This window comes from Alcanivorax sp. DP30 (assembly GCF_009882945.1).
In the GTDB taxonomy this organism is placed as follows: domain Bacteria; phylum Pseudomonadota; class Gammaproteobacteria; order Pseudomonadales; family Alcanivoracaceae; genus Alcanivorax.
The window spans coordinates 230,394-345,736 of record NZ_WTUY01000003.1; the positions used below are offsets into that span (position 1 = coordinate 230,394).

87 protein-coding genes and 1 tRNA gene (2 of these 88 cut by a window edge) are annotated in these 115,343 nt (G+C 57.6%); 42 read left to right on the forward strand and 46 right to left on the reverse strand.

Translation table 11 applies throughout. The features are described from left to right. Together GQF00_RS05475 and GQF00_RS05480 are read left to right on the forward strand one after the other, a co-directional pair. A protein-coding gene (locus tag GQF00_RS05475; protein ID WP_161318154.1) for an acetolactate synthase large subunit crosses the window boundary here: on the forward strand, window positions 1–1,079 show its 3' portion. Its footprint begins 562 nt before the window's first position; only the last 1,079 of its 1,641 coding nucleotides appear in the window; its start codon lies beyond the left edge, outside the window; its stop codon occupies window positions 1,077–1,079. A gap of 130 nt (window positions 1,080–1,209) precedes the next feature. Next, window positions 1,210–2,640 (forward strand): aldehyde dehydrogenase family protein, encoded by a 1,431-nt coding sequence (locus GQF00_RS05480; RefSeq protein ID WP_161318155.1) that lies wholly within the window; start codon window positions 1,210–1,212, stop codon window positions 2,638–2,640. 429 nt (window positions 2,641–3,069) lie between these two features. On the opposite strand, the gene GQF00_RS05485 is transcribed toward GQF00_RS05480, so the two are convergent. Further along, window positions 3,070–4,491, reverse strand: a complete 1,422-nt coding sequence (locus GQF00_RS05485) for an MBL fold metallo-hydrolase RNA specificity domain-containing protein (RefSeq protein WP_161318156.1) — start codon at window positions 4,489–4,491, stop codon at window positions 3,070–3,072. A gap of 328 nt (window positions 4,492–4,819) precedes the next feature. Here GQF00_RS05485 and GQF00_RS05490 point away from each other — a divergent pair, with 328 nt between their 5' ends. From GQF00_RS05490 to GQF00_RS05520, 7 genes are all read left to right on the forward strand, one after another. Further along, window positions 4,820–4,960: a hypothetical protein gene (locus GQF00_RS05490; RefSeq protein WP_161318157.1), complete on the forward strand. Its 141-nt coding sequence runs from the start codon at window positions 4,820–4,822 to the stop codon at window positions 4,958–4,960. A gap of 497 nt (window positions 4,961–5,457) precedes the next feature. Beyond that, window positions 5,458–5,973, forward strand: a complete 516-nt coding sequence (locus GQF00_RS05495; protein WP_161318158.1) for a spore coat U domain-containing protein — start codon at window positions 5,458–5,460, stop codon at window positions 5,971–5,973. A gap of 54 nt (window positions 5,974–6,027) precedes the next feature. Then, window positions 6,028–8,499: a fimbria/pilus outer membrane usher protein gene (locus GQF00_RS05500; protein WP_161318159.1), complete on the forward strand. Its 2,472-nt coding sequence runs from the start codon at window positions 6,028–6,030 to the stop codon at window positions 8,497–8,499. A 14-nt stretch (window positions 8,500–8,513) separates the two neighbouring features. Continuing rightward, a complete protein-coding gene (locus GQF00_RS05505) occupies window positions 8,514–9,221 on the forward strand; it encodes a molecular chaperone (RefSeq protein WP_161318160.1) in 708 nt (235 codons plus the stop codon). Beyond that, entirely contained in the window at window positions 9,218–10,159 is a 942-nt protein-coding gene (locus tag GQF00_RS05510) for a spore coat U domain-containing protein (RefSeq protein ID WP_161318161.1), read from the forward strand. The genes GQF00_RS05505 and GQF00_RS05510 overlap by 4 nt, the downstream gene beginning before the upstream one ends. A 208-nt stretch (window positions 10,160–10,367) precedes the next feature. Further along, window positions 10,368–11,171 (forward strand): endo alpha-1,4 polygalactosaminidase, encoded by an 804-nt coding sequence (locus GQF00_RS05515; RefSeq protein WP_161318162.1) that lies wholly within the window; start codon window positions 10,368–10,370, stop codon window positions 11,169–11,171. 110 nt (window positions 11,172–11,281) lie between these two features. Continuing rightward, window positions 11,282–13,234, forward strand: coding sequence for a monovalent cation:proton antiporter family protein (locus GQF00_RS05520; protein WP_161318163.1), 1,953 nt, complete (start codon window positions 11,282–11,284; stop codon window positions 13,232–13,234). A 280-nt stretch (window positions 13,235–13,514) separates the two neighbouring features. Here GQF00_RS05520 and GQF00_RS05525 read toward each other — a convergent pair whose 3' ends face one another. The 3 genes from GQF00_RS05525 to GQF00_RS05535 are packed head-to-tail and all read right to left on the reverse strand — an operon-like array spanning window position 13,515 to window position 15,512. Further along, complete coding sequence (locus GQF00_RS05525) at window positions 13,515–13,934, reverse strand: hypothetical protein (protein ID WP_161318164.1); 420 nt, start codon at window positions 13,932–13,934, stop codon at window positions 13,515–13,517. Between the two features lie 12 nt (window positions 13,935–13,946). Continuing rightward, a complete protein-coding gene (locus tag GQF00_RS05530) occupies window positions 13,947–15,221 on the reverse strand; it encodes a hypothetical protein (RefSeq protein ID WP_161318165.1) in 1,275 nt (424 codons plus the stop codon). A gap of 33 nt (window positions 15,222–15,254) precedes the next feature. Further along, window positions 15,255–15,512 (reverse strand): hypothetical protein, encoded by a 258-nt coding sequence (locus GQF00_RS05535; RefSeq protein WP_161318166.1) that lies wholly within the window; start codon window positions 15,510–15,512, stop codon window positions 15,255–15,257. A 384-nt stretch (window positions 15,513–15,896) separates the two neighbouring features. On the opposite strand from GQF00_RS05535, the gene GQF00_RS05540 reads away from it, so the two are divergent. From GQF00_RS05540 to GQF00_RS05550, 3 genes are all read left to right on the forward strand, one after another. Continuing rightward, a complete protein-coding gene (locus GQF00_RS05540; RefSeq protein ID WP_161318167.1) occupies window positions 15,897–17,492 on the forward strand; it encodes an AarF/ABC1/UbiB kinase family protein in 1,596 nt (531 codons plus the stop codon). A gap of 407 nt (window positions 17,493–17,899) precedes the next feature. Beyond that, window positions 17,900–20,362 carry a membrane dipeptidase gene (locus GQF00_RS05545; protein ID WP_202560396.1) on the forward strand — a complete coding sequence of 821 codons (2,463 nt, stop codon included), beginning with the start codon at window positions 17,900–17,902 and terminating at the stop codon, window positions 20,360–20,362. Window positions 20,363–20,395: 33 nt separating this feature from the next. Beyond that, window positions 20,396–23,428 (forward strand): parallel beta-helix domain-containing protein, encoded by a 3,033-nt coding sequence (locus tag GQF00_RS05550; protein ID WP_161318168.1) that lies wholly within the window; start codon window positions 20,396–20,398, stop codon window positions 23,426–23,428. A 254-nt stretch (window positions 23,429–23,682) separates the two neighbouring features. Here GQF00_RS05550 and GQF00_RS05555 read toward each other — a convergent pair whose 3' ends face one another. From GQF00_RS05555 to GQF00_RS05565, 3 genes are all read right to left on the reverse strand, one after another. Beyond that, window positions 23,683–28,653 (reverse strand): caspase family protein, encoded by a 4,971-nt coding sequence (locus GQF00_RS05555; protein WP_161318169.1) that lies wholly within the window; start codon window positions 28,651–28,653, stop codon window positions 23,683–23,685. 80 nt (window positions 28,654–28,733) lie between these two features. Further along, window positions 28,734–29,339, reverse strand: a complete 606-nt coding sequence (locus tag GQF00_RS05560) for a helix-turn-helix transcriptional regulator (protein ID WP_161318170.1) — start codon at window positions 29,337–29,339, stop codon at window positions 28,734–28,736. 129 nt (window positions 29,340–29,468) lie between these two features. Continuing rightward, on the reverse strand, window positions 29,469–30,083 hold the full coding sequence (locus tag GQF00_RS05565; RefSeq protein WP_161318171.1) for a lysophospholipid acyltransferase family protein: 615 nt from the start codon (window positions 30,081–30,083) through the stop codon (window positions 29,469–29,471). Window positions 30,084–30,359: 276 nt separating this feature from the next. Between GQF00_RS05565 and acnA the strand changes: the two genes are divergently transcribed. The 3 genes from acnA (at window position 30,360) to GQF00_RS05580 (ending at window position 34,387) form a co-directional block, all read left to right on the forward strand. Further along, on the forward strand, window positions 30,360–33,107 hold the full coding sequence (acnA, locus tag GQF00_RS05570; RefSeq protein ID WP_161318172.1) for an aconitate hydratase AcnA: 2,748 nt from the start codon (window positions 30,360–30,362) through the stop codon (window positions 33,105–33,107). A 378-nt stretch (window positions 33,108–33,485) separates the two neighbouring features. Next, on the forward strand, window positions 33,486–33,779 hold the full coding sequence (locus tag GQF00_RS05575; RefSeq protein ID WP_161318173.1) for a hypothetical protein: 294 nt from the start codon (window positions 33,486–33,488) through the stop codon (window positions 33,777–33,779). Continuing rightward, entirely contained in the window at window positions 33,779–34,387 is a 609-nt protein-coding gene (locus tag GQF00_RS05580; RefSeq protein WP_161318338.1) for a GNAT family N-acetyltransferase, read from the forward strand. The genes GQF00_RS05575 and GQF00_RS05580 overlap by 1 nt, the downstream gene beginning before the upstream one ends. A gap of 761 nt (window positions 34,388–35,148) precedes the next feature. On the opposite strand, the gene GQF00_RS05585 is transcribed toward GQF00_RS05580, so the two are convergent. Continuing rightward, window positions 35,149–36,399, reverse strand: a complete 1,251-nt coding sequence (locus tag GQF00_RS05585; RefSeq protein ID WP_161318174.1) for an oxygenase MpaB family protein — start codon at window positions 36,397–36,399, stop codon at window positions 35,149–35,151. 112 nt (window positions 36,400–36,511) lie between these two features. Here GQF00_RS05585 and GQF00_RS05590 point away from each other — a divergent pair, with 112 nt between their 5' ends. The 6 genes from GQF00_RS05590 (at window position 36,512) to GQF00_RS05615 (ending at window position 42,219) form a co-directional block, all read left to right on the forward strand. Continuing rightward, entirely contained in the window at window positions 36,512–37,129 is a 618-nt protein-coding gene (locus GQF00_RS05590) for a TetR/AcrR family transcriptional regulator (protein ID WP_202560397.1), read from the forward strand. Continuing rightward, entirely contained in the window at window positions 37,126–38,121 is a 996-nt protein-coding gene (locus tag GQF00_RS05595; RefSeq protein WP_161318175.1) for an AraC family transcriptional regulator, read from the forward strand. Before GQF00_RS05590 ends, GQF00_RS05595 begins: the two co-directional genes overlap by 4 nt. Window positions 38,122–38,355: 234 nt before the next feature. Beyond that, entirely contained in the window at window positions 38,356–39,237 is an 882-nt protein-coding gene (locus GQF00_RS05600) for a fatty acid desaturase (RefSeq protein WP_161318176.1), read from the forward strand. A gap of 156 nt (window positions 39,238–39,393) precedes the next feature. Beyond that, window positions 39,394–40,275, forward strand: a complete 882-nt coding sequence (locus GQF00_RS05605) for a fatty acid desaturase (protein ID WP_161318177.1) — start codon at window positions 39,394–39,396, stop codon at window positions 40,273–40,275. Between the two features lie 13 nt (window positions 40,276–40,288). Continuing rightward, the gene (locus GQF00_RS05610) at window positions 40,289–41,089 is read left to right on the forward strand and encodes an SDR family oxidoreductase (protein ID WP_161318178.1); all 801 of its coding nucleotides are present in this window, start codon (window positions 40,289–40,291) and stop codon (window positions 41,087–41,089) included. A gap of 362 nt (window positions 41,090–41,451) precedes the next feature. Then, window positions 41,452–42,219, forward strand: coding sequence for an NYN domain-containing protein (locus GQF00_RS05615; protein ID WP_161318179.1), 768 nt, complete (start codon window positions 41,452–41,454; stop codon window positions 42,217–42,219). Between the two features lie 280 nt (window positions 42,220–42,499). Here the strand turns inward: GQF00_RS05615 and GQF00_RS05620 are convergent, their stop codons facing one another. The 9 genes from GQF00_RS05620 to GQF00_RS05660 all read right to left on the reverse strand — a co-directional run bounded on the left by GQF00_RS05620 (window position 42,500) and on the right by GQF00_RS05660 (window position 50,729). Continuing rightward, on the reverse strand, window positions 42,500–43,804 hold the full coding sequence (locus GQF00_RS05620) for a TRAP transporter large permease (RefSeq protein WP_161318180.1): 1,305 nt from the start codon (window positions 43,802–43,804) through the stop codon (window positions 42,500–42,502). After that, window positions 43,801–44,307 carry a TRAP transporter small permease gene (locus tag GQF00_RS05625; protein ID WP_161318181.1) on the reverse strand — a complete coding sequence of 169 codons (507 nt, stop codon included), beginning with the start codon at window positions 44,305–44,307 and terminating at the stop codon, window positions 43,801–43,803. The genes GQF00_RS05620 and GQF00_RS05625 overlap by 4 nt, the downstream gene beginning before the upstream one ends. Further along, window positions 44,308–45,297, reverse strand: coding sequence for a TRAP transporter substrate-binding protein DctP (gene dctP, locus GQF00_RS05630; protein ID WP_161318182.1), 990 nt, complete (start codon window positions 45,295–45,297; stop codon window positions 44,308–44,310). Between the two features lie 8 nt (window positions 45,298–45,305). Continuing rightward, on the reverse strand, window positions 45,306–46,178 hold the full coding sequence (locus GQF00_RS05635) for a TRAP transporter TatT component family protein (protein WP_237440409.1): 873 nt from the start codon (window positions 46,176–46,178) through the stop codon (window positions 45,306–45,308). 50 nt (window positions 46,179–46,228) lie between these two features. Beyond that, window positions 46,229–47,050, reverse strand: coding sequence for a rhomboid family intramembrane serine protease (locus GQF00_RS05640; protein WP_161318183.1), 822 nt, complete (start codon window positions 47,048–47,050; stop codon window positions 46,229–46,231). Window positions 47,051–47,325: 275 nt separating this feature from the next. Beyond that, window positions 47,326–48,414, reverse strand: a complete 1,089-nt coding sequence (locus GQF00_RS05645; protein WP_161318184.1) for an aminopeptidase — start codon at window positions 48,412–48,414, stop codon at window positions 47,326–47,328. Between the two features lies 1 nt (window position 48,415). Then, complete coding sequence (yeiP, locus tag GQF00_RS05650; protein WP_161318185.1) at window positions 48,416–48,982, reverse strand: elongation factor P-like protein YeiP; 567 nt, start codon at window positions 48,980–48,982, stop codon at window positions 48,416–48,418. 104 nt (window positions 48,983–49,086) lie between these two features. Then, complete coding sequence (locus tag GQF00_RS05655; protein ID WP_161318186.1) at window positions 49,087–49,872, reverse strand: 1-acyl-sn-glycerol-3-phosphate acyltransferase; 786 nt, start codon at window positions 49,870–49,872, stop codon at window positions 49,087–49,089. Then, complete coding sequence (locus GQF00_RS05660) at window positions 49,872–50,729, reverse strand: GNAT family N-acetyltransferase (RefSeq protein ID WP_161318187.1); 858 nt, start codon at window positions 50,727–50,729, stop codon at window positions 49,872–49,874. The genes GQF00_RS05655 and GQF00_RS05660 overlap by 1 nt, the downstream gene beginning before the upstream one ends. Window positions 50,730–51,090: 361 nt before the next feature. On the opposite strand from GQF00_RS05660, the gene GQF00_RS05665 reads away from it, so the two are divergent. Further along, window positions 51,091–51,327: a CDGSH iron-sulfur domain-containing protein gene (locus tag GQF00_RS05665; RefSeq protein ID WP_161318188.1), complete on the forward strand. Its 237-nt coding sequence runs from the start codon at window positions 51,091–51,093 to the stop codon at window positions 51,325–51,327. A 154-nt stretch (window positions 51,328–51,481) separates the two neighbouring features. Here the strand turns inward: GQF00_RS05665 and ppc are convergent, their stop codons facing one another. Next, window positions 51,482–54,148: a phosphoenolpyruvate carboxylase gene (gene ppc / locus GQF00_RS05670; RefSeq protein ID WP_161318189.1), complete on the reverse strand. Its 2,667-nt coding sequence runs from the start codon at window positions 54,146–54,148 to the stop codon at window positions 51,482–51,484. 151 nt (window positions 54,149–54,299) lie between these two features. Between ppc and GQF00_RS05675 the strand changes: the two genes are divergently transcribed. The 4 genes from GQF00_RS05675 to GQF00_RS05690 all read left to right on the forward strand — a co-directional run bounded on the left by GQF00_RS05675 (window position 54,300) and on the right by GQF00_RS05690 (window position 60,750). Then, window positions 54,300–55,241, forward strand: a complete 942-nt coding sequence (locus GQF00_RS05675; RefSeq protein WP_202560398.1) for a GGDEF domain-containing protein — start codon at window positions 54,300–54,302, stop codon at window positions 55,239–55,241. 76 nt (window positions 55,242–55,317) lie between these two features. Further along, window positions 55,318–56,994: a serine protease gene (locus GQF00_RS05680; RefSeq protein ID WP_161318190.1), complete on the forward strand. Its 1,677-nt coding sequence runs from the start codon at window positions 55,318–55,320 to the stop codon at window positions 56,992–56,994. A 42-nt stretch (window positions 56,995–57,036) separates the two neighbouring features. Continuing rightward, window positions 57,037–58,965 carry an acyltransferase family protein gene (locus GQF00_RS05685; RefSeq protein WP_161318191.1) on the forward strand — a complete coding sequence of 643 codons (1,929 nt, stop codon included), beginning with the start codon at window positions 57,037–57,039 and terminating at the stop codon, window positions 58,963–58,965. A gap of 390 nt (window positions 58,966–59,355) precedes the next feature. Further along, window positions 59,356–60,750, forward strand: a complete 1,395-nt coding sequence (locus GQF00_RS05690; RefSeq protein ID WP_161318192.1) for a hypothetical protein — start codon at window positions 59,356–59,358, stop codon at window positions 60,748–60,750. 91 nt (window positions 60,751–60,841) lie between these two features. On the opposite strand, the gene GQF00_RS05695 is transcribed toward GQF00_RS05690, so the two are convergent. The 4 genes from GQF00_RS05695 to GQF00_RS05710 form a co-directional block, all read right to left on the reverse strand. Then, window positions 60,842–61,477, reverse strand: coding sequence for an outer membrane beta-barrel protein (locus tag GQF00_RS05695; protein WP_161318193.1), 636 nt, complete (start codon window positions 61,475–61,477; stop codon window positions 60,842–60,844). A gap of 623 nt (window positions 61,478–62,100) precedes the next feature. Continuing rightward, complete coding sequence (locus tag GQF00_RS05700; RefSeq protein WP_161318194.1) at window positions 62,101–62,604, reverse strand: hypothetical protein; 504 nt, start codon at window positions 62,602–62,604, stop codon at window positions 62,101–62,103. Further along, window positions 62,597–71,062, reverse strand: a complete 8,466-nt coding sequence (locus tag GQF00_RS05705) for a hemagglutinin repeat-containing protein (RefSeq protein WP_161318195.1) — start codon at window positions 71,060–71,062, stop codon at window positions 62,597–62,599. Before GQF00_RS05705 ends, GQF00_RS05700 begins: the two co-directional genes overlap by 8 nt. Window positions 71,063–71,078: 16 nt before the next feature. Further along, window positions 71,079–72,758: a ShlB/FhaC/HecB family hemolysin secretion/activation protein gene (locus GQF00_RS05710; protein WP_161318196.1), complete on the reverse strand. Its 1,680-nt coding sequence runs from the start codon at window positions 72,756–72,758 to the stop codon at window positions 71,079–71,081. 219 nt (window positions 72,759–72,977) lie between these two features. Here GQF00_RS05710 and GQF00_RS05715 point away from each other — a divergent pair, with 219 nt between their 5' ends. Continuing rightward, window positions 72,978–74,021 carry a hypothetical protein gene (locus GQF00_RS05715; RefSeq protein ID WP_161318197.1) on the forward strand — a complete coding sequence of 348 codons (1,044 nt, stop codon included), beginning with the start codon at window positions 72,978–72,980 and terminating at the stop codon, window positions 74,019–74,021. A gap of 11 nt (window positions 74,022–74,032) precedes the next feature. Next, on the forward strand, window positions 74,033–74,851 hold the full coding sequence (locus tag GQF00_RS05720; RefSeq protein WP_161318198.1) for a putative RNA methyltransferase: 819 nt from the start codon (window positions 74,033–74,035) through the stop codon (window positions 74,849–74,851). A gap of 135 nt (window positions 74,852–74,986) precedes the next feature. Here GQF00_RS05720 and GQF00_RS05725 read toward each other — a convergent pair whose 3' ends face one another. After that, window positions 74,987–76,615 carry an FAD-dependent monooxygenase gene (locus GQF00_RS05725; RefSeq protein WP_161318199.1) on the reverse strand — a complete coding sequence of 543 codons (1,629 nt, stop codon included), beginning with the start codon at window positions 76,613–76,615 and terminating at the stop codon, window positions 74,987–74,989. A gap of 66 nt (window positions 76,616–76,681) precedes the next feature. Between GQF00_RS05725 and dinB the strand changes: the two genes are divergently transcribed. Then, the gene (gene dinB / locus GQF00_RS05730) at window positions 76,682–77,785 is read left to right on the forward strand and encodes a DNA polymerase IV (protein ID WP_161318200.1); all 1,104 of its coding nucleotides are present in this window, start codon (window positions 76,682–76,684) and stop codon (window positions 77,783–77,785) included. 137 nt (window positions 77,786–77,922) lie between these two features. On the opposite strand, the gene GQF00_RS05735 is transcribed toward dinB, so the two are convergent. Further along, the gene (locus tag GQF00_RS05735) at window positions 77,923–78,138 is read right to left on the reverse strand and encodes a hypothetical protein (protein ID WP_161318201.1); all 216 of its coding nucleotides are present in this window, start codon (window positions 78,136–78,138) and stop codon (window positions 77,923–77,925) included. A gap of 251 nt (window positions 78,139–78,389) precedes the next feature. Between GQF00_RS05735 and ppnN the strand changes: the two genes are divergently transcribed. After that, a complete protein-coding gene (gene ppnN, locus GQF00_RS05740; RefSeq protein ID WP_161318202.1) occupies window positions 78,390–79,757 on the forward strand; it encodes a nucleotide 5'-monophosphate nucleosidase PpnN in 1,368 nt (455 codons plus the stop codon). A gap of 299 nt (window positions 79,758–80,056) precedes the next feature. On the opposite strand, the gene GQF00_RS05745 is transcribed toward ppnN, so the two are convergent. Then, on the reverse strand, window positions 80,057–80,827 hold the full coding sequence (locus GQF00_RS05745) for a 3-hydroxyacyl-CoA dehydrogenase (protein WP_161318203.1): 771 nt from the start codon (window positions 80,825–80,827) through the stop codon (window positions 80,057–80,059). Window positions 80,828–80,940: 113 nt separating this feature from the next. Between GQF00_RS05745 and egtB the strand changes: the two genes are divergently transcribed. From egtB to GQF00_RS05760, 3 genes are all read left to right on the forward strand, one after another. Beyond that, window positions 80,941–82,221 carry an ergothioneine biosynthesis protein EgtB gene (egtB, locus tag GQF00_RS05750; protein WP_161318204.1) on the forward strand — a complete coding sequence of 427 codons (1,281 nt, stop codon included), beginning with the start codon at window positions 80,941–80,943 and terminating at the stop codon, window positions 82,219–82,221. A 37-nt stretch (window positions 82,222–82,258) separates the two neighbouring features. Further along, window positions 82,259–83,248 carry an L-histidine N(alpha)-methyltransferase gene (egtD, locus tag GQF00_RS05755; protein ID WP_237440410.1) on the forward strand — a complete coding sequence of 330 codons (990 nt, stop codon included), beginning with the start codon at window positions 82,259–82,261 and terminating at the stop codon, window positions 83,246–83,248. Between the two features lie 163 nt (window positions 83,249–83,411). After that, complete coding sequence (locus tag GQF00_RS05760; RefSeq protein ID WP_161318206.1) at window positions 83,412–83,936, forward strand: acyl-CoA thioesterase; 525 nt, start codon at window positions 83,412–83,414, stop codon at window positions 83,934–83,936. Between the two features lie 123 nt (window positions 83,937–84,059). Here GQF00_RS05760 and GQF00_RS05765 read toward each other — a convergent pair whose 3' ends face one another. Next, entirely contained in the window at window positions 84,060–84,653 is a 594-nt protein-coding gene (locus GQF00_RS05765; RefSeq protein ID WP_202560399.1) for a DUF2846 domain-containing protein, read from the reverse strand. A 242-nt stretch (window positions 84,654–84,895) separates the two neighbouring features. Here GQF00_RS05765 and GQF00_RS05770 point away from each other — a divergent pair, with 242 nt between their 5' ends. The 5 genes from GQF00_RS05770 to GQF00_RS05790 all read left to right on the forward strand — a co-directional run bounded on the left by GQF00_RS05770 (window position 84,896) and on the right by GQF00_RS05790 (window position 89,490). After that, complete coding sequence (locus tag GQF00_RS05770) at window positions 84,896–85,396, forward strand: DUF1289 domain-containing protein (RefSeq protein ID WP_161318207.1); 501 nt, start codon at window positions 84,896–84,898, stop codon at window positions 85,394–85,396. A 210-nt stretch (window positions 85,397–85,606) separates the two neighbouring features. Beyond that, the gene (locus tag GQF00_RS05775) at window positions 85,607–86,227 is read left to right on the forward strand and encodes a TetR/AcrR family transcriptional regulator (protein ID WP_161318208.1); all 621 of its coding nucleotides are present in this window, start codon (window positions 85,607–85,609) and stop codon (window positions 86,225–86,227) included. Window positions 86,228–86,237: 10 nt separating this feature from the next. Further along, a complete protein-coding gene (locus tag GQF00_RS05780; protein WP_161318209.1) occupies window positions 86,238–87,011 on the forward strand; it encodes an SDR family oxidoreductase in 774 nt (257 codons plus the stop codon). A 14-nt stretch (window positions 87,012–87,025) separates the two neighbouring features. Then, window positions 87,026–88,510, forward strand: a complete 1,485-nt coding sequence (locus tag GQF00_RS05785) for an NAD(P)/FAD-dependent oxidoreductase (protein ID WP_161318210.1) — start codon at window positions 87,026–87,028, stop codon at window positions 88,508–88,510. A gap of 17 nt (window positions 88,511–88,527) precedes the next feature. Then, window positions 88,528–89,490 carry a patatin-like phospholipase family protein gene (locus tag GQF00_RS05790; RefSeq protein WP_161318211.1) on the forward strand — a complete coding sequence of 321 codons (963 nt, stop codon included), beginning with the start codon at window positions 88,528–88,530 and terminating at the stop codon, window positions 89,488–89,490. Window positions 89,491–89,507: 17 nt separating this feature from the next. On the opposite strand, the gene GQF00_RS05795 is transcribed toward GQF00_RS05790, so the two are convergent. The 6 genes from GQF00_RS05795 to GQF00_RS05820 all read right to left on the reverse strand — a co-directional run bounded on the left by GQF00_RS05795 (window position 89,508) and on the right by GQF00_RS05820 (window position 93,162). Then, window positions 89,508–89,762: a hypothetical protein gene (locus tag GQF00_RS05795; RefSeq protein WP_161318212.1), complete on the reverse strand. Its 255-nt coding sequence runs from the start codon at window positions 89,760–89,762 to the stop codon at window positions 89,508–89,510. A 256-nt stretch (window positions 89,763–90,018) separates the two neighbouring features. Then, window positions 90,019–90,103 (reverse strand) — tRNA-Leu (locus tag GQF00_RS05800). A 57-nt stretch (window positions 90,104–90,160) separates the two neighbouring features. After that, the gene (locus tag GQF00_RS05805; RefSeq protein ID WP_161318213.1) at window positions 90,161–90,841 is read right to left on the reverse strand and encodes a hypothetical protein; all 681 of its coding nucleotides are present in this window, start codon (window positions 90,839–90,841) and stop codon (window positions 90,161–90,163) included. A gap of 67 nt (window positions 90,842–90,908) precedes the next feature. After that, a complete protein-coding gene (locus GQF00_RS05810) occupies window positions 90,909–91,787 on the reverse strand; it encodes a hypothetical protein (RefSeq protein ID WP_161318214.1) in 879 nt (292 codons plus the stop codon). Window positions 91,788–91,855: 68 nt separating this feature from the next. Then, complete coding sequence (locus GQF00_RS05815; RefSeq protein ID WP_370519465.1) at window positions 91,856–92,368, reverse strand: hypothetical protein; 513 nt, start codon at window positions 92,366–92,368, stop codon at window positions 91,856–91,858. A gap of 206 nt (window positions 92,369–92,574) precedes the next feature. Then, entirely contained in the window at window positions 92,575–93,162 is a 588-nt protein-coding gene (locus GQF00_RS05820) for a superoxide dismutase (RefSeq protein ID WP_161318216.1), read from the reverse strand. 331 nt (window positions 93,163–93,493) lie between these two features. Between GQF00_RS05820 and GQF00_RS05825 the strand changes: the two genes are divergently transcribed. Both GQF00_RS05825 and GQF00_RS05830 read left to right on the forward strand, forming a co-directional pair. After that, complete coding sequence (locus tag GQF00_RS05825; RefSeq protein ID WP_161318217.1) at window positions 93,494–94,675, forward strand: acetyl-CoA C-acyltransferase; 1,182 nt, start codon at window positions 93,494–93,496, stop codon at window positions 94,673–94,675. 316 nt (window positions 94,676–94,991) lie between these two features. Beyond that, a complete protein-coding gene (locus GQF00_RS05830; RefSeq protein ID WP_161318218.1) occupies window positions 94,992–96,803 on the forward strand; it encodes a beta-ketoacyl synthase in 1,812 nt (603 codons plus the stop codon). 95 nt (window positions 96,804–96,898) lie between these two features. On the opposite strand, the gene GQF00_RS05835 is transcribed toward GQF00_RS05830, so the two are convergent. Then, the gene (locus tag GQF00_RS05835; protein WP_161318219.1) at window positions 96,899–99,523 is read right to left on the reverse strand and encodes a DUF6351 family protein; all 2,625 of its coding nucleotides are present in this window, start codon (window positions 99,521–99,523) and stop codon (window positions 96,899–96,901) included. A gap of 198 nt (window positions 99,524–99,721) precedes the next feature. Between GQF00_RS05835 and GQF00_RS05840 the strand changes: the two genes are divergently transcribed. Further along, on the forward strand, window positions 99,722–101,146 hold the full coding sequence (locus tag GQF00_RS05840) for a phospholipase D family protein (RefSeq protein ID WP_161318220.1): 1,425 nt from the start codon (window positions 99,722–99,724) through the stop codon (window positions 101,144–101,146). Window positions 101,147–101,223: 77 nt separating this feature from the next. Here GQF00_RS05840 and GQF00_RS05845 read toward each other — a convergent pair whose 3' ends face one another. The 5 genes from GQF00_RS05845 to GQF00_RS05865 form a co-directional block, all read right to left on the reverse strand. Beyond that, window positions 101,224–101,529, reverse strand: a complete 306-nt coding sequence (locus tag GQF00_RS05845) for a hypothetical protein (RefSeq protein ID WP_161318221.1) — start codon at window positions 101,527–101,529, stop codon at window positions 101,224–101,226. A gap of 60 nt (window positions 101,530–101,589) precedes the next feature. Then, window positions 101,590–103,809 (reverse strand): EAL domain-containing protein, encoded by a 2,220-nt coding sequence (locus tag GQF00_RS05850; RefSeq protein ID WP_161318222.1) that lies wholly within the window; start codon window positions 103,807–103,809, stop codon window positions 101,590–101,592. Between the two features lie 207 nt (window positions 103,810–104,016). Continuing rightward, entirely contained in the window at window positions 104,017–104,397 is a 381-nt protein-coding gene (locus GQF00_RS05855) for an MmcQ/YjbR family DNA-binding protein (RefSeq protein WP_161318223.1), read from the reverse strand. Window positions 104,398–104,621: 224 nt separating this feature from the next. Beyond that, complete coding sequence (gene prfC / locus GQF00_RS05860) at window positions 104,622–106,202, reverse strand: peptide chain release factor 3 (protein ID WP_161318224.1); 1,581 nt, start codon at window positions 106,200–106,202, stop codon at window positions 104,622–104,624. A gap of 75 nt (window positions 106,203–106,277) precedes the next feature. Next, entirely contained in the window at window positions 106,278–106,613 is a 336-nt protein-coding gene (locus GQF00_RS05865; protein WP_161318225.1) for a DUF2834 domain-containing protein, read from the reverse strand. Between the two features lie 172 nt (window positions 106,614–106,785). Between GQF00_RS05865 and GQF00_RS05870 the strand changes: the two genes are divergently transcribed. Beyond that, window positions 106,786–107,202: a hypothetical protein gene (locus GQF00_RS05870; protein WP_237440411.1), complete on the forward strand. Its 417-nt coding sequence runs from the start codon at window positions 106,786–106,788 to the stop codon at window positions 107,200–107,202. Between the two features lie 222 nt (window positions 107,203–107,424). On the opposite strand, the gene rimI is transcribed toward GQF00_RS05870, so the two are convergent. The 8 genes from rimI to GQF00_RS05910 form a co-directional block, all read right to left on the reverse strand. After that, a complete protein-coding gene (rimI, locus tag GQF00_RS05875) occupies window positions 107,425–107,910 on the reverse strand; it encodes a ribosomal protein S18-alanine N-acetyltransferase (RefSeq protein WP_237440412.1) in 486 nt (161 codons plus the stop codon). Further along, window positions 107,897–108,670 carry a hypothetical protein gene (locus GQF00_RS05880; RefSeq protein WP_161318228.1) on the reverse strand — a complete coding sequence of 258 codons (774 nt, stop codon included), beginning with the start codon at window positions 108,668–108,670 and terminating at the stop codon, window positions 107,897–107,899. The genes rimI and GQF00_RS05880 overlap by 14 nt, the downstream gene beginning before the upstream one ends. A 28-nt stretch (window positions 108,671–108,698) precedes the next feature. After that, the gene (locus GQF00_RS05885; protein ID WP_161318229.1) at window positions 108,699–110,249 is read right to left on the reverse strand and encodes a 2-isopropylmalate synthase; all 1,551 of its coding nucleotides are present in this window, start codon (window positions 110,247–110,249) and stop codon (window positions 108,699–108,701) included. Window positions 110,250–110,336: 87 nt separating this feature from the next. Beyond that, on the reverse strand, window positions 110,337–112,043 hold the full coding sequence (locus GQF00_RS05890; protein ID WP_161318230.1) for a DUF3592 domain-containing protein: 1,707 nt from the start codon (window positions 112,041–112,043) through the stop codon (window positions 110,337–110,339). After that, window positions 112,015–112,617 (reverse strand): rhombosortase, encoded by a 603-nt coding sequence (gene rrtA / locus GQF00_RS05895; RefSeq protein WP_161318231.1) that lies wholly within the window; start codon window positions 112,615–112,617, stop codon window positions 112,015–112,017. Before rrtA ends, GQF00_RS05890 begins: the two co-directional genes overlap by 29 nt. A 260-nt stretch (window positions 112,618–112,877) precedes the next feature. Next, window positions 112,878–114,524, reverse strand: coding sequence for a chaperonin GroEL (gene groL, locus GQF00_RS05900; protein WP_161318232.1), 1,647 nt, complete (start codon window positions 114,522–114,524; stop codon window positions 112,878–112,880). A gap of 96 nt (window positions 114,525–114,620) precedes the next feature. Further along, window positions 114,621–114,911, reverse strand: a complete 291-nt coding sequence (groES, locus tag GQF00_RS05905; protein WP_035231498.1) for a co-chaperone GroES — start codon at window positions 114,909–114,911, stop codon at window positions 114,621–114,623. A 321-nt stretch (window positions 114,912–115,232) separates the two neighbouring features. Further along, window positions 115,233–115,343: the end of a HugZ family protein gene (locus tag GQF00_RS05910; RefSeq protein ID WP_161318233.1), read on the reverse strand. It continues 567 nt past the right edge of the window; the window shows 111 of its 678 coding nt (coding positions 568–678); its start codon lies beyond the right edge, outside the window — the gene reads right to left on this strand; it ends in the stop codon at window positions 115,233–115,235.

Sequence of the window (115,343 nt, forward strand, 5' to 3'; positions counted from 1 at the left end):
AGGCCATCGAAGCCATCCAGGGCGCGCGCAAGCCGTTGCTGCTGGCCGGAGCCGGTGCCAACCGCAAGCTGACCAGCAAGATGCTGCGCCAGTTTGTGGAAAAGCTGGGCATTCCTGTGATCACCACACAGATGGGCAAAGGGGTCGTCGACGAAACCGGTGCACATTTCCTGGGTAACACTGCATTGTCCTCCGGGGATTTTGTTCACCGGGCCATCGACCAGGCAGACCTGATCATCAATGTGGGCCACGACGTGGTGGAAAAACCCCCGTTCTTCATGCGCCCCGGTGGCGCCGAAGTGGTTCATATCAACTTCAACTCAGCCCAGGTCGATCCAGTTTATTTCCCGCAGATTGAAGTAATCGGCGATATTGCCAACAGCCTGTGGCAACTCAAGGAGCGTCTCGAGCCCCAGGAACACTGGAGCTTCTCCGATTTTCACCGTATTCGTGATGCTCTGCAGACCCATATCCGCGAAGGCATCGTGGATGACAGCTTCCCGATTCGCCCGCAGCGTCTGGTGGACGAGATCCGCAAGGTCATGCCGGAAGACGGCATCCTTGCCCTGGACAACGGGATGTACAAAATCTGGTTTGCCCGCAATTACCCGGCCACCAAACCCAACACCGTGTTGCTGGACAACGCCCTGGCCACCATGGGTGCCGGCCTGCCTTCCGGTATGGCCGCGAAGATGGTTTACCCGGACCGTCGTGTCATGGCCATTGCCGGTGACGGCGGCTTCATGATGAACAGCCAGGAGCTGGAAACCGCTGTGCGCCTGAACCTGGATATTGTGGTCCTGATTCTGCGTGATGACGGCTACGGCATGATCAAGTGGAAACAGAGCGACATGGATTTCCAGGACTTCGGACTGGATTTCAACAACCCGAACTTCGTGGACTACGCTCGCTCCTACGGCGCCAATGGCCATCTGGTGGAGTCCACCGCCGGCCTCGCCCCACTGATCGAAGAGTGCTATCAGGCTGGCGGCGTCCATGTCATTGACTGCCCGGTGGACTACCGCGACAACAACCGCATTCTCAATCAGGAAATTCGGGATCTTAGCTCGAAGCTGTGAGCCCAAGCCGAACGGTGACAAGCAGCCTCGCCGTTCGGGTTTTGATTGTAGCGTCGGACGTCTGACGTCCGACGCTTTAAAAAGATAGCCAAAAACCTCATTGGCCCAACCACGCCATCAAGGAACCAACATGCTAAAAGACGCTTACCCCTTCTACCTGGCCAATGAGGCGGTGTTCGCCAACCAGGATCTGGATGTAACCGACAAGTACAGTGGTGAAGTGGCTACCCGTGTCGCGATGGCTGATGCCGCCACCATCGACAAGGCCATTGATGCCGCCGACAAGGCCAGCGCCGCCATGGCCGCATTGGCACCTTACGAGCGTCAGGAGATTCTCTATCACTGCGTAAAGCGCTTTCAGGAACGTTTCGACGAGCTGGCGGAAGCCCTGTGCGTGGAAGCCGGCAAGCCTATCAAAGATGCCCGCGGAGAAGTCACCCGTCTGATCGACACCTTCCGTGTGGCCGCCGAAGAAGCGGTGCGTATTGAAGGCGAAGTGCTGAACCTGGAAATCTCCGCCCGCGCCAAAGGCTACCGTGGCATGGTCAAGCGGGTACCGATTGGTCCCTGCTCCTTTATTTCTCCGTTCAACTTCCCGCTGAATCTGGCCGCCCACAAAGTGGCACCGGCCATCGCCGCCGGTTGCCCCTTCGTGCTCAAGCCGGCCAGCCGTACTCCCATCGGTGCCATCATCATTGGTGAAGTGCTGGCAGAAACCAACCTGCCTAAAGGGGCGTTTTCCATTCTGCCCTGCCACCGCGACGGGGCCGATCTGTTTACTACTGACGAGCGCTTCAAGCTGCTGAGTTTCACCGGCAGCCCGGATGTGGGTTGGGACCTGAAAGCCCGCGCCGGCAAGAAGCCCGTTATTCTGGAACTGGGCGGCAACGCTGCCGTGGTGGTGGATGAAGACGCAGACCTGAACGATGCGGTCGAGCGCATCGTGTTCGGTGCGTTCTATCAGTCCGGCCAGAGTTGCATCGGCGTGCAGCGCATCATGATCCACGATGCGATCTACGATGAGCTGAAAGCGAAGCTGGTAGAAAAAACCGCGTCTCTGAAGATGGGCGATCCCAAAGACGAAGATACCTTTATCGGCCCGGTGATTTCTGAAGGCGAAGCCACCCGCCTGGAAAACTGGATCAACGAAGCGATAGACGCAGGCGCAGGCCTGCTGGTGGGTGGTAAACGTGAAGGCGCCATGCTGGAGGCTACCCTGCTGGAAGATGCGCCCGCAGGCACCAACATTGTGGAAGAAGAAGCCTTTGGCCCGGTGGCGGTGATCAGCCGCTTCAGCGATTTTGATGCGGCCCTTGAGTCAATAAACCAATCCAAGTTCGGTCTTCAGGCCGGAATCTTTACCCGCGATCTGTACAAGGCCCAGAAAGCCTGGGACGTGCTGGAAGTAGGCGGCGTGGTGATCGGCGATGTGCCGAGCTGGCGCGTGGACAACATGCCCTATGGTGGCGTCAAGGATTCCGGTCTCGGCCGCGAAGGCATCCGCTGGGCCATTAATGACATGACAGAAGAGCGCCTGCTGGTGATCCGCACCCCCCAGTAAGATTTATTCAGTCAAGCAGTTAGCTCCCTCCGGACCAGGGAGTGCGGGCCCCTTTTCGCAAGGAAACGGGCCCGCTTTTATTTGTACGGGATACTACATGCAGACAAGCCAGCCTCTGGTATTGCCTTGTGGGGGCTTGCCTGCAAGCGATTCCCCTTCGAACCAGAGTCTATCGTTCACAACCAAAGGTGCAGATCGCCCTACGCAAGAGCGACGCTTGAGTTGCACACCGAGTTCTGCGCAGCAGCCAAAGCAGCCAGCAAGGTACTCGACAGCACCCCCCGCAACCGGCGGCGTGCCCACCGGGAAGCAAGTGCTCCAGGGATGCTCCCGCTGCGACGTTCAGTCCCTCGGTAATCAACCACATGCCAAGCAGGAAAAGCCCCACCCCGCCCAGCACGGCAACTCCATATGCATCGCAATACCGAGTCAGGAAAACACAGGGTGAAAGCCTTCCCCGAGTGACGCCACCGTCACCCGCTTGCCCATGTCACCCAGCCCTTCCGCCAGACTGTCCAGCGCCGCCGCCTCACCATGCACCAACCTGAATTGCGGTTCTCCACCCAGGCTTTTTGCCCAACTCAGCAGTTCATGCCTGCCCGCATGGGCCGAAAAACCACCCAGCGTGTGTAGCTGGGCCTTTACCACATAGCGCTGGCCAAACATGCGGATATGGGTAGCACCATCAATCAGGCGCCTGCCCAACGTGCCCCGAGCCTGATAACCCGTAAAGACAAGATGATTACGTTGTTGCCATAGACGGTGCTTGAGGTGATGGCGGATGCGGCCACCATTACACATGCCACTACCGGCAATGATGATCGCGCCCCTCTCAATGCGGTTGATCTGCATGGACTCTTCCACCGAGGGGGTTGGTGTCAACGCCGGCAAAAAATCTTTCAGGGTGCGGGCGCCAAAGTGGGCCATCACTCTCTGGTCCTGTTCGTCCAGTGCATCCAGCCATTGGTCATACAGCCCCGTCACTTCCAGCGCCATGGGGCTATCCAGAAATACATGCCAGCCTTCCAGCAAGCCGCGGTGATACAGACAGCCCAGATGAAACAACAATTCCTGGGTACGCCCCACAGCAAAGGCCGGCATCATGATTACGCCATCATTGCTGGCCTCTGCAATGATGTCCTCAAGCTCGGTCATGGTGTCTTCCTGGCTACGGTGATCCCGGTCACCGTAGGTGCTTTCCATTAATGCAAGATCCGCTTTTTCCGGAACCTCCGGAGAACGCATCAACACCCGTTCACTGGCACCCAGGTCACCGGAGAACACCAGAATGCGATCGGGCTCACCGGCGATGGTCAGCTCGACGATGGCAGATCCCAGAATGTGCCCGGCATCAAGAAAGCGGAGAAGCACACCAGAAAAAACCGCTTCACTCTGGTGATACTCCAGGGGTTGGCATTGCTCAAGCACCTGGCGCACATGCTCAAAGGTGTAGCGTGGTTTGAGGGCGGCCCTGCCCGCACGCTTGCGCCGCAGGTTGCTGTGTTCCAGATCGCGCTGATACAGGTTGGCGGCATCTTCCAGCATGATGGCCAACAAGTTAAGGGTCGGCCCGGTGCAATAGATCGGCCCGACAAAGCCCTCCGCCGCCAGTAGCGGCAACAAGCCACAGTGATCCAAATGCGCGTGGGAAAGCACCACCGCATCTATTTGACGGGGCGTAAAATCAAACTTTTCGTCCTGCAGACGCTTTACCGCATCACCGCCCTGATGCATGCCGCAATCCAGCAGCAATTGCTTGCCGTGTACTTCTACACGGTGACAGGAACCTGTCACCTCTCTCGCCGCCCCATGCGAGGTGATGGTCAATCCTCCGCCATTGTTCTGTTCCATAGTCATCCCTGCAGTTGCAGATTTCAGAGCATCGAAAACGAAAACCCAACTTTCTTATAACGCAAATCTGCGAGCATGACTGCGTTCAGATCAATGCTTTTGCCACTTCTCTGCCACTCCCGACAATTCCGCTGCGCGTCGCCGTGCCCTCACTCTAATCCCGGGAGCAAAACGGTCCTCTCCATCATTGCCGGCTATCCTTTATGGACCACCACTCGCTCTCCGGCACAGCCCCTCATCCGTTTCAGCATCACGTCTATCCCCAAGGCATGGCGCCTCCAAAAGCCAGCAGCTTAATCTCAATAGACCATAGGATGGAGGACAGGCAATGATCATCACCATGAACGAGATGCTGAACGCGCTGGCCACCTTGCTGGGCGGCAACCGCTACAACCACTATCTGGAAACACGCCACCCCGCTCCGGTACCGATACACGCTGAGCGCCCTGGCCATCCAGAGCATCATTAGGCAGGCACATCGCGTATTTCTGGCATCTTTGCTGTGCCACCACAGCTCCTGAAGTGGAAATTCAATGACATGGAACCGCGTACCTGCGTTTCCATGCCCCTCAGCGGGAGAGGTAATTCGCTCACTACGTGCTCTCCAAGCGAAGCGTCCATCCGTTTTCGCTGCGACAGCACTGTCCCTACAGAGAATCGCAACCGCTCAATAATGGAAAAAAGCGCATACTGAATGCCAGTTTGAACGCAGTCTGGCTTCCCGCCTCCCCCCGGAACCGGCAAATTACAGATGAAGCAATGATTTCACCTGACCCTTCAAACACCGTCTATCCCGAAAAATAGCCGCTCACACCAAAATGAACGCCATTCATCTCCTTTTTACACAGTCTTAACCTAACAAGATTTACGCAGAAACAACCTGCACGTATCTTCCCAATCGAGATTGAAACTGTGACCAAATTCACATTATTGCATTACCCTATGGCTTGTCCCGGAGAAACAACGATGAAAAAACTGATCCCGCTGGCAGTGCTTGTGTCCGCCCCGATGCTGGGCTCTGCGGCAACCCTGACCGACAGCTTTCAAGTGCTGCTCAACCTGCAATCTTCCTGCACCCTGGATAGCACCACTGATCTGAACTTTAATGACCAGACCGACGCTGACGTGATTGCTGGCGGCATCGACGCCGACAACACCGTGACCGTTACCTGTTCCGATGGCGCTGATTTCACCATCAATCTGAGCGACGGCGCCAACTTCGGCAACGGCCCGGTCGGCACCGAGCGCGCCATGAAATCCGGCAACAGCTCCTACGTCAGCTATGAGCTGTACTCTGATTCTGGCAGAACCACTGCCTGGACCAGCGCCGACAACGTTGCCTTCGACGGCACCGGTGCAAACCAGGACATCCCGATCTACGGCCGCATTCCGGCACAAACGCCAACCATCGATGCAGCGGACGACTTCAACGCCACAGGCCTGTCCCTCAGCGACACCGTGACAGTAACCCTGACTTACTGATCACCACCTTCCTCGTTGCCCCCCAGGCAACGGGGCTTCCAGGAAAGGACATCCGTGAAGCACTGTGATGACGACAAGTACTGTCGCTATTTTACAGCCAGCCGTTTCCTCGTGGCCCTGGTGGCCACGGGGACGGTGTCGTTTCACGCGACAGCCCATGCAGAGTCGGCAACGCGACAGATCGCATCCAGCGATGTACAGATTGTCAGTCTGGACAATCAGTTATCGCAGTCCGATGTTGCCCGGTTACGTGCCCAGGCCAGAGGTCAGGGCGGCAATGCCTACATTGCCTACCCGCAGCTTATTCTTAATGGTCGCCCCACCGCCCATATGCTGCCTGTCCAGGTTTACGGTGAAGAGCTGGCGATCGACACCCATGAGTTGGTTAGTCAGGGGGTCAGTTTCCCCGACAGCGTCAGCAAGGAACAGTGGCAGACTCTCAGCCAATTGGACATTGCCGGCCGCTACGACAACAACGCCCAGCAGATCAACCTGATTGTTCCCGCGGAATGGCTGCCCCACCAAGCCATTAAGGCAGGTTTTGACCGGGATACGACCCCGGTACAACGCGGCCAGGGCATACTGATCAATTATGATGCCTACAGCACCTGGCTGGATAATGGTGACCAGGCCACTTCCGCCAGTCATGAACTACGTGCTTTTGACGACTGGGGCATTGCCAGTACCAGCGGTGTGGTTCGCTGGAATGACAATGCGCAAGAGGATGGCCGCTATATCCGCCTGGACAGCTACTGGCGCTATACCGACCCGGAGCGCATGCAGACCTGGATGGCCGGGGACACCATCAGTGGCGCCCTTAACTGGTCACCCTCCATCAGGATGGCGGGGCTGCAACTTTCAAGAAATTTTGCTTCTCGCCCTGACCTGATCACCTTCCCGCTGCCGCAAATCAGTGGTTCAGCCACCCTGCCATCGGCACTGGAAGTGTTCGTTAACGACTTGCGGCTCGCCGACCAATCGGTACAGCCCGGCCCATTTGTACTGGAAACTGCACCCAGAGTCACAGGGCTGGGTGAAGTTCAGGTGGTGACCACAGATACCCTTGGCAGACAAGTCACCCAGACGGTTCCCTTCTATGTCAGCCCCAAGTTGCTGCGTGAGGGCTACTGGGATTATTCGGCCACTCTTGGTGCGCCAAGGCGATTCTACGGACAGCGCTCAAACAACTACGACAACTTCTCAGTGGCCACAGGTGTTGCCCGCTACGGATTCAGCGATACCCTGACTCTCGAAGGCACTCTGAACGCCAGTGAAACCCTGCTCAATACCGGTGCCGGCATCGTTATCAGCCCTGGCCTTGTGGGGGTCTCCAACCTTGCCATCGCCCATGGCAGCAATGAAGGCGACAAGGGAACACAATGGGTCGTCGGCCATGAATTCCGTACCCGGCGTTATGGTGTCAGCGCCCAATACACCGAGCGCACCCGCGGCTATCGCGATCTGTCCAATTCCATCGATATCAGGCTACCCGTAAAAAGCAGCACTCAGGTCAATGGCAGTATCAGTTTTGGCAGGCAGGGCAACTTCAACATCAGCTATCTGGATACCCGCCTGTTTCAGGGAGAAAACAGTCAGTTCCTGGTGATTGGTCACAACCGCACCCTCTGGCAACAGCTATCTCTCACGTTCAGCGTCAACCAGAATTTGCAAGATTCCGATGACAGAACCTGGCTCGCCGGCTTTAACTACCGATTTGAAAAACCCAGTGACCGCCCCATCCAGGCGGGCGCACGCATCAACCACAACGAAAAAACTGATGACACCGAAACCCTGCTCACCATGCGGCAGCATGTCCGTGACTTCTGGGACCTTGGCTGGGATCTGGCCTATAGCCCGGATGCCGATGGCACTCGCCAGGCCCGCGGCCGCTGGTGGACGCCCTATGGTGACATCCAGGCTGGCATTTACGGCCAGGCTGGCGAAACCAACAGTTTCGCAAGTCTGAGTGGTTCAGTGGTATCGAACTATGAGGCCGTATATGCCGCCAACACCATGAATAACAGCTTTGCCATTATTGATGCCGGGGGCTATGCCAACGTACCTGTGCGTCAGTCCAACCGTCTGATAGGCAAGACTAACCACAGGGGAACACTGCTGCTGCCTGATCTGATTCCCTTCACGGAAAACCAACTTTCCATCGACATTGATGACTTGCCAATCGATGCACAAAGTGGAGCCAGAACGCTGATACTCAAACCGTCTGAATTGACCGGCGTCACGGCCAGGTTTGAAATTTCCCAGCAGAACAGTGCTGTCATAGTGATTCATGACCCGCAAGGCAATGCCATTCCTGCCGGTGCGCGCGTCCTGATGCCCGACGCGGACGCCACCGTTGTCGGCTATGATGGTGAGGCATTCCTGCAGGGAATTGTTGAAGGGCAAAACGAGATTGGCATTATCAGTAACGGTAAACTTTGTACCGTGGTATTCGACTTCTCCGCAAACCCGGGTAGCCTGCCCCGACTGGGCCCTTACCAGTGTTTGCCACCGTCGGCGCAACGATAACAGGATTAGGCATCATGAAGCATTTCGTCAGGGCACTATTGATTACTTCGCTCACGTTGCTGTCCCTCGTCGCCTGGTGCGGCCAGCTGACCGTGTCGCCACTGAGCATGACAATGGCCCCCACCCAGAACAATGCAACCTACAAGCTCAAGAACGGTTCCTCCATTGAAGGGTTTTATCAAATCCAGCTTTTCGCCTGGGAACAGGGAGACGATGGAGAAAGCCGCTTACTGCAACAGGACGACCTGATCATCACTCCTCCGGTGACACTCATTCCGGCCAATGGAGAGCAACTGGTCAGAGTGATCCAGAAAGACCCACAGCCCTCCGATATTGAGAAGAGCTATCGCCTGGTCATCAGCGAAGTCCCGGACACTGAATCCGATCAAGGTGCCAACCTCAAGGTTCTGCTGCGCATGTCCTTGCCGTTGTTTGTTGGCACACCGGAACTGAGCCACACACTTTCGGCTTTTTTCCAGGATGGAGCCCTGCGCATACGCAACACAGGAACCGCTCACGCGCGACTATCGGATGCCTACTGGCAAGCCCGTAACCAGAACAGGAAGTTTGTTATCAAAGAGGGGCTTGTGGGCTATGTGTTGCCAGGCAGGGAATTACTCATCCCTATGAAGACGCCCCCTGCAGAGGGCTCCGTTGCGTTTTTTACGGCATCAATCAACGGCACCCCACTAACCCTGCTGGTAGAGGGTAGTCCGAGATGAAACGCTTACTCTTCCTCTTTATCCTTGTTGTATCACCGCTAACGCAGGTGAAAGCGCTGCAATGCAGCATTGATAATTCGCCAATTCTGGACTTTGGAAGTAAAGACCCTTTTGTGGGGGGCAATGTTACCGCCAATACGTCCATCCAGTGGTCTTGCTCAAGGGGTGTGTTCGAGGGAGGGTTCTTTGGATTCAATTTCACTATGTGCATCAATGTGGCAGCGGACGGCAACGGGGGGGTGTTCCCTCGCAACATGACGCCAACCAACCCCGGTCCTTCCATTCCCTTTAATGTTCACCCTTCTCCAGCGGGTAGCACCGTGATACAGCCAACCTTGAACGCGATCGCTGTACCCGTTAGCTTCGGTTTCCTTGAGACTCAAGATAGTGGCACGGCGACAGCCTTTGGCATTGCCCCCGGCCCCATGCCCAGCACGGTGCTGGCCGAAGTCCATAATGCCAGCATGGTTAACTCACAGATCAGAGGCGTCAACGTCGGCCAATCCTGCAACACCGCCAGCACACTGCTTGGCAGCTACACACTGGATGCCACCATAGAAATCCCTGATCAATGCCGTATTACCGCCAATGACCTGGATTTCGGCACCCAAAGCGCCCCCCTGGCGCAAACTGACAGTGAAACCTTTATTGATGTGCGCTGCACCAATGCCAGCCCGTTCACGGTTGGATTGAGCAACGGGCAGAACCCCTCTGGCGGCTCAAGGAGAATGAGTGACGGCAGTAATTTCGTCAGCTACGGTCTGTTTCAGGACGCAGCAAGAAGCCAGGAATGGGATAGCACATCCAACCGGCAAGCCGGCAGCGGTCTAGGCACAGGCAGCAGTATCATGATGACTGTGTTCGGTCGCATCCCCGCTGACCCTACCGCAGTTCAGGGCTCTTACTCAGATACGGTGACCGTGGATATTGTTTTTTAACCCTTAGCACCAAGGTCCCCTCGCCTCCTGCGCCTGCGGCAAGCATGGCGCATGAAACCCTGGATGCTTATGTCGGCTCCGGCGATTTTTTGACATTCCCATTACGTACAAGCCATTTACACAAACTCGCGATTTGCCCACATTTTTCCTCCTTCCATCCTCCTAGTATCAAGCCGGAAACTTCACTTATTCACCGCAAGATACGGCTATGAACAATCTGGGACTTTTAGGCACCCTGTTATCCTCCCTGATTCATCCTTCTGATGGAGAGGTGCCGCAACCCACAACGGACTGGTATCAACCCTCCATCGATACCCGCTGGCAGATCCAGCTGCAGGGCAGCCTCAACACCGGTTACCCGACGGAACTCTATGTGCTGGATCTGTTTGACACACCGGAGAGTGTGATCCATGACATTCAGGCCAGTGGCCGCCGGGTTATCTGCTACTTCTCCGCAGGCACCTATGAAAACTGGCGGGAAGACAGGACCCGTTTTCGGGCCGCAGAAAAGGGTCGCGCCCTGGGAGACTGGCCCGGGGAGCGCTGGCTGGATATTCGCTCACAGAACGTGCGCCATATCATGACAGACCGGATAGAACTGGCGGCCCGGAAAGGCTGCGATGGCGTAGACCCGGACAACGTGGACGGCTACACCAACAACACCGGCTTTACTCTGACCTACAAGAATCAACTGGATTACAACCGGTTCCTGGCAGATCAGGCCCATGGCAAGGGCTTGGCAATTTCCCTGAAAAACGATCTGGAACAGGTAGAAGACCTGGTCTCTCACATGGATTTCGCCATCAATGAATCCTGCCACCAATGGCAGGAGTGCCACCTGCTTCAGCCATTCATTGATGCAGGCAAACCGGTTTTCCACATCGACTATCTCCACGCCAACGATCCCGTCGCTCGTACCCGGTTATGCCAAACCATGAACCAACAGTCGTTTCGCTCTCTGACGCTTCCGCGCGCACTGGATGACAGCTACCGGTTCAGTTGCGATCCTTAGTAAACAACATGCCTGGCCCGCTCTCCCGGGCCATAGCCCTCCCGCAATTGCGGCCCCAATAACTTTGAACTGATACACTGGGCAGTACCAACACAGGGACTGCCCGCTCCATGCATGAAGCATTAACACTGATCGTTGTCTTGCTCGGCTCCGCCGTAGCGGCCGTGGTACTTTTCCGCCGCCTCGGCATGCCCCCGATATTGGCCTATCTGCTCTGCGGGCTGGCGGCCGGTCCATTCGGTTTCGGGTGGATCACGGACCTGGAAGGCATCCAGCATCTGGCTGAGTTCGGGATTGTGTTCCTGCTTTTTACCCTCGGTCTGGAATTTTCCATTCCCCGCCTGCTGACCCTGCGCCGGGTTGTGTTTGGCGCCGGCCCGCTGCAAGTAATTCTTACTGGCCTGGCGGTGTTTGCCGTCATGCGTCTGCTCGGGTTCTCCTCACTCACCGCTGGCATTACTGGCTGCGCCCTGTCGCTGTCGTCCACCGCCATTGTCATTCGCGAACTGATCGGCCGCGGCGCAGTGAACACAGGCTACGGTCGTTCTGCCACCGGCATCCTCCTGTTTCAGGATCTGGCCGCGGTGCTGATGCTCGTACTGCTTCCCCTGTTCAGTCAGGAAGGCAACGACAACCTGCTGGGCATGACTGCATTGACCCTGGGAAAATCCCTGTTGCTGTTTGTCGGTATCTTTATAGCCGGCAAATGGATACTGCCAAGACTGCTGGAAGAGACAGGACGCACCCGCTCTGACGAAGTCTTTGTGATGACGGCCCTGCTGCTGGCGCTGGTGGCTGCGTGGGTCACTCACTGGCTGGGACTGTCCATGGCTCTGGGGGCGTTCCTGGCGGGTATGATGCTTGGCGAAAGTCACTTCCGCCATCAGATCGAGGCGGATCTGAGACCCTTCCGCGATTTGCTGCTGGGCCTGTTTTTCATCAGTGTCGGCATGTTGGTAGACCCAAACCTGTTTGCCAGTCAATGGCACTGGATCTTCCTCGCAGCGGTTTCCATCATGCTGTTCAAAGGCCTGCTGATCATGATGCTGCTGAAACTGCTCGGCGATCGTACCGAAGTCGGCCTGCGCAGCGGCATCATTCTGTCGCAATGTGGCGAGTTCGGCTTCGTGCTGGTGGCTCTGGCCGTCTCCCACAATGTAATGACCCCGGGCAAAGCCGGTTTGCTGGTCTCCATTACCGTTCTCACCATGTCCGTGACACCTGCCCTGATCCAGAACAGTGGTCGGCTAACCCGACGCCTGTTGCGCCCCTGGCTCTCCGTCCCGGACGATGCCCCGCTCTCAAAAGACATTCAGGGCCATGTCATTCTGTGCGGGTATGGGCGTGTAGGGCAAAACCTGATGCGGTATCTGGGCAACTTCCATCATCAGGCTATCGCTGTGGATCTGGACCTGGTCAGACTTCAGGAAGCCAGCGCGGCAGGGGAAAAAATTCTCTACGGGGATGCCAGCCGAAAGGACATTCTCGAGCGGGCCGGTATTGAGCGGGCCCGACTGCTTGTCGTGACCTTTGATAATGCCCGGCTGGCCGAGCGGATTATCCATACCGTGCGCGACATCAATCCGGATATCCGTGTGCTGGTGCGCACTCGCGACGAAACCCATCTGGAAGGCCTCATCGAAGCGGGTGCAGCCGAGGTGGTTCCGGAAGTCCTGGAAGCCTCCCTGATGCTGGTGGCCCATGCACTAATGATGCTCGATGTGCCCTTCGAACGCGTGCTCGCCACCCTGCGCAAGACCCGTCGCGAGCGCTATCGCATGCTGCGGGGTTACTACCACGGCGACAGCTTCCCCACTTCTGACAGCGCAGGCAACCCTTACCGGCTTCTCCATGCCGTCACCCTGAGCGGGCAAGCAAGAGCCATCGGCTTGAGCATTGAGGAGTGCAGCCTTAAAGATGTGGAAATTCGTGAGATAAAACGCGGTGGCCAGGGAGAGGAAAATCCAGCATCGGACACCCGCCTTCAGGCCGACGACACCCTGATTCTCTACGGCCCGCTGGAAGCCGTGGAGGCTGCAGAGACAAAATTGCTGGGCGGATAACCCCCCTCTGCAAGAGCGCCTCTTGAGGCGCGAAGCTTGTGTAGCGAGCAAACATGGGCACCCCAAACGCCAGGGGGATATTTCGTTACTCGAAAGCCAAAATTGCACCCGAACCCTTCAATAACCACACTAATCGCTTCCAGGCATAACCGAAAGCGGGGTCCTGGGGATGCGATGCAACGGTGGGACTATTCGCCTTTCTCCATCCAACAGCCCTGGCTTGTAGCAATAAAAAACCGCCGGACGCAAAACGACCGACGGTTTTTACCTCAGAAAAGCATCAAGGTATTCGGTAAAGCACCTTCAGACCACTGGTCACCTGATCTTCTGGCAGATAACCGATCAATTCAGGGTTGCTTTCCAGCATGACCTGCATGGCCCGGTTTCCGGATACCATTCGCGGCGGCGCACCGCGACCGGTGAAGATCATCCGCGCCCAGTAACTCTTCATCTGCGCAGGGGTCTTGCCCACCGCTCCCTGATAAAACGCCTTGCGAGTCCGATCCTCTTCAGGAAGGTCCAGCGCTTTTACGCCAATACCTGCAATTCGCCCTGAACCTTCGAGATACAGCTGGCGCAACTGACTTTCGCTCAGACTACTGATCGGAGAGTCTTTGCCCACAACCACAACTACCTCAGCCATCACCTGCAAAGGCAGGAGAAAAATCAGGACGGCCACCCACTGTTTGAATAATTTCATCATGGCCTCCTGTTAAAAAACGGCATCGACAGCAATGCGATACACGGTTGGGTTATCCTGCTCAATCTCACCCGCCATGGTGCTGGACGAGAACATGCCGTTCACGTTGCTGTCGGTCCGATTGAATTTCTCGCTACTCATGTCATAGAACTGCTGGGCTTCGAACTTGATATCCAGCCCGCGAGCCAGCTCGTGACGAACCCCCAAGGTCCAGCTTTTGGCGCGCACCATATTGGCCTGCGCCAGAGCATCATTGAACAGGTTTGTATCGTTAAGCACACCGGAAATGTCACTGGAATTAGTGGCAGCCCAGGTCACGTGTGGCGTCCACTTGCCAATGCGGTAACCGGTACTCACATAACCGCCCCAACGATAGGGGAACCAGGCATGGGGATCCAGCTCGGTCCGTTCAGCCATCAGAAAGAACGTTCCGTTGTCGTACTGCAGTCCAACGCTGTTACCCATGATATTCGCATCATCAATGGATGCCGCAGCAAGCCCCAGGGCGGAAAGATCCGCCGACAATTTGGCGTGGCTGTAACTCAACCAGGTGGACAGATCACCCCAGCGGGAACGCAGATTGATACCGGAATAATCTCTCCCCTGATAGACCACGGTTGCACCCAGCGTTTCAGCAGGCACATCCAGGCTGCCATAAAAGGCGCTCAGTTCGTGAGTCAATGTACCGGTATTGAAGCGCCAGGTAAGGTCCATGCCATCCATGGTGTCGAACGGAACAATCCCATACACCTCGCTGGGCAGTGCAGCCCAGTGGTAGGCATAGCCCACATTCACATATTGGGAATGCATGGAGTTGGGCAGCATCAGCCGCCCCCCTCTCCAGTTGATGCCGTCAACCAGCTCGTAGTCGATATAGGCCCACTGAACCTCAGCATCGTAGTTATCACGACCACGAGCCAGGAGTTGAACCACCGCACTGGCTTTGTCGTTGATCTCGGCGTTGAACTGAATGCCGGCGCGGGACAGTTCACGGTGCGACACCTCATCGGTGACACGGTCCTGGTAATTAAACGGCTGTCCTGCTGCCATATTGAAGCCATTGGCATTGGCCTGATTCTGATGCACATCGTGACGCGTCAGGCCATAGGTGATGAAGCCCTTGATCGACACCTTGTCTGTCCAGTCAGTGGCGGAGGCACTGCTTCCCCCCTGTTCCAGCCTGGAAAGCCTCTGTTCCAGTTCTTCCATCGACACCGCATCTTCAGCATGCAAAATGCCCGATGCTGACAGGGCGATTCCCCAAAGCAACGTGTGACTTAATCGCATTGTTCCCTCAATTTTAACGGTTATTTTTTCTAGTTATTTGATTGTATCTGTCGTCAGGACCAGCTTGATGTTCACCCGCAGCCATTTGGAGGACATGATACAAGCCATAAAGACAATCAGATCTGTTCCCCGAACAAACGTCTGCACCTCCTCACTGACACCCTCCAGAGCCAGCTCCGACTTACCCGGCTTCCGTCCCATTTCACCGGTAATCGTCCGGGTATCGCAGAACACATCGCCAACATGGGTCCTGGAGGCATTTTCATCGGTAATCAGCTGGCACCACGACAAGCCGGTGTAGCCAGCATGGCACGGATTTTCGCGGAAAATGGCGATAACGCAAAGTGATGAAGGATGCGTTCGGGCACAGGCACTCTATACATCATGTATTCAGCAAGACTGCGGTTGGCCATCCCGGTCGTCAATGTCCGGATGTCTGCAAATCTGACCTTTTAATACCGGAACGGCCCGCAGAAAATGGCGCCCCAGAAACAGTCAGTTGTTCACAGTTCAACACAAGGTAGTGCACCTACAGCCCGGCAGGGCATATGAAATCGCACACACCGACACTCCTTAACACTTACCCAAAAGTGTACATGTGTACATTTTTATATTGCGCGCAATCCTTAGTCGGGCTATTTTGTGTACACCCATTCACTCACAGGATTGGTGTATATGGCAGACAAAATAGCAGAACACACTCCTGATACCCGGGAAAACTGGACTTCGCTGACCGACTTTGCGGATAAGCGCCAGCAGGACAGTGGCCTGAAGGCCTGGCTGGCCGTGATCAACGGCTGCATCAAGGCCATCGAATCCGCCGCTTGGCAGGGCCGGGATCTGGCGGATCAGGCGTTTCGTGCCTGTCAGGCCATCGGCCGTGGCGCCAATGCGGTCAACGAGGAAATGCAGCAGCTGGCCGACGAAGCACGCCGCTGGCCAGCCCGCCTAAAACGCCTGAGCGTGACCGGGTGGATGCTGACCAAGATCCTCACCAGCTACCGCCTGTGGAATACTCGCTCTGCGTTCCTGCCTGCCAGCATGCGTGAAAAGTCGCTGCTGGCCCTGCATGACCGTAATGCCCAGCGTTTCCTGGAAACGTCCCAGAAACAGGGTGGAGCCTTCCTGAAAATCGGCCAGCTGCTGTCCAGTCGTCCAGATCTGTTACCGCAGCCGTGGGTGGATGCACTGGCCATACTCCAGGATCAGGTTAGCCCGATTCCCTTTGACGATGTGCGCAGCGTTATCGAATCCGATTTCGGCCAGCCGCTGGAACAACTGTTTGCCGAGTTCAACCCCGAGCCTCTGGCCGCGGCCAGCATTGGCCAGGTACACCGTGCCAGTCTTGCTGACGGCACCGAGGTGGCGGTAAAAGTTCAGCGTCCAGGTCTTGATGAACTGGTAGAACTGGATATGGCCATTCTCAAGGTGTTTGTGGATTCAGTGAAAAGCGCCCTGCCCCCCATGGACACTGATACCATCGTGCGCGAGATCCAGCGTACCGTGCGGGAGGAACTGGATTACGAGCGGGAGGCCCGCATTCTTCACAGCATCGGCAACCAGTTAACCGCAGTTGAAGGTGTGACCACCCCGGCACTGGTGCCCGCATTGAGCACCCGGCATGTGCTGACCACCGCCTTCGTGCATGGCCGCAAGCTGACAGTGGTACTGGACGAACTGGTCCAGAATAACCCTGTCGCACTGAATCTTGTGCTGCATCGACTGTTGGATGCCTGGTTCAGCCAGGTTCTGCATGGTGGCCATTTCCACGCGGATCCGCATCCTGGCAACATCATGGTGTCTGACCAGGGCGAACTGGTACTCCTGGATTTCGGTTGCAGCCAGGCGATAAGCCGGGAAGCGCGTCATGGTTACTTCCGGGTCTTGCAGGCCTGCGTGGTGAACGAACCGGCGGTGATTGCACAAACCCTGAACCAGTTAGGCTTCCGCACCCGCAGTGGCCAGCCAGATACCCTGCTAGCCTTCGTCTCCGCGATCCTGGACCAGATACGCGAAGCCATAATCAACCCACAACAACAGGAAGGCTGGCCCTCCTCTGAAACGGTCATGCAGCAGCTGGCCGATCTGCTCGGTCAGCTGGAACACGATCCGGTGGAAAGCATGCCGGACGACTTCATCATGCTGGCAAGGGTGTTCGGTACCCTGGGCGGTCTGTTTCTGCACTACCAGCCAGATATCGATATCGCCGGCCTGATGCTGGGTTACCTGACAAAACCCATCGACGGTCATCAACAGCAGATAGCCGCGTAAGACCCTGCGCAGGTACCCGTTTCGGGAAACGAGAGTCAAGGTTCGAAAAGCAAAGCCGGCAGAGTGAAACCCGTAAGGTGTTGATTTGCGCGACTTGAAACTCGTATCCCGCGACGGAGTACTTCCCTCTCAGTCGCCCGAATCGTAAGCCCACAGGCACCCACAGGCGCAGGAACTTCGCCCATTATCAGGGTGCTCTCCCCCTTTTCAACGCTGGACTTTTAACTCTCTGCAGCCCTCTCACGGCTACAAACCAGCAAAGAAAGCCTCATCAACCCTGACAATTCTTCAACAGCACCCTCCCTCACAAAAAAGGTACAAACGTACCAATAACAATCAGCCATAGCCCACAACAATTACATCCGGCTACCGGCACACCATCACAATGCATCACCAAGGGGTCAGTCATGTCGATGAAACGGACACTGCCACTGGTGGCGGTCACCGCCGCTGCCACTTTCTTGTCTGCCTGCGGGGGAGAGAGCAGCAGCGCATCGCCCCCCCCCGAGAACAGAGCCACGGCCAACACCCAACAACCCCCGGCTGAGCCACCTCCTGCCCCCAACCAGCCTCCCGAGGAAGCCCAACCCAGGGACCGCTACAGCTTTGCCAACGGCTGCTACACCCTTTCCAGTGAAGGCCAGTTCCTGCAAGCCGGGCCGGACAACTACCAGCTAACCGACAGTGCCACCGACGCTACCCCCTTCTATATGAAGCCCACCGCTCTGGGCCGCTATCTTCTGGTCTCCGACTACCAGCGTGATCCCGGTGCAACAGGCAGCATCGAACTACTGGGCATCAGTGACCCCGCCGGAGAATTCCTCGATCAGGGCGGCAACTTTGTCGGGGAAATCAGCTATCTCGTCTCCGGGCTCGGCGACACGCTCAACCTGGTGCTTGACCCAATCGCACCACTGGGAGGACTACTGCGTGAGTTGGGCGAAAGCCTGGACGGCCTGGGCGGGAATCTTGGCGACATTAATGTGCAACCAGCGCTGGGCAAGGTGGACAGGGCCAGTGATCTGGCCGTCTGGAACCTGAATCCCAGCGAGGGGGAACGCTTCACACTCGCGTCTCAGGTTACCGGGCTGCTACTCACCGCCAGCGACGAAGGGCTTACCCTCTCCTCCCCCAGTCTGGAAGACGACAACACCCGCTTTCATCTCGCCCCGGCAGAACAGTGTGCCGGCTACCCGGAAGCCCTGGTAAGCGCCGATGTGGATCAGCAAGGCCCCGCTGTCTATCTGAAAGACGTGGAGCGCTTTCGTAACGTGCCCGGTCTCGATAATGATGACCTGTTCGGCTATGTGGATGCCCACAGTCATATATCAGCCTACGAGTTTATCGGTGGACGCGTTAACTACGGCGACCCCTTCCACAAGTTTGGCGTTGATCACGCTCTCCATGATTGTGCAGAAAACCATGGTCCGGAAGGGCTTACCGGAGTGGTCGAACAGGTCACCAGCACACCCGGCCCCCATGCCACACGCGGCTGGCCGGACTTCCCCTTCTGGCCCCGCAACAACTCCCTTCAGCATCACCAGAGTTACTTCAAATGGATCGAACGAGCACATCTGTCCGGCCTGAAAATTCTCGTCAACCATCTGGTGCATAACGAGATTCTCTGCCAGATCAATCCGCAAAAGCAGAACGACTGCGACACCATGGCGGCCATCGAAATGCAGGCGGAGCAAATGCACCGCATGCAGGATTACATTGATGCCCAAAGCGGTGGCCCCGGTGAGGGGTGGTTCCGCATCGTCACCGATCCCACCCAGGCCCGCGCCGTGATCGAAGACGGCAAGATGGCGGTAATTCTGGGGGTAGAAGCGTCCAAGGCGCTCAATTGTGGAGAGTTCCTTGACGTGGCCGAATGCTCCCGCGAGGAAATCGTGGAACGCCTTGACCGCCTCTACGCCATGGATGTGCGCAGCCTGTTCCCGGTACATAAATTTGATAACGCCTTTGGCGGCCACCTGCCGGACCTTTCCGATGGCATTGGCATCGGTGCCGTGCTCTACGGCGGCAATCTGCTGGAAACCGGGCACACCATCGAGTTTGAAGAATGCCCCGAGCACGAACATGGCGACACCAGCAATCCCCTTGCTGACAGCCTGCAACCCTTCGGTATCTTCGACCAGCTGCTGTTCCAGATCGACTACGTGGGCGAGCGTTTTCCGGCTACCCCGGAAGAGCTGGCCGAGTACGATCCACGCCGTGGCACTGACCACCTGTGCAACACCCGCGGCCTCACCGACCTGGGTTTCTTCCTCATCGAGGAACTCACCAAACGCGGCATGATGATCGAAACCGATCACATCAGTCGCAAGGCCGCCAGCCAGATTCTGGAGATTACCGGCAACCGCAATTACCCGATTATCAACAGTCACGGCGGCTGGGGCGGCACCGAAGCACTTCGTGATCAGGTGGCGGCACAAGGTGGCATCACCGCGTCCTTCGGCAGTGTCCGTGGCAACTGGGTCGATCAGTTGACCCGTGACGGTAACCGCCCACGCGCGGATGAATTCAAGGTCGGCCCATTTGGCGGCGCGCCCTTTGCCTCCGATGTGAACGGCATCGCCGCGCTCGCCGGCAACCCGGGCACCCCCGATCAGGAAGCCGCGCTGTACCCGTTTACCTCTGTGGATGGCCGTGTGGTGTTCGACAAGCAAGTCACGGGCGATCACGCCTTCAGCCTCTACGAAGGCCGCGGAGTTGCCCACTACGGTCTCTACCCGGACCAGATAGCCGACATGATCGCCAACAGCGACCGCCCGGAGGAACAGGTGAACGATGCCATCAACCAGCTATTCACCTCGGCGGAAGCCTACATACGGATGTGGGAACGACTGGAAGGGGCCACTCAGTAAGGCTCAAAGAATAATATTTTCAAGGGGAATGACATGAGTATTGAACTTGCCAGACCACTGGCGCTGGCCCTGCTGGCCGGGACTCTCAGCCTTACCGGCTGTGGCGGAGACGAAGGCAGCAGTAATAGCACCGCCCCCAACAACACGCCTACCTCCAATGCCGGCGACGTTAGTGACAACAGTGGCGATAGCGGCACCGAGACTGACACTGACACGCCGCCGTTGACCGGTGATGGCCGTACCTTTCTGATCAGTCCGGGGGCAAATGCCACCCAGGACATGGTCGATGCCATGATTCAACTCCGCCCGGGGGATATGCTGGAGTTTGAATGTGGCTATTTCGATCTGGATCAGGGCCTGTTGATTCAGGCCACCGAAGATGTGCTGATCAAGGGCTGTGGCAAGGACGAGACCGTGCTGTCTTTCAAGGACAGCGTCAACGTGACCGGCCTGGAAGCCCTGAATATCAGCGGTATCACTGTGGAGGATCTGACCATCCTTGATTCCCCCGGCGACGCCTTCAAGCTCAAGGGGGTCAAGTGGGGCACGCTGCGAAATGTTCGCGCCATCTGGTCCGGCGGTGGCGGCCAGATCACCGAAGACAACTATGGCGAGCGCCTCAATGTGGCCTGCACCAAACCACCGTTCAACGAAGGCGATCCAGCCCCGGATTATGTGCCCAGCTCCGCCAGCGGCCGGTACGGGATCTATCCGGTGGAATCGGAAAACATTCTGGTGGAAGGCAGTGAATCCGTTGGCGCGTCCGATGCGGGTATCTATGTAGGCCAGACCAACACCGCTATCATTCGCGACAGCCGCGCGATCTATAACGTGATGGGTTTCGAGATCGAAAATGTGCAAGGCGGCGAATACGACAATAACGTAGCCGAGTGTAATACCGGCGGCTTCCTGATCTACGATCTGGAAAACATCACCCAGTACGGCGACACCTCGGTGATGATCAACAATCTGGCCCGCAACAATAACACCTACAACTTTGCCCACAGCGGTCTGGTGTCAGCGGTACCGCGAGGCACCGGTTTCATTACCTTGGGTTATGACAACATCGAAGTGGTCAACAACACCTTCGAGGATCACAGCACCGCCGCTGTCATTTACACCAGCTACGAGCTGATTGATGGCAAGGGCAAGACCGCAGACAGAAAACTCGATCCCTATACCGAAGGTCTGCACATCCATAACAACGTGATGAAAAACTCCGGCTACGACCTGCCCCCACCAGACCTGGAAAAAGTGGCCAACGGCGAAGTGGAAAGTATCCTCCCGACCCTCATCGGCCTGAAGAACCTGCCCATCCTTAACGATCCCACTCAGCTACTGGGCAGCCTGGACAACATTCTTAACCTGGGCAAAGGTGCCCACATTGTCTGGGATGGCCTGTTGGATGATCTTGACAGCGAATGCCCCTACCCGAAGGACAGCGCGGGCAATCCGGTGCCCATGGACAGCAACGGGAAACCACTGCATACCAACGAACACCCCAACCCCAGCTGCCATTACAACGCCTACAAATTCAATGATGAAGGCGCGCGTATTCAGCCCACCTGGGGCTCCTGTTTCCATGACAATGAGCTGTCTGATGACAGCGAACCCTACCTGAATTTCCATGGCACCGATGGCCTGGAACTGGTGCTGGCCCTGGCAGAGCAGGACACCTCCATTCTCTCCCCGCAAGGGTTGCTGGATGCCCTGGAAGGCCTGCTGAACATGCCCTCGGACACCAACATTTCCGATCATGATTGCCAGACCCGTTTCGGCTCCGTACTGGCATCCCTGCCCCGGGTGGAGATTCCGCCCTTCGAGCGCAGCGGCGATTTCGACCCGGCCCCGGATCCGGAAGTGGTGGATCAGCTGTGTAACGCCACCGTGGCCAGCGGCGAAATCAATCGTGAAGCCCTGGTTGTAAACTGCCCCCGCCTGGACCAGTACAACCTGTTCGCCACTGACAACGACCCGCGCAGCCTGCCCAACGAAGGCGGTGTACCTTACGTGCTGAACAGCAAACTGTTCTCCGACTATGCCACCAAGTACCGGGTTGTCTTCGTGCCGCCGGGTACCAAGGCGGTGTATCGGGACGGCCAGGACGGTAACAACGTGAACGGCGGCATCCATTTCCCCACCGGTACCGTAATCGCCAAGACCTTCGCCTTCACCAACGAAAGCGAGGGCACCGAAAAACTGGTGGAAACCCGTCTGTTGATCAAGCGTATCAGCGGCAGTGGCAAACCGTTCTGGGAAGGTTTGCCCTATATCTGGGAAGAAGAAAACGGTGAACCGGTGGCGCGTCTGGCCATGGGCGGCGGCACGGCATCGGTTGAATGGCATTATCGCGATGCGGATTCCGGCGCCCTGCTCACCGGCAGCACCGACAGCTACTCAGTGCCCAACGCCAACCAGTGCATCACCTGCCACGGCAACGATGATCAGCCCGCCGGCAGTGCCCCCATCGGGCCCAAGCCGCGCAACCTGAACCGTCCTTACAAGGCAGAGTCCGCTTTCATGGGCAACACCGGTCAGGCCGGTTTCCCGGCCATCAACCAGCTACAGTACTGGAGCGATGTGGGCATTCTCTCTGGCACACCAGAGTTGACACTCAACAACGGCATCGCCACCAACATTGAACGCCTGCCGCACTGGAACGTGCCGGGAGACAGCGGGGAAACCGCCAACTCAGACGCCGATGTGGAAAGCCGGGTTCGCGCCTATCTGGAAGTGAACTGCCAGCACTGTCACAACGACAAGGGCGCCGCCTCCAACACCGGCTATTATCTGGATCACTTCCGTGATGTGGATGCCAGCTATGGGGTGTGCAAGAAACCCACCGCCACCGGTGGCGGCTCCTGCGGTCGCCAGCATGTACTGGTGCCGGGCAGTGCAGACAGCTCCATCGTTTCCTGCCGTGTGGCAGCCGAAAACGATCCGCAGCGGATGATGCCCCCCATCGCCCGCAGCGTGGCCCACGCCGAAGCCAGTGCCCTGCTGGATCAATGGATCAACACCGTGGTGAGCAGCAGTTACACCAACGCTGACGCCTGCGGCAACTGATCACTGTTACCCCCCCCCCCGCCTCCCGCTTGCGGGAGGCACCCTCCTCGCTTGCGGGGAGGTTTTTTTTCCGAGCCAGGTCTTATCAAGTCGGACTGCCTGAGCGATCCGATAGCGGCGGAAAAAGGAAGTGACGATTTCGCGCGTCCAAGCCCCAAACCGGATCCCTGACTCAAACCTGGCACCGCCAGTCAACAACACCATCCCGATCACTTGCAAACAAGTACCTGCAGGGAATGTGGATAATCAGCCTGTCACTCTTTCATCACCGCATCATCCAGCAGCAGGTCCCGTTCACGGGAAAAATCAAACAGTGATGGCTGCTGCAACCAGCGTTGGCGCTGGGACGAGGATTTCACCGAACTCAGGCCGCGATCACCGCTGCCATTCTGTGGCCCGCCCTGTTCGATCACTTCCTTGTACAGGCTCGGCACCCGGTTCTGGCCGTATTCAAACAATTCCCGCATCCACAAGGTCTGATCCGCCGGCAACTGATCCGCCCGGCCACGCTCAAGCCCCTCGTTCACCAGTGCATAGGTGAGCATGCCGTGTTCCAGCGCCTGGCTTTCCATGGCCACGTCTTCGGTCTGGGTGGCTGTGATCACCATCATGGCCTTGTCGTAGGCCAGCTGGCCGAGCCCCTTGCTGCCCATGGGACCGGGTTTGAAATTGCCGTCGGCGATGCTGGCCGCCGAGTTGCAGGCATCGATCACCAGGAACATACCCTGGGCATCCACATCACGGAGATAATGCTCAAGATCAGATGAGGTAAACGTGCGCGACAGCAACGCATCGGTCACCTGACGACCATTGCCTTCGCCAATGTCTTCCAGCAGAAAGTGGAATTGGCCACCGCTGTCCGCATAACCGTGACCGGAGAAGGTCACGATAATACTGTCGTTGGTATCCGCCGGTTCCGGTACCGCCGGATGCTCGCCTTTGCCGGACAGGGCCGCCAGCACAGCCGCCAGGTTATCCCGTGTGGCCGCCATGCCCTCACTGCCCTGCTCGGAAATCAGAGGAATATGAACGATGTCATCAAAGTTCCCGGTGGAATCCAGGGACGCCGTGAGGCTGCGGCTGTAGGCACGGGCATCGTTGGCTGCATAGCGCAGATTGAACGCTGGATTCTGATAACGGTTTACCCCCAGGGTAATCACGAATGCCCTGCGCGGACTGGCCGGTTGCGGATCAAAATCGTCCAGCACGGAGACAGCCCGCTCACTGCGCACACCATCCTTGTTAAAGGCATAGGCACTGAACGCAACCGGCGCATCCTCCGCTGGCAGGGCCACATCAAAGCGGTATGTTTTCTTTCGCCGGGAATCATGGAAAACACCATTTCCTTTCTCCGGCAAATACCCCACCAGCTGCCCGTTACGGAACAAACGCAGGTCGGCCACCTCCCCGGCGCCCTGCGGATCCACCGTCACCGCGACGGTAGCCCGGCCATCGCGGCGCTGCTCCACAGATGCCAGAACAATATCCGGCAAGGTACGTTGCAGACTGGCCACCGAGGCCATGGCCGGGAACCGCTCGCCAGCCAGATGACGCTGCATCAAACCCGGCTGGTAAAAGTCCTTCATGAACGCCTGTAGCGGCAGGGCTTCGCGGGGCCTGTCAGACAGCACCCAGGACAGGGCATCCAGATCCCCCGGCGCACTGCTGTCGTAACGGCCTTCGTCATCCACTACCAGCCACTCCTTGCCCAGCAGTGACCAGAAACGAAACAGTGGAGCACGGGCGGACGTGGGCCACACACTCAGGGCGCCGTCGCTTTCTTCACCCATCCACCATTTCCCCGCGGCCACCGGTCGCATGCTCTGCAGACTGCGCTGATAGAGTTGGTCCGCCAGCAAGGTACCGTCAGCAAGCGCAAAACGGAGAAGTCGCGAGCGCCGCCCCAGATCCTCGGTCACCCAGACCTGCTCGCCGGCAGGGTCCAGGGTGGCGGAACGGTACTCCCCCAGCAGCGGAGTACTGGACCACTGCTCCCCGGTGGCCAGGTTGTGAATCTGAAGACGATCATAGTCAATCAGCGCCAGTACCTGCTCGCCCAGAGGCAACAGGTCACCACCGTGCTCTTTGAGGGCCACGGAATACTCCACCGTTCCATCGGAAAGGGAGGCCACCTGGAGCGTACTCTCATCACTGAAGTAGGCCACCTGTTCGGCGCCCGGCAGGATAACCGGGGGCGAATAGCTATGGGCACGTTCCCGGTCTACAAAGTGCCAGGACAGTGTCTGCACAGCGGAACCGTCCCGTTGAAGCTCTCGGACCTGGAAGCGATGCCGCTCTTCCTCACGAAGATAGACTCGCTCCAGTATCCTCAGGGTAGATTCGCCGGGTACGGCAATCAGCTGCTCAATCTCCGGGAAGCGACCTTCTTCGTTGCTTTCCAGATCCAGGGTCGTCCACTCCGCCCCTGCGCTCATCGGCAGCCACATCACCGCATCGCCCTGCCAGGCCCACAGGCGATCATCAATCCAAAGCAGCCCCCGGGCATAGTTGTCATTGAGCCGACGAATTTCACGGCCCCGTGGCACCGACCAGATGGACACCTGATCACTTTCCGGCAGCAGACTGATGATGAACTCACCATCATCACTGACCACGGTCTGTTCCGGACGATGAGCGCCCTGGCGGTGTTCACTGAGCAACTCTCCGGTGACAGTATCCAGCACCAGCGAAGTGCCCTGTGAGTCCTCCGCCAGCAGACGTCCCCCTGCCGCAGCAGAAACCTGGCGGAACCCGGCGAGACGTTCTGCATTCTGTTTGGCCAGGGCAGGAAAATCCTGCTGTAACTGGCAGGCAAGATCGCAGGCCCTGGGTTCATTGCCGTTATTCACAAGCAAGGGAGCGGATTCGTCAAAGAGTCTCTGGCGCTGACGCAAACGCAGACTCCCTGACGGTGAAAGCTCCGCAGCCCAGTGACCTGCCCGGTCCGGTGCAGCCTGTGACAATGTATTGTCTGCCACGGACCACCAGACAAAATGCGACACCACATCCTGCCAGTCCATCAAATTGTAGTGTCCGGCCGGGTCACCGGACGTCAGTGACACCAGCACCTCACCATCGTGTCGGCCAGGGGCAATGTGTACCAGCTGGTTGTCCGGGCCTGCCACGTAGCGATGGAAAACCTCTTTGGAGAGCGTCTTTTCAATCTTCCCGGCGCGGTAATCCAGCACATCAATCTTTTCGTTCACCATCACCAGATAACGGTCGCCGGGCACTTCGTAGACACTGTTGCCGACACTGCTGGGCACCCCGTAGGAGGCAAGCATGTCACCACTGTCCACGGACCATAATTTCACCGTGCCGTTACCGACGGCATAATTGGTGACCAGTACGTTGTCATCAGCGAGAAATGCCTGGCCCATTTCTCCCACCCGCCAGCTTCGCAACAACCGCCCGGTATCACTCTCACGCACCGAACAGATTTTCGAGCCGGAACAAATCACCGCCGTTTTGCCATCGCTGGTCAGGGACAGGGCCTTGGTGCTTCTCTCCGCCGACCCGGAGTCCACTACCAGTTCGGGAACCGCCTCGGGACTTTCTCCCCCTGGCACAGCCACCAGATGGGTAGCCGACGCGGTGGCGGCCTGGGCAAACGACACAAACCAGCCTCCCCGCGGGAACAACGGAAACATGTCCCCTTTCACAGACAGGGTCAGCGCATCGTCTTCACGGACTTCCAGCAACGCAATGGCGGATTCCCGCAGGGCATATCCCATGGAATAGAAGTCGCCATCTTGCAGCGCCGCAAAGAAATTGTTGCTGTCTCCCTGCAGGGCTTTCAACATCATGATGCGCGCCTGGTAATAGCCCGACAGGCTCAGGTAGCGGTCTGCGGATATCATCTCCAGCTTTTCGATGGCCGTTTCCAGATCGCCAGCTTCCCAGGCATAGGCCGCCGCCAGATGGTAAAAATCATCCCGGTTGCCCTCGGTCACCCTCTCCTGGTGCAGATAGTTCTGCACCACATCAAGCGCCATCGGATCGTCACCGGCACGCAAGGTAAACAGGGCCAGGTTGTAGATTTCGTTACCCAGTGCAGACACCGGTTGCCCTATGCCCAGCAACGTCTCTACCAACTGGCGCATCAGGGACGCCGCATCAGCGTCATCACCGCTCTCATAAGCAATGCGGGACAGTGTGGTCGCCAGCTCATTCACGTTCAGATACTGGAGCCACGCCGGGTCCGCCAACACCTGGGCCTGCTCATCCAGCGCCATGACCAACTGGCTGGCGGTTTGCAGGTTTCCCAGTCGCACCGCCATCTGGCCGCGAAAAAATGCACACAGGAAGTGTTCCAGATCGCTGCGAGCCAGCTCGCAGGCGCGCGTCAATCGCTGCTGCGCACGTTGAATCTCCGGAGAATCAAAATTCTGCACCCCCATTTCAGTAATTCGGGAGGCCTGCAGCAACACCGCTACCGCCTGGGTCCGCAGCCCTTTTTCCAGAGCAAAATCGGCAATGGCATCCTGGCGATCCTCACTGCTGTCCATGGCGTTCAGTATCAGCCGGTAATCGACCACACGCTCCCAGGCTTCTGCGGCCACCGCATAGGCTTCAGCTTGCTGATAATAGTCTCGGCTTTGGGGCGGTTTGCCCTGTCCGGTGGGATCGATCTGGGGGTGTGCCCGGGCAAGAATGACGGCAAAGTACTCGAGCAATGCAGGGGCCTGATCCTGCACGCTATCCTGTAGCTGCAGGTAGGCCTGTACGGATTGCTCACGGGTCTGATCTCCCTCAGGGCCGTACAGAAAGGCAAGTTGCCCCTCGATATACAAGACCATGCCCCATAACGCCGCCAAGGATTCCCCTTCCTCCTGAAAGGCATAGGTGGCGTTTTCGGCATGCCTCTTCCAGCCCAGCAATGCCCCAACCGTATCGCCCATGGGGTCTTGTTGTTGCACTGCACGCTGCAACAATGCCAACAGGTACTGGTATTCCCCCCAATTCAGCGAGGCAGCAGAAGGATTTTCGGGATCATCATTGTCAGGCAAAAACTCGCTAACGCGGGCATACAGGTCATCAATGCAGTCCTGCGCAGCTGTGTGATCAATGAAGCATTGCTGCCAGGCTTTCCGGACCGGTTCACTGGCCTTGTCCAGCGGCAGATTGGCCGCCCTACTCTGTACAGCACACAGAGCCAGCAGCAATCCGCAGACCACTGTGCCTGCCTGCGAAAGAAACCCCACTCTGCCTGGTGGTCTTGCCATGTTTTCCCGATCCCGTTTTGACTGGTTAAGCCTTGCCCCATCGCTATAGTGCGGCAGGCATCAGCCAACCGGCAACTGGCTCAGGGCAACCGCCACTCGTGACGATTGATCAACGCCACCAGTTCGCACTGACTGTGGGTCGCCGTTTTCTGGAACAGGGACTTGAGATGACAGCGCACGGTTTGCACGGATCGGCCTTGTTGTTCGGCAATCTCTGCCACACTCCGGCCACAGGCCAGCTGTTCCGCCACTCGGGTTTCCTTGGGGGTCAATGCGTAATGGCAGGCGAACCCCTGCAGGTCCCGCGCTTCCACAGTCCGGGGGTGATGAAACACCATTCTGACCCAGTCTTCCCCCGGCAACGCCAGAGACGAGAGGGTAGCAAGCACCCGCTTCTGGTCCAGCCGCAGCGTCACCACCGGGCGACGGGTTGGCGACTGAGACAGTTCCTGAACGGCATGTTGAAAGGCCTGACGGTTGCGCCCCCGCTGCAACGCCAGAGCCGCTTGCGGAGACAGACTCTTGAGCAAGCGTTTGGCTGCCCGGTTGCAGTACTGAATCTCGCCCTCTGCATCGCAAACCGCAAAGGCACTACAACAACTATCCAGCAGGTTTTCCAGCAGCTGCGTTCTGGCGGCCAGACCATCCAGCTGATTCGGCAAGGTGTTCAGGGCGATGGATGACATTTCTCTGCTCCCTCTCAGTGTCTTGTCTGAATGAGAGGGACAAAGCAGGGAAATTGAACAACAAGATCGAAATGCAGAGAACCAGGCACTTTTTGGCTTTTACCAATCCAATCGCTCGTAGCGCGTAGCCTAATTCTTCCCGGCTTTTTCCCGGAGCGCCTTGATGGGCGCGGAAAGTTTTTCCGGGTGACGGGGATGCACTGTCGCGTAACATTGCTGAATGGTGGCCAGGTCGGCATCCAGATCGCCGGACGGCGGCACCACCAGCGGGAAGTCGATTTCCTTTTTCTGGTAATCCGCCGTCGCCACGATGATCGGCACGCCAGCCTGCTCGGCAATCCGGTAAAACCCGGTTTTCCACTGGCTGGCACCACTACGGGTACCTTCCGGAGCCACTACCATGACCATCTTCTCGTGGTCATTGAACTGAGCCACGGTCTGCTCCACCACACTCCCTGCCTTGCTCCGATCAATGGGCAATGCGCCCATCCAGCGCAGCAACGATCCCAACGGTCCCTTGAAGGCGCTGTCCTTGATCATGATATGGGCATCCAGACCCAGCTCCATCATGGCCGCCAGGGTAACGATACCGTCCCAGTTGGACGTATGCGGACCGCCGATGATGACGGCCTTGGGCACTTCCGGGAGAGGCTGAACCACTTTCCAGCCGATGGTTTTCAGGAAGCCGCTGGCCAGGGCCCGGGAAAAGCCGTTACCGCGCCGGGGGTAGGAATCGTTGCTCATGAGAAGGGTCCAGATGATCCGGGTCAGAGGGAGAGCCATGGTAAGGCCTGCGCGCAGACACCGCATTGACCGTGCTGACCTTTCTGCCCGGTGGCGCCTGGCACGGTAATCAACGGCGGCGTATTTCATGTCCCAGCCATATGAGCGTAGTATGAAATCAGTCTAGGGAACCAAGCAATCAGGGGCCCGGCATCGCCGTAAGGCCCTGACATCCCACTCAAACGTTGCCACCATCGGCAGCGGATACCCCCTCATGTATTCACCAGGAGGTGTACAGTGACACGGATTGGCCAGGACACCCTCAACAGCAAGAAAACGCTGCAAGCCAACGGCAAGACCTACCACTACTTCGATATCAATACCGTCTCCGACAAGGGCTGGGGCGAGCTGAGCAAACTCCCCTTCTCCCTCAAAGTCCTGCTGGAAAACCTGTTGCGCTTCGAGGATGGCGAGACCGTTACCGGCAAGGATATCGAAGCCGTGATGCGCTGGCTGGAGAACAAGCGTTCCGACCACGAGATCAACTATCGACCGGCTCGCGTGTTAATGCAGGATTTCACCGGCGTGCCGGGAGTGGTCGATCTGGCCGCCATGCGCGATGCCATCAGCAAGGCCGGCGGTGATCCATCCCGGATCAATCCACTCACACCGGTAGATCTTGTTATCGACCACTCCGTGATGGTGGACAAGTTCGGCAATCCCCAGGCGTTTTCCGAAAACGTGGAAATCGAATACCAGCGTAACCGTGAACGCTACCAGTTCCTGCGTTGGGGCCAGAAAGCCTTCAACAACTTCCGCGTGGTACCGCCGGGCACCGGCATCTGTCACCAAGTGAACCTGGAGTATCTGGCCAAAGGTGTGTGGTCTTCCGAGAGTGAGGACGGTAACACTTACGCTTACCCGGATACGCTGGTGGGCACCGACTCCCACACCACCATGATCAATGGCCTGGGCGTGCTGGGCTGGGGTGTTGGAGGTATCGAGGCAGAAGCCGCCATGCTCGGCCAGCCCATCGCCATGCTGATTCCGGAAGTGATCGGCTTCAAGATCAGCGGCAAGCTACGGGAGGGCATTACCGCCACGGATCTGGTGCTCACCGTTACCGAGATGCTGCGGCGCCGCGGCGTGGTAGGCAAATTCGTGGAATTCTTTGGCGACGGCCTCGCCGACCTGACCCTGGCGGATCGCGCCACCATCGCCAACATGGCCCCCGAATATGGCGCCACCTGTGGCTTCTTCCCCATCGATGAGCGCACCACCGAATACATGGAACTTTCCGGCCGCGATGCCGATACCATTGCGCTGGTAGAAGCCTACTGCAAGGCCCAGGGGCTGTGGCGCTCCAGCGCCGACCCGGACCCGGAATTTACCGATGTACTGGAACTGGATCTGGGTGATGTGGTTCCCAGTCTGGCCGGCCCCAAGCGCCCCCAGGACCGGGTACCGCTCACCGCCGTCAAGCGCACCTTTATTGATGTGGTTACCGACACCCTCAAGCTTAACGATGAGGAAATCAGCAAGCTGGAAGGCGAAGGCGGCCAGACTGCAGTGGGCAACCACGAGCCCAGCGGCGGACAGGTACCTGTGGAGATTGATGGCAACAAGCATTACCTGACCCATGGTGATGTGGTCATCGCGGCCATCACCTCCTGCACTAACACTTCCAACCCCAGCGTCATGATTGCTGCCGGGCTGGTGGCAAAAAAGGCCGCCGAGAGAGGCATGAACCGCAAGCCCTGGGTGAAGACCTCCCTGGCTCCCGGTTCCAAGGTAGTAACGGACTATCTGAATGTCACTGGCCTGCAGAAACCTCTCAACCAGATCGGCTTTGACCTGGTGGGCTACGGCTGCACCACCTGCATCGGCAACTCTGGCCCGTTGCCGCCGGAAATTGATAAGGCCATTACCGATGGCGATCTGGTGGTGGCGTCAGTACTGTCCGGTAACCGTAACTTTGAAGGCCGGGTCCACCAGAGCGTGCGCACCAACTGGCTGGCATCACCGCCACTGGTGGTGGCCTATGCCCTGGCCGGCACCGTGAAGATCGATCTGGACAAGGATGCCCTCGGCAAGGACAAGGACGGTAACCCGGTTTACCTGAAGGACGTCTGGCCCAGCTCCGATGAAATCCAGGCGGAGCTGGTGAAAATCAACAACGACATGTTCCGCAACCAGTACGCCAGCGTGTTCGAGGGCGATGAAACCTGGCAGAGCCTGCCAATCCCGGATTCCCAGACCTATGACTGGGACAATAGCTCTACCTACATCCAGAACCCGCCCTTCTTCGACGGTCTCACTGCCGATGTGGACGACGTGGTGCCGGTGAAGGATGCCCGCATCCTGGCCCTGCTGGGCGATTCCATCACCACCGACCACATCTCCCCCGCCGGGGCCATCAAGGCGGATTCCCCCGCCGGCCATTACCTGCAGGGCCATGATGTGGAGCCCCTGGATTTCAACTCCTACGGTTCGCGCCGTGGCAACCACGAAGTGATGATGCGCGGCACCTTCGCCAACATCCGCATTCGTAACGAGATGACCCCGGATATCGAAGGCGGCTTTACCAAACATCTGCCCCAGGGCGAGGAAATCTCCATCTACGGTGCCGCCATGCGCTACCAGAAAGATGGCGTTCCCACCGTAGTGGTAGCCGGCAAGGAATACGGTACCGGATCCAGCCGCGACTGGGCGGCCAAGGGCACCAACCTGCTGGGCGTCAAGGCGGTGATCGCGGAAAGCTTCGAACGCATTCACCGCTCCAACCTGATTGGCATGGGCGTGCTGCCGCTGCAGTTCCCGGAAGGCACCGATCGCAAGACCCTGAATCTGGACGGCAGTGAAGAGGTGGATATTCCGGACCTGTCCAACGGACTCAAAGCCGGTGATACCGTCAAGGTGGTGTTCCGCCGGGATGGCAAGGAACAGACCGTGGACGCCATCTCCCGTCTGGATACCGCCGCCGAAGTGGAGTACTACAAAAATGGCGGCATCCTGCATTATGTGCTGCGACAGATGATGGAATAAGAGACGCGGCATCTGTGTGCAGTTGATCCGAGCCTTGACGAGGAAGAAGCGAGTGACGAGCCCCGAGTTGCGAAACACAAAACCGGTTTCGCGTCTGCGGGGCGACTTTCGAAACTCGCTCCTCGCAACTCGAAACTTTTCCCCTCGCTGTCGCACGGTTCATTCGGCAAGCTGAATTTCCCACAGCAGTACCCTTGCTCACAAACCAGATGTGAAGCCCCATGATGAGTGCGATCTGTACTGTCGGCATCAGGCAGCGCCTGCTTGATCGCGCGAACCTGCCGACCATCATTGGCACAGCTGTTCCATCTTCGTTTACGCGATGCGCTTTTTTTTTGCTATGCTGACTCTCCTTCACACTGGGTTTGGGGAAACTCCGTGCGTCTACTGACAGCCATCACATTGTCGCTTCTGGCGCTATCCGGCGCCCTGCAAGCCAGTGACCGCGAGCTACTCAATGCCGAGCAGCAAGACGCCCGCCTGCGCGAGCAGCAGGAACTGGAAGATCGCACCCGTGAACTGGAGGCCCAGCGCCAGACCACCCAGCAGTTGCTGGATCAGCAGGACGCCTATCTCAAGGCATTGCGGGAACAAATTAACGCCCTGAAAGACACCGGCGCTGAAGAAAACAACAACATTGAACCGGCAGATTCTGCCAGGGAAACACCGTGATGCTGGACTGGATTCGCCGCCTGCTTGGTAAACCGCAAGAACCGCTGACGCCGGAGCCACCGGCGCCACTGGCAGAACCCGGGCCTCCCGTGGGCGCCTCCCAGCCATGCGATCAGCCCGATCCTCTAGCCGCCTTTCTCCCCTTCCAGATTCGTCCGCTGGAAGCTGCAGACCTGAGCCAGCTGATCGGCGTGTTTCGGGATTCCATTCAGGTCAGCACCGCAGGTCACTATGACCAGCAGCAGCGTGATGCCTGGAGCCGGGCACAGAATCATGAAAGCCTGATCTCGCTGCTGAGTGAAGGGGACACCGTGGTGGCGGAATGGGATCAGGAGCTGGTGGGTTTTGCACAACGCATCAACGACTACATCAACATGATCTACGTACACCCGGATTCCGCCCGGGTGGGTATTGCCACCCTGATGTACCAGCATCTGGAAGACGGTGCCCGGGTAGAAGGGGTTGACGCGCTCAGCGCCCACGTGAGCCTGACAGCCCACGATTTTTTCCAGTTCATGGGCTTCGACAGCGAAGGAGAGGAGCAGGCCGACCGCAACGGCGTAACCCTGACACGCCACCGGATGCGCAAATCATTAGTAACAAACTAGGTATACAACCCATTTATTGATCAGATTTTCTGATCATACTCCCCAACCCGGTGCGCTGGGTTGCCTCGCCATGCTGCACTATAGTCTCCCCATGGTCGCGAGAAATCGCGACCCACCGAATGAAATTGCGCTCATTCTGTACAACGTGGAATCACGGATGATTCCAGAGCACCGCCCCTCCCCTGGCGGGCTCCGAAGAACCCCCTTCTGGCCGTCACCCCGACGGCCATTTTTTTGCGGCCCTTAATACACCCGGCATGCCTCACGAGACGTTCTCCCGCCGTAACAGCCTGCCTGCAGGCGATAGAGTGTTCAGCGAACAACGCCCATTCTGCAGGCGTTCCCTGCCAGGAAACGAACCGAGCGTAGCGAGGCGGCCGAAGGGAGATTATTCCTTTCTTCTGAAAAGCCGGGAACTTTGCCGGTTTTTTCTATCCAATCGAGCGTAGCTCGTAGCTCGTAGCTCGTAGCTCGTAGCTCGTAGCTCGTAGCTCGTAGCTCGTAGCTCGTAGCTCGTAGCTCNCACCGCTTGCAAAGCGAATCTGACACGGACAAAGCGCGGCAAGCTTGCCAACCCCCGCTGTTTCAGCCACAACAAATCCGCTTTGCAAACGGTCACACCGGCCATGTGCCAAGCTACGCGCCCACGTTCCAGCCCTCTTCTTTTTAAAGGCACCGCGCGATGGCCTACCCGATGCAGGATGAAGCACCAGTCATCCGTGCGGTCTTTTGCTTGTTACTCACAATCATCACCGGCGTATTTACACGTACCCCGGATGCTTCGCATCCGGACGAATAATTCCCTGCTCGGCTTTACCGAACATCTGGTTAAGCACGTCCAGCTGGTCACGGCGACCGCGGCGCTCCTGACGACGACGCAACACCGGGTTATAGCGCTGGGTTACATGGCCCACGAAGCGCGGCACCAAAGTGGCTACCGGATACCAGGGCAACGTGGACTCCGGCAGCCCCAGCTGCGCCATCTTTTCCTTGTTGAGGAAATAGCGGCTCACGCTCAGGTGCTTTTCATAGGCCAACCGGCGCTGAAGCCCCTCCAGATGATTGAAATGGCGCTCCAGCGGTTCAACGGCCAGGGCCTTGCCGAGCTCCTTGCTGGTCTCATCCGGACGGCTTTGCGTCATCAGGGTATGGTGGAGCAGAACGATCCCCTGACTTTCGGTATCCACCAGCCAGCGGTCTTCTACCCCCATCAGCCAGCTGGCGTATTTCCACAGGTGCATCACCGCTTTGGATTCCCTTGGCGTCACTGGCACACCCAGCTTGCGCAGACCTCCCAGCATCACCACACAGAAGCCCAGATAGGTGGCAACCATGTCCACCTGGCTCAACGGCATACCCCACTCGCCTGAATCCCAGTCTTCGCGACGGTTCAGATTCCGGCGGACCAGTGAGTGGACCATGCGCACATGCAGGGTGGCGCGGAAGCCGGGGCCAAACCGTTGCAGCCCACCGATTTCGGTGCAGTCCACCCACCATTTCCCGGTCTCGGCCACGCGCTGTGAAGCCCCCTTGTTGAGTGCCCCGGTCAACACCAACGACTGGTTGAAACCGGACAACAGGTAGCCCCCCATCAACGCCAGATCGCGCAGCACATAGGGTGCGGTCATGCCGGTAGCATGGATAAAGCGTGCCCCCTCTTCGATCAGGTCGAAATCCACCCAGCTCGGACGTTTTTCCACCTTGCGAATGAAATTACGCAGCGGCTCGGGGCAATCCTTCACCGCCGCCAGACCTTCGGTAATGGCAGTCTCGAACAGGGCTCGGCCCTCACGGGCACCAAACTCCATCATCCAGTCCACCAGGGCATCCATCTCCGGATCCCCCGACCACAGGGCACCCACAACCGCATCAAATTCTTCCTGACTGGGGGCCAGATTCCTGCCCAGCAGGGCGCGGAGCAGCAACGGCGTGGGCTGCTGCGTCTTCTCGTAGGGCCTTACCCGACGGGGTATGGCCTGCATGTCAATCGGGGTCTGGGTCAGAGCGTTCATGCTCGCCTCCGCATAGTGCTTGCAATGGCATTGACCCTAATGCGAATATGTATTCGCATTCAATTCGCATTTGAAAAATGGACCAACCCGATCATCAGCAGGCAGCGTCGTTATGCGTAAACGCCCAAAGCAGCAGCGTTCCCGGGAAATGGTCCGGACGCTCATCGATGCCACCGCCAGGGTGATACAGCGGCAAGGCCTGGATAACACCACCACCGCACGGATCGCCGAGGCGGCCGGTGTCAGTGTGGGGTCGCTGTACCAGTACTTCGGCGACAAGGACGCGCTGATTCAGGCTCTCATGGAAAGCCTGGCGGAGGATATCGGCAGCGGACTTCGCCGCCTGCCCCTGCTGGACAACGACGACATGCGCGCCCTGATTGGCAATGCCATCCGCTTCGGTTTTGCGGTGCTGCATTCCCGTGACGGTCTCTATCTGGAGCTGGTTCGCAACTGGCACCGGTTGCCCACCAACCGGGTGGTGGACGTGCTGCAACAACACTTCATGGAACTGGCGAGGCTCTACTTCCTGCGCCACTATCGCGATTACCCCATCGAAAATCTGGAAGTGCGGGTGTTCATTGTGACCAACAGCGTGCTCTTCACCATGGTGCGTCATATCAGCCAGAATCAGGGGCTGATCCGCGAAGAAGCACTGGCGTCAGAACTGACCAGCATGGTGGCCAACTACATGACCCTGCCCCCGCCCGCTGCAGAGGCCCATCGATGACCCCTGACCTGGCTCTCGCCTACTGCCGCATGATCGCCCAGGCCCTGGGACTGGACCAGGATGGCCTGGAACAGCTTGTCTGCAATACCGGCATCAACGTGGAAACCCTCCAGCATGGCGATGGCTTTATCGACTGGGCAGGCACCTGCCAACTGATCGCCAATGCCCACGTCATCAATCCCCAACCTGACATCGCCCTGCAAGCCGGCCTGCGCGCCCTGCCCGCCATGCACGGCCCCATGGGCATGGCCGCCATGGCCAGCCCTACCCTGCGCGATGCCATGCGGGTTTTTGCTGCTTTTACTAACACCCGCACCCGGGTATTCCACACAAAGATGCAGGAAGACGCCGACACCATTACGCTCCATCTGCAGTTCAATTACCCCATGGATGAGTACATCCGCTTCCTGACGGAATCCGCCATGGCTTCCGCCTATGCTTGTCATGTCGTGCTGCGCGGCAAGCCCATCAACGATGGCGCGGCCTACTTCAATTACCCGGCACCGCCCTGGGCCGATGCCTACAGGAAGATTTTCCGTGGTACCGAAGTGATATTCGACGCCCCCAATGCGGGCCTCAGTCTGCCGGCGCATTATGGTGACGAACCCCTCGCCAGCCATGACCGGGAATTGCTCTGGATGGCCATTGGCCAATGCGAAGCCCGCCAGGAATCCTTACGCAAAATGGGCACCGTCAGCGATCAGGTGCTGGCGTTATTACATCAGGCTCAGGGACAGGCGGACCTCGACACCATCGCCGATCGACTCCACATGAGCCCACGCACCCTGATCCGCAAGCTAAAACGGGAAGACACCCGTTTCCAGCAACTGCGCGACCAGACCTTAAGCCGTCGTGCTACCCAGCTGCTGAGCCTGCCCCACTACACCGTGGCCGCCGTGGCCGAAGATCTGGGCTATACGGACGTAGCCAGTTTCCGGCGCGCCTTCCAGCGCTGGTTTGGCACCAGCCCCGGAAAGTTTCGGCAGGAATAAAGATCAGCGGCGAGCTACAAGCTACAACGCGACTCAGGCCCACATTTCATCGCCGCCGCGCCCGCGATTAACGGTATGTCGCGGGCACGGCCGCTCAAAACCCGATTCTCCAACCCGCGTTGCAGCTTGTAGCTTGTCCCTGTCATTTTCTATCCCACCCTTGTCAGCATCCGCGCTTATCCAGCACCCGCTTTCAGGCAACACTGGAGAGAAGCACCACTGGAGACTGGCGCAATGAGTAACCTGGATAACAACAACGACCTGGCCCAATTGAAAGTGTCACCGCCGTTGGCGTGGCCCACCATCGCCATACTGGTCGGCTCTCTGGCCACCATCGCCCTCACCTGGGCGCTGGTCCCCATGGGGATCTGGCCAGTCTGGTTGGGTATGGTGGTCAACAGTGTTGCCGGCTACGCGCTGTTCACACCTGCGCACGAAGCGATTCACCGTGCCGCCGCACAAAAGTCTGAACACAATGACTTCATCCTGTCGGCTGCCACCTTTGTGGCAGTGCCGTTCGGCAAGGGCAAGCTGTTCCGCCTGCTGCACATGCGACATCACCGCTTTGCCAATGACCCGGAGAACGACCCGGATCACTGGATGGCCAGCAGCCTGTGGACCATGCCGCTATGGGGGCTTTGGCCGTACCTTTACCTCTACAAGTTCCTGAGCAACCCCGCGCTGCTGCCAAATGTGAAGGTGTCGGAAATTGTGCGTGAAATCGTCATCGCTGCCGCGATCTTCGGCACGCTGATCGTGCTGACGCCCTATTACATGCTGACGCTCTGGCTGATCCCCACCTACTTCGCGTTCTTCCTGATGTGCCTGGTATTCATGGTACTGCCGCATTACCCGCATACCGGCCGCCAGGATGAAGACCCGAATACCACCGCCCTGATGCGCATGGGCCAGGAATGGTGGCTCACTCCGGTGCTGATGTTCCAGAACTACCACCTGGTCCACCATCTCTACCCCACCGCACCGTTCTACCGTTACGGCAAGATCTGGAAAGCCCGGGAAGCCCACCATCTGGCTCACTCCGGTGACATGATCATCGGGCCGTTTGGACTGGGGCCGAAAACGTCAGAAACCGGCACCTCCCGCCCATCACTCTGATTCCCGTTTCCGGGCGGCAACTCGCCGCCCGTTTTCCCCCGCGCTGATCCGGCGCATCAGGTGACAGTATTTATCCCCCGTTTGGCAATTTCCGTGCTTAACAAGCCAGGCGCCACAGTAAACACTGTGTATCTGAACCATGCAGGAAGACTGCCCATGACGACAACAAACGAAACAGAAGCACTCAAGACCCTGGCCAAACTGAAGGTTTCCCCGAAGTTCGCCTGGCCCACCATTACGCTGATGGTGCTGTCCCACGCTGCCAATATCGCCAGCTGGGTAATGGTCATTGGTGGCTACTGGCCTGCCTGGGTGGGGCTGATCATCAACAGCATTTCCGGCTATGTGATGTTCACCCCGGCCCACGAAGCCATTCACCGTGCCGCTGCCCAGAAGTCCGAACACAACGACCTGATCCTTTCCATTGCCACCTTTGTGGCGGTGCCATTTGGCAAGGGCAAACTGTTCCGCATCATGCACATGCATCATCACCGTTTTGCCAATGATCCCGACAAAGACCCGGATCACTGGATGGCCAGTAGCCTGTGGACCATGCCGCTGTGGGGTTTCTGGCCTTTCATCTATCTGATCAACTTCATGCGCAACCCGGAAAAACTGCCCAATGTGGCTGTGTCCGAGATTCGCCGGGAACTGATTGTGGCGGTAGTGGCACTGACCGCCCTGTTCATCTGGCAACCCTATGTCACCCTGATGCTGTGGCTGATTCCGTCCTACTTCTCGTTCTTCCTGATGTGTCTGGTATTCATGGTGCTGCCGCACTATCCGCACACCGGCCGCCAGGACGAGAACCCGAACACTACCTCTCTGATGCGCATGGGCTGGGAATGGCTGCTCACCCCGGTCCTGATGTACCAGAACTACCACCTGGTGCATCACCTCTACCCCACCGTACCGTTCTACCGCTATGGCAAGGTGTGGAAGGCCCGCGAGGCGTATCACCGCAAGCACTCCGGCAGCATGATTATTGGCCCCTTTGATTTGGGCCCCAAAGAACAAGGTGACCAGGCCCGCGCCTGACAGGAGAACAACAATGACAAGAACCGTACTGATCACCGGCGGCGCCGGCGGTATCGGCCGTGAATTCTGCAAGCTGTTCAACAACGATGGTTATCGCATCGTGGTCTTCAGCTTGCTGCAGGACGAACTGGACGATCTGGGCAAAGCCCTGAAAACCCAGCGCGCAAACGTGGAATACCACGGCGTGCAGATGGACCTGTCTGAGCCCGATGCGGCAGAACGTATGGTGGAGTGGCTGGACAAGGAAGGCATCGAGCTGGATGTACTGCTCAACAATGTGGGCTTCGGCATGATGGGCGAGCATGTGGAACAGGACAGCAAAAAGCTGGAGCGCATGCTTACCCTGAACAACATCCTGCTGACCAAACTGTGCATGCTGGTCGGCAACCGCATGAAAACCCGCGGCGCCGGCCAGATCATGAACATTGGCTCGCTGGCCGGATTCTGCCCCATGCCGTTCTTTGCCGCTTACAGCGCCAGCAAGGCTTTCGTGATCAACTTCAGTGCGTCCCTGCATGAAGAGTTGAAGCCCTATGGCGTGCAGGTGACCTGCTTCTGCCCCAGCACCACCAGGACCGCTTTCCTGGACACGGCACAGGGCCAACATGCGTCGTCCAGCGGCATCACCAAGTTCGTTTCTGCCCAGATCGATACCCCGGAAGACGTAGCTATCGCCGGCTACAAGGCGCTCAATCAAAAGAAGGTTTTCGCTCTCCCCAACCTGTCCGTCACCCTGCAAAGCATCTGGATCCGCACCATGCCACTGCGCACCATGGCGGCGCTTGTGCACAAGAAGGCATTAAAAGAGCAGTGAATAGTTAATAGCTGCGCGAGCGAAGCGTGGCGAACACGGAAAAGAAAGAGGCCGCGCCAGGCATCGGGAGCGGCCTCTTTTGGTCAGGGAAAGCCTGTCTGGAGCTGTAGGAGCTCCTCTTGAGGTGCGAACAAATCAGTTTCGAGAACCCAACATTCCAAGACTCGAGGGTTTGCTTTTTGATGTTCGTCTTTCGTAAATCGAAACTCGCTTCTCGCAACCGCTCGATTCGCACCTCAAGAGATTCTCCTACAGCCAGGCCAAATATCCCCCAAGTTATCATCGCTAGCGGAGACATCTGATCGTTATGGAAACTTGTTCAGGTAAGCTAAGCTAAACACCGCGAACAACAGGGAAGAACCATGACAATCAGGTATGAAACCCAGAGAGCGTCTGATCCAGATCACGCGTCACTTGCCGTATTGATTGATGCTGATAATGCTTCAGCAAAGATCATCGACGGCCTGTTTGAGGAAATTGCCAAATACGGCACGGCAAGTGTGAAGCGCATTTACGGTGACTGGACCGCACCCAACCTTGGAGGCTGGAAAGAAGTACTGCTCAAACATTCCGTACAGCCCGTTCAACAATTCGCCTACACCAAGGGGAAAAATGCCACCGATAGCAGCATGATCATTGATGCCATGGATCTTCTCTATACCAAGCAGCTTGATGGCTTCTGCATCGTCTCCAGCGACAGTGATTTCACCCGGCTGGCAGCACGACTCAGAGAAGAAGGGTTAATGGTTTATGGGTTCGGAGAAGAAAAGACACCTGAACCCTTTGTGGCAGCCTGCGACAAGTTCATCCGCACAGAGGTACTTCGCTCTGATCACAGCCCGGAACAGGATGAAAGCAAAGAAGCACCGGCAGAGGCCACTCCCAAGCCAGTCAGGAAAGACCCGCCACCATTGCAGTTGATCGCCAATGTCATCGACTCCATTGGCGACGAAGACGACTGGGCCAATCTTGGTACCGTGGGACAGCTAATGAGCAAACGCCAACCGGACTTCGACACACGCCTCTATGGCCACAAAAAACTCAGCGACCTGCTACGCGCCTATCCAAAATGGTTCGAAGTCAAAAACGGACCCGGCAAAGGAATTCTCGTCAAAGCCCTTCGCAAGTAAACCCACGAAATCGTTCTGCAGGAGCACCACTTGAGGTGCGAATCGAGCGGTAGCGAGTTGCGAAAGGCAAGATCAAAAATCACACCTGCGAGAACCGGGGTTTTGGTTTTCGAAACTCGCTTCTCGTAACTCGAAACTTTTTATTCTCGGCTCTAGCGCCGCTCCTACAGTTCGTCCAAACGAAAGAGGCCGCACCCAGTTCCTGGTCGCGGCCTCTTTCTTCTCCGTGTTCGCCACGCTTCGCTCGCGCAGCTATTCATTATTAACTATTAATTGCCTTTTAGCGTACCAACCACAAACTCAACTGCGGGATATAGGTGATCATCAGCAGCGCCACGATCAGCACCAACATGAACGGAATCGTGGAGGCAAACAGTTCGGTGACGCGTTTCTTGAAGCGATAGCTGGCGATGAACAGGTTCATCCCCACCGGTGGCGTGATGTAACCGATCTGCATGTTGGCCACAAAGATCACCCCCAGGTGAACCGGGTCGATGCCATAGCGCAGGGCCACCGGCAGGATCAGCGGCACCATGATCACCAGAGCGGCGAAGATATCCAGCAAGGCGCCCAGCAACAACAGCAGGATGTTGAGCAGGATCAGGAAGGCAATCTTGCTTTCCACATGGGTCTGAATCAGATCAAACAGCTTCTCCGGCACACCGGCGTAAACCAGATAATCGGTAAAGGCCAGCGCCACCGCCAGAATCAGCAGAATGCCACCCACCATGATCATGGAATCCCGCATGATCGACGGCAGCTTGCGCAGGGAGATCTCCCGATACAGGAACACCTCGGCCACCAACACATACAGCGCTGTCACCGCCGCTGCTTCGCTCACCACCAGGAAGCCGGAGAAAATCCCCCCCAGCACCACCACCGGCAGGGGCAGTTCCCAGCGGGCCTCCCAGAGTGCATCCACCAGCTCACGGAAATCGAAGGCCTGACGGGGAATCGGGTGTCCGGCCTTGGCCGCCCCACGAGTCGCCCAGACACAATAGCCGTACAGCAACACGATCATCAGCAGCGCCGGCACCAGCCCGGCCAGGTACAAATCGACGATCTCCACCGGCGGCATATCCAGCTGCTGAGACATCTGCTGGGCAATGATGCCGTAAATCAACAAGGGTACCGACGGCACCAACAACAGACCCAGGCTGCCCGAGGAGGTCACCAGACCGAGGCTGAAGCGCTCCGGGTAATTGCCCTTCACCAGCGCCGGCAACAGCAAGGCACCCAGCGCCACAATGGTGACACCGGAACCCCCGGTGAGCGCAGTGAAGAAGGCACAGGCAATCAGCGACACAAACGCCATGCCACCAGGCATCCAGCCGAAGGCGGCCTGGCTGAGGCGTAGCATGCGATCGGCGGTTTTCGACTCACTAAGCAAAAAGCCGGCAAAGGTAAACAATGGCAGCGCCATCAATACCACCGAGTTGCTCAGCTGGTAAATATCGATATGCAACACTGCCAGCTCAATCTCCAGGGTATAAAACCCCAGAGCGGCAGCACCCAGAATAATGGCGTAGAGCGGCGCCCCCATCAGGGCGAGCAGGATTAGCAGGAGGACAGCAAGAGTAATCATGCAACCGGCTCCTGCATCTTCGGCCGCTTGCCCAGCAGGCCCAGCGCAAACAGGGACACATAGCGCAGCGCCATCACCGAGAAGCCCACCGGGATAATGGCCTGCAGGATCCAGCTGGGCACGCTGCCGAAGGCCGGGCTGGCGTATTCATATTCCTCGATGACGAAACCCACGCTGTACCAGGCCACCAGTACACAGATAAAGGCGGTGAACAGATCCACCGCCGTGGTCAGGAAGTGGTGGTACTTTTCCGGCAGCAGGGTGGAAGCCACATCAATGCGGATGTGTTCATCCTTGCGCGAGGCTATCATGGCGCCAAGCAGGCCTATCCAGAGCACCGCGTTCTGCAGTAACGGCTCGATCCACACCAGGCTGGTACCAAAGAAATTACGCAGCACAATCTGCGCCACCGCCAGCAGGATCATAAACAAAAGGACGGCCACGATAAGGCCGTCCTCGATGCGGTGGAGGGTGCGGTGCAAGCCGCCCAGAAAACCGGTCATTTACTGCCCTTCACGCTGCTTGGCCAGAATGGCATTGAGCCGATCCAGCATGGCCTGGCTGATTTCACCTTCCTCTACCAGTTCCGCAGTGGCGCGATCTGCGTATTTCTTCCACTCCTTGAACTGCTCATCAGAGGGTTTCACCACTGTGAGCCCTTGCTGCTGAACGGCGGCAAAAGCGCTCAGGTTTTCCTCGCGACTATCGGCATCCAGCTTGGCAAAGGTGGCTTCCAGGACTTCGTGAACGGTTTTCTGATCTGCCGGGCTGAGCCGGTTGAAGTATTTCTTGTGAATACCGAGCAGGCCAAAGGTGTACAGCAGTGGCATGTCGGTCACGTTGTTCACGCGGGAGTACCACTGCAGGGTCAGGGCAGCCACCGGCGGTGCAGCGAAAGCGTTCACGGCCCCGGTCTGCAGGGAGGTCAGCACTGCGCCAATGTTAAGCATGATGGGCGACAGCTCAAATGCCTTGGCGGCCTTGGCAGACGCTTCATCGTTGGCCGGCAGCCACAGCTTCTGGCTACGCAGGTCGTCCAGGCTACGCACCGGCTTTTCAGACATCACGTAGGCAAAGCCACCATCAATCAGGCCAAAGCTGACCCAGCCGCCCTCTTCCAGGCCTTTCTGGATTTCCGGATCCAGCTCGGCGCGGACCGCATCGACTTCGTCATAGTTGTTGAACGCCAGCGGTACGTTGAGGATCTGGCTGTCCTTGTAGGCAGAGGCGAAGGCGCCGCCCTGGGCGATCTGGCCGTGCAGCTGGCCGATACGGATCTTGCGCTCCACCGCCCGGTCATCACCCATGACGCCACCGGGGTAGATCTTCAGTTTCACCCGCCCTTCGGTCTTCTCGGCAATCTCCTTGCCGGCATCCTTCAGCCCGGTAACGATGGTGGTGCCATCCGGGTACAGAGTGGAAATCTTCAGGGTGGTGGCGGCGGTGGCCACCAGCGGCAGCAGGGCTACCAGTACCGTCGCAAGACGCAACATATCAGCTCCTAGAAATATTCATCCGCGTCGGCAAGCAGGGCTTCAGCCTCTTGCTGCGCATAGGTATTTTGCAAGGTCAGGCCATGAACATCGGGGTCTGCCGCGAGCACCTCATTGAGCAGGCGATCATGCAGTTCCCGGTCAAAGACCAGCCGCGCGTATTTTTCTGCGTAAAGCACCGGGGCCAGCAGGTTCTTGCCTTCCGAGAGGCTAACCGCCTGCTCGAAATGTTCACGGGCCTTGTCCGGCTTGCCGCCCAGTGAAGCCGGCAAAATGCTGTTGAGTACCCCCAGATACATGTGCGCCTGGCCGTACTGATAACCTTCGTCCAGTTCCACCACACGATCCATGATGGCTTCCACGCGGCCCAGCTCGGCCACCGCGTTCCAGTCGCTGGTGTTCTGCTGGATGTATCCTGCCCAGGCACTGCCCAGGGTGAACAACATGGGCACATCATTCTTGCTGGCATCGTCCAGCAATGCTTCAAAATCCGGGACGCTCAGACCACGCAGATCGCAGTAGTCACCATCACGGGCACAGGCGGAACGGAAAGCGTAATCCAGGGCCTTGTTGCTGAGCTTGCGAGCTCGCTCTGGCTCCTTCACAAACAAACCGGCATAGGCACCGTAAAGATCGGCACCACTGGCCAGCAGGGATTCGCTCTCCGGCCAGTTTTCAATCAGCCCGTCCACCATTAACAGGTAAGTGGGCAACCCCTCTTCCACCAGCTGCAGGTCGTTATTGTTCAGAACACCGTATGGCAGGTTGTCATCGACCCGCGCCAGGGAACAGCCCTGAAGTGTAAATACCGATGCGAAGAGAAAAGCGGGAACCAGCCCCTTGAGGAAGCGCCACTGCATAGGCCGCCCTATTCCTTTCATTATTATGACCTCTAATTTGGCTGTCTTTATAGCAGCCCCACAGGGGTAACTCAAACCGCGTCATTCCCTGAGGCACGCCGAATCATGCCGAAAATGGCACCTAACACGCAGCCACTGACCAGCCCGGCCAGATGGGCCGCATTGGCCACCACACCGGACAGACCGACAAAACAGATAACCATCCAGGCCAGCATGAAAATCACGATTTCACGGCGCAGGGCATAGCCGGCCCCCGGATTGATTCGCCCGTAGATCCACAGATACCCCAATAGGCCATAAACCACACCGGAAAGCCCGCCAAACAAGGGGCCACTGGTCAGGAACTGGGCCACATTGGCCACCGCCGACGTCACCATCGTCACCATCAACAGCTGTCCGGGGGACTGAAAGCGCTCAATCAACCGCCCCAGATCTGCCCACCACAGCAGGTTGAACAGAATATGCAGAAGGGAAAAATGCAGCAGCATGGGGCTCACAAGCCGCCATGGTTGGGATGACAGCGCCGACAGGGACTCCGGAAACATCAGCGCCCGGTAAATGCCGTCGCCCATTAGCCAGGGGGTCAGGAAGATCACCGCACAAATCACCAGAATGGACTTGGTGACCCAGCCCATGCTGGCCAGCCAGCCACCGGACAACAACGGTTGGGGGCGACCGGTCAGGGGCTCAACGATCTCCTTCCCCTGCTGGCGCTTGAGATCACCGATCAGTTCCTGAACCAGTTGACGGGCATGGGGGTACTGATGCGCATCGGGGATCGACAACACCTGCTGGTCATCTTCCTCTCTGCGCTCCACCGTGAAGCCGTTTCGGGTCAGGGTGTGCTGTATCAGATCAGCCAGCTCGGGTTGTGGGGTGCGAATCAGTTCCATGAAAGTCCTATAGGGCCTGTTAAAACTACCGAAAAAGCACCAGCTGAATGCACTTTTTTGTCCAGTAGTGTCAGCCGATGTGTCGTGTAGTCATTCTACATAAACATCGGATGGCGCTGATGAGCGGGAAAAGGGATCAGCCCTTCGGGTTGAACCCCAACAAGCCTGCGCAGTGAACAGCCGAAGGCTGGCCCGAAGGGCGGAGCGCTTGCGCGGAGTCAAATCCACCACTCGTCGTTATTCGTCATTCATTTGGAAAAACCAAACATCACTCCTCATGTCTGGATTGGCGAATTCTGGGACTCAGCAGGTACCATTTCGGTAGCCTTAACAGGCCCTAATGCCTGTTTACGTTGTTGGTCGGTCAGATCAGACAGATTATCCACCTGCTGCCAGAAACAGTCCCAGTCTCGCTGGCACTGATCCAGTAACCGGGCAAATGCCGGGACATAGCCATTATAGTCACTGACACCGTTCAACTGGGCGTTGTTCAACGGACCGTCGAAAAAGCCCTGGTACCCCGCCAGGGCAGGTAGCGAGGCCTGTTCCTGCTGAAAACGCTCTCGGGCCTGCTGCTGAATGCGACTCTTGCCTGCTGCCAGTGCTTCCGGGGCTTGTCCGCTGGCGTACAGTTCCGACAGCGCCTGGCGGGTATCATCGATGATAGCGAGAAACGCCCGCTCCGCCCTGTCCTGCTGGGCCAGAGCAGTTTGGTCCAGAACGATCCCCTGCTCCTTAAAAAACGCCAGCGCGCCTTCCCGGCCCACCAGGGTGGCCAGGGATTCATTGAAACGGGTATCGTCAGCGATATAAATGCGCCGATGGGTAAGTTCGTGGATCAACAACTCGGCCAACGCCGGGCGGGAGCGATTCAGCATGGGCGTAGTGAGCGGATCGGCAAACCAGCCCAGCGTGGAATAGGCGATGGCTCCCCCTACCCAGGTATCCATGCCGTCTTCAGCCAAAGTCGCGGCTTCGGACTCAGCCCGTTCACGGTCGAAATACCCACGGTAGCTGACACAACCCAGCATCGGGTAACACCAGGTCTTGGGGGTTAGCGACCAGTGCGGTGCGGCCAGTACATTCCAGACTACCGCATCCTGCTCCAGGGCCACGTACTGGTGATAGACATCTTCGGCGGGGAGATCCAGATTGGTGCCCGCCCAGGCTATCACCTGCTGACTGAAGGTCAGCTTGTCCGCCAACTCATGAGGCGTGTCCGGGTTCGCCAGCACGTCTTCAACGGCCTCGCGCTTGCCCATCAGGGAGAGATGCCCACTCACCGCCTGGCTGTAGTAGCCCAGCTGACAGCCTGCCAGCAACACAGGCAGGGTAAGCAGCAATAGCCCGGCATAACGCCGCATATCAGGCCCGGGACATGAATTTGCGTTCGGCGGTATTTACCCGCACTTTTTCGCCTTCCACGATGTATTCCGGTACCTGTACTACCAGCCCCGTGTTCAGGGTGGCGGGCTTGGTGCGGGCAGACGCCGACGCCGCCTTCATGGCCGGGGCGGTTTCCGTCACCTCCAGCACCACCGACGCCGGCAATTCCAGGCCTATCACGGCATCTTCCACCTTCAGGGCCAGCACCCCTTCAGTGTCTTCGGTGATGAAAGCCAGCTCGTCGCTGATGTCGTCCTGCTTGAGCAGATACTGGGAGAAATCCTCATTATCCATGAAGATGTAATCATCGCCGTCCACATAGGAAAACTGCACCGGCCGGCGCAGCAGCTCCACCGTGGTGACATCCTCATCCCCCTTGAAGCGCTCTTCAAACTTGGGCCCACCCCCCACTGCACTGGCTTTTACCCGATACAACGTCGCCGCCCCACGGGCAGACGGTGACTGCACTTCGATCTGGCGGATGGCATAGAGCGTGCCGTTGACTTCGATAACGTCGGATTTCTTCAATTCACTGGCGCGGGTCATGGAAATGCGTTCCTGAAATTACGATGCGCCAATGCTACAACAAACCCACCCCGCAAGCTGCAGCTCAGGCCGTTTCCGTGAAACCGCCGACAGGCCGGAGCGGATCATTTTGAAATCTTGAGTTGCTGCCCAATGCTTTCCCGGGTTGTGTTGCAAAGTACCTTGCGATCCCCTTCCGCAGCCAGCACCTCACAAAAATGCAGCCGGATACGAATATCCCGGCGCAGCAACATACTCCAAAGGTGAAGATGAAATGCATCATCGCCGACAAACGCCATTGACAGGTCCGGCGCACCCATACTGTCCAGATAGCGAATTGCCAGAGGCTGTACCGGCACCCCTGCCAGTAATGGCGCGTCGAACAGCTGCGGGAAAAAACGTCGCAAGTTAGCGCCATCGGTAGTCGTTCCTTCCGGGAATACCAATACGGTATGGCCCTGCTGCAGTCGGCAGGCAATTTCCTTTGCCTTGTTACTGGACTCACCGCTGCCCCGCTTGATGAACAGGGTCCCCACGGCGCGCGCCAGGTGCCCGATCAGGGGCCAATCGCCCACTTCTGCCTTGGAAAGAAAGTAGAGATGCCGCTGGCTGGCAATCACCGGGATATCCAGCCAGGACACATGGTTGCTTACCAGGAAAACACTGCCACCCTGGGCCGTGCCGGTCACCGTCAGCTCAACCCCCAGAATGCGCAGGAAGCGCTGACACCAGCGCTGTTTTGCCGCCAGCACCCGGGGCTGCTGCGGCGCCCAGAAGGCACCCAGCATCAGGGCCAGCAAAAACCCCCAGGCCAGATGCAAGATGATCAGAACAACGCGAATAGAGCGACGTATCTGAGGCAAGATACCGCCTTGAATCTGTGCCTGTGCTGCCAGACTCTCGCCTGACATCACACCGCCTGGGCCGGCTGCATAAAATGCTGCACATAGCGGGCAGGCAGGTCATTCACGTCCATCAGCACGAAGAAATCCAGGCAATTGAAATCCGGATCCCAGCACGGCTCACCACAGACCTGCGCCCCCATTCGCACGTAGGCTTTCAGCAGCGGCGGCATTTTTACGCTGTCGTCGCGCTCTCCAGGCAGTTTTTCCAGCTTGAGATGAGGGACAACACGATGGGCTCCCGCGCTCAGATGCTTGTCATTGATGCGCTGCCAGATACCCGCCACATTGTAGCCCTCACCCAGGGCGATGCTGGCACAACCCAGCAGATAACGGATGTCATTCTCGATCATGTACTGGGCAAGCCGTGCCCACAGCACGGTAATCACTGCCCCATTACGGTGGGCCGGGTGAATACAGGTGCGACCAATTTCCGCCAGCCGCCCTTCCAACCCCTGCAGCATGCTCAGATCAAACTCGCCACTGGAGTAAAAGCCCCCGGTACGATGCAGGCGGTCGCCGGGCAATACGCGGGTGTAACCCACGATTTCACCGCTGCGGGTATCCTTGACCACCAGGTGCAGACAGTGGCGATCATAGCGATCCCGATCCAGACCGAACGGGGCACTGAAACTGGCGCCATATTCCTCAGAGAAGATCCGGTAGCGCATGCGCTGTACCTTGATGATCTCCCGGCGAGAACGGGTGAAATAGGCAGTGAAACGGGTTTGGCCCTCTGCCTCGTTCAGGTCGCGCAACTCACGGGGAAAACGCAGAATGTCCGCGGTGGCTACGAAAGGCCGGGCCAGGGCATCCTTGAGTTGCGGGCTCAGTGCTTTTATCTTTCCTGCCGCTTGCGCAAGCATGGCGTACTCCACTGGTAGTTTGTCGCAGTGTCGTATTGCGCCATGGCAAGCCAATGACGTTTGGGTGACATTTCCAAGACAGGATCGACAGCAGTTAATAGCTGCACGTCAGGCGCTGGTGGTGGCGGAAGAGTCCGCGCCCCACGGGGCGGCATGCTTTGCGAATGTTTTGCAGGAGTTCCTCTCGAGGGACGAACCGAGCGCAGCGAGTTACGAGTTACGCTCACCCTTCGGCTGTTACCTTCGTAGCACTCCAATCCCTGCAGAGTAAGCCTTACCGTAGAGCGGAAATGCCTCAGGGCATCTCCGCCGAGATGTGTTAGCGTTCAAGCCAAAGTCGAATCTAAAACTGGATTCTTGTATGGATAAACCCGTTCGGTGGCCCTACCCCTTGCCAGTAAAAAAAGGCGAAACCGTGCACTGGTGTTCTTGCGGCAAAAGCACCAACCAACCTTGGTGCGATGGCAGTCATAAAGGCACCAACTTCAAGCCCGAAGCTTTCACCGCGAAGAAAGACTGCATCGTGTTTTTCTGTGGCTGCAAACGCAGCAGGAAAGGGATGGTGTGCGATGGAAGCCACAGCAAGATCAATGAATAATCCACAGTGAATAATGAATAGTGACGCGTGTGGAAAAGGTAGAAACAGAGTCAAGGAGGCCGCGTCCAAATTCGGACGCGGCCTCAACCCTTTCAAAAACCGGCATGACGCTAACGCGCAGCCATTAATTATGACTCATTAACGATTCATTGCTTTAACCGGTGTTTCGCAGCCCCGCCGCGATGCCCGCAATCGTCACCATCAAGGCACTTTCCAGGGTTTCGTCGCCGTCCTGGCCACGCAGCCGCGCCATCAGTTCCGCCTGAAGAAGGTGCAGGGGATCGGTGTAGGGGTCGCGCACGCGAATGGACCAGCGCATGACCGGGTTATTCTCCAGCAGATCCTCCCGGCCCGTCAGACCACTCAAAGCCGCCACACAGGACGTTAGCCGGTCCCGCAGTACCTCGCCAAGTTGTTGCAGACCTTCATCGTTCCCGGCCAGTCGTTGTTCATACCAGGACGCCACATTGAGATCCGCCTTGGCCAGTACCATTTCCAGCATGTCCACCACCCCCTGGAAGAACGGCCAGCGATCGGCCATGTCCCGCACCCTGGCCGCCTGTTCGCTATCTGCGAGGGCTTCTTCCAGGGCTCCGCCGGTGCCCAGCCAGGCAGGCAGCATGAGACGGATTTGTGTCCAGGCGAACACCCAGGGAATGGCTCGCAAGGAACCGATGCCCGCATCCTGCTTGCGCCGCGCCGGACGGCTGCCTAACGCCAACCGCGACAGCTCGGTTTCCGGAGTGACGGTTCGCAGGTAACGCACCAACTCCGGCTCGTCACGCACCACACTGCGATAGCCCGCCACCGACACATCGGTAAGTGTCTGCATCTGCTCCCGCCAGGCCGGTTCCGGTGTGCAGGGTGGCAGCAGGGTGGCTTCCAGGGTGGCTGCCACGTACTGGGACAGGTTGAACACAGCCACCGCCGGGCGTCCGTATTTGAAACGAATCACCTCGCCCTGTTCCGTCACACGAATACGTCCCGCCACCGAGCCCGGAGGCTGTGACAACAAGGCCATGCGCGAAGGCGCGCCGCCGCGGGAAATGGATCCGCCACGACCGTGGAACAGGGTCAATGGAATCTTGTGACTGGCAAACAGGGCGGTAAGGGTTTCCTGGGCACGGTATTGCGCCCAGGCGGCCCCCAGGAAGCCGGCATCCTTGGCTGAGTCGGAATAGCCAATCATCACTTCCTGGCCCTGCGACACCCGTTCCCTGTAGAAAGGAATGTCCATCAGGGCACGCATGGTATGTTCGGCACCGTCCAGGTCCGCCAGGGTTTCGAACAACGGCACCACTCGCATGGGCTCACTGACCCCGGCGATTTTCTGCAGCAACATCACCGCCAGCACATCCGACGGCGTGGTCGCCATGGAAATCACGTAGGCGCCCAGCCCTTCTCCCCCCTGCTCGGCAATCACCGCGCAGGTATCCAGCACCTCTCCCACTTCGCCCGTGCACTCCTCACTGCGCCGAAACGCCGCATCAATGAGTGGGCGGCGCGCCTGAAGTTCATCAATGAGGAATGCCTGACGCTGATCCTCATCCCACTGATGATAGCTACCCAGCTGCAGATAACGGGTGATGGCATCCAGGGCATCACTGTGCCGGGTGGATTCCTGGCGGATATCCAGCCGCAGGAGGGTGATGCCAAAGCAGTTGAGGCGGCGCAGGGTATTTTTCAGATCACCATTGGCGATATCCGCCAGCCCGATTTCACGCAGGGACTGGTCAATGAGCATCAATGGCTCGAGCAATTGCTCGCGAAACAGATAACCGTCCCCGTCCGGCACCGGCAAGCCGTCCACCTGCGCCTCCAACTGGCGCCGGGTAACTTTGAGTCGAGTGCGAACTTCCCTTAACAGCACCCGATAGGGTTCGTGGCTGGGACCGGTCACCGCCAGCAAGGCGTCACTGGCTGCCTCCATGGACAGGTCCGCCAGCAGGTTTTCGATATCACGCAGATACAGGTCCGCTGCCATCCAGCGGGCCAGCAGCAACACCTCGCGGGTCACTGCTGCCGTCACATTCGGGTTCCCGTCCCGGTCGCCCCCCATCCAGGATGCCAGCTTCACCGGCGCCCAATCCGCCGGCGGCAACGGCAGCCCACGGTCAGCCAGATGCGTTTCCAGCTGGCGCACCATGTCCGGCACCGCCTGCCAGAGGGATTGTTCAATGGTAGCGAAGCCCCACTTGGCTTCATCCACCGGCGTGGGTTTTTCACGACGGATTTCGTCGGTGCTCCAGGCGGCCAGAATGACACGACGCAGACGGGCCCGCAGGCTGCGACGCTCCTCATCATTCAGATCAGACCGGTCCAGTTCCCCGAGCAGATCGGCCATCTGGTCGTATTTGCGAATCAGGGTACGGCGTGTCACTTCCGTGGGGTGGGCCGTCAACACCAGTTCCACGGAGAGGTTGTGCAGGGTTTCAGCCAGCAACGTATCCGGCACGCCCTCCTGTTTCAGCCGTGCAAGTACATCCAGCAGCCCCTGGTCCCCACCGGGGTCCCCGGGATAACGCTGATGCTGACGATGCAGACGCTCGCGATGATGTTGCTCGGCAATATTGCTCAGGTTGAGAAACTGGCTGAAGGCACGGGCCACTTCCAGCAGCGTGTCGTCATCAAGCGGAGACAACAAATCCTTCAATGTGGACAACGGCGCGCCTTTTTCACTGCGTGTGGCCACCGAGGCCTGACGGATGCTCTCAATGGTCTCATAAAGGCCGTCTCCCGCCTGCTGGCGCAGACATTCGCCGAGAAGATCGCCCAGTAAACGAACATTGTCCCGAAGTGGTGCATTGACGTTGTGATCCACACTGCCTCCTTGAAACACACAAAGATCTTGACCTGTTATGACTGTTTTACCGACTCACCTAACAGTTTTAACAAGATTACCCCTGCAGACATCTTTATTCCTCTGCCCGGCTATCGCAACATAGGCGCCTCAGTCACAGGGACGCAGTATTATGAGCACAACAAGCCGCATCACGTCTGACCAAGGTGTCGTGCTTATGCAATATCTGGCCAGGGCGCTGTTTGCATTACTGGCGGTATTCTATTTCCATAACGCGGATACATTTTACTTCTCCCTGCCCCAGGCCACGCCCTGGCTGCTTTTTTCCGCCTACGTGGTCATGCAGTTCGGCCTGCTGTTCTGGCGACCGGCCAATGGCGACGCTTTTGCCTCTGCGCTGGATTTGCTGACGCTGGGTATCGTCATGCTTCTGGATGCCGGCAGTCCGCCACCCACCATGGCCCTGCTTTTTGTGGCCGTTCTCAGTAACGGCCTGCTGCATGGGCTCAAGCGATTTCTGATCATGCTGTTGGCGGCAGAAGTCATGCTGGCCATCGTCTTGCCCATCCGGCTGAGCTACGCCTCCACCCCGGACAGCTCCGCCAGCCTGTTCCTCGCAGCGGCCCTGAGCGCCTGCATGCTGTATTTTGGGCTGATGATCTGGCGCAATCAGGTGCTGGCCCGTGCCGCCCTGGAAGCGACCTGGCGGGACCCGGACACCGACTTCATCAGCCGGGAAGCGCTGGTCAGCACCGCCGGCTGGCTGGTGCCGCTGCATGACCGGATTTCCTCCCCGCTAACCCTGGTGCTGATCCAGCATGGGGAGCTACCACAGCTGTCTGACCAGGTGGCTCAGAGGATTCGCCGCAGCGACGTGGCCGCCCGCTATGACGATACCCAGCTGGCGCTATTGCTGCCTTGCACTGCCACCGCGGCCGCGGAACAACTGCTCAATGACCTGCGGGACCGCCATCCCGGCATGCGTGCCGCCCTGATGACCCTGTCTGACGGGAATGTGGCGCTGGAACAGGCGCTGGCCCACCTGGAGCAGAGCATGGCACGTACCAGCGAAGAGGACGGCCACTGGCTGGCCCATGCGGCACCGATTCACTGACGCGCCAATACACTCCTTCACAGAACTGCGCATCCAAGACCGGTAAACTGCTGGAAAGCGCTTAAGAGTCTCTTTCATGCAGTGTCTACGTAACCTGATCAGCGGTCTGGCCCTTGCCCTGACAGCGACCCTCCCCCTCGCCGGTGTGGCTGGAGACACCGTTGCCACCCCGCGCGTCATTGGCGGTCTGGACGCACCGGTTAACCGCTGGCCCTGGATGGCACAGCTTGCCATTGTCGACCCCGCGACACCTGGCGGTTATCTGCTTTGCGGGGCCAGTCACCTGAGCACACGCTGGATACTTACCGCCGCCCATTGCCTGGAATACCCCAACGGTTCCCTAGTGCCGGCCAGTAATGTTTACGTCTTCATTGGTGATACAGACCGCAACAACAACCCTACCAGCGGCATCCAGGCGCAGCAGGTTCTCATCCATCGCCTGTACAGCGACCTGAATCACGACCTTGCCCTGATCCGCATCCCCGCCCGCAATAACAGCGAGTGGCCCAGCATCATTACCGTGGATGGCTCCGACGCTCTGGAAGCCGCCCCCTTTTCCCTGCGCGACGAAGCCGTCACCGCCCTGGGCTGGGGCCAAACCGGCAGTGGTCTCAGCAACGATCTGCAAGAGGTGCAGCTGGATTATGTGCCGCGTAGCCAGTGTCGACAGTCGTCCCCGCTGAGCATTTCCGACTTTGTCATCTGCGCTGCCGAGCTGAACCCCGTCAGCGGGCGGAATCAGGACACCTGCTTTGGTGACAGTGGAGGCCCCCTTTTTGTGGGCCGTGACCGCTCCCCCTGGCTGGCGGGTTTAACCAGTTTCGGCGAATCCATATGCGCCACCGGCGCCCCGGGCGGCTATACCCATTTGGCAGCAGAAACTGCCGAACTGGAGGCTCTCACCGCCTCCGCCGGGTTCCCCCTGGTCGACCTGAATCTGTTCTGGAGCTTCGCCGCGCCGCCACGCTATTACGCCCTGCCCGGCGCCAGCCAAACCCTGACCCTGACGTTGGAGAACAGTGGCTCAACCACCATCAACAACCCGACACTCAACCTTTCCCTGTCCGGAGGCACCAGCGCCACCTCACAGTGGAACAGTTGCAGCAGCGGCCTGCTGGGCAACCGCTGCACCCCCGTCAGCAACTTCACAGGCAGCCGCACGCAATCGCTGACCGTGAATGGCAACAATGGCCAGGATCAGGTGGTCACCGTCAATGTGCAGGGCAGTGCCGATCAGGAAGAATATCGCCGGCGCAACAATAGCCTGCAGCAGGTCATCGTGTTCTCCAACAACCCGGATATTGCGCTCAGTGCACGCACCATCGCTACCACGGCCGATCGCGCCACCCTGTCCGTCACCCTGCGCAATCTGTCCACTCTTAACTCTGCCAGCGGTACTGCCGTGGAGTTCGCGCTGCCCTCCGGCATGACACTGGCTAACGCCGACACTCTTGGCTGCACCGGCTCCAGCCTCGTCCGCTGTCCCCTGGGCACGCTTGCCCCGGACAGCGCCAAGGTGCTCAATCTTCAGATCGACAGCAGGGACAGCATTACCCGCATGCTCAACTTTCAGGGCACCCTCAACGAACGGGACATCCCCGCCGGCGACACCCAACAGTCTGTGACCATCAGCTTTAGCGCCCCCCCTTCCACCAGCACGGGCAGCAGCGGAGGCGGCGGGTTCATCTTTGTCGGCTGGCTGCTGACGCTTTCCCTGCTCGGCCTGCGCCGGCGGCCTTGTCCCCCGCCCTGACGCCCTATATTCTCCCCGCTTTACCTGTCAGTCGGGGACAACATGGTCGACAGCAAACCGGGCTTTCGCGCTGATATCGAGGGACTGCGCGCACTGGCGGTGATCCTGGTCATCCTCTATCACTTCGAGGTGCCCGGCATCACAGGCGGTTTTATTGGCGTGGACGTGTTCTTCGTCATCTCCGGGTTTGTAATCACCCAGTTGCTCCAGCGCGCCTTCAGCAAAGGCACGTTCAGCTTCAGCGACTTTTACGCCCGCCGCATCCGCCGGCTGGTACCCCTGTTCCTGCTGGTATCCACCGTCACCTTCCTGATGATCTCGCCGTTCTATATTGGCGATGCCTACTACATTTTTGCCAAGAGCTGGCTGTCCTCCCTCATCGGCATCAGCAATCTCTATTACTTCACCGAACTGACCCAGTACTTCGCCCCGGAAACCCGTTCTCTGAACCTGCTACACACCTGGTCCCTGGCGGTGGAAGAGCAGTTCTATCTGATCTGGCCACTCACCCTCTATCTGGCCTACCGCTTCGGTAAGGGACGGGAAGGCCACTGGCCGTTCAAGATCACCCTGATCGCCACGTTCGCGCTGTCGGTCTACATGGCCAACCAATGGCCCGCGGCAGCTTACTACCTGCTGCCCGCCCGACTGTTCGAATTCATGCTCGGCACCGGCGTCGCCCTGTTTGCCAACCAGCTACCCCGGCTCAACCGCCCGATGGCAGAAGTCCTTGCGGTCGCCGGCCTGGCCATGATCGTCGCCACCGCCCTTCTGATCACCAAGCACGATCATTTCCCCGGCTACAACGCCCTGTGGCCCACCCTGGGAACCGCCATGGTGATTTATGCCGGCCTGCATCAACCCGGTACGCTTAGTGCACGGCTATTGAGCCTGCCACTCATGGTATTCCTCGGCGGCATTTCCTACTCCCTGTACCTGTGGCACTGGCCCCCGGTCGCGCTGCTCCATTACCAGCTAATCGAACTAACGACCTGGAACCGGGTTGCACTGATAGTTGGCGTTGTCCTCGTCTCCTGGCTCAGCTACCGATTGGTAGAAAACCGCTTTCGCCATCGCCCGTGGAGCCTGCGCAAATCCTTCATGGTACTGGTGTTTGGCCCCCTACTGGCGATCTGGGCCATCCAGTCCACCATCCGTATTGCTGACGACCTCAGCTTCCGGATTCCTGAAGAACGCCGGGAGCTGTACAAGATCATCGCCAACAACAACCCGGCAGACCTCTACAAACGCTGCTTCAAAGGTGACCCGGTGGAGTTCAACACCAACAAGGCCTGTCTGTTTGGTGATAAACCGGTTAACGGGAAACCCAACAGCATGCTGATTGGCGATTCCCACGGTATTGCCCAGATCGGTTTCGTGGAACAGCTCATCGACGGCAAGGGCTACTCTCTGCTTATGGTGACCCGAGCCTCCACCCCTTTCCTGCCCCCCCATATTGCCGAAAAAGCCCAGGCCGCCGACCCCACCCAGGTGGCGCGAAACAAGGCCCTCAGCGACTACCTGGAACAACGGCCGATGACCGTATTCCTGGGAGCCTGGTGGAATGCCTATCTGAAACAGGAAGCGTTCCAAGGGTATTTCCTGGACACTCTGGACTGGCTGAAAGCCAAAGGGCACACAGTCATCGTGCTGGAGGATGTCCCCGAACTGCCGTCTTCTTCCTACGCAGAATGCCTGCTCAAGAACATGAATGATTGCTCCATCGATGCCAGGGAAGCGGAGAACAACCTGGCCAACTTCCATCGTTTCAAGCAGGCGGCTGTGCAACGGCACCCGGATATCATCTGGACCAACCCGCGCAAGGTATTGTGCGATGAACAACGCTGCCAGACCGTGCTCAACGGCATCCCCCTCTACCGTGACGAAAGCCATTTGAACAACGTGGGCGCCATCGAAATCGGTAAGGAATACCTGAAACGCTTCGACAATCCGCTGCCGGCAATACATTGACCATACCCTTGAAGCATAAGGGCTGACCACGAAACAGGCTCCGCTGAAAAGAGCTGAACAGCTGGAAACTCGGGGGGCAAACAAAACTCAGGCAGGCAAAAAAAGGCAAAAGGAGACACGCAGAGTCTCAGCACGAAAAATCAATCGGTTAGTTTATCAACCAAACCTCTTAATGCTCTCAATAATCTCACCAGAAATAGACAGCGCATGGGCATACGTGCCTGATCGGCGGCAGCCTCAATAAGGAATTGAACATGAGGAGGATGTTACCAGGCTCACTTTTTTGAACTTCGCCAGCGTTTGTAATCTTTGGCTGACAGACAGATCGGTCAAAACCCTTATACTCGCGGCTAAAAATTAGTGAGCCATTTCTGCACCCTTGGGGGAATAATGACATTTTCGCATCATTTAACTAACAGAAAACTTCTGTCGATCAGCTACCTAATGTTAGCAAGCAACCTTGCCCAAGCAGCCCTGCAGCCCGAGGGGCCGGAATACCTGGCCAACACGACCTCCTCCGGGTATGAAGCCACCCCATTTATTGCCAACGATTCCGATAACAACACCTTGATCGTATGGACATCAGAAGCTACCTACGCAGAATCTGGCGTCTCAATCATGGGGCAGTTTTATAACCAATATGGCGAAACAGTAGGACCAGAGAAAACATTGGTAGACGAATCAGCCAACATCGCAAGGGTTATCGAACAGGATAACTACGCGCACATTGCCATGACATCTTGGCCAGACGGTCGTTTTGCCTTGGCTTGGTCAACAGAAGGTGAAGCTCTCAACGAATTTGAAAATGATTACGACATGGTGCTGCAGTTTTTCAATGCCGACGGGTCAACCGATGGCGACGTTATCTCTGTCGCAGCGAGCACAGACAAAGAAGCGATGCCCTCCCTGGCAAGCAACAATACCGGCCTCATCATCGCATGGCAGACCTATCCGACCGGCAACACAAAAGCGCTCACGGCAAATACGCTTAAGTACAAACGTTATAGCAAGAACGGTAATTCTCTCACGGAAAATCCAATCCTCGTCAGCAGCTTTGTCAGTAACCTTGGTGAGCAACCGTCCGCCGCCCTCTCTGAGGACAATGTTGCCTTGATCACCTGGGCGGCTAATGCACAGGGCAAAGCTAGCGCAGAAAGCGCGCCTGAATACCAGATCCGGGCAGCCCTTTTCGCAACCAACGACAACCCTATCGCCCCCACTATTACACTGGACAGCATGGAGGGAGCCAATATATCCAGCGCAGTCCATGCAATCACGCTGAATAATACGAGCTTCCTTGCGGCTTGGGACAGCGGCATCATCGGCACCCGAAGTCCTCGCGCCCGCACCATTAACGCCACCGGCAGCTTAGGTGCAATGATTGACAGTCAAACCAGTGGTGATGATCACATCTCCGGCGTTGCCCAAGACAAGAATGGCAATGCCTATATTGCCTGGAATCGATCAGAGTATGGCGAATACACCTTATTTGCTCAGCACGTGACCATCAATGGTGCTGTCGGGAACCCGGTGCAGGTTTCCACATACACCAACCCCGAAGAAAATAACGCAGCCCTGGCCATGGGCAGTGAGGGAATTGTTACCATGGCCTGGGAGAGCTGGATTGCCAATGATGACGATGCACCGGATATCTACGCTCGTCGATTCGATGTAGTAAATCGGGCCAGCCTCGCTGCAGAAAAAAACAGCAGTGGCGGCGGCGGAGCCCCTGCCGCAATACTGCTTGGAATGTTTGCTGTGCTGGTCCTAAGGCGCAGATCATAAAAGAAGAAAAGCCAGTCAAGGCCTACCGCTTTGCAACGTTTATGACAGCCATAAATAGAGCCTCATTTGGAGGCTCTATTTATAGATTTTTTCAGAATCGTGCAGTGACACCCAGCTGGAAAGCTGATTGCTCTGGCTCGTAGGTGAATTCACGACCAGAAAAAGGGTCCTCGCTGACAATCTCGTCATACATCGTACGACTCCAATCGGCACGCAGCGATATCGTTTCATTCAGAGGCAACTCAGCACCAATCCCGACACGCAGCCCCCAAGGATTTTCGTCCTCAACCGAATCATTCGAGATACCATCGTCAAGATCGAAATCTGTTCGCTGTGCGCCAAGTCGACCATAAACTTGGACAGCATTCACCTCTGTACCAACCAGGAAACCCAAGCCATAGCTGTTTCCAGCTTCGATATGAAGAGATTCGGCTTCGAACGTTTCCTTATATTCTGCACTCCCTGTTCCAGCATTCAGTTCGACAGAAAAAAATGCGCCCTCTCCACCAAAGCGTAAACCACCATATACACCAAAAGCGCCACCGGAAGCGGAGAGTCCTTCCAGATCAAGATCGCCGAACCCCGGCTCCTTGTCGGTATAACCAATACTGTAATCATCATAACCCAGCTGTGTTCCAATATAAGGCCCCGCATGAACCACCCCAGCGGAACAAAACAGCAAAGCACATGAAAAACGCAAGCAAACACTTCTTTTCATTGTCATCATCCACATTCCATTGTTCGAAAATAAAATTGCCACTACAAAGGCAGCAACCGGACAATACTAATTTCCAGAAAAAAATTCCGAGAATGTCATCACGTCATTAAATACTTGGCAAAGGAGAAGCCATCGCGAAAGCATGGCTTGACGGTCACTACACACTTACCGGGATCGGCAAGAGCATTTCGGTTGCGGGCGATCTACCGTCAACCGCACCGCAAAAAACTTTCGTGGAAAATGGGAGACCTGACCCTCAGGGTGTTGACGGCGGTGCTCATAGTCCTGACCGGAATAATGATCCTTGCCACACAGAAACGCCCGCCGCACACAGCGGAAGATACAGTGATAGTAAGACGTGGAATCCAGGGATATCGAGTATAACGAGCGCGGGTCATGGGCAGCCTCATTGCTTTGCCATGCCCCAACAGTACTGAACAAAAGGACAGATCAATATCAGCTAAAGGCTATATGCCTTGTAGGAGATCTTCAAATTCATGCGTGTCCCGGAGTTTGTGCGGAGTTTCGGAGTTTATGCAGAGTTTATGCCGTTACCAAATAGAGGACTTGCACCGCTTGATTTACCGCCAGCTTGGCCCGGTGCTCTGCGTGTCCCTGAATTTTCGCGATCCTCATGGCTCTACTCCGTAGTACCACTCTAGAAAGTCATAAAATGATTGAAACTCAGGTCTTATCACACCGCCGACAAGTAAGGACATATCATCCCAGTCCACGCCGCTGACAGAATCTGTTTCCTTATCATAAAAGAAACTATGCTCTCCCTCAGGTGAGGATATAAGAAGATACCTTTTTTCTAATCTTCCAAACTCCCCCTTCCAGAAAGGATCAATATAATCATCTCTAATCTGCGAAAGGCCAAAAATATTATCTTCACAGTTCAGTTTCGGATAATCAAATGCATTCTGGTAAAAATGATACATCGCAGAATCCTTTGACACACCCAAAAAATCCAAAATTTCTCTTGCTTCTTGAGCAGTCCAGACTATAGATCGAACATAATCCTCCCCATACAAATTCCTGAATTTTTCTTTTCTCGCTTTTATCTCTTCGCAGAGGTCGCTTTCAGGAAGCGGATCGATATAAGAAAGCACATTTTTCGGAATCATATCATTCATTTTCAGTCAATCTCTTCAATCTTTCAATATTGATGAATTGGCGATCTTTATTCCAAACCGAATGATCCACAGGGTCAAATGGGTTTTTCCCAAATCCAGCAACTTTGAAAGGATGCAGGACTTGCTGATAATTTCTATTAGTGTGAGTTGGTGTCTGAAGTTCAAAAATTGGACCAGCCGCTCTTTGCTGAGAATGATGCTGATTAGTTGAAACAGGCATACCCTGATCATTCAAAACATAGGGATTATTACCTTTCGCCATCCACTCTCTGTTCGTAGTTACCCTACCGTTCGGGGTGATAAATTCTAGATTTAAGTCGACATCTTGAGAGTAAAAGTTATACCTACGACCACTAGGAGCCAAATATTCCTGTTTCGAAAATATTCTTGAGCCACCCGCACTGAGAGCCCCCCCATCTCCACTAAGAGAAGAATCTACTAACCTCGCCCCCGAAAAACCATCGTAATCATAAAACCTAAAATCACCAAAAGGATCAGCCATCTCTGCCACAGAAGGCAGCTTAAGCTCTTGATTCCCAAACCCATACCGGGTATTCGCGTAGTAAAGTCCACCGCCCAGCGCAGCGACACCCGTAAGCCCATACAACATTTTCCCGGGATCGTTTTCCACATACCCATCGTAGACATAGCCGCCAGCTGCATGCCCACCGACACCGGTTAAGGCGACGCCGGATGCCGTTGCTGCGGCAGGAGCGAGCGCCGCAAAACCACCAAACGCTGTCGTTGCGTTGACGGCAAACAGACCGGTTTCAAGACTCTGGCCAAAGTTAACCCGATCTAGCGTCTTGTGCTCCACAAGCACTTGGTAACCTGTATCAGAGACTCCCCCTGCACTGAAAGCGAGAAGAAGCCCCCTGGTTCCCATCAATGACCAACTAAATGGAAGGCTTGCAACCTTGGCAACATCCCCAATCTGAGACAAGCCTTTTGATGCTGATTCAGATGAAAGATCATTAAATAGGTCCAAAGATAAATAGTACGCATCCCCATTGCCTTTGAGCATTGAGGCATTATCCATATCGGTAAGCACATTGAAGAACATGTCGGGGTCTTCTACCCCGCCGGGATAGATACCATTCGCAACATTCCAGAACTCATCTCCATATGCATCGAATTTTTTAAAATCATAATCCGATGCACTAAACAAGGCGGTCTGCAGCCCATCCGTGCTAATCAACGAATTATCAGGGTCAGAACGAGCCACATGCGCCAGAAATCTAGCTGCATCCTCATTTGCATAAATCCGGTCAGCGTAAGTAGCGTCTACCTGTCGCATTCCCTCCAGTAAAAGTGCGGAGAGCGCTTCTGCTTCTGACATACCCGGATGTAACAAGGCATACTCTTTTGCATGCTTACGGATCGCAATCACTTCATTCTGGTGTAGCTGCCTGTTCCAGGTTGTGCCTTGCTCAGCAATCCAGGCCCCTTGAGCATTCTCGGCACTGGCACCACCCACAATACGAGACAAGGCCCGAAGGCGTTCCGGGCTGCTTCCCGCAAGTTGCACCAATAATGGCATTAGCATTTCATTGATGCCCGCAGCACTGGCACCTTCTGCGCCGCCCAATGCCTCTCCCACTGCTCGATGAAGTGCAATTTTCAGGGCGCTACCGTCTTTCACTCCCCGATCGGCGCCCTGCTCTCCCGCCTCGCTAAAACCGGCAATTGCCTGCTGAAGTTGCTCCGGATTTTCTGCGGCTACACTGCCGATTTCAGCCAGCAGAGTGCGTAAACGCTCCGCCACTTGATCTTCAGGAACCCCCATGGTTTTCGAAAGGATCTGACGGAGGGCTTCATATTCCGGGAGGCGCTTGATCTCTTCTGTAAGCTTGCGGGTCAGGCCATGCTCATGAATCAACACCCCAAGCTCGATAATTTTTCGATCGCCAAGCACCTTGATAACGGAAGTGACCACATCTTGAGGTAGACCCAGCGTGGTTGACACATCACGGGCAATTTCACTTCTTCCCCGCTTCGTGAAAAGCCGGTGATCCACCGTCAACTCAACATCCAACCCTCCGGTAAGCTCATCCCGGATGATTTCCTGAACGTTCTCCACATCACGATTCAGGCCCGCCAGATCGCTGTTTTTATCGCTCTCTTGATCTCTGACGATTAAAACCCCTTCGCCAACGGTGGCATAGGTTAGACCTTCCTGTTCATGGCCATTGCGATGAGCGCTGAATGTGGTACTGCCTTCGGGCGCTTTTTGTTGTTCTTTCAAGTTCAGAGGATTGAAACTGGTACTGATCCCCCAGCCACTGTTGCTGCCACGGTCATAATCCTGGATATCCGTATAGGCGAAGGTAGCAGTGTCCAGAGTAAAGTTGTTCGGGTCACCGCCGCTGATAACAGCCCCCGTTACCTGAGTGTGCCCGTCCACTCTCAGATCAAACACCTCCTCTCCATGAAAGCCACTAACCTGATCAACCCAAGCACGCTCACTTGAACCCGAAGCTGTGTTGAAGCCACCATTGACGCTGAAGCCTTTGCCTCCCCCAAAATTGACGCCTTGATTGCTATGCTCGCTGGTGCTGGTGTTCTGCAGGGAGCTGACAGTCAGATTGCCGGTACTTCCTGTTACCTCTTTGGCCCAGACACTGCCGCCATGAATCGTGGTCTGATCCTTGACGTCCAAGCTCATCAGCCCATCCACGTTGACCGCACCATACTGCCAGTATTGGGACTGACTCTGCTGCTCGCTGGATTGGGTGCCTAAGCCACCGGACAAGGCATCCACCGCCGCCGCGCCTGCAAGATTACTGCGACTGCTACTGGCCAGTGTCAGAGTAGATGTTTGGGTTTCCGTGCTGCTCTGGCTGCTATAGGTATCAGCGACCGCCTCAACCGTGAAGCGGTCCACCTTCAGATCCAGCCCTCCGCCGTCCTGGATATCCAGTCGGCTGCCTTGCAGGGTCAAAGCGTCGCCCCCAAGGCTCATTCCCGCAGAACCCAGCTGCATCTGACTTCCCCGATGGGTCAGCGCTTCACTGGTGCTGGTGTGCTCTGTGATTTCCGTGGCCATTTGGACATCACCGTAGAAACCGAATGCCGGGGCATTCTCGACTGCACCGGACACAGAAGTAGCCGCCTGGATACCTACGGCCTGCTGCTGGAGCAGCGCCAGAGCAAGATTGGCTTCGTAATCACTGATATCGGTGATGCGGGGGTCATCTTTGGCGGCCTGCAACGCATCATAGGCGTTTTTTACCGCCTCAGAGGCTTTAACAAAATCATCTGCCGCGTAGGCCGCGTCTACGTAGCTGTTGCCAACACCTGCTGTCAGGCTGATGTTTTCATTGGTGGACTTGTGGGTAGTGCGTTCGTATTCCTGCGCGGCACCAACGCGCATCTCTCCACCGATTTCGGCGTCAAGACCACCGGCCATAACATCGCTGCCGATGACATTGACATCACCGCCCACCTGTATGCTGATGAGGCCATTTGCCTGCAGCAAACTCGACAGTGCCGAGCCTCGCTCGTACAGGGTTTCTTCGCGATAACGCTCTCCCTCGATACCACCGTAAAGCCGCCCGCGATCATAACCTCCGGTGAAGTTATCGAAGGAGCTTCCATAGTTGGCCTGGTAGTCACTGAGTGTTTCCAGTCCCGCATTCAGGTTTACATCCCCACTGGCTGTCATGGAGATATTCCCGCCGCTCACAATCTGGGAGGCCACGGCCGTCATATCATTACCCGCGGACAACGTGAGGTGCTGGCTATCCTGAACGGCAGAGTGAGTCAGCGTGATACTCTCGGTACGCTGTTCCTGACCCTCCCGCTTGATGCTGACATCGTCTGGCAGATCTTCGGGGCCGGAAAAGTCGCCGGTGAAGGCACCGCTAGCCGCACTCGCCATCTGAGTCAATGCGCCACCCACTGCGCCCAGATAATCTACGCCAAATTTCTCTCTCTCATAGTAAGAGGATTCATAGTTTTCACCCGCGATGATCGAAAGGTTGGCCTGATCATTCTCCAGTACTGTCTTGCCATTTCGCGTGTTAATCAGGGTACCAGCCAGCAGCGCCGTGCTGCCCTCAACTTCAACCCGTCCCTCACCACTCTCTCGCAGCCCGGAGATGCTTGAGCCTTGAATATGCAGGTTCCCGGCGGATTGAAGAAGCAGGCTCCCCCCGGTATTCAGGTTCGATCCCTGAGAAGTCGCGCTGTAATTACCGGATGCCTGTGTATAGCCTTTTTTCCCATTCAGGGCATTCGCCACTGTGGCTTTGGTCACATCCGCAAAATCCAGGGGATTAAAGACGGCAAGGCCACCACCCAATCCAAGTGTCGCCACACTGGCAACCATGCCTCCTATATCAGCCTTGGAGCTTTCCTTGTAGCTGTCGTACTGATAGATATCTTGAACGTCACGAATCAGAAAATTCGCCTGATCGTTGGTCAGTGTATCTTTCTTCGTTGCGTAAAGCCCCGCGCTCGCTATCAAGTCGCCACTTGCGGAAACATCCGTGTTTTCAAGCGTAATCCCATCAAGTCCCATCATCTGCACCCCATCAGCTGACTGCAGTCGGGTACCTTGGTGAGTTATCGAGAGGGTGCTTTGTCCACTCTGACGAGCACTGATCGTGCCCTTCTTGGTTTTATGATGTTCGTGACTGTAAGTATTTGCCGCACTATCAAAAGTCAGGCTGCCAGCACTGGCAATGAGGATATCGCCCTCTGATTGCACATCAGTGGCGCTAAGGGTCACATTCCCTTTCGCAGCCTGGTAGCCAACAAGATTACCTTCCTTGTCCTTGCTGGCATTGATGAGCACATCACCCAAAGCCGCAAGATTACTCCCCACAACCCGATGTGAATCGGTATTCAGCGTTTGTGTTTTACTCTTACCAAAACTCCCATCATCCTTCCGATAGCTGTAAAGCGAATCACTCTCCTGCGCATAACCGACGACAATATCGCCTTTTGCCTTCAGATTAATGTCCCCTTCACTACTGAGATCACTGGCAATAATCGACAGGTCATTTTCGGTTTCCAGCAACATACTGACTGTGCTGTTCAGGTCGCTGCCCAATTGCCGGACCTTGCTTTGAGTGAATTTCACATCACCCTGATCCATGTGGCTTCCCTGGCTGACAGAAACACTGCCAACGGAAAGGTCTCCCCCTGCTTCCAGGGCCAGAACGCCAGCGTTTACCTGGGCTCCCTGAATCTGGATATCCCCCGCGCTTCTGATCCTCAGATTTTCAGCCCTCAGCTCGGCCTGTTCAGTAAGGCGAGTCATCCAGTTCAGTGAATCACCTACCGCGTCAGCCAGTGTGGCGATTTCCACGCTGCCTTCTGCATCCAGATTCAGCGACTGAGCAATTAATTGTCCGCCCAAGTTCTTAATGTCGCCGTCACTACGCAGGCTTAAGGACTCTCCCGCGTACATGCCACCGCTGTTTGTTATACCTCCTTGCCCGGCGTTAATAGTCGCCGTGTTTGTGGCATGGATTTCACCATGATTACTGACTTGCTCGCCGGTAATGAGCACTTCTTCACCGCGTAACTGCGGCCCATCCAACACGGCCCCACCTTTCGCCAGATACAGGACGGGGACCATCACCCGGTAACCCGCCACCTCTTTTTCTTCCAGCCATACAATATCTTGCTGCAGTGCATTAACCTGGTCTGCGGTCAACGCGACACCCACACTTAATTCCAGGGACTCGGCAGCAGCAAAGGCGTTATCCATCAACCAGCGGAATTGTTCTTCGTCACTTTCAAAATCCGGATCAAGGAACCGCTTTCCAGTTGCGGCTAGAATCGCATCACGGACAAGCATGGTTTCATAATAGCTATCACCTAACCGTTGTATTTCCCGGTCGGGGGTCATGCCCAGGCGATTGATCAGGTATTGGCTCCCCATAAAGCCACTCAACGAGGCAAACAAGGGATTGGTTTCAATGAGATAGGGGTGCCCAGGATCCGTTTTCAAAAGAAACAGGCCATGCTCACCCGGCAGGCTAAAACCAAGCGAAAGTGGGTCAAAGCGGAACAGTGAATCGGCGTTATGCTGCCCATTTTCGCCGTAGACGGCTTGCATGGCAGAGCCAAAACTGAAAGCGGCGCCTTCCTTTTCTTCGCCATTGCTCACCAGCTCCGCATCAATGTTGAGCTTCCCGCCGGCACTCACCAGGGCGTTGATGACTGTTTCTGTGAGAATATTTGTGTGACTGGTAGCCCCTGCACGATTACACCTGACTCGACTGCTATCGCACAGGGACCAATTTTCTGACGTCGGAATTGTGGTATAAGTGTAATACTTTTTCTTGCTTCCCCCTGCTGAGCTTTTCTTTCTGAGCCAGGATTTGTCTACCCGATTGACTTCCTTCAAATCTTGAGTAATAGCGACATTTTCAAAGCGCGTGGCCTTGATTTCGATATCGCTACCTGCAGCAATGACGCTGGCATTATTCAAAAGGTAGTCACCTAATAACCACAGGTCTCCACCTACAAGCATTCTGGATTGTCTTGGCGCAGAAACCGACTGTACGCTTTGCCGCCGATATTTATTTCGGTACGTTGTATCGTGACACGCGCTATTTTTGTTTCGGTTAAAGCAACGTCGGTCGTAGTCGCGGTCATAGCTATAAACGGGGGCATCCCAAGCCACTTCCACTTCCGGTGCACTACTCAGCTGCTGATAAATATTGGCCGCAACAATACGGGCACTACCTTCACTGGCAATCAGACCGGATTCGTTATTTACCCTGCTTGCCCAGCTACTCTTGTCGGCCCATATCTCATCCAGTTCCCCTTGCAGCTCTCCGCCAGCAATATCCATGTCTCCGACGGCGTAGATATCGCCAAAGTTATCCAGTTCATTAAGGTACAACTGCATCTGACCTGCTGATAACAGCAGTGAATGCTCTGCATTTGAGAGTTTTTCGCCGGAATAAAGCACGCTTTCCATCCCAGCGATGTCACCATGATTCTCAAGATTTGCTACCGTCATTGTCATGGAGCCAGAGGAACTGAATACACCTTCATTGCGTAGATCAGCGGCCTTGACGGATACATCACCCAATACCTGCCAATCGGCTTCGGCACCGATAAACACGTTTTCGGCCTCAAGATTCAATTCACCTTCAGCCTGTACTTCACCAAGGTGCTGATAATCCTCCGTGGTTAATGCCAGTGTCTTACCGGCCTGCAAGGCCCCAGAAGAGTTGTTTAACACCGCCGTGGTAATCTCAAGATTATCAATGGCATCGAGCTGCCCACTATTCACAAGGCGGTCTGATGCCGTGATATGCACATTTTTCTGTCCGGCAACCGTTCCTGTATTGGTAAAATCCTTTGTGGTGATTTCTACCTGGCCGCCTGCCAGAATCTCGCCCTCATTCACTGCCGCTTGTTCTGCATGAACAGTTATCCCGCTTTCGCCAGTCATGGATGCCCCACTGGCTAGCGTACTTTCGTCCACCCGAATACGGATTTCCTCCGCACCAACACCCCCGGCCTCAACATTGAGCACCTTGGCATCCACGTCCAACATTTCTCCGGCAACCACACTCCCGGTAGTGCTCACCGTGCCGGCTGATGCAACCTGCATATTGCCTTTGGCTCTGGCATCACCAAAGCTTAACGTCCCTTCTGCCGATAACACCAAATCCCCATTCTGGGCCGCCACCGGCGCATCCAGCCTTACCCCCACGCCATCTTCATTGGCAATCAGGCGAATCCGGTTGGCATACATGCCGCCCAGGGCGGTGGAATCGATGGCGAACGCCGGCTTTTCACCATCGGTAGTGACATTGCTGGTTGCCAGCGTCTTGTGATCCACGGTCTGCTGACCGGCAACCACATTCAGTTCATTGGCATGCAGCTCCCCGGCCACTTCGACAGAACGGGCAATCAGATCAAAACGGTTCGTGTTGGAACCATTGAGCCCATTTTCGCCAATATGAATATTGCCGCCCTGCACATCAAAACCCCTCAGGCTACCGCCTTCCATGATCGCCTTGCCGGTAGTCAGGGTAGCGTGGTTGGTATTGATAAAGCCGCAGCCATTACAGGTAATGCCATTGGGGTTGGCCACCACCACATCAGCACGCCGGCCACCGACTTCCATGTAGCCATTCAATTTGGAGGGGTTTGTGCCGATGACCTCATTCAGGATCAAGTTGGCGGAGCCATTGGTGAGGTTGGGGTTGCCTTCAATGTAGCCACCCAGCTGCGTCTGGGTGAGCTGCTGGCTGTTATTGAGGATCAGCCCCTGATTCCCCACGTTCAGCTCATTATAGAAGTTCTGCGATACGCCCCGCCCATTGGGATTCTGGATATTGACGATGGGCACCCCATTGGCAGCCTGATCCAGGGTCGGGCGGCCATTGGTGGAATGCGTCGGGCTCACAGGCTCCGCTGCTGCCAGCAGCATCGGCTGCCAGATCAACAGTAATGACAGGCCATAGACCAGGCTACGCTGCATAACGGATGCGAGTTGATCAGATTTCGGCATAAAGTGAGGCATGAAGCGTGTACTCGCTGTCTGTCAGTTCCGTTGAATGTTGTTCCATGGGCCAGGATACTTCGGTGGTCAGCCTGAAACGGCGATAGCCCAGACGCAGCCCCGAGGTGGCAGAATCAATGCGGGCAAACCCCGTTTCGTTGTCATTTCCCGGTACCACCCCGGAGTCATAGGCAACGAAAGGCGTCACCGAGACTGGTCCGGTAATAGGCGGATAGAAATCAAACTGTATGGCGCCAGCCACGGCCGAGTTGCCACTGAGCGAAATATCCCGATACCCCCTCACCGCCGCACTGGACGCGACGGAGAACCGTTCAGACGGGAACAGCGCTTCATCGCTGTACTGCCCATTTAGCCGAACGGATAAGGTTCCATATAACGGCTTTATAAAACGATTGGCTGTAAGATATGTCTGATATCTTGTGTGCGATATGTCGGCAATTGATAGATCGCCAGGTAAAAGGGTGGCAGGTCCTGCGCCGCGCCCTTGCTCCACCGTGAAGGTACCTGCCAGCTGTGTGCCACCCCACAGGTACTTGGCATTGGCACGAGCGCCCCAGGCACGCAGGTGATAGCTGCTCACACGGATTACCGCATCTTCGAGAAGGTTTTCCGTATCCGAGTACGCGCCGAGCAACGACAACGAGAACCTTGCCTTGTTGCTTCTGTACAACGTGCGCGTCAGTTCCAGCCTGCTGGTGTCGGTGGCGCCCGACGATTCAAACGACTGGAAGATCCCATCAATGGTGTTTTCGTACTCTTGGCGGTTATAGCTGAGCGCCAGATTCCAATAGCCATGACTGATGTCATAGCTGAGCCCGGCCCCCCAGGCCTGATCGGAAAATTCAGTATCGAGATCGGTATTCAACGAAAGGGAGAGCCGATCTGGCACGCCGAGCAAGCCACCCCAGTCAAAACCCGCCTGCGCAGTGCCATGGGTCACCTTTCCATAATGCTCCTCATCGATCACCAGTGTGCCGCGATAACGCTGAGGCCATTGCGCCTGACCCAGAATGACGGTGCCACCCTGCTCTTCGCCGGGCGCAAGATCCATGTTGGCATCCAGGTGGGGCAAGCGGGCAAGCGTCTCGACCGCTTGTTCAAGATCGCGAAGGTTGAGCAACTCACCAGTGGATGCCGGCACCGCCCACTCCAGCAGACGACGTGACATACCCAGTGCCTCAACGTCTTCTATCCGGCCGGCGACCACCAGTAGCTCCAGCCTTCCCGAGGAAACATCCTGTTCCGGTATCAATACCCGGCTGGTAATGAATCCCTTGTCGATGAGCTTATTGGAAAGAACGGCCTGGAGAGTCTGGATGTCCTGCATGGTCATGCAGGTTCCCTGGGGCTGGCGGGCCGTTTTGGTCAGCCAGCGCCCGAAGGGCTGCTCAGCCCCGCTCAAGGTTTCCAGAATGATTGTCTCAATATTGAAACAGCGCCCGGCCACAGCCGGCGCATCGGGTAGCGGAACCTGCATCGGGGATTCCTTCCCCGGCACCTGCATTTCCTCAATTTGCTGCTGCTGCCGTTGACGCTCCTGCTCTTGCAAGCGATCAAACATGCGCTGCTGAGCTGTCGGCTCTGCCTTCACGGCACCGATCAACAAGCAGGCAGCGACGACACCACCACAAAATAGTGCTTTATCCCCCAACATGGCTTTCCTTGCCTTAAGTGATCACAATGCGGACAAATCAACGCGTCGTTATTATTGTTGGCGTTGGTATCATGCGCAGCGGCGCATCATACACTTTTGGGTATTCACCCGTGAACAGGGAACGATCTTGGCGTGAAACAGATCACAACGAAGCTAGCATTATGGCTTTTTGCCATCATCCTTTCTTCGCAAACAGCTGCCATCTCCATGGACCCCGGGTTGAGCGCTGTTATTGAGGCAGACAATACCGAACAGGCGCTTTCCAACGCGCTTGATAGCGCCACCGGCCTCGCTCCGGCTGAACGCTTTGTCGTAAAAAATCAGTTGCGCTTGCGGCTAGCCGCCGTGCAGATGCAGCAAGGTCATTTTGATAAAGCCCGCGATATGCTCCGCCAGATTGACACCGAGAGCCCCGCCGCACTGCAGGCCAGCTTGCTCATGGCGGAAAGCTATCGACTGACGGCACAGCCCACGGAGGCAAGAAAGTGGTTCTTGCGAACGGCGAAGCATTATCCCTATCGGCCCATGACGCTCAATGGTTTGATCAGCGCTGCCCATGATGAACAACCGCGCAACCCTGCACTGTCAGCCGCGCTTTATCATGAAGTCAGTGCACAGAGCCATTTTGCGCTGGCTCAGCTGGATGCGTTTGAAAACAACGGCGATCTGGACCCCATGGCCATCATTTTCCCTTCCAGTCTGGACGATGCGGTACGCAAAACCCTGTTGAGGCGTAGCCTGCACCACCCTGGGCACAACCTGCTGGCAGAAACGGGCCAACTGAAATCCTCTGTAACGGCCATTCTGGCATTGCGTGAACGCCATGCCGCCGTTGACCAGGAACTGAACCAACTGGGTATAAAGTTGGCTAATTACCAGCGTCAGCGTGATTCACTTGAAAAGCAGCTCATCGCCGGTGACCAGGAACTTCAGGCCTTGAAAGCGCAAATGATCCCTCGAGACTTTGGTGCCGAGCAAACCCGAATTCGTCAGGGCATTACCCTGCGGCGTAATCAGCAGACAAGGCTACGGGCACAACTGGCCTTCATTGAGCAGGCCCAACAAGCCTTGCCCGACATTGCGCGCAAGCTTGAGCAACAGCTCCAGGCCCTGCACCATAGTGCGCAAAAACAGCTTGGCAGCAGCCACAGCGCCGTCACCGAGGTTCTCGAAGACACCCTGAAACAGTATCGTGTTGAACTGTCCAATCTTGCCGCCGAGGCACAATTGCAACGCTCTGAATTAATGCTTTCCTCACCGTAAAGTGACTGCCCATGCCCACCCTTAAATGCCCCAGCTGCGATCACACTCTTACGCTCACTGACAACACATGGCAGTGCGAGCAGGGGCATCGCTTTGATCGCGCCCGGCGTGGCTATACCAACCTGTTGCTGGCACAGCATCGCCGCTCCCGCTCTCCCGGCGATGACAAGGCCATGGTGCAGGCGCGCACCGCCTTTCTGGAGCTGGGACGCTATCAACCGCTGGCCGATGCGTTGCTGGCGCAACTGCCGGCGCAGCCGGACGGGGACTGGCTGGATCTGGGGTGTGGCGAAGGCTGGTATACCGAACGGTTTGCCCATGTGCTTGGTGCCGGGAACGGGGTCGGGGTGGATATTTCCAAGTTCGCTGTGGATGCCGCAGCCAAGCGTAATAAGCAATTGACCTGGCTGGTGGCCAGCGGGGCGCGATTGCCGCTGTTTGAGCAGAGTATGCAGCGGGTATTGGTGCTGTTCACCCGCCTGTTCACGGATGACATTGCCCGGGTATTAAAATCCGGCGGGGAATTGCTGGTGGCGGGTACGGGCGAAAACCACCTGATGCCATTGCGTGAGGCTCTCTACGAAGACGTGCGTCAATCCGGCTTTGATGCCGGCAAGTTTCTGGATGACCGTTTCAGCCTGATCGACAGTGAAGAGGTGCAGTTCGAATGGACCCCGGACAGCGAGCAGGAGCTACAGAACCTGCTCACCATGACCCCCCATCACTGGCGAGCCAAACCGTCCGCCAAGGCCGACATCGGCAAGCTAACCGGCCAGACAATGCCTGCGCATTTCATTATTCAGCGGTGGGAGAGGGTAATTAATAGTTAATAATGAATAATTAATAACGTCGCGTGCCGGATTGTATTGGATTGAAAAGAAAGAGGCCGCGCCCATGCTGTGGGCGCGGCCTCTGTGCAATGGTGTTCCAAAACCTTATGCCGCGTAGCTATTAATTATTCATTATTAACTATTTATTGCCTTCCCAAGCACTGTATCCAAATACTCCAGCAGATGATCTGCATTGCCCACCGGGGCCCGGTAAGCCAGGTGCCCATCCGGACGCATCAGCCACAGCCGCGGGCCATGTCCAAAGGCGGCGGCAAATTCCCCTTCGTGATCCTGCCAGATGCGGGTCGTGCCTTCGCGGGGTACCTCCGCATGGGGTGTCCCTTTGGCAGCGACCACGGTCAGGTGGGCACGGTTTCTATAGTCCTGACCCAGTCGGTCACTGAACGCATAAAGCACCAGCTTTTCATTGTGTTCCGGGGTTTCACTCAACTGCAGAATCAGGTGATGAACGGGCTTTCGCAGCAGGTCATGCAGATGATGCAGATGCCCGGTACGCACGGATTTCAAACTGGCATCCGGCAGACGATCACCGGGCAGAGGCCCCTCACGTCGCCATCCCAGATCCGATTCCGGGCCACTGGTGACAATAGGGGAATGCCGGTAATGCACATCCAGCTGGCTGGCGGTGCGTAATATGCGACTGGTAATCCGCGGCCGACCACTAGCCAGTTTCAGTAAGGAGTCACGGCTACGGCGCAACATGGGCAGCTTCAGCAGGGATGCCCGCGACAGCATGTCCACGCCATATATCATTTTTTCTGCCACCGGGCGGCGCTCCTGCTCATAGCTATCGAGCAATTTGCCACTACCGAAGCCGTTAAGGTAGTACCCCAGCTTCCAGCTCAGGTTGAAGGCATCGGCCAGGCCGGTGTTCATACCCTGGGCCCCGAGAGGGCTCTGCACATGGGCTGCATCACCGGCCAGGTACACGCGATTGCGGCGATAATGCTGCGCCAACCGCCGTTGCACGGAGAACTCGCTGATCCAGCGCGGTTCGCCCAGATCCGGTTTTTCTCCGAGTATCTGCGCCAGCCGCTCTTCAAAAACCGACACATCAAGCGGCGCCTCTGGCGGGGTATCGGTGGCCATGATCAACCGCCACCCCGTCGGTAGCGGCAAGGCAATCAGCAGACCTTCTTCCTGCAGAAAGCCGTGGGAACTGTCGTTACGCCAGGGGCTGTGCCAATCCACATCCGCCAGCAGGAAATGTTCGCTGTATTCCACCCCGTGAAAGCCGATACCCAGTTGCTCACGGACGGTGGAACCGACGCCATCTGCACCCACCATGACCTCGCATTGCAAGGTCTGGACTTCAGTACCCTTGCGAATTCTGGCCGTCACCCCGGAGCCATCCTGGGTGAAATCCAGCAGCTCTACACCGCGCACCAGCTCGCCACCCAGCGCCTTGTAGCGCTGGATGAGAGCGGCCTCAACCTCGGACTGGGGGCAACTGAGTACCCAGGGATAAGGGGCCTGCAGGGAGGTCAGGTCCAGCTCGAATAAAAAGCCGTTATCGCCGTAGACAGAGACTGCTTTCAACACGCGAGAGATCTTGCGCACCGGTCCCAGCACATCCATGGCGGCAAATACTTCCAGACTGCGGGAATGAAGACCCAGCGCCTTGGACCAGGGCGATGGCGACTCAAGGCGATCAATGATGGTGCAGGGAATGCCCTGCCGCCGCAGCCCGATGCCCAGTGTGAGCCCGGTGGGGCCAGCCCCGACAATCAGGGCCTTGGGCATGCTGTTCTCCGTAATGGCGATGGTACACTCTCCTTATTCCTGCATTCTGGCCAGCACCCGGTAACCATGACCCTGCCTACTCGCAAGATCATCCACGTGGACTGCGACTGCTTCTATGCCGCCGTGGAAGTCCGTGATGACACCTCCCTGCGCGGCAGGCCGGTGGCCGTGGGCGGTGATCCGCACCGGCGCGGTGTGATTGCCACCTGTAATTATCCTGCCCGGCATTTCGGTGTGCATTCGGCCATGGCCTCGTCCCAGGCCCTGCGACTGTGCCCGGACCTGATCATCGTGCCACCCAATTTTGACAAGTACCGTAAAGTCTCTGCCCAGATCCACGAAATCTTCAAACGTTATACCGCGCTCATTGAACCCCTGTCACTGGACGAAGCCTACCTGGATGTTTCCCAGAGTGAACAGTTCGAGAATAGCGCAACCCGCATCGCCGAAGCGATTCGCAAGGAAGTAAGACAAAACATCGGCATTACGGTATCCGCCGGCGTGGCCCCCAACAAGTTTCTCGCCAAGGTGGCCAGCGACTGGCGCAAGCCCGATGGTCTGTTCGTTATTACTCCCGCCCAGGTCGATGACTTTGTGGCTGCCTTGCCGGTGAAAAAAATCTCCGGGGTGGGGCGGGTCACGGCGGAGAAAATGGCCAGCCTCAATCTGCACACCTGTGGAGACTTGCAAGGTTTAAGCCGGCTGGAGCTGGCCCAGACGTTTGGCAGTTTTGGGGAGCGCCTCTACCACTTGGCCCGGGGAGACGACAGCCGCCCGGTACAGACCGGTCGACGACGCAAGTCGGTCTCCGTTGAGCGCACCTACGACAAGGACCAGCCAACGCTGAAGGAGTGGCTCCGCGAGCTGGATACCCTGCTGGAGAAGCTCAAGGAACGGTTTGCCAAACTGGATGAAAACTACCTGATCAGCGGCCTCACCGCCAAGGTGAAGTATCAGGATTTTGTCAGCCTGAGCTGTGATACCGCCGGTACCGATCTGGACCGCACCCATTTCGAAGGTCTGCTGGAACAACTCTGGGAACGCCGCCCCGGCCCCGCCCGGTTACTGGGCATCGGCGCACGGCTAAGAGACATGAAAGCCCCGCAGCAACCGGATCTGTTTCCGGAGGAGTGGGACAAGGCATTGCGGAGCCAACGAGGCAAGCTCTGATCGTTTCCTTGAGGCAAAACCTGGCAGTTTGGCGAAGGGAGTTTCAAGTTTCGAGAAGCGAGTTTCGAAAGGCAAAGGCCTGGAAATCCCGTTGTTTCAAGGTTTTCGCAACTCGAAGCTCGTGACTCGCAACTGAATCAATGAACCGAATGCCCCACCCGCTCCTGCAAATCTGCTGGCAGCAGACCATCCATCAACTCACGGCCGCGCTGTTTCACCGGCTCCATCTGGGCATCCAGATAGGCATCCAGCGTTGCCACGCATTTCACACAGCGATTCATGGTATCCGCGTCGGGGTGATCCGCCATGGCCTGCACCGCCATTTCCAGTTCATTGAGATACTTGAGCAACATCTTTGCGCCCTCACGTTCAATCTACTTGCCGGGTATCGGCAGGTTGCCAACTTTAAGACACTTTCAAGACAGCCTCATGACACAGTGCATGCAGCCAATATGCCAAGAGCCATACTCCTGAGACGCGAACCGGATAACACCGTTCCAACCTCAAATGTAAAAAAGCCGACAGCCACCCCCGGCTTAGCTTCACAAGCAGCCCTGCTGCCTTTGGGTTACTCTTGGCGGATATTGCGAGGGATTATTCTTTTATGACCAAGACTGTAACCACCATTGTTGCCCCGGAAGGCAGCCTGGAAGTACTCAGCCAGCATGAAGTGGAGCGCCTGCGGGATACCTCCGGCAGCGGTCTGCATGACCTGTTTCGACGCTGCGCCCTGGCCGTACTGAACTGCGGCACTCCCACCGATGACAGCCGCGAAGTGCTGGAAACCTATCGGACCTTCGACATCGAGGTGATCCAGGAAGACCGAGGCCTGCGGCTCAAGCTGGAAAATGCCCCGGCCGGCGCCTTTGTGGACGGGCGCATGATTCGCGGTATCCGCGAGCACCTGTCGGCCGTGCTGCGCGATATTGTCTACGTCTCCAACGAGATTCAGAACAACGACAACTTTGATCTGAACAACAGCCAGGGTATCACCAACGCCATATTCCACATTCTGCGTAATGCTGGCGCGCTGAAATCCGGCTACAACCCCAATATGGTGGTGTGCTGGGGCGGCCACAGCATTTCCCGGGAAGAATACGACTACAGCAAGAGCGTGGGCTACCAGCTGGGCCTGCGTCACAAGGACATTTGCACCGGCTGCGGGCCTGGCGCCATGAAGGGCCCCATGAAAGGCGCCCATGTGGCCCACGCCAAGCAACGCTTCGAGGGTGGCCGATACCTGGGCATCTCCGAGCCCGGCATCATCGCTGCCGAAGCCCCCAACCCCATCGTCAACGAACTGGTGATCATGCCGGACATCGAGAAGCGTCTGGAAGCCTTCCTTCGAGTCGGCCACGGCATCATCGTGTTCCCCGGCGGGGTAGGCACCACCGAGGAAATTCTCTATTTGCTGGGCGTATTGATGCACCCGGACAACGCCGACATGCCATTGCCGGTGGTGTTTACCGGCCCGGCCAGCAGCGCCCCCTACTTCCAGCAGGTGGATGCCTTTATTCGCGCCACTCTCGGTGATCAGGCCGCCAACCGCTACCAGATCATCATTGATGATCCTGCTGCAGTGGCCATGGCCATGTGTCACGGCATCGACCGGCTGACCCTGTTCCGCCGCGACAACGACGATGCCTTCTACTTCAACTGGCGCCTGACTGTACCGCTGGAATTCCAGCAGCCGTTCATTCCCACCCACGAGGCCATGGCCAGCCTGAACCTGGGCAACGAGCAACCCGTCCACAAGCTGGCTGCCAACCTGCGCCGGGCATTCTCCGGCATTGTGGCCGGCAACGTGAAGGAACAGGGCATTCATGCCATCGAGCAACACGGACCTTATCAGCTCCACGCGCCCGGCGAGTTGATGACACGGCTGGACGATTTGCTCAACGCCTTCGTCGCCCAGCAGCGCATGAAACTGCCCGGCAGCCATTACGAGCCCTGTTATGAGCTGGTGGGGTGAGTCAGCAGCTATGAGCGTATAGCGGCTAGCTACGAGTTAAAGACAGGTTCCGCAGGAGCCACCCTGGCAGTGCGATTCGAGAGCCGGATCAAAAACGTTTTCGCCGTGTCAGAGGTACTAACTGCTGCACTGTGGGAGTCTGCCTGCAGACGATTAAACCCATTCGCGTGCAAGCACGCTTCTACAAAAGAAGGCGGTACCATTCAGTTCAGCTAAAGCGTGACACGGCCGCAGAGCGGCCACAAAAAAGCCCCGGAAAACCGGGGCTTTTTTGTTTTAGCTCGTCGCTCACAGCGGCCTTACCGCGGCTGCATACGGATACCGCCATCGATGCGGATGGTTTCGCCGTTGAGGAACTTGTTCTCGATCATGTGGCAAACCAGCTGACCGTATTCTTCCGGGTGTCCCAGACGCTTGGGGAACTGGGTCATTTCGATCAGGGGCTGCTTGACCTTGTCCGGGGCGGCGTTCATCAGCGGGGTGTTGAAGATACCCGGAGCAATGGTGTTGCAGCGGATACCCAGCGGCGCCAGATCACGGGCAATCGGCAGGGTCATGCCAACCACCGCACCCTTGGTAGCAGAGTAGGCGACCTGGCCTACCTGACCATCGAAGGCAGCAACGGAAGCGGTGTTGACGATCAGACCACGCTCATTGTCTTCGCCCGGCTCGTTCTCGGCCATGGCAGCGGCGGCCAGACGGGTCACGTTGAAGGTACCGATCAGGTTGATCTGTACCACCTTGCTGAACACACCCAGATCGTGGGGCTTGTTCTCACGGCCAACCGTCTTCATGGCTGAGCCAACGCCAGCACAGTTAACCGCCACATGGACAGCACCAAACTTTTCCAGAGTGGCAGCGATGGCAGCCTGTACGGAGGCTTCGTCGGTCACGTCCGTCTTCACGAATGCCGCGCTGTCACCCAACTCGGCAGCCACTGCCAGACCCTGCTCTTCGTTCAGGTCGAGGATCATCACTTTGCCGCCTTTGGCAACAACAGCCTGGGCAGTAGCGTGACCAAGGCCGGATGCGCCACCGGTGATTACTGCAACTTTATCGGTAATGTTCATATGCTCTCCTTGGGTGTGGGGCCAAAACAATGGCTGGAGTATACCCAGCCAGGCCTTCCCGCTCATTGTTGCTTTCGCTCAATCCGCCAGTGTTTTAAGGTGAGATTGCGTCAATGGATGATTGCACCGGCACGGGAGAGAGAACCTTGCCTGAGAGCGCCCGACAAAATACCCCACTGTGGCTGGCCAGCGCCTATCCGCGCATTCGCCAGCTCAGCGAACAGCTTTGTGCACCGCTCCAGCCCGAAGACATGAGTCTGCAGGCCTGCCCGGACGTCAGCCCACCGCGCTGGCATCTGGCTCACACCACCTGGTTTTTTGAAACCTTTCTTCTGGTGCCCCACTTGCCCGGCTATCAGCCATTCAATCCCGCCTTTGAATATCTGTTTAACAGCTACTACAACGGTATCGGTGAACAATACCCTCGCCCCCAGCGACACCTGCTGTCACGCCCGACCAACGAGGAAGTGCTTGCCTGGCGGCGTCAGGTAGACGACGCCATGCTCAGGCTGATCGACACCGCCCCACAACTGGCGAGCCTGATTGAGCTGGGCTTGAATCACGAGCAGCAACATCAGGAGTTACTGCTCACTGATATCAAGTACAGCCTTTCCTTCAACCCGCTGTCGCCGGCCATCAGCATGCCCATTCACGCTGGCAATGACTCTTTGCCAGCGCTGAGTTTTCAGGACTTTACCGGCGGGAAAGTGGCGCATGGCGCGGCTCCCAGCGAAGGGTTCGTGTTTGATAACGAAACACCCCGACACCCGGTCTGGCTAGCGCCCTATCGTCTTGCCAACCGCCCGGTCACCAATGGCGAGTACCGGGATTTCATCAACGACGGTGGCTACCAGCGCCCGGAACTGTGGCTATCCGATGGCTGGGCCTGGGTTCAGCAGCACTCCATCCAGCGCCCGCTGTACTGGCAGGGAGACTTGCTCAACCACTGGACTCTGGCCGGTATGCAGCCGCTGCTGCCCGACCAGATTCTGGCCCATGTGAATTACTACGAGGCCGACGCCTACGCCCGCTGGGCCGGCCTGCGCCTGCCAACGGAGCAGGAATGGGAGCATGCCGCACGGCACAGCCACCGGGATGGCAGCTTTGTCGAAAACGGCCTCTATCAACCCGGCCTGGCCGCGGACGGCAGTCTCTGCCAACTGTTCGGTGACGTCTGGGAATGGACTGCCAGCGCCTATCTGCCCTACCCGGGCTTTCGCACCGCCACCGGTGCGGTGGGCGAATACAACGGCAAGTTCATGTGCAATCAGATGGTGCTGCGAGGCGGTTCCTGCGCCACCAGCCAGGAGCACATTCGCGCCAGCTACCGGAATTTCTTCTATCCCCACCACCGCTGGCAGTTCAGCGGCATCCGCCTGGCTGCGGACGGATAGCCAAAGCCGCCAATGACAAACTGCCATCGAGGTGATGATGAAACAGGCAATGCCGGTCAAGGAGCAACAGCTGGGTCCCAACCTGACCTTTTACGACTTGCACCCACCCACCACTGACATGCTCGCGGAAGTGAGCCAGTCCCTGTCCGCACCTCGCCCGCACCTGAATCCCAAGTACTTCTATGACGAGGCAGGTTCGCGGTTGTTTGATGCCATCACCGCCACCGAGGAGTACTACCCCACCCGCACCGAAGCCGCCTTGCTGGAACAGTTCAGCGGCGAGATCCAGCATAAACTGGGCCCCACCGTCACCATTGCCGAACCCGGTGCCGGCAGCTGCCAGAAAGTTCGCCTACTGCTGGAGCGCTGGTCTCCGCAACGCTACATGCCCCTGGAGATCTCCAGGGATTGCCTGCTAACTGCGACCCGCCAGCTGTCCAGAGACTTCCCCGACGTACAGATTAGCGCGGTCTGTGCCGACTACTGCCAGGCCCTGTCGCTACCCGGCGATAGCCAGCCGGGAGGTCAGGTGGTCTTTTTTCCCGGTTCAACCATCGGTAATTTCGAGCCCGCTGAGCGCCAGCAGTTTCTGCGCGGCCTGCACCACCTGGCCGGCCCTGGCGGGGCCCTGCTGATCGGCGCGGATTTACAGAAAGATCACTCCCGTCTCAATGCCGCCTATAATGACGCCCAGGGCCTCACCGCCGCCTTCAACCTGAATGCCTTGCATCACCTCAATCAGGCGCTGGATTGCCACTTCGATGTGGACAACATGCGTCATCTGGCGTTCTACAATGACACCGCCCAACGCATCGAAATGCACCTGGAATGCCTGCAGGATCAGCAACTCCAGCTGGGTGACACCCTGCTTACCCTGAAAAGCGGCACCCGCATCCACACCGAAAACTCCTACAAATTCACCGTGGAAGGCTTTAGCCGGGAGCTGGTGGACGCCGGCTTCACTCCCCGAGGTTGCTGGACCGATACCGACAACCTGTTCAGCCTGCACCTCGCATCGACTGACTAATCCGATCGTCTTATGGCATCGATTGGGCAGAGGCAATAGTGTGAACCGGTTCCAGTACCGGTATACTGAACCTCGTTCTGGGGAACCTCTGGATAACCCCCTACCCCTCTAAAACCAAGAATGACACCAGTGCCACGACCGGGGCGTGGCTTAGGGAGATCGGATGCTTGAACTGATCAGCGCGGCGCGCAGACGTAAACGCCCGCCTACACACCAGCTATTTGATGTGGTCACTCTGGAATTCAGAGTGGGCCTGCTGGATATCGACCTGAACATGCATCTGAACAATGCCAAGTACCTGAAGTTCATGGATCGAAGCCGGCTGGAGCACGCCGTGGTCACCGGCAGCCTCAATCGCATGATTGAAGCCCGCTGCAACGTGGTGGTGGCTAATACTGAGATCGCCTACATCCGCGAACTGCGGCCCTATCAGCAATTCCAGGTGCACACCCGCATCCTGGGATGGGACGACAAGTACGTCTATTACGACCAGCGCTTCGAATCCCAGCGCAAGCTGCATACCCATGCCCTGGTACGCGTGGTCAACGTCTATGCCGGCAAATCCATCAGCCCGCAAACGGCTCAGGACATCACCGGCATGCACCTGGAATCCCCGCCTTTGCCGGAATATGTGGAGCAGTGGAAGCGGTTGTTGCTTTCGAAGAAGCGGTTGACGGAAACGGACTAGCTACGAGCTAACAGAATGGTCGCCCAGCTTGAAATGGCCTCAACCGCTCGACACGAAAAAGCCCCGGAACTCTGGGGCTTTTTTTATTTTTCTCGCAGCTCGAGGCGGGTAGCTAGCAACGGCTTAATCCACTGAATACGTATAGAACGGCGCCCAGCGCGGTTCTTTCTTCATCCGGTCCGCATAGTAAACACCAGGCTCATCCAGACGCAGATCGGCGATTTCACGCAGGGCAATGGCCTTGGGCACCTGCTGTAGCGGGCCCGCCTGTTGATAATCTTCCGGGTTGGCCACAATCTCCGTGAGATCCAATGGCTTCAGTTCCGAATAACGGAAATAGTAATCCTTGCCACCATCAATCTTCAGCGGCATTTCGAAGATCATCTTCAGGTACAACACGCTGAACGGACGGCGGGCATAGAAATCATGGGTACCGGCGGGTAGCTCCAGCCAGGTATAAGCCCCGGCTTTCAGGCCGAAAAGCTGGGCGGAATCCAGGAAGAAAACAGGTGCCTGCACCTCTTCATAGCCCCAGCGCGTAATCGGCCGGTAGATATAGACCATGGAGTTACGTGGATCCAGCGTATCGATGGGATCAAAGGTCTTGCCGTCAGGCGCATCCAGAAACGCTCCCGGCGTAGCAGGAATCCCCATCCCCACCCCGGAACAACCAGACAGCGTCAGGCTGAACAGTGCCAGCCACACAACCAATCGCATTATTATTCTCCATTGGTACCGTGACCTTGAGCGGCCCGGCCCTGTTATTATTGCGCCCTTCCAACCCGCACCCGGTAATGGGCAGCAGGGAGATTGCGAGGATTGCTAATATAATCCCTTCAATGATGGCTAACTATGGCCGATTTGACCGCGTTGCTCAAGATAGCGGCAATCGCTACCTGCCCTGCCCCATGGGCAATCATGGCTCCCCGCACCCCATGGATTTCTGGTAATCTTCCGCCATGTCCGTGAATCGTATCCGCACCCCCTGTATTGGCGTCTGTTCCACCGTGTTTGGCGACACGGTGTGCCGTGGTTGCCGCCGCTTCAGCCATGAAGTCGTGGACTGGAACGCTTACACCAATGAGCAGAAAAGCATTGTCTGGAAACGGCTGGATCTGTTGCTCAGCCAGGTAGTGGACAACTATTTCCAGGTCGCTGACGCCACCCTGCTGGCCGAGCAAATGGCGTTTCAAAACCTGCGCTACCAGACCCAGTTGTCTCCACAGGGCTGGGTACCGGAGCTGCTCAAGGCCGCCGGCAAGCAGACCATTCCTTACGACCGCTTTGGCCTGATTCCCCTGCCCCCCAGCCAGGGCATGCCCCCCCGTGACCTCTACGACCAGATCAGCGCCGAATGCCACGCCCTTTCCCAGGCCCACTACGACCGCTCCTACGCCCGCCCGGTCCGGCTCGTGGCCGAACTCACCGAGCACGCAGCTCGGGAGAAGGGGCTGATCTAGCTACGAGCTACGAGCTACGAGCTACGAGCAGAATGATGACCGCTTCAAAGCCGGGATCAACATGGCCGCCTTTTAATCTCGCAGCTAGAAGCTAGTCGCTCGTAGCTGCCTTCCATTTGTCCCAATCTGACCCAAAGCCCTCTTCTCTCAGACATCACTCAATGGCACATTTACGGAATGAATATTCATTACCGATTCCACAGGTGAGCCATGGCCACAGCTTCTGCTTCTGTCACAACCGGCCCGCGCGCTGCGAAAGAGAGCCGCAAGCGAGAGCAAATCATCCAAGCTGCGCTGCAGGTGTTTGCCGAGCATGGCCTGCACGGTACCCCGGTGCCGCCCATTGCGGAGCAGGCTGGCGTGGGCGTGGGCACGCTTTACCGGTACTTCGACAGTAAGGAAGCGCTTATTAATGCGGCCTTCTGCGATGCCAAGCAACGCCTCCAGGATCGGCTCCTCTCCGATCTGGACCTGCTCAATCCCAGCCGTGCCCTGTTCGATACTCTTTGGGCACGCCTCATAGCCTTCGCCCGGGAAGAACCGCAGACCTTCCAGTTTCTGGAGATGCAAGATCACCACAGCTACCTCACACCCGAAAGCCGCAGCCGTGAACAGGCACTGCTGATCCCCCTGGGCATGATGGTGATCATTGGCCAGCGTAATGGCTTGCTCAGCGACCGACTCAAGCCCGACCTCGCCATCGCCCTGTTTTGGGGTGCCTTTGTGGGCATCTTCAAAGCCGAGCGCCTCAATTATCTGACGCTCACCGATGACGACCTGAAACGGGCCCGCGATGCCTGCTGGCTGGCCATGGCAAATCCCCCCCTATAGGAACGGCAGCATGAACCCCAAACATATCCTGATTACCGGCGCCGCCGGGGCCATTGGCGGAAAACTGGCCGCGCAGTTTCGGCGTCACCACCCGGATGCCAGCCTGACGCTGGTGGATCTGAATCACGACGCCCTTCAGAAGGTAGCAGATCAACACCAGGCCAGCGGCGAAGCCTGCGATCTCACCGAGATTGATGCCCTGCCACAATGGTGGCAGGCACTGGTTGACCGCCGTGGCCCGGTAGATGTACTGGTCAACTGTGCCGGCATCATGGACATCATGACGGTAGCCGGGACCGGCTGGGAGCGCGGCAAGCGCCTGATGGACATCAACTTCACCGCCCCCATGCGATTGATGGATCTGGCTCTGCCTCACATGATCCAGCAACAGCACGGCTGCGTGATCAATGTTTCCAGCATGGCGGGCCGGGTACCGATCCGCGGCTGCAGCTACTACGGCGGCGCCAAGGCAGGCATCGGTCTGGCCTCGGAGATTGCCCGTCTTGATCTGAGAAAAGACAACGTCAACGTCATCACCGTCTACCCCGGCCCCATCGCCTCCGGGCTGGAAAGTCATGCCCGCAGCCAGGTCAAGCAGGGACCGGTCTCCCGCTATATCCCCACCGGCAGACCCGACGTGCTCGCCGAGCGCATTTATCGTACTTACCGCAAGAAGGGTGCCCGGGTGATTTACCCGGATATCTACAGCCTGGCCAAACAAGTGGCCAACCTGAACCTGACCAACAAGGCCATGGACTTTTTCAGTCCCCAGCCCAACCAGTGAAAGTGGATACCATCATGACTCAACAGGAAAACACGCCCATCCATGACGTATTGATTGTCGGTGCTGGCATCAGTGGCATTGGTCTTGGCATCAAGCTGAAAGAAGCCGGCATCCAGAATTTTGTAATTCTGGAAAAAGCCGCTGATCTGGGCGGCACCTGGCGGGATAACACCTATCCGGGCTGCGCCTGTGATGTGCCCTCCGCGCTCTACTCCTACTCCTTCGCCCAGAAACCGGACTGGAGCCGTGCCTTTGCCGGACAGGCCGAGATTCTTGACTATGTTCGCCAGGTCGCAAAGCAGCATGACATTCCTGATGCCATCCATTTCAACCAGGGGGTTGAGCGCGCCCAGTGGCGCGAAGAAAAAAACCTCTGGGAGATCCAAACCGCCGATCAGTTGTATCTGGCACGCACCGTGGTGGCCTGCTCCGGCTATCTCCATGAACCCATCATCCCCAACATCCCCGGTCTGAAGGATTTCAGCGGTACCCTGTTCCATTCTTCCCGCTGGGATCATAACCATGATTTGGCCGGCGAACGTGTGGCCGTTGTGGGCACCGGTGCTTCCGCCATCCAGTTCGTGCCGGAAATTCAGCCCAGGGTAAAACAACTGACGCTGTTCCAGCGCACCCCCCAGTGGGTGCTACCGAAACCGGATCACAGCATCCCCAAAGTGGAAGAAAACTTTTTCCGCTTGCCGTTTACCCTCAATGCCTGGCGCAAGATGCTTTACGGCGGTTTTGAAACCTTCGGCATCGGCTTCCGTCGCCCCGCCATCCTCAAGCAGATCCAGAAACTCGGACTTGCCCACCTGAAAGTGGCGATCAAGGACCCACAGTTGCGCGCCAAACTGACGCCCGACTACACCCTGGGCTGCAAACGAGTGCTGATGAGCAACAACTATTACCCGGCACTGAACAAGAGCAATGTGGACGTATTCCACACTGGCCTGAAAGAAGTGCGCGGTAACACCCTGGTCGGGCAGGACGGCAGCGAGTGTGAGGTGGACACCATCATTCTCGGTACCGGCTTCTTCGTCACCGAACCGCCCATTGCCAACCACATCTACAACGATGCCGGCGAGACGCTGAGTGACATGTGGAAAGACGGCATGCAGGCTTACCGGGGCACCACCATCGCCGGCCTGCCCAATGCGTTCATGGTGCTGGGTCCGAACCTGGGCATTGGCCACAACTCTGCGTTCATCGTGATTGAAGCCCAGATCAATTACATCGTCAGCACACTCACCACCATGCGTGACAAGCAATTGCAGCGCGTCGAAGTGAAAGCGGATGCGCAGCGGGACTATAACCACAAGGTGCAACAGGACCTGCAAGGCACCGTCTGGAATACCGGCGGCTGCTCCAGTTATTACCTGGACAAGAATGGTTTCAACAGTGTCGGTTTCCCATGGAGCACCCTGGAAATGCAACGCCTGCTGAAACAGTTCGACAGCGAGAACTACACGCTAACCCCAGCTACCCAACCCGTTTTCTAAGATAGAAGGCCTGAATCATGCCGAAAGACAACACCTCATCCACACCTCGCCGCGCACTGGTTCTCGGTTGCGGCGGCGTCGCCGGTGGCGCCTGGAGCATTGCCGCCCTCCATCATCTGGAACAACAGCTGGGCTGGGACTGCCGTGACGCCGATGTACTGATCGGAACCTCCGCCGGGGCCGTGCTCGCCGCCTTGCTGGGTAGCGGTATCAGCGTGGCACAACTGCTGGCCTGCCAACAGGGCACCAGCGACATCTGTGATTGGAACCACGACACGGACACCGGTGGCGCCCTGCCGCCCCTTCCCGGCGCGCGTTTCACCGGCAAACAACTGGCATTGAAGGGATTGCGTGGCGAAGTGTCGGCGCTTACAGCTATCTGTGGCGCACTCCCCGCCGGGCAATTCGATATGCGCGCCTTCCGTAAACTGGTGAGCGATGCGGCCAAGGGCCAGGACTGGGTATCACACCCTGCCACCTGGATCATGGCCGTGGATACTGACACAGGAAAACGCATTGCCTTCGGTAAAGGCGGCGCTCCAGACGCTCGCATTACCGATGCGGTCTGCGCGTCCTATGGCGTGCCATTCTGGTGCCCGCCCGTGCATATCGGCACCCGCACTTATATCGATGGCGGCGTGGCCTCGCCTGTGTCGGCGGACATGCTGGTCGACAGCGCCGTGGAAGAAGTGATCGTGCTGGCCCCCATGGCTTCTCGCCAGCCGGATAAACCCTGGCATCCGTTCGAGCGCATCGAGCGGCGGGTGCGCCGCTACATGACGTCAGTGGTCGACCGGGAAGTGAGCGCCCTGGAAAAGGCAGGCAAGAAAGTGATTCGTATCGAGCCGGCAGCAGACGATCTGAAAGCCTTCGGCTACAACATGATGGATCCGGCACGGCGAACGCGAGTATTGGAAACGGCTCTCACGACCACCAGGAAATCGGTCAGGGATGCACTCAGGGCATCATCCCTGGTATAGGCAAACCGTTCGGGGAGTCATGACTCCCCGAACTCCCTCGTCTCTTCACTGATAATAATCTTGATGTCTTTCATCGCATCACGCACTTCAAGACTTTCCGCATGGGTAAGCATACCCAGCACCGCCGCCCCGGCAATCAGGAATACCAGGCCCAGCAGCGCCCATTTTTCTTTTTCGATCTTGCGTCCACTGCCTGAGGAAGTCCCCGGTTCCTTTCCCGAGACACCCTTACTTTGACCCGTTATGTCGCGTTCCTGCCTGCTATCCGGCATAAAACCTCCTTATGGACTTCCTCTTCTACGCCGGAGAAGGGTGCGCTGCAAGACGATGAAGGGAGGAAAACGATAGCCGGATCGCGGAAAAAGCATCCTGCTCAGAAAAAAGACAAAAGAACGCGCCTCCATCACCACCGCCATCATCATGCAAACATGATTTCCTGCAATGACTGACAGGCGGGTTCCAGGGAAGAAGAAATTAAAACAACAAAAAAGGCCGTAACAGAAACCTGTTACGGCCTTTCTCTTGAGATGGTGCGCCAGGAAGGACTTGAACCTTCACACCTCTCGGCACCAGAACCTAAATCTGGCGTGTCTACCAATTCCACCACTGGCGCAATGGGCGGCTATTCTATCAGGGTAATCGACAATTACCAGCGCCGTTTGGGCCCGGTTCAGCCGCCCTGCAGAATGCGATACAGGGCCTGCAGATCCTTGTCGATCTTGGAGACCTTCGTTTGTAAGGTATCTACCCGCGGATCCGATGCAGATTGTGCCGGTGCCGGGGTTGGCGCCGCGGAAGGCGCCGGGCGGTTGGCCAGGGCACTCACTCTGCCAGAGACGCCACGCAAGCCGGACTCGACTTCCGCGATGCGCTTTTCCAGCTTCACGGTTTCGCCGTCATCCTGCCCGGCTTTCGCCACAGCGACGCTCAATGTCCGCACCCGCGCGCTGAGTTCACGCAGATCATCACGGAGATTTGTGATCGCATTACTATCAACAACACCATTGGAAACCGCCTCACGGGTCGTTCGGGGTGCGCTTTCGGCAGCATCGGCTACAGCAGAAGCCAACTGATAATACTCGGCTTTCAGGTCACCCAGTTCACGACTGAGCTGCATATTGCCCATCCACTGCCACACCGCCAGCAGTAAGGCGATGATGGCGATCCCCAAAGCCAGCCAAACAGTGCCCGAGCGTCCGCTTTCAGACACACTGACCGGCTGCTGCCGGCGGTTGTTATTGCGAAGTGGCACAGGTTCGTTGGGCAAGGGTTCCATGGGCGCCTGAACAGCCAGTACGTCCTGGTTCAAACCCTGTAGGCGTCGTTCTTTGTTTTCCGGCAACTTGGTCATGACAAATTGCTCTTTGTCATTATTATTAATGGGGAGCCAGCAGCTCCCCGCCCCCAATTTCTGAATCTCAGCGACGTTCCAGCTGATCCAGACGGTTGTTTACTTGCAGACGGTAGGCGTCAAATGCTGCCACTGCCGCTTCAGTATCGTCTACCCGCTCGTCCAGGGAAGCCAATGACGCCTGCGCCTTGCTGATCTTGCTCATCGCCGCATCCAGGTTTTTCTGTTGTTTTTCTACCTGGTTCAGGTTTTCTACCAGAACGTCCAGTTGAGTCTGCATCTGGCTGATCTGGGTCTGCCATTGCTGGCTGCTCTTGTTCACAGCGGAAACGGCACTGTCCACCTGCTTTTTCAGGGAAGCCGCCTCCTTGTTGATATCCGCTATCTTACCATCGACACCGGCCTGGGCTTTCTTGACGTCGGTCACACCCGCGGACAGGGACTGGATCTTTTTGCTCTGCTCGGCAATGTCGGCCCGATTACGCTTGTTGGCCAGATCCCAGAGCTTGCGAAGCTCATTGCCATTCTTTTCCAGTGCCTTGCCATGACCGGCAACAATGTCCTGCAGCTTGCCGGAGGACTGGTTCAGGGTCTCATCCGTGGCAGACAGCTGCGACTCCAGGTTGCCCAGCTTCTGGCTGGATTCGGTCAGCCGATTGTCCAGCTGTGCCTGCAGACCACCCACCTGTTTGTGAAACCACACGCCCAGCACGGCGATCAACACCACCAGGACCAGACAGGCTGCCATCCAGCCTCCGTTGCTGCCGGCACCCGCAGCTGGCTTTGCCGCCGGACGGGACGGTTTGCCCGGTGGTTTGCCTGCAGGCCCGCCACCCTGGGCCGGTTTTTTCGGAGCTGCCTGAGCGGTTTTGGGAGCCGGTTTGCGAGGGTCATCCACCGACACGTCATCCAAGTCTCCCAGATTGACTTCACGATCTCTTGTCATTTACTGCTGCCTTGCCTGTATGCAAACGCCAATACTACCGGAAACCACGGTGCAAAGACCGTGACGTCCTACTCCTGTTCGCCTTCTTCAGGCGCGAACAGGGATTGCTCGGTGGCATAGTAGATCGGATCACCGACCACATGCTTGCCTTCATCATTCTTGAGCAGGGGCACAAAAATCACCCACGGGCGCACCTGCCGATGATCCACCTGGGCCCACACGCCAACGACCTCTTCACCGGCATCATTGGTGATCGTGTGTAGCCGGAACAGGGACAGCATGTCCACTTCGGGCTGCTCTTCCCCGATCTGGCGTAATTTCATGAACAAGGCCTTGGCCCAGTCTTCCGCAGACGGCGCGTCAGCCCGGTCACCGGAATAGCCAACGGCCTTCAGATCACCTTTGACACTGATCAGGCCAAACGGATACATGCCACCGGATTTGGCGATGGCCTCCAGCGCCTGACGAATGCCGGCCTGGGCCAGGACATCCATGTTTTTCTGTTCGACGCTTTTTTCTTGCTGGGTTGCCTGTTCCTGGGCTTTGGGGGATTCAGCCAGAACCGGCTGAAAAACACTCACCAGGAGCACCAGGACCATTGCCGGGAACCGCATATTTCACCTTTGTTGTTGTGTTCTGCCTGTCCTGTGGACAACCAGAAGGGTATTTATATCCCGAAACGGCACGCTATCAGAGTTACCAGAATGCCGCCATAACACCACAAAAAAGGCCGCAAAGCGGCCTTTTTTGTGGTCTGGACGGCTCCCAAAGACGGGAGAACACCCAATTACGCTGCGAAATTGGCGGCAGCGAAGTCCCAGTTGATCAGGTTCCAGATGGATTCCAGATACTTGGGACGGGCATTGCGGTAGTCCACGTAGTAGGCGTGCTCCCACACGTCCACGGTGAACAGCGGGGTCTGACCCTTGCCGTGAGCGATCGGGGTGTCAGCGTCGTCAGTGTTGACGATTTCCAGGGAACCGTCGCTGTTCTTCACCAACCAGGTCCAGCCGGAACCGAAGTTACCGGTGGCCTTGGCGTTGAACTGGCTCTTGAACTCGTCGAAAGAGCCAAAGGCCTTGTCGATGGCTGCGGCCAGATCGCCGGCAGGCGCACCACCACCATTCGGGCTCAGGCTGTTCCAGTAGAAAGTGTGATTCCACACCTGGGCAGCCTGGTTGAAAAGACCACCTTCAGCGCTGGCGATGATCTCTTCCAGAGACTTGCTCTCGTTCTCGGTGCCCGCGGTCAATTCGTTCAGCTTGGTCACATAGGCGTTGTGGTGCTTGCCGTGGTGAAACTCCAGAGTCTCCGCAGAGATATGCGGTTCCAGAGCGTTCTTTTCATACGGAAGCGGCGGTAGTTCGAAAGCCATAGTCATTTCCCCTGACATTGTTTGCCCTGCTGCTCGGGCAGCAGGTAAGAATTACTCCGCCAACGACGCATGGCAGCGGTCGGCGGTCGATGATCATAGCAAGCTACCGGCCACAATCTCCACCTTGGCAGCCCCGGAATAAAGCCTTGAGGGTTCAGGCTTTATCTCTCGGCGCAATAGCCTTGCGCTATGGCAATGACCATAACGTGACCGGCAGGTCCCTGTGACATGGGGCGCAGCGCCCTTGTTTCAAGTACAATGCGCCCCAATTTTTCATGATTAACCCTTTCATGATCACCATGAAGCCAGTCAACTTCGGCAGGAGAAAACCATGTCTGATGATGCAATCGTCATTGTAAACGGTGCCCGTACCGCCATGGGCGGTTTCCAGGGTGCGCTGTCTGGCGCTACCGCCCCTGAACTGGGTGCAGTATCCATCCGTGAAGCAGTATCCCGCGCCGGCCTGAAGCCGGAAGACGTGCAGGAAGTCATCATGGGCTGTGTCCTGCCCGCTGGCCTCAAGCAAGGCCCGGCCCGTCAGGCCATGCGCAAGGCCGGCCTGCCAGACAACGTTGGCGCCACCACCATCAACAAGCTGTGTGGCTCCGGCATGAAAGCCACCATGTTCGCCTTTGATTCCATCAAGGCCGGCACCAACGACATCGTGGTATCTGGCGGCATGGAATCCATGACCAACGCACCTTACGTGCTGGACAAGGCTCGCAGCGGCATGCGCATGGGCCACGGTCAGGTCTACGACCACATGTTCCTGGATGGCCTGGAAGATGCCGAAACCGGTCGCCTGATGGGTTCCTTCGCCCAGGAAGTGGCTGACAAGCGCAGCATTACCCGCGAAGACATGGACAACTACGCCATTGAATCCCTGAAGCGCGCCCAGGCCGCCATCGAGAATGGCTGGTTCAAGGACGAGATCGTTCCCGTCACCATCAAGACCCGCAAGGGCGAGGCGGTTGTGGATACCGACGAGCAGCCGGGTAACGCCAACATCGACAAGATCCCGACCCTGCGTCCGGCTTTTGCCAAAGACGGCACCGTAACCGCTGCCAACGCCAGCTCCATCTCCGACGGCGCCTCCGCACTGGTTCTGTCCCGTGAATCTGTGGCCAGCGAACGGGGTCTGCAGCCGCTGGCGCGGGTTCTGGCTCATGCCACCAACAGCATGCATCCAGGTGAGTTCACCCTGGCGCCGGTCGGTGCCACCGAAGCAGTACTGAAGAAGGTGGGCTGGACCGTTGACGACGTGGATCTGTTCGAGATCAACGAAGCCTTCGCCATGGTGGCCATGATGCCGATGATCGATCTGGGCATCCCCCACGAGAAAGTGAACATTCACGGCGGCGCCTGCGCCCTGGGTCACCCGGTGGGTTCCACTGGCTCACGCATCATCCTCACCCTGATCCATGCGCTCAAGCGCACCGGCGGCAAGCGCGGTGTGGCCAGCCTGTGTATCGGCGGCGGTGAAGCCACCGCAGTAGCCATTGAGCTGGTGTAAGACGCCAGACACTGGACGCTTGATACCAGACGAGAACGGGGCCTTCAGGCCCCGTTTTTGTTGCTGCTGCGCTACGGCTCCTAATCTTCGAACAGTGTTCCTGGAATCCTTACCCCGCTTAGGCTCGGATCGCGAGCTGGCTCGCTCCTACAGCAGCTTCGTAGCCCCCCGCATCCCGAAACATCCGCTTTCACTTTTAAATTCTGTTGCACTTTATCCGGCAAATTCGCCCTAAGGCGTATACGCGTAGCCCTTGTTTCCCTGTACTCTGACCAGCCAGTCACGATTCTGGATTGGGATTACAACCGGGAGCAACATGTCAGCATTACCCGTTATCACCGCCATGGGCGGCATCAATGCGGCCGGCCGCACGGCCCTGCATTTCGGTTTCCAGCGCCTGATATTTGACGCCCTCCCGGAGATTCAGCGTCACGCGACCCTGCGCACCCTGGCCCAACTCACTGGCCGCGAAGAGGATTCTCTGCTGGACGGCACCCTGATTCGTGCTCTGCCTGTGGAGCACCGCCTGCATGCCGCCATCAGTGGCACCAGCGACATTCCCGTTACCCTGGAAATGCGCAACATGGATCTGCCAGACCCGCTACCCGCAGGCTGGCAGGTCACCCCCATCGACAAGCGACGCAGCCGCGTTACTCTGCCTGCCGGTCAGGGGATGAACGTACCGCTGGACGCGCCGCGTCGGGTCAGCGCCGCCGGCCAGCTGCCGAGCGGGTTCGATCCCGGCGCCCTGTATGCTTCCCGCAACCACCCCCGCGCCCTGCAGATGGCCATTTTTGCCATCAGCGATGCGTTGGGCGATCTGGGTATGGACTGGTCCAGGGTGGCCAGCAAGGTGCGACCGGACCAGGTGGCGGTCTATGCCAGCAATGCCATGTCACAGATGGACGACAACGGTCTGGGCGGTGTGATGCGCTTCCCGCCCAATGGCCATCGGATCACCTCCAAACAGGTTCCACTTGGTCTTGGGGAAATGACCGCCGACTTTCTCAATGCCTATGTACTGCATTCGGTGGGCACCACCGGCGGCATGCTGGGTGCCTGCGCCACCTTCCTCTACAACCTGGAGAAAGGGGTACAGGCCATCCGCAGCGGCAAGGTCCGCGTGGCAATAGTGGGTACCAGCGAAGCCCCTCTGGTGCCAGAGATCATGGAAGGCTACCGGGCCATGGGCGCCCTGGCAGAAGACCAGGAACTGGCCGCCCTGGACGACAGTCCGCACCCGGATGTGCGACGAGCCTGCCGCCCCTTTTCAGACAATTGCGGCTTCACCATGGCCGAATCCGCCCAGTTCACCATTCTCATGGATGACGGTCTGGCGCTGGAGCTGGGTGCCGATATTCTCGGTGCCGTGCCGGATGTGTTTATCCATGCCGATGGCGGCAAGAAATCCATTTCCGCCCCCGGCGTGGGCAACTATCTGACCATGGGTAAAGCGGCCGCCCTCACCCGCCAGTTGATTGGTGAAAAAGGCCTGCAGCACCACAGCTTTGTCCATGCCCATGGCACCGGCACACCACAGAACCGGGTCACAGAATCCGTCATTCTTGACCGCACTGCGCAGGCCTTCGGTATTGCGAAATGGCCGGTGGTGGGGATCAAGTCCTACGTGGGGCACTCTCTGGGCAGTGCGGGCGGCGACCAGCTGGCCGCTGCGCTGGGCAGTTTCAGCCAGGGCATCTTGCCGGGTATCCGGACTATTGATCACATCGCCGATGATGTGCATCGCAGCCATCTCGACATCTGTCTACAGCACCAGCAGCAGGATAATCTGCAGGCCAGCCTGATCAATTCGAAAGGGTTTGGCGGCAACAATGCCACCGCGGTGGCCCTGTCCGGCAGCATTGCGCAAGCCATGCTACGCCAGCGCCATGGCGAGAAAGCCATGACCGCCTGGCAACAGGCGCGGGAAACCACACTGGCCAGCAAGGCACGCTTTCAGGAGCACTGCCTCAGCGAGGCACCAAAGCCGGTTTACCGCTTTAACGAAGGTGTCCTCGGCGATGAGCATGTGGCACTGAGCAGCCGTTCGGTCAGCCTCAACGGCGGCACCGAAATGCCGTTCGATGACGACGCCGCCCTGAGGGAGTTCCAGCTCAAGCAGGATTGAGTCTGTTTTGCAGATACCCGCGCCCCATGGCGATTGTTTCCCGGTGATCGCCATGGGGGCGGGTGATTTGCTTCAGCCAGCCTGCTCTTCTCCGCTTACTCCACACTCACTTGAAACGCCGGTGACGCCCAACCCTGCCGGGACTGACTGGCATCCGTACTGATCGGCTCGCCACCGAAGATGACCACCTCATCATCGCCGTATTGCAGCCAGGTTTCCGTCGTCGCGACGCCTTGCCCTGGCAGGCTGTAATCACAAACCCCCTGCGGGAAGATCTCCGCCACCTGCTCGGCAAATGCTTGCGGATCCAGCGCCAACGGGTAATCCGCCGGATCCACCGGCTTAAGCTGACACTTGTTGGTGAGGGTACGAATGTCGTCACCGGCCACGGTGCGTGGCGTACCGAATCGAGTCTGCACCAATAGCTGCTGGGCCTCGACCAGGGGAGCGGTCAGCGGTGACAACAGCTCGCCAACGGTACCTAGCAGATCGCCCAGCAGGGGCAGCTCTGACACCACCGGCAATTCACTCACATCCAGCCCGCAGGCTTGACCGGTGACGGCATCCACCACGATGCCCGCTTCCGCTGGCGGAGCCGGCAACAGGGAAAGATCCAGCCCCGGCAGGATCGGCTCCGGATAGAGCAGATTCCCGGTCAGCGGCACGATGGGACCGTCCGGATTGAAAATGGACGACACGGACAGGCAGCGATCACGGGCATAAAGTGGCCGATTGGCGACCACTTTTTCTTCCACGCTCAGGTCGCTGCTGTCGGCTTCCATCTGCGACAGCCACAGATCCATGGCCAGCAAGGCTTCGGTGGTGTAAACCGAATCGCCGAACAACGGTGCCGGCCCGTACCAGATCACATGATTGTCGGCATGGCCCTGGGAGGCCTCCAGCCGTGCCCGCATCTGCCAGGAATGATAGGCATCATGGGCAATACCCGGGTCCGGGCCGCGTAGATCAATGATCGGCACACCTTCAAGATGCTCCGCGGTGTTAATGGCGCCAGTGCGATACGCATTATTCAGCGCCAAGGCATCTGCCTGGGTGCGCTCAGCCTGATAATCAATATCCACGGACAGGCCACCGATCTCCCGGTTGACCTTGAGGAACTGCTCACCGCTGATCAGCCCGTTCTGTAAAGCCGCAAGGCCGTATTGCACGCCCACGTTATCCAGCGGAATCCCGCCGAAGCCCTTACCCAACAGCTGCTCGTTGGGGCTCCAGTCCTCTACCGCACGGGGGCCGAACTGGGTCTTCATGTAATCCAGCAGGCCGCAGCGTAAACCGTCGGGCCGGGTCTCTGCATCATACACCGCCACCCCTTCCTTGAGCCCCGGGCAGCTCTCCTGGTCCGGGTAGGCCGACGGGAAGAACGCCAGATCAGAAACCAGCGGATTCAAGGGCAGATGACCATAGAAAGCTGACCACTGCACCACCGGAATCACCTGCGAGGAAAGCAGGCTGGCAAACACCTGCAGGAAGCCTTGCTCATCCATGGCCAGCTGATTGCCGAAATAGTTGCTGAGCAGGTTGTAATCGGCGAACTGAACGGCTGTGGTCCACACATCCGGGTAGGAACACTGCACGATCAGCCCCTGATAAATCCCCGGGTAGGCATTGGCCACATGCTGCTGGGTGATGGAACCACCGGAGCAGCCGGTGCCAATGGTGTAACGGATTTCCCCGTACTGCTCGACGATGCGCTCCTTGGCCATCATCAGGGATTCGGCCGCCGTTGCCAGATTGGCGTTATGTCCCAGATTGGCCTGGGCGGTGGACAGCGTCATGAACCCCCGACCCAGTGCCGTCGTAATACTGTCGCCCAGAAGGATCTCGGCACCTTCCGGTGCGGTACCGGCAATATCCCCCTGCGGCGGCACGCCCATGCCGTAGCTGACACCCACATTGCCGCCATGGTGGATCAGCAGTTTGTGGTTCCACTGCGGCTGCGGGTTGAAGGTATCCCAGGGCTGATCGGGCTGATACAGGGTCATGATCAGGTAGCGATCACGATTCTGGACGCCCTCTTCCAGACGGATAATGAAGGGCACTTCGACACCCTCGTCAGTGGTCACACGGGCAATGTCTGCATCCGGCGGAGGGTTCGCCGGATCATAGGGCAGCACGCTATCCGGCAGTCCCGGATTTTCGGGATCAAAGCTGGTGAGCAGGCTCTGCAGCTTGTTTGCAGGCACATACTTGAAGGAGTACTCAGCGGGCTGGTTGCACTGAGCGTCTACGGCGGCCTCGTTGGTACAGTTCCAGGGCTGAATCTGGGGCCCGGAAATCACCGGACCACCATTGGGATGATTGATGATTTCCCGATCCAGCACGGTGCCATCACCCAAAAACACGCGCAGGGTATTGCTGCCGAGAATCAGCCCGTCCACCAGCCCCTTGAGCGTGCCCCGCTCGCTGGCAACCAGAGCGATCTCCAGCGGTTGGCCATTAAGTGACACGCGGGCATCTCTGAGCTGATTCGGGTCCGCCACCACGATCTCCACCAGGGCATCGCCATCGCTGATCAGGTCGGCCCGGTTGGACAGCACACGGATAGCCCCGTCCCCCTGGCGAGGCGCCTCAGGCTGATTGGGTGCGGGATTAGGTGAAGGCAAAGCAGCCCCAGGCGCAGGGGATGACGAGCTACTGCCGCCGCCACAAGCAACCAGTGCCGTCCCCAGGGTCAGGACACTCAGGGTACGAAGAATCATTGCAGGCTCCCTGGCAATCACCGGGATTGCCACCATTGTTGTTTTGATTACTGCATCGATTTTCATCCCATGCCCGGTGTGGGACAGTTGCCTCACCGTTGTAGCTTGGTTACTCGAGACCACAGAATGTTGCACTTTCGTACCACACAATTGAAAGCCCGCGCCCTCCAACAGCACAAGGACGGTTAAACTGACGCCATGACCCGACTCAAACCTGCACTCCTGCTCCTGCTGGCGGCAATCGTTGCCAGTGCGCTTTGGCACCGCTACAAGCCTCTCCCTGAAGGGCTGGCACTGCGTTCAACGGCATTCCCGGCTCACCACCTTGCGCTGCTGGTGGATGACACCTGGGAAACCGCTGCAGGAACACGGGGCATACGACAGGAGATATTCGACGAGGTGTTCCGGTTGATCGACCAGGCCGAGCGGCAGGTGGTGGTGGACATGTTTCTGTTCAACGATTTTCTCGGCGCCGGGAGCGAGGCCTATCGCCCACTGACAGAGCAACTGACCCGGGCACTCATCGCCAAGCGCCACGAACAACCACCGGTGCCGGTGGTACTGATCACCGATCCCATCAACACCCTTTACGGGGGCGTGCACAGCCCACACCTGGAACAACTCAGGGAAGCCGGCGTCACCGTGGTCACCACGCCGCTGGGCGCGTTACGTGATTCCAACCCTGGCTGGTCCGGCTTCTGGCGATTGTGTTGTGAGTGGGCTGGCAACAGCACCCAAGGCGGCTGGCTGCCCAACCCCATGGCCCCCGGCAAAGTCACCCTGCGCAGCTACCTGACCCTGCTCAATTTCAAGGCCAACCACAGAAAGACGCTGATCGTGGACGAAGGCGAAAAATGGACCGCGCTGGTGACCAGCGCCAACCCCCACGATGGCAGCAGCGCCCACAGCAACATCGCACTGCGTTTCAGCGGGCCTGCCGCAGCAGCATTACTGGAATCAGAACTGGCTGTACTGGATATGGCAGGTGTAGAGCGGCCGACCCTGCCGGCAATGACTGGCAGTCAGGAATCCGCCGATGACGCTTCACTGGAGGTGCTTACAGAAGCGGCCATTCGTGATGCATTGCTGGAAACGGTGGCACGCAGTGAAGCCGGCGACCGGCTGGATGTGTCGGTGTTCTACCTTTCACACCGCTCCCTGATTGCCGCACTCAAACGCGCCCATGGACGCGGTGTTTCGGTAAGGGTATTGCTGGATCCCAACAAGGATGCGTTCGGGCGACAGAAGAATGGCATTCCCAACCGCCAGGTGGGCGCAGCATTCCACCAGCATGGAATGGCAGTGCGCTGGTGCAACACCCGCGGCGAGCAGTGCCATACCAAGATGCTGATGCTGACCCGCGGCGAACAGGCCGAACTGATCCTCGGCTCTGCCAACTTCACCCGCCGCAACCTGGACAACCTGAATCTGGAAACCAGTGTGCGACTGACCGCCTCGTCCTCACACCCGATCATGCTGGACGCCAGTAATGCCTTCCTGCGCCGCTGGGAAAACCGGGACGAAGAAAAACACAGCCTGGATTATGCAGCCTACGCGGATGATGCAATCTGGAAGAAGGGGGTGTACCGGATCATGGAATTTACCGGCTGGAGTAGCTTCTAGCTTCGAAAGCATACCCCTACAATCCGAGTTTCGGTCAATATGGTTTTGGTTTTTCGGAACTCGGAACTCTTCGCTCGCTACAGCTCTGTCTGCGGTGTTTCCTTTGGCGGGCGCTGCTGGTACCAGTACACCCCAGCCACCCCCCCATTGATCAACCAGGCAGCAGCAATCAGACCACCGGCCAGGGGCCAGTGCCAGTTATCCGGTAAAAGCGCAGTGCCTGGAATGGCGAGGAAAAACAGGAAAGATTCCAGAACCGCCAGCAACAGCGGAGCAATGAGCCTGGCCTGGTAATGGAGCTCCACGCCGAGCCAACGCAGCATGGCCGCCGACACGGTCAGGCCCAGCCAGATCACGATCAAACCACCAATAATGACTGCCATTGCATTCACTCCGTTGATAACACCGGCATGTTAGGCAGCTCCCGCCACAAACGCCAGCCTTCAGGCGCGCTCCTGATTACCCGGATCGGAAAATGTCTGGTTTCGCAGGGCGGGGAATTCGTCCACTTCCACCGGCCGGGAAAATACATAGCCCTGGGCCCGATCACACTTGAGCTCCTGCAACGCCTGTACGATTTGCCAGTCCTCCGGCCCTTCCGCAACCACGGTCAGATTCAACTCATGGCACAGCGCAATCACGGCACTGACAATGGCGTGGTGAGCCTGCTGGTCAAGCATGTCATGGACAAAACTGCGATCGATCTTTACTTCGCTAACAGCAAACTGCCGCAGGTGCGACATGGAAGAATACCCCACCCCGAAATCATCAATGCTGCAGGTCACGCCCATCGCCAAGAGACGTGCAATGACCATCCCTACCCGATCCGGCTCGCTGATCATGCAGGTTTCCGTCATTTCCAGCCGCAGGTCTTCGGCCAGACCTCCGTGTGCCGCCAGCGCCAGGGCCACCTTGGCACACAGATCCGTTTCCAGCAGATCTACCGCTGACACGTTGACACTCAAACATGTTGGCATACCCTTGCTGCGCAGTTCGGCGGCGAGACGTATTGCCTCATCAAGCACGAACTCCGTCAATGTCACCACCAGACCCGCCTGTTCCAGCAACGGGACAAACAGGGCGGGAGACAATTCCCCCAGTTCCGGGTGCCGCCAGCGCACCAGTACTTCCGCCCCGACCACCTCACCCGATTGCAGATTCACCTGGGGCTGTAACACCACACGCAATTCTTCACTGCCCTTGCGACGAAAATCACGGATGATCAACAAATTTTCGGGATCCGGATCCATACTCTCCCGGTATTCCATCCAGCTTCGTCCGGAGCGGCTGGCAAAGGCCATGGCGGTCTCGGCCTGACGCAGGATCTCCCCCACATCTCCCCCCTGCAAAGGACACTGGGCAAGCCCGATAGTGAAGCGCGGTTCCAGTTCCATCCCGTCCACGACAATGGACTGATCATCCAGCAGCCCTTCAGCGAGAGCCACCTTGTCCTGCACCAGCAACGCAAACACGCCTCTGCCCATGTAACACAATGCGGCAAAACCCTTGCGCCTGAGCCGCGAGGCCACTTCGGCAATCAGGTTTTCTCCAGTAGCAAACCCCAGCGAACAGATGAAATCGTCGATCTCGGACAGCTTTGCCACCATCAACACATGAACATTTCCCTTGCGTTCAGCTCTCAGCAAGTGAGTACGTACCCGCGAGACAAATTCTGGCCGGGTTGGCAGCCCGGTGAGCCGGTCATGATATTCCCAGTGCAGCATTTCCATTTCCACCCGGGACTTTCTCAGACGCGCATTCTCCAGCTGCCAGGATAACCGTCGCACCACGGCCCGCAGGCGCCAGGAATAGGCGTAGATCATCAGGAACAGCAGACCCAGCAACATCCCCCCCAACACCAACCAGCCTGAATAGCGCTGCCAGTAACCGGGGCGGTTCCATTCGATCTCTTTTCGCCAGTGTTCGTAGATGTCGTAATAGCGCCCGGTAGACACGACCAGACCCAGCTGTTGCTGAAGCCAGGCATGCAGCTCAGGCTGCTGGCGAGATACCGCAAAAACATAGGGTCGGGGCCAAAGTGGCGGCCCCAGCAGGTGCACAGGCAGGGATTCTCTGGCGATGGTACGGTTTGTTACTGGTTGCGGCAGCAGGGCGAAATCTGCCTGGTTATCCAGCACCGCCTGCAGGGCGGCACGGAAATCCTCACGGATGACCGGCTGAACGTCCACTGACCCGGCCCGCAAGGCATCCGCCGCATAGCCGCCGTCCTCCAGCGCTACCCGTCGCCCTTGCAATGCATCCAGATCAGGGACACCCTCGCTGCCTTCACGACCATAAATGCCGTGGGTCACGAAATAGAACGGTGTGGTAAAAAGAAAATCCCGGGCGCGTTCGGGGGAGGCAAACAGGGCCACCACGTCCACTTCACCCGAGCGTAAACCTGCCAAAGCGTCAGGCCAGTCCATCTGAATATGCTTTGCCTCACGCCCACCCTGGGCCGCCATGGCCCGACCGAGTTCCACCACAAAACCCTGCGGCGGCCCTTCATCCTCCTGCCACTCGAACGGTGGGTAGTTATCGTCACCGGCAAATCGAATAGGCGCGCTGTCAGCTGCCTGCGCCCCTGGCCCCCCAACCAACAATAGCCCGAACGCGAGACAAAACGCCTTGCAGGACCATGCTTTTCTAGTTTTTTCCGCCACCTCGTGTCTCCGCCAATCCTGGCCTGACGCTTGCGCGCGGTATTGCCGTTATGCCAGGGCGTCTCCTGCGGTTAGCCCTGGTGTCGATGATTTCGGAGAAAACGCTAATTCCTTTAAATGGTGCGCTTTCTTGTATATGGGTTATACCTCAGCGGCGACCAAGTCAAGGAACAGTGCAAGAATTATTGTGGCAGGGACGGAGGTGGTTCAGGGCTCCAGGAGATCTCGACCATGGCGAACCGCCATGCCGTCGCGCTCGGCTTTGGGCAGGCCACGCACCACCAGGGCATAGGAATGGTCGATCATCCGGCGAAGCTCACCAACGGGAATCGAGCCATCAAGCAACACTGTGTTCCAGTGCTTCTTGTTCATGTGATAGCCGGGTAATACGGCAGCAAAAATATCGCGCAGGGCCTGAGCCTGATCCGGATCGCACTTGAGGTTCATACGCCCTTCGCCATCGGATTCCGACAAGGTGGCAAACATCTTGCCACGGACTTTCATGACGGCCACATCGGGACCAAAGGGGTAATCCTCAATCGCCTCAGGCTTGCCGAGGAGATACTGGCGAGCGGTATCGACGTCCATGTCTGCCTCCGTTTTCCATCCAGGCTCCGTTAGCCAGGAACGGTGTGATTCACGAGTTTCGAGTTTCGAAGAGCAAAACCCGCACCGATTAACCGAGCCAGTTGTTTTGACTTTCGCTCCTCGAAACTCGTCACTCGCGACTCACATCACCCTTCAAGCCAAGGCTTCAACGTAGATTTTGGGTTTCGCTATTAATTATTAACTGTTAACTATTAATTGCCGTTTCAAATTTCCCGAGTCTCCCGGAACTTGATATCCGGATGGCGCTCCTCCGCCAGCTGCAGGTTCACTCGGGTCGGCGCCAGATAGGTCAGATGCCCCGCGCCGTCACGGGACAGGTTATCGTAGGCCTTGCGCTCAAACGCAGCCAGATCCCGCTCATTCTCAGCTTCAATCCAACGCGCAGTGGCCACGCCAACCGGCTCATAGCGACAATCCACGCCGTATTCACCTTTCAGCCGTGCTGCCACTACATCGAACTGCAGCGTACCGACTGCGCCCAGAATCACGTCGTTGTTGCGCAGCGGGAAGAACACCTGGGTTGCCCCCTCCTCCGCAAGCTGGGTGAGGCCTTTGTGGAGCTGCTTGCTCTTGAGTGGATCGTTCAGTACCACACGCTGGAACAGTTCTGGCGCAAAGTGGGGAATGCCGGTGAAGGCCAGCTCTTCGCCTTCGGTGAAGGTGTCACCAATCTGGATAGTGCCGTGGTTGTGCAGGCCGATGATGTCACCGGAATAGGCCTCCTCCACATTGTCCCGCTCACCGGCCAAGAAGGTCAGGGCATCGGGGATACGCACATCCTTGCCAGTGCGAACCTGCTTGAGTTTGATGCCTTTCTGGTACTTGCCGGAACAGATACGCATGAAGGCGATACGGTCCCGGTGCCTGGGGTCCATGTTTGCCTGGATTTTGAAAACGAAGCCGGTCATCTTCGGCTCGTCGGCGGCCACAGTTCGGGCGGTGGCATCGCGGGGCTGGGGCGGGGGCGCCCAGTTCACCAGACCGTCGAGCATATGGTCGACGCCGAAGTTACCAAGGGCGGTACCGAAGAACACCGGGGTCAGCTTGCCCGCCAGAAAGCGTTCCAGATCGAATTCGTGGCTGGCGCCCTGCACCAGCTCCAGGGTCTCGCGCAGTTCCTCCGCATAGTCGGCACCTACCGCGTCGTCCAACTCGGGATTGTTCAGCCCTTTCACTTCGCGCACGTCCTGCACGGTGTGGCCCTGGCCGGTCTTGTACAGCACAGTGGTGTCCGTGAGTAGGTTGTAGACGCCCTTGAAGCTCTTGCCCATGCCGATGGGCCAGGTCACCGGGGCGCATTCGATATTGAGTACGTCTTCGATTTCGTCCAGCACTTCGATGCCGTCACGGACATCACGATCCAGCTTGTTGATGAAGGTGAGAATGGGGGTATCGCGCAGGCGACATACTTCCATCAGCTTGACAGTCCGCTCTTCCACACCCTTCGCCGCATCGATCACCATCAACGCGGAGTCCACCGCCGTCAAGGTGCGGTAGGTATCTTCGGAGAAGTCGGCGTGGCCTGGGGTGTCCAGCAGGTTTACGGTAGCCCCCTTGTAGGGGAACTGCATTACCGAGGTGGTCACGGAGATGCCCCGCTCCTTCTCCATCTCCATCCAGTCAGAGGTGGCATGCTTGCCGGACTTCTTGCCCTTTACGGTACCTGCACTCTGGATCAGGTTTCCGTACAACAGCAGCTTTTCGGTAATGGTGGTTTTACCGGCATCCGGGTGCGAGATGATCGCAAAAGTGCGGCGCTTGGCCACCTGATCTTGCAGACTCATGAAACAGGTTCTCTGACTGGGGATTTCGAGGGCGCGAGTATAGCAGTGTTGGGGCCGGCTTTGACCCCACCCCGGTCAGACCAGCCCAGAGCCCTTGAGTTGGCGCTGACGCATGAGCAGATAAAGGGCAAAGCCCACCGCCACCCCCGGCACAATACCCAGCAACAGGGCCAGCCAGCCGCCACGAATACGGTATTGCTGGCGTTCAAACAGCACCCAGATCGCCAGGATTACCCAGCAAAGGATCACGTCGGTGGAATAGCCTGCGGCATAAGGGTTGACAAAACCTGCCGCAAAGGCGCCGATAATATCCGGATTTTCCAGCAAGGGAGGGCCCACCAGCACCAGAAAGGCACCACAAAAGATCAGGGCCACCAGTACCAGCAAACGGCGAAACAGGGATTCGGACATACAGGTCTCCATCGGTCATTCCATTGAGAGTCCCATGGTTGGAAATTTACACATGGGTGTCCAGCTTTACGTATCAGGTTTTAGCCACTGCAACCAGACTCGCCCAAATCCACATTGGGCGCCACTGCTCACAGTGATAGAGTGATAACTCCTTTACCGCCGGATGAGTCACATGCTCCAGTTTGCCCGCGTCATCTTTCTCGTTGTCATCAGCTTGCTGATGGTGGCCTGCAGCCAGACCCCTGACGAAAGCGACGCCCGCAAGGTGCTCCAGGCCGAACTGCAAAGTGCTCACCTGGGGGAACTGCTGAAGATAAACCGCGTGGAAAAACTCAACGGTTATCAGGAAAGCGATGGCCGCTACACCATTGAAGTAAGCTATCAACTCAAGACCACCTCCTCCTTTTCGGACTATGAAGACCAGGTCAAAGGCGATGAAGCACTCTCAGTGATGGACCGCTTCGCCATGGTTATGGCCCTCAGCGCCCTGCGCGTTGAGTACGGCAATTTCGCCAAGGGCGATACCTTTGACGAGCAGCGAGTGTTGACGTTCCGGGATAGTGAGCAGGGATGGATGCCGGTTGAGTAAGGCAGGAACGAGCTGCAAGCTACAAGTTACAACGCGAACCATACTTGCAGCCACTCGATCCACACCTTCCCCGCGCCCGCCCCAATGCCGCAAAAGGCAAAAGCCGGGAACTTTTCAGGCTTTCCCAACCCAAGCTTGTAGCTTGTAGCTTGTAGCTTGTAGCTTGTAGCTTGTAGCTTGTAGCTTGTAGCTTGTAGCTTGTAGCTTGTAGCTTGTAGCTNATTATTTATGCCCGCCGGAGAGCAGGCATTGCATCAGTACTGCGTTTTCGTGTCCGTCCCCCTTGCGGTAATAATTCTTGCGCACGCCACACACGTCGAAACCCAACTGGCGATACAGCACCTGGGCGCCTGTATTACTTTCGCGCACCTCCAGATACATGACGCTCATTGCGTCTTTGCGGGCCTGATCCATGGCCTGTTCCAGCATCAACCGGGCGATGCCACGCCGTTGCCAGGCCGGGGCTACGACCACATTGAGGACATGGGTTTCGTCGAGAATGCGGGAGAGGATCAGGAAGGCAACCGGGTCATCATCCCGAGTCACCACCTGGCAGAGATAGTTGGCGTTGGTGATACAGTCACGAAAGTGGCTGGTGCTCCAGGGTGTCAGCTGGGCGGCATTCTCAATGGCCTGCACCGCGTCCAGATCCTCCAGCTCCATGGCCCGAATGGACTGCGGCCCAAACCCGTGTTCAGGTGCCGTCAAACCCGTGCTCCTGCATGGCCTGCCAGCTGGCTTTTTTGTGCACGGCAGGCTCTGCCAGCATCTCATCCAGTCCGCTGATTACCAGCGCCGGGTGCCCGCCAATCTCGAATGGCTGATAGCGCGGCCGACCAAATAGCGCCTGATTGAGGGACTCCGGCAGCGCCAGCAGTACCTGCTCGCCCCCTGCCTGCTCACACAAGCCGGCAATAAAAGCTGACAGCGCCTGGGCCGCCTCCCCTGCCTGCATGGGCTGGTCGGTGAGCGGGCAAAAGAATCGGCGCGGCCGTTCGGGACGGCCCTGGAACAGTGCCAGCAAACTGGCCATCAACGGCGCTTCGAAACGCCCCAGCCCCGGAGCCTGGGTATCCTCCTGGGCGCACAGCAGCCAGGTGTTGGTGCCAAGATGCGCTTCCAGGGTGAAAACCAATCCTTTTCCCCTGGCGGGAGCCGGTCCCGCCGACTCTTTCTTTGCCACCACGCCCTCTGTCTGGGGCGACACCTTCGGTCTGGCGGGGGACTCCAGGCTATCTTTCAGTGACATGGCAGCTTCACCGGATACCGCTTCGGTGACTGCGTGCCCAGCCTGATCAGACGGTGTCACTGACTGCGTGTCACCCACCTCCATGGCCGGTGCTGACGGGTCCTGCTCGTCGTCCCATTCCAGCCACGGCGAAGGTGCCGCGCCGGGCAGAGGCGTATGCGCCACCCAGGGCGTTAAACCCATGGCACGCAGATAGCTTTGCCGGTTGGCTTCATTCATGGGCGCTCCGCTCTTCCTGGCATGCTTCTCAGACTCCATCCGCTGCCTGCGGGTGGGCCTTTTCCAGTCCCGCAGCAAAGTGGTTCAGCGCATTCAGGTAGGCCTTGGCAGACGCGGTAATGATATCGGTATCCGCCCCATGGCCATTCACAATCCGGCCGCCCTTTTCCAGCCGCACGGTGACTTCACCCTGGCTGTCAGTACCCGCGGTAATGGCATTCACCGAGTACAACAGCAGCGTGCTGTTACTGGCCGCCATAGACTCGATTGCCTTGAACGCGGCATCAACGGGCCCCGCGCCAGTGGCGGTCGCTTCCTGCTCCTTGCCATCAATGGTCAGTACGATGCGCGCTTCCGGCGTTTCTCCGGTGCGCGCAGTCGCGTCCAGCAGGACCAGCTTGAACCGCTCATCCTCGGCCGCTTTCTTGGTGTCGCTGACCAGTGCCTGCAGGTCTTCATCAAAGACTTCATGCTTTTTGTCGGCCAGATCCTTGAAGCGTTGAAACGCCTCGTTCATGGCCGCTTCGGAGGCGAAGGTCACACCCAGTTCGTCGAGACGGGCCCGGAACGCAGCACGGCCGGAGTGCTTGCCCAGCACCATCCGGTTGGTATGCCAGCCCACATCTTCGGCAGACATGATCTCGTAGGTTTCGCGGTGCTTGAGCACCCCGTCCTGGTGAATACCGGATTCGTGGGCGAAGGCATTGGCGCCCACGATGGCCTTGTTGGGCTGCACCGGGAAACCGGTAATCTGCGACACCATCTTCGAGGTCGGCACAATCTCCAGGGCATTGATGCCGGTGTCCACATTGAACAGATCCTGACGGGTACGCACCGCCATGACGATCTCTTCCAGTGAGGCATTGCCCGCCCGCTCACCGAGGCCATTGATGGTGCATTCCACCTGCCGGGCACCGGCCTGAACCGCAGCCAGGGAATTGGCTACCGCCAGCCCCAGGTCGTTGTGGCAGTGTACGGAAAAGACGGCCTTGTCGGCATTGGGAATGCGGGCAAGCAGCTGGGCAATGGTGTCACCGAACTGTTCCGGGATGGCGTAGCCCACGGTATCGGGAATATTGATGGTACGGGCACCGGCGTCGATCACCGCTTCGATAATGCGGCACAGGAAATCGATCTCGGAGCGGCCGGCATCCTCACAGGAAAACTCCACGTCGCCCATGTGATTGCGGGCGTGCTTCACCGCCGCCACCGCGTGCTCAATGACCTGATCCGGCTCCAGCCGCAGCTTGTGCTGCATGTGGATAGGGCTGGTAGCAATGAAAGTATGAATACGTCCTGATTCGGCTCCGGCCAGGGCTTCCGCCGCCCGGTCGATATCCCCTGCCTTGGCCCGGGCCAGGGAACAGATGGTGGACTCGCGCACGGTATCGGCAATGGCCTTTACCGACAGGAAGTCACCCTGACTGGCAATGGCAAAACCGGCCTCGATCACGTCAACCTTCATCCGCTCAAGCGCCTTGGCGATACGCAATTTCTCGTCCTGGTCCATGGTGGCACCCGGGCTCTGCTCACCATCGCGGAGCGTGGTATCAAAAATAATCAGGCGGTCTTTGCTCATTGGGGTCTCTCGCAAAATTAGGGCTACAGCCAGGCGGAAGAGCTGCCAGATGCTCCTCACAAACCGGAGTATTCGTATGGGCTTAGTCTACACCAGTCGCAGGGCTCGCAGCACCGCCTCACGCAATGCCTCGCCCACTTCCCGGCCCTTGATGCCTTCGGCCAGGCGCAACACCTTGCCATCGACTTCGGCCTGCAAGGTCATGTACTCCGTCTTGCGGCCATTACTGGTACTGCTCATGCCGGATTTCAGCACCACCTGCTCCGCCCGGAGCAGACGACCTTCACGCCGATAGACGGGTATCCCCAGCCAGCGACGCACTACCCGGACTTCGCTGCCACGGATCCACACTTGCAGCCCCCGGGCCAGGGTGTAAACGCTGCTGAAGACGATCAAATACCCGATCAGTCCGAAAATACTGCCCATGAAATAGAGCATGAACCCTTGTGATGCGGCCGCAATAAACAAGCCTGTACCGACACCGGCAAAGATACCGCCAAACAACAGCATGCCGAGCTTCATGCCCAGATTTCGGCCGGGACGACTTTCCAGATAGAGCCCCTGTCCGGTCTGTTCAACACGAATCTGTTCACTGGCCGACTCCACCGCTTCCAGTTCGCGCTCACGCTGGTCCGCCATGACATGGGATTCCGGCAACTGCACCCGGCTGGCGCCATTGCCCGCTTCCACCGGCACATCCCAGCTGCGGCTCAGCTTGCGCCCTTCCACCGTGCCTTCCAGCTCCACCCGCCAGCGAATGTAGTTGCGACCACTGCCACGGGTGGCGGGCTGATCCGCCGGGGCATCAAAACAGAACTGGATGTCGGTGCCGGACTGCCGGGGCACGCAGTAAGCCCGCTGCTCGGTCTGCCAGAGCACATCTTCCACGGTTTTGCGGTTTTTGCCGGAGCCACTCTCACGACCACGAATACAGCTGAGCCAGATATCCAGATTGCTGTCTCGCCCTATGGCCCGGCCAAACCGGATCGTGCCGCCCACCTGGCCACCGGCCTGACCCGGCTCGGGATCCAGCTGCAACGGTGTAGGGCCAAAAAACCGGTAATTGCGGCGCATCTTCCAGCCGGCCCAGGCAATACCGGCGCCCACCAGCGGGAACAGCAGCACCACCAGTATCATATAGTCACCGCGGCTGACTTCTTTCCACACTTCCAGATAGGCAGGAGACGGCAACAGAATGAAGACAGCCCCAAAGCCCACCATGAGCCAGTGGCCGGACTTCTCGCGGCTGCTGTAAAAACCGGTCTCGGACACCATGGCCGGGTCCTTGCTGCCGCGTCGCATCAGGAACATGACCCCGCCACCCACCAGCGCAAAAATACCGCCAAAGACAAGCCCGAAAATCACCGAGCCCCAGCGAAACGTGCGATCCAGATACGCCTCCGCAGGATCATCCGGATTCACCCAGGCCAGAATGGTCCGGTTGTTTGCACGGGCACGCGACAACTTGCGGTGGAGTTGCTGCCAGTAATCACCAAAATTGTCCGATCCGCTGTACTGGCTGACCTGATTGCTGGTGTACTCCACGCCGTTATATCGGTAACGGTAACTGCCACTCACGTTATACGTGGTCGAGCCATCCGAGCGATGGGAATTAAGGTTGCTGCTCAGCACAGTGGCTGGCGCCCGCTCCCAACTACCGGACTCCATGTATTTGGCCACCGGAATCACGGCAACAAAAAACATTACGGCCAGCCCGGCGAGCAGAAAAATCCCTCCAAACAGGTAGCCACCAATGCCGCCTTTTTTATTCTGCTTGTTCCCTTCTTCCGACAAACCTGCTTCCCCCAAGAATCAGAATCCACAGCACCACCCCACTGATGGCACCATAAAGATGGGCGTTCACATACACCCGTCCGTTTATCCACCCTTGCAGATAATCCACGTCATAGCCCGGCAAATGCTCACTGACCAGCCGCCCTACAATGACCACCAGCACCACGGAATGCAGCACCGGATTACCCCGCCATCCGAGCAACAGACAGAGTATCAGCAAACCATGCAGAATCCCTGACAAACCCACATAGTGGACCAGCTGATCATCAATAAAATACAGCGCCAATCCGGCTGTTACACCACAGAACAGCAACCACGCCCAGAACCTTAATCGGTCCAGCAGGTCTTCAAAAAAATAACCACACAGCAGCAGGCCAGCCAGATTCAGCAACAAATGCCAGTGATTCAGATGCACCAGATGGCAGGTGAAAATCCGCCACACCTGCCCGTTGTCGATGGCAGCACGATCAAATGCCAGCCACGGATTTACCCACTGATGCGCGAAGCCGAGCACCGCCAGCACCACCGCAAAGGCAATGAATTGGGGGCGCAGTTTTTTGTCTCTGGGTTGCATGGGGAGTCCGGCAAAACATGAAGGGACATTAAGCCACAAGCTACAAGCTGCAAGCTACAACGCGGCCCTTGATCGTTACCGCACGGCAGACTTTCCAGCCGCGCCGGCAACCCCGGTTCTCGGGCACGGCCAGCAGATTTGGCTATGCCCTTCTCGTGCCTTGTAGCTTGCAGCTTGCAGCTTGAAGTTTGTAGCTACCGTTAAAAACAAAAGCCCCGCGCAAGGCGGGGCTTTTGGGGAGGTCGAATGACCGGCGTGATTTACATCATGCCGCCCATGCCACCCATTCCGCCCATGCCGCCCATATCCGGGACACCGGCACCGGCGTTCTCTTCCGGCTTGTCAGCCACCATGGCTTCGGTGGTGATCATCAGGCCAGCGATGGAGGCTGCGGCCTGCAGTGCGGTACGGGTTACCTTGGCGGGATCCAGGATACCCATTTCCAGCATGTCACCGTACTCACCGGTAGCGGCGTTGTAGCCGTAGTTACCGGAACCGTTACGCACTTCCTGGACAATCACCGAGGCTTCGGCACCAGCATTGAAGGCGATCTGGCGCAGCGGCGCCTGCAGGGCACGGATCGCGATGGCGATACCGGCGTTCTGCTCTTCGTTGTCGCCGTCGATGTTACCCATGTTGGCCAGGGCACGTACCAGAGCAACACCGCCGCCCGGTACCACACCTTCTTCTACCGCCGCACGGGTGGCGTGCAGGGCATCGTCAACGCGGGCTTTCTTCTCTTTCATCTCCACTTCGGTGGCAGCACCGATCTTGATCACGGCAACACCGCCGGCCAGCTTGGCCACACGCTCTTGCAGCTTTTCCTTGTCGTAATCAGAGGAAGAGTTTTCGATCTCGCGACGGATCTGCTCAACGCGGGCATCGATGTCAGCCTGCTGGCCAGCGCCATCCACAATGGTGGTGTTTTCCTTGTCGATGTTCACTTTCTTGGCCGTGCCCAGATCTTCCAGGGACACGTTTTCCAGGCTCAGGCCCACTTCTTCGCTGATCACGGTACCACCGGTCAGGATAGCGATATCCTGCAGCATGGCCTTGCGGCGGTCACCGAAGCCCGGCGCCTTCACAGCGGAGCACTTGATGATGCCGCGCATGTTGTTCACCACCAGGGTGGCCAGCGCTTCGCCTTCGATATCTTCAGCGATGATCAGCAGCGGCTTGCCCTGCTTGGCAACGTTTTCCAGTACCGGCAGCAGTTCGCGGATGTTGGAGATCTTCTTGTCCACCAGCAGAATGTAGGGAGATTCCAGCTCTACCTGCATTTTTTCCTGGTTGTTGATGAAGTAAGGGCTCAGGTAACCGCGGTCGAACTGCATACCTTCAACCACTTCCAGCTCGTTCTGCAGAGACTGGCCTTCCTCAACGGTGATCACACCTTCCTGCCCCACTTTCTCCATGGCCTGGGCAATGATTTCACCTACAGACTTGTCGGAGTTGGCAGAGATGGTGCCCACCTGCTCGATGCTCTTGGTGCTCTCACAGGGAGTGGACAGTTTCTTCAGCTCTTCGACAACGGCGGTTACGGCACGGTCGATGCCACGCTTCAGGTCCATGGGGTTCATGCCAGCGGCAACGGACTTGAGGCCTTCGTTGACGATGGCCTGAGCCAGTACGGTGGCAGTGGTAGTACCGTCACCAGCTTCGTCGTTAGCCTTGGAGGCCACTTCCTTCACCATCTGGGCGCCCATGTTCTCGAACTTGTCTTCCAGTTCGATTTCCTTGGCCACAGACACACCATCTTTGGTGATGTTCGGCGCACCAAAGGATTTTTCCAGTACCACGTTACGGCCTTTCGGGCCGAGGGTTACTTTTACAGCGTCAGCCAGAATGTTGACGCCTTTGGCCATGCGGGCACGGGCCTCATCACGAAACAGTACTTCTTTAGCCATTGTTCTTTACCTCTGCGAAATCTTGTTAATCCCCGTTACCGGGCGATCGTTGTGTTCTGGATCCAGCGATTGGCTTGGGCGCTTAACCTTCAGCCCTCAACCTTCAATGACCGCCAGGATCTCGGATTCGCTCATGATCAGCAGCTCTTCACCTTCCACCTTGACGGTGTTGCCGGCGTACTGACCGAAGATCACCTTATCGCCTTTCTTCACGTCCAGCGGACGCACGTCACCGTTGTCAGTGATCTTGCCGTTACCGGCAGCGATCACTTCACCACGAGACGGCTTCTCGGTGGCAGAACCGGGCAGCACAATACCGCCAGCGGACTTGGTCTCTTCTTCTTCACGGCGAACCAGCACGCGATCATGCAAAGGACGGATGTTCATTTTCCTTAAACTCCCAGTTAGTTCTGATGACACCCGAGCCCGCCTTGAGGGGGCTCGACAGTCCGAATTAGCACTCTAACGAGCAGAGTGCTAATCATAGTAATGATGACAGCGCAGTCAACAGCCAGAACGAGCTCTCTGCCAACTGTCTGCGGGCTCAGGAATGGGGCCGAGTGGCGGGGTTTCAAGGGGGCTGGCCGTAAAAAAAGCGTGATGGCGGTCGCTGGTCGTCTTTTTAGTGGCAGCGTGCCTGCACAGGAAAGTGGTCGCGTATGGATTTCGCGTGCGGCCACGCCCCCACAGCAATCTTTTCCCGGCCTTTTACACCCGGGTACGGGCCAGGGCGACCAGGGTTTCGCGCACCTGAACCGCATCCTCGGCTCGCGCAGGAAACGGCAGGCGGCGCAACTGACCTTCATGCAACAACCAGCA

Excerpts from the sequence above, each read along its gene's own strand:
- GQF00_RS05605 (WP_161318177.1), top strand. The coding sequence starts at position 39,394 with ATGACGACAACAAACGAAACAGAAGCACTCAAGACCCTGGCCAAACTG.
- GQF00_RS05595 (WP_161318175.1), top strand. The coding sequence starts at position 37,126 with ATGACCCCTGACCTGGCTCTCGCCTACTGCCGCATGATCGCCCAGGCC.
- GQF00_RS05795 (WP_161318212.1), bottom strand. The coding sequence starts at position 89,762 with ATGCCGGATAGCAGGCAGGAACGCGACATAACGGGTCAAAGTAAGGGT.
- GQF00_RS05515 (WP_161318162.1), top strand. The coding sequence starts at position 10,368 with ATGAACAATCTGGGACTTTTAGGCACCCTGTTATCCTCCCTGATTCAT.
- GQF00_RS05695 (WP_161318193.1), bottom strand. The coding sequence starts at position 61,477 with ATGATGACAATGAAAAGAAGTGTTTGCTTGCGTTTTTCATGTGCTTTG.
- GQF00_RS05510 (WP_161318161.1), top strand. The coding sequence starts at position 9,218 with ATGAAACGCTTACTCTTCCTCTTTATCCTTGTTGTATCACCGCTAACG.
- GQF00_RS05610 (WP_161318178.1), top strand. The coding sequence starts at position 40,289 with ATGACAAGAACCGTACTGATCACCGGCGGCGCCGGCGGTATCGGCCGT.
- groES (WP_035231498.1), bottom strand. The coding sequence starts at position 114,911 with ATGAACATCCGTCCTTTGCATGATCGCGTGCTGGTTCGCCGTGAAGAA.
- GQF00_RS05620 (WP_161318180.1), bottom strand. The coding sequence starts at position 43,804 with ATGATTACTCTTGCTGTCCTCCTGCTAATCCTGCTCGCCCTGATGGGG.
- ppnN (WP_161318202.1), top strand. The coding sequence starts at position 78,390 with ATGACCAAGACTGTAACCACCATTGTTGCCCCGGAAGGCAGCCTGGAA.
- prfC (WP_161318224.1), bottom strand. The coding sequence starts at position 106,202 with ATGAGTCTGCAAGATCAGGTGGCCAAGCGCCGCACTTTTGCGATCATC.
- GQF00_RS05625 (WP_161318181.1), bottom strand. The coding sequence starts at position 44,307 with ATGACCGGTTTTCTGGGCGGCTTGCACCGCACCCTCCACCGCATCGAG.
- dinB (WP_161318200.1), top strand. The coding sequence starts at position 76,682 with ATGACCCTGCCTACTCGCAAGATCATCCACGTGGACTGCGACTGCTTC.
- GQF00_RS05865 (WP_161318225.1), bottom strand. The coding sequence starts at position 106,613 with ATGTCCGAATCCCTGTTTCGCCGTTTGCTGGTACTGGTGGCCCTGATC.
- GQF00_RS05735 (WP_161318201.1), bottom strand. The coding sequence starts at position 78,138 with ATGTTGCTCAAGTATCTCAATGAACTGGAAATGGCGGTGCAGGCCATG.
- GQF00_RS05590 (WP_202560397.1), top strand. The coding sequence starts at position 36,512 with ATGCGTAAACGCCCAAAGCAGCAGCGTTCCCGGGAAATGGTCCGGACG.
- GQF00_RS05545 (WP_202560396.1), top strand. The coding sequence starts at position 17,900 with ATGTCGATGAAACGGACACTGCCACTGGTGGCGGTCACCGCCGCTGCC.
- GQF00_RS05825 (WP_161318217.1), top strand. The coding sequence starts at position 93,494 with ATGTCTGATGATGCAATCGTCATTGTAAACGGTGCCCGTACCGCCATG.
- GQF00_RS05845 (WP_161318221.1), bottom strand. The coding sequence starts at position 101,529 with ATGGCAGTCATTATTGGTGGTTTGATCGTGATCTGGCTGGGCCTGACC.
- GQF00_RS05520 (WP_161318163.1), top strand. The coding sequence starts at position 11,282 with ATGCATGAAGCATTAACACTGATCGTTGTCTTGCTCGGCTCCGCCGTA.
- GQF00_RS05770 (WP_161318207.1), top strand. The coding sequence starts at position 84,896 with ATGTCCGTGAATCGTATCCGCACCCCCTGTATTGGCGTCTGTTCCACC.
- rrtA (WP_161318231.1), bottom strand. The coding sequence starts at position 112,617 with ATGCAACCCAGAGACAAAAAACTGCGCCCCCAATTCATTGCCTTTGCG.
- GQF00_RS05880 (WP_161318228.1), bottom strand. The coding sequence starts at position 108,670 with ATGAATGAAGCCAACCGGCAAAGCTATCTGCGTGCCATGGGTTTAACG.
- GQF00_RS05490 (WP_161318157.1), top strand. The coding sequence starts at position 4,820 with ATGATCATCACCATGAACGAGATGCTGAACGCGCTGGCCACCTTGCTG.
- GQF00_RS05720 (WP_161318198.1), top strand. The coding sequence starts at position 74,033 with ATGCCCACCCTTAAATGCCCCAGCTGCGATCACACTCTTACGCTCACT.
- GQF00_RS05765 (WP_202560399.1), bottom strand. The coding sequence starts at position 84,653 with ATGCGATTGGTTGTGTGGCTGGCACTGTTCAGCCTGACGCTGTCTGGT.
- GQF00_RS05785 (WP_161318210.1), top strand. The coding sequence starts at position 87,026 with ATGACTCAACAGGAAAACACGCCCATCCATGACGTATTGATTGTCGGT.
- GQF00_RS05820 (WP_161318216.1), bottom strand. The coding sequence starts at position 93,162 with ATGGCTTTCGAACTACCGCCGCTTCCGTATGAAAAGAACGCTCTGGAA.
- GQF00_RS05835 (WP_161318219.1), bottom strand. The coding sequence starts at position 99,523 with ATGATTCTTCGTACCCTGAGTGTCCTGACCCTGGGGACGGCACTGGTT.
- yeiP (WP_161318185.1), bottom strand. The coding sequence starts at position 48,982 with ATGACCCGCGCCAGTGAATTGAAGAAATCCGACGTTATCGAAGTCAAC.
- GQF00_RS05495 (WP_161318158.1), top strand. The coding sequence starts at position 5,458 with ATGAAAAAACTGATCCCGCTGGCAGTGCTTGTGTCCGCCCCGATGCTG.
- GQF00_RS05780 (WP_161318209.1), top strand. The coding sequence starts at position 86,238 with ATGAACCCCAAACATATCCTGATTACCGGCGCCGCCGGGGCCATTGGC.
- GQF00_RS05580 (WP_161318338.1), top strand. The coding sequence starts at position 33,779 with ATGCTGGACTGGATTCGCCGCCTGCTTGGTAAACCGCAAGAACCGCTG.
- GQF00_RS05555 (WP_161318169.1), bottom strand. The coding sequence starts at position 28,653 with ATGGCAAGACCACCAGGCAGAGTGGGGTTTCTTTCGCAGGCAGGCACA.
- GQF00_RS05665 (WP_161318188.1), top strand. The coding sequence starts at position 51,091 with ATGGATAAACCCGTTCGGTGGCCCTACCCCTTGCCAGTAAAAAAAGGC.
- GQF00_RS05660 (WP_161318187.1), bottom strand. The coding sequence starts at position 50,729 with ATGCTTGCGCAAGCGGCAGGAAAGATAAAAGCACTGAGCCCGCAACTC.
- egtB (WP_161318204.1), top strand. The coding sequence starts at position 80,941 with ATGGATGATTGCACCGGCACGGGAGAGAGAACCTTGCCTGAGAGCGCC.
- GQF00_RS05550 (WP_161318168.1), top strand. The coding sequence starts at position 20,396 with ATGAGTATTGAACTTGCCAGACCACTGGCGCTGGCCCTGCTGGCCGGG.
- GQF00_RS05675 (WP_202560398.1), top strand. The coding sequence starts at position 54,300 with ATGAGCACAACAAGCCGCATCACGTCTGACCAAGGTGTCGTGCTTATG.
- groL (WP_161318232.1), bottom strand. The coding sequence starts at position 114,524 with ATGGCTAAAGAAGTACTGTTTCGTGATGAGGCCCGTGCCCGCATGGCC.
- GQF00_RS05635 (WP_237440409.1), bottom strand. The coding sequence starts at position 46,178 with ATGAAAGGAATAGGGCGGCCTATGCAGTGGCGCTTCCTCAAGGGGCTG.
- GQF00_RS05870 (WP_237440411.1), top strand. The coding sequence starts at position 106,786 with ATGCTCCAGTTTGCCCGCGTCATCTTTCTCGTTGTCATCAGCTTGCTG.
- dctP (WP_161318182.1), bottom strand. The coding sequence starts at position 45,297 with ATGTTGCGTCTTGCGACGGTACTGGTAGCCCTGCTGCCGCTGGTGGCC.
- GQF00_RS05480 (WP_161318155.1), top strand. The coding sequence starts at position 1,210 with ATGCTAAAAGACGCTTACCCCTTCTACCTGGCCAATGAGGCGGTGTTC.
- GQF00_RS05855 (WP_161318223.1), bottom strand. The coding sequence starts at position 104,397 with ATGGACGTCGATACCGCTCGCCAGTATCTCCTCGGCAAGCCTGAGGCG.
- GQF00_RS05505 (WP_161318160.1), top strand. The coding sequence starts at position 8,514 with ATGAAGCATTTCGTCAGGGCACTATTGATTACTTCGCTCACGTTGCTG.
- GQF00_RS05710 (WP_161318196.1), bottom strand. The coding sequence starts at position 72,758 with ATGTTGGGGGATAAAGCACTATTTTGTGGTGGTGTCGTCGCTGCCTGC.
- GQF00_RS05640 (WP_161318183.1), bottom strand. The coding sequence starts at position 47,050 with ATGGAACTGATTCGCACCCCACAACCCGAGCTGGCTGATCTGATACAG.
- GQF00_RS05745 (WP_161318203.1), bottom strand. The coding sequence starts at position 80,827 with ATGAACATTACCGATAAAGTTGCAGTAATCACCGGTGGCGCATCCGGC.
- GQF00_RS05615 (WP_161318179.1), top strand. The coding sequence starts at position 41,452 with ATGACAATCAGGTATGAAACCCAGAGAGCGTCTGATCCAGATCACGCG.
- GQF00_RS05655 (WP_161318186.1), bottom strand. The coding sequence starts at position 49,872 with ATGTCAGGCGAGAGTCTGGCAGCACAGGCACAGATTCAAGGCGGTATC.
- GQF00_RS05485 (WP_161318156.1), bottom strand. The coding sequence starts at position 4,491 with ATGGAACAGAACAATGGCGGAGGATTGACCATCACCTCGCATGGGGCG.
- GQF00_RS05805 (WP_161318213.1), bottom strand. The coding sequence starts at position 90,841 with ATGACCAAGTTGCCGGAAAACAAAGAACGACGCCTACAGGGTTTGAAC.
- GQF00_RS05530 (WP_161318165.1), bottom strand. The coding sequence starts at position 15,221 with ATGCGATTAAGTCACACGTTGCTTTGGGGAATCGCCCTGTCAGCATCG.
- GQF00_RS05540 (WP_161318167.1), top strand. The coding sequence starts at position 15,897 with ATGGCAGACAAAATAGCAGAACACACTCCTGATACCCGGGAAAACTGG.
- GQF00_RS05790 (WP_161318211.1), top strand. The coding sequence starts at position 88,528 with ATGCCGAAAGACAACACCTCATCCACACCTCGCCGCGCACTGGTTCTC.
- GQF00_RS05810 (WP_161318214.1), bottom strand. The coding sequence starts at position 91,787 with ATGACAAGAGATCGTGAAGTCAATCTGGGAGACTTGGATGACGTGTCG.
- GQF00_RS05525 (WP_161318164.1), bottom strand. The coding sequence starts at position 13,934 with ATGAAATTATTCAAACAGTGGGTGGCCGTCCTGATTTTTCTCCTGCCT.
- GQF00_RS05885 (WP_161318229.1), bottom strand. The coding sequence starts at position 110,249 with ATGAGCAAAGACCGCCTGATTATTTTTGATACCACGCTCCGCGATGGT.
- GQF00_RS05600 (WP_161318176.1), top strand. The coding sequence starts at position 38,356 with ATGAGTAACCTGGATAACAACAACGACCTGGCCCAATTGAAAGTGTCA.
- GQF00_RS05830 (WP_161318218.1), top strand. The coding sequence starts at position 94,992 with ATGTCAGCATTACCCGTTATCACCGCCATGGGCGGCATCAATGCGGCC.
- GQF00_RS05680 (WP_161318190.1), top strand. The coding sequence starts at position 55,318 with ATGCAGTGTCTACGTAACCTGATCAGCGGTCTGGCCCTTGCCCTGACA.
- GQF00_RS05760 (WP_161318206.1), top strand. The coding sequence starts at position 83,412 with ATGCTTGAACTGATCAGCGCGGCGCGCAGACGTAAACGCCCGCCTACA.
- GQF00_RS05685 (WP_161318191.1), top strand. The coding sequence starts at position 57,037 with ATGGTCGACAGCAAACCGGGCTTTCGCGCTGATATCGAGGGACTGCGC.
- GQF00_RS05565 (WP_161318171.1), bottom strand. The coding sequence starts at position 30,083 with ATGAGCAACGATTCCTACCCCCGGCGCGGTAACGGCTTTTCCCGGGCC.
- egtD (WP_237440410.1), top strand. The coding sequence starts at position 82,259 with ATGAAACAGGCAATGCCGGTCAAGGAGCAACAGCTGGGTCCCAACCTG.
- GQF00_RS05840 (WP_161318220.1), top strand. The coding sequence starts at position 99,722 with ATGACCCGACTCAAACCTGCACTCCTGCTCCTGCTGGCGGCAATCGTT.
- GQF00_RS05700 (WP_161318194.1), bottom strand. The coding sequence starts at position 62,604 with ATGAATGATATGATTCCGAAAAATGTGCTTTCTTATATCGATCCGCTT.
- GQF00_RS05560 (WP_161318170.1), bottom strand. The coding sequence starts at position 29,339 with ATGTCATCCATCGCCCTGAACACCTTGCCGAATCAGCTGGATGGTCTG.
- GQF00_RS05775 (WP_161318208.1), top strand. The coding sequence starts at position 85,607 with ATGGCCACAGCTTCTGCTTCTGTCACAACCGGCCCGCGCGCTGCGAAA.
- GQF00_RS05690 (WP_161318192.1), top strand. The coding sequence starts at position 59,356 with ATGACATTTTCGCATCATTTAACTAACAGAAAACTTCTGTCGATCAGC.
- GQF00_RS05585 (WP_161318174.1), bottom strand. The coding sequence starts at position 36,399 with ATGAACGCTCTGACCCAGACCCCGATTGACATGCAGGCCATACCCCGT.
- GQF00_RS05705 (WP_161318195.1), bottom strand. The coding sequence starts at position 71,062 with ATGCAGCGTAGCCTGGTCTATGGCCTGTCATTACTGTTGATCTGGCAG.
- GQF00_RS05645 (WP_161318184.1), bottom strand. The coding sequence starts at position 48,414 with ATGCGGCGTTATGCCGGGCTATTGCTGCTTACCCTGCCTGTGTTGCTG.
- GQF00_RS05725 (WP_161318199.1), bottom strand. The coding sequence starts at position 76,615 with ATGCCCAAGGCCCTGATTGTCGGGGCTGGCCCCACCGGGCTCACACTG.